At 49.3% G+C, this 115,343-nt stretch carries 81 protein-coding genes, 6 pseudogenes and 1 riboswitch (1 of these 88 only partly in view); of the genes and pseudogenes, 18 read left to right on the plus strand and 69 right to left on the minus strand.

Annotated elements, in window-relative coordinates; all coding sequences use genetic code 11:
* Positions 1 to 106: 106 nt before the first annotated feature.
* The gene (gene trmL / locus M3650_RS05015; RefSeq protein ID WP_019419283.1) at positions 107 to 571 is read right to left on the minus strand and encodes a tRNA (uridine(34)/cytosine(34)/5-carboxymethylaminomethyluridine(34)-2'-O)-methyltransferase TrmL; all 465 of its coding nucleotides are present in this window, start codon (positions 569 to 571) and stop codon (positions 107 to 109) included.
* Positions 572 to 784: 213 nt separating this feature from the next.
* Between trmL and M3650_RS05020 the strand changes: the two genes are divergently transcribed.
* The 4 genes from M3650_RS05020 to M3650_RS05035 all read left to right on the plus strand — a co-directional run bounded on the left by M3650_RS05020 (position 785) and on the right by M3650_RS05035 (position 5,923).
* On the plus strand, positions 785 to 1,243 hold the full coding sequence (locus M3650_RS05020) for a MarR family winged helix-turn-helix transcriptional regulator (protein WP_233699490.1): 459 nt from the start codon (positions 785 to 787) through the stop codon (positions 1,241 to 1,243).
* Positions 1,240 to 4,401, plus strand: a complete 3,162-nt coding sequence (locus M3650_RS05025; protein WP_251572931.1) for an MMPL family transporter — start codon at positions 1,240 to 1,242, stop codon at positions 4,399 to 4,401. The genes M3650_RS05020 and M3650_RS05025 overlap by 4 nt, the downstream gene beginning before the upstream one ends.
* A 319-nt stretch (positions 4,402 to 4,720) precedes the next feature.
* Positions 4,721 to 5,083 carry an HsmA family protein gene (locus tag M3650_RS05030; RefSeq protein ID WP_019419280.1) on the plus strand — a complete coding sequence of 121 codons (363 nt, stop codon included), beginning with the start codon at positions 4,721 to 4,723 and terminating at the stop codon, positions 5,081 to 5,083.
* A gap of 129 nt (positions 5,084 to 5,212) precedes the next feature.
* Positions 5,213 to 5,923 carry a response regulator transcription factor gene (locus M3650_RS05035; RefSeq protein WP_019419279.1) on the plus strand — a complete coding sequence of 237 codons (711 nt, stop codon included), beginning with the start codon at positions 5,213 to 5,215 and terminating at the stop codon, positions 5,921 to 5,923.
* Here M3650_RS05035 and M3650_RS31795 read toward each other — a convergent pair.
* On the minus strand, positions 5,920 to 6,045 hold the full coding sequence (locus M3650_RS31795) for a hypothetical protein (RefSeq protein WP_019419278.1): 126 nt from the start codon (positions 6,043 to 6,045) through the stop codon (positions 5,920 to 5,922). The genes M3650_RS05035 and M3650_RS31795 overlap by 4 nt on opposite strands.
* Positions 6,046 to 6,297: 252 nt before the next feature.
* Here M3650_RS31795 and M3650_RS05040 point away from each other — a divergent pair, with 252 nt between their 5' ends.
* The 4 genes and pseudogenes from M3650_RS05040 to M3650_RS05050 all read left to right on the plus strand — a co-directional run bounded on the left by M3650_RS05040 (position 6,298) and on the right by M3650_RS05050 (position 9,258).
* The gene (locus M3650_RS05040; protein ID WP_251572933.1) at positions 6,298 to 7,560 is read left to right on the plus strand and encodes a lytic polysaccharide monooxygenase; all 1,263 of its coding nucleotides are present in this window, start codon (positions 6,298 to 6,300) and stop codon (positions 7,558 to 7,560) included.
* 105 nt (positions 7,561 to 7,665) lie between these two features.
* Positions 7,666 to 8,361 carry a helix-turn-helix domain-containing protein gene (locus M3650_RS05045; RefSeq protein WP_251572935.1) on the plus strand — a complete coding sequence of 232 codons (696 nt, stop codon included), beginning with the start codon at positions 7,666 to 7,668 and terminating at the stop codon, positions 8,359 to 8,361.
* 209 nt (positions 8,362 to 8,570) lie between these two features.
* Positions 8,571 to 9,059 (plus strand): annotated as a pseudogene (locus M3650_RS32515) (IS3 family transposase); the annotation flags it as partial.
* Positions 9,037 to 9,258 carry an IS3 family transposase gene (locus M3650_RS05050; RefSeq protein WP_251572937.1) on the plus strand — a complete coding sequence of 74 codons (222 nt, stop codon included), beginning with the start codon at positions 9,037 to 9,039 and terminating at the stop codon, positions 9,256 to 9,258. The pseudogene M3650_RS32515 and the gene M3650_RS05050, both read left to right, overlap by 23 nt.
* Before the next feature lie 135 nt (positions 9,259 to 9,393).
* Here M3650_RS05050 and M3650_RS05055 read toward each other — a convergent pair whose 3' ends face one another.
* Positions 9,394 to 10,197: a hypothetical protein gene (locus tag M3650_RS05055; RefSeq protein WP_251572939.1), complete on the minus strand. Its 804-nt coding sequence runs from the start codon at positions 10,195 to 10,197 to the stop codon at positions 9,394 to 9,396.
* A 472-nt stretch (positions 10,198 to 10,669) separates the two neighbouring features.
* Positions 10,670 to 11,764, minus strand: a complete 1,095-nt coding sequence (gene serC, locus M3650_RS05060) for a 3-phosphoserine/phosphohydroxythreonine transaminase (RefSeq protein ID WP_251572941.1) — start codon at positions 11,762 to 11,764, stop codon at positions 10,670 to 10,672.
* A gap of 611 nt (positions 11,765 to 12,375) precedes the next feature.
* On the opposite strand from serC, the gene M3650_RS05065 reads away from it, so the two are divergent.
* On the plus strand, positions 12,376 to 12,864 hold the full coding sequence (locus tag M3650_RS05065; protein WP_251572943.1) for a hypothetical protein: 489 nt from the start codon (positions 12,376 to 12,378) through the stop codon (positions 12,862 to 12,864).
* Between the two features lie 92 nt (positions 12,865 to 12,956).
* On the opposite strand, the gene M3650_RS05070 is transcribed toward M3650_RS05065, so the two are convergent.
* The 3 genes from M3650_RS05070 to M3650_RS05080 are packed head-to-tail and all read right to left on the minus strand — an operon-like array spanning position 12,957 to position 18,506.
* The gene (locus M3650_RS05070; protein ID WP_251572945.1) at positions 12,957 to 14,549 is read right to left on the minus strand and encodes a SagB family peptide dehydrogenase; all 1,593 of its coding nucleotides are present in this window, start codon (positions 14,547 to 14,549) and stop codon (positions 12,957 to 12,959) included.
* Between the two features lie 52 nt (positions 14,550 to 14,601).
* Entirely contained in the window at positions 14,602 to 16,551 is a 1,950-nt protein-coding gene (locus M3650_RS05075; RefSeq protein ID WP_251572947.1) for a TOMM precursor leader peptide-binding protein, read from the minus strand.
* Positions 16,548 to 18,506, minus strand: coding sequence for a putative thiazole-containing bacteriocin maturation protein (locus M3650_RS05080; protein WP_285848318.1), 1,959 nt, complete (start codon positions 18,504 to 18,506; stop codon positions 16,548 to 16,550). Before M3650_RS05080 ends, M3650_RS05075 begins: the two co-directional genes overlap by 4 nt.
* Positions 18,507 to 18,607: 101 nt before the next feature.
* Between M3650_RS05080 and M3650_RS05085 the strand changes: the two genes are divergently transcribed.
* On the plus strand, positions 18,608 to 18,859 hold the full coding sequence (locus M3650_RS05085) for a hypothetical protein (protein ID WP_251572949.1): 252 nt from the start codon (positions 18,608 to 18,610) through the stop codon (positions 18,857 to 18,859).
* A 252-nt stretch (positions 18,860 to 19,111) separates the two neighbouring features.
* On the opposite strand, the pseudogene M3650_RS05090 reads toward M3650_RS05085, so the two are convergent.
* The 4 genes and pseudogenes from M3650_RS05090 to M3650_RS05100 form a co-directional block, all read right to left on the minus strand.
* Positions 19,112 to 19,369 (minus strand): annotated as a pseudogene (locus M3650_RS05090) (group II intron reverse transcriptase/maturase); the annotation flags it as partial.
* A gap of 1,069 nt (positions 19,370 to 20,438) precedes the next feature.
* The gene (locus M3650_RS05095; RefSeq protein WP_251572952.1) at positions 20,439 to 20,693 is read right to left on the minus strand and encodes a transposase family protein; all 255 of its coding nucleotides are present in this window, start codon (positions 20,691 to 20,693) and stop codon (positions 20,439 to 20,441) included.
* Positions 20,681 to 20,974 (minus strand): transposase family protein, encoded by a 294-nt coding sequence (locus tag M3650_RS32520; RefSeq protein ID WP_369011092.1) that lies wholly within the window; start codon positions 20,972 to 20,974, stop codon positions 20,681 to 20,683. Before M3650_RS32520 ends, M3650_RS05095 begins: the two co-directional genes overlap by 13 nt.
* A gap of 83 nt (positions 20,975 to 21,057) precedes the next feature.
* Positions 21,058 to 22,236, minus strand: a complete 1,179-nt coding sequence (locus M3650_RS05100; protein WP_251572954.1) for a hypothetical protein — start codon at positions 22,234 to 22,236, stop codon at positions 21,058 to 21,060.
* Positions 22,237 to 22,523: 287 nt separating this feature from the next.
* On the opposite strand from M3650_RS05100, the gene M3650_RS05105 reads away from it, so the two are divergent.
* Positions 22,524 to 22,862, plus strand: coding sequence for a transposase (locus tag M3650_RS05105; RefSeq protein ID WP_285848319.1), 339 nt, complete (start codon positions 22,524 to 22,526; stop codon positions 22,860 to 22,862).
* A gap of 242 nt (positions 22,863 to 23,104) precedes the next feature.
* Here the strand turns inward: M3650_RS05105 and M3650_RS05110 are convergent, their stop codons facing one another.
* Positions 23,105 to 23,866: a kanamycin nucleotidyltransferase C-terminal domain-containing protein gene (locus tag M3650_RS05110; RefSeq protein ID WP_251572956.1), complete on the minus strand. Its 762-nt coding sequence runs from the start codon at positions 23,864 to 23,866 to the stop codon at positions 23,105 to 23,107.
* A 145-nt stretch (positions 23,867 to 24,011) separates the two neighbouring features.
* Here M3650_RS05110 and M3650_RS33105 point away from each other — a divergent pair.
* A pseudogene (locus M3650_RS33105) lies at positions 24,012 to 24,257 on the plus strand (helix-turn-helix domain-containing protein); the annotation flags it as partial.
* Positions 24,258 to 24,448: 191 nt separating this feature from the next.
* On the opposite strand, the gene M3650_RS05120 reads toward M3650_RS33105, so the two are convergent.
* From M3650_RS05120 to M3650_RS05150, 7 genes are all read right to left on the minus strand, one after another.
* Positions 24,449 to 24,607 carry a hypothetical protein gene (locus tag M3650_RS05120; protein ID WP_233698357.1) on the minus strand — a complete coding sequence of 53 codons (159 nt, stop codon included), beginning with the start codon at positions 24,605 to 24,607 and terminating at the stop codon, positions 24,449 to 24,451.
* A gap of 161 nt (positions 24,608 to 24,768) precedes the next feature.
* A complete protein-coding gene (locus M3650_RS05125) occupies positions 24,769 to 24,954 on the minus strand; it encodes a hypothetical protein (protein WP_233698356.1) in 186 nt (61 codons plus the stop codon).
* 233 nt (positions 24,955 to 25,187) lie between these two features.
* Positions 25,188 to 25,346 carry a hypothetical protein gene (locus M3650_RS05130; protein WP_251572958.1) on the minus strand — a complete coding sequence of 53 codons (159 nt, stop codon included), beginning with the start codon at positions 25,344 to 25,346 and terminating at the stop codon, positions 25,188 to 25,190.
* Between the two features lie 199 nt (positions 25,347 to 25,545).
* Positions 25,546 to 26,331 carry a DUF4367 domain-containing protein gene (locus tag M3650_RS05135; protein ID WP_251572960.1) on the minus strand — a complete coding sequence of 262 codons (786 nt, stop codon included), beginning with the start codon at positions 26,329 to 26,331 and terminating at the stop codon, positions 25,546 to 25,548.
* Positions 26,332 to 26,455: 124 nt separating this feature from the next.
* On the minus strand, positions 26,456 to 27,268 hold the full coding sequence (locus M3650_RS05140; protein WP_251572962.1) for a hypothetical protein: 813 nt from the start codon (positions 27,266 to 27,268) through the stop codon (positions 26,456 to 26,458).
* Between the two features lie 227 nt (positions 27,269 to 27,495).
* Positions 27,496 to 29,376, minus strand: coding sequence for a M56 family metallopeptidase (locus M3650_RS05145; RefSeq protein ID WP_251572964.1), 1,881 nt, complete (start codon positions 29,374 to 29,376; stop codon positions 27,496 to 27,498).
* Positions 29,376 to 29,783: a BlaI/MecI/CopY family transcriptional regulator gene (locus M3650_RS05150; protein ID WP_233698351.1), complete on the minus strand. Its 408-nt coding sequence runs from the start codon at positions 29,781 to 29,783 to the stop codon at positions 29,376 to 29,378. Before M3650_RS05150 ends, M3650_RS05145 begins: the two co-directional genes overlap by 1 nt.
* 788 nt (positions 29,784 to 30,571) lie before the next feature.
* On the opposite strand from M3650_RS05150, the gene M3650_RS05155 reads away from it, so the two are divergent.
* From M3650_RS05155 to M3650_RS31805, 3 genes are all read left to right on the plus strand, one after another.
* Positions 30,572 to 30,817: a helix-turn-helix domain-containing protein gene (locus tag M3650_RS05155; RefSeq protein ID WP_251572966.1), complete on the plus strand. Its 246-nt coding sequence runs from the start codon at positions 30,572 to 30,574 to the stop codon at positions 30,815 to 30,817.
* Between the two features lie 116 nt (positions 30,818 to 30,933).
* On the plus strand, positions 30,934 to 31,422 hold the full coding sequence (locus M3650_RS05160) for a hypothetical protein (protein ID WP_251572968.1): 489 nt from the start codon (positions 30,934 to 30,936) through the stop codon (positions 31,420 to 31,422).
* Between the two features lie 152 nt (positions 31,423 to 31,574).
* Positions 31,575 to 31,703 (plus strand): hypothetical protein, encoded by a 129-nt coding sequence (locus M3650_RS31805; protein ID WP_285848320.1) that lies wholly within the window; start codon positions 31,575 to 31,577, stop codon positions 31,701 to 31,703.
* Between the two features lie 179 nt (positions 31,704 to 31,882).
* On the opposite strand, the gene M3650_RS31810 is transcribed toward M3650_RS31805, so the two are convergent.
* The 40 genes and pseudogenes from M3650_RS31810 to metA form a co-directional block, all read right to left on the minus strand.
* On the minus strand, positions 31,883 to 32,032 hold the full coding sequence (locus M3650_RS31810) for a DUF2268 domain-containing putative Zn-dependent protease (protein WP_311295024.1): 150 nt from the start codon (positions 32,030 to 32,032) through the stop codon (positions 31,883 to 31,885).
* Between the two features lie 127 nt (positions 32,033 to 32,159).
* The gene (locus tag M3650_RS05165; protein WP_251572970.1) at positions 32,160 to 32,372 is read right to left on the minus strand and encodes a hypothetical protein; all 213 of its coding nucleotides are present in this window, start codon (positions 32,370 to 32,372) and stop codon (positions 32,160 to 32,162) included.
* 313 nt (positions 32,373 to 32,685) lie between these two features.
* Positions 32,686 to 32,967: a hypothetical protein gene (locus M3650_RS05170; RefSeq protein ID WP_251572972.1), complete on the minus strand. Its 282-nt coding sequence runs from the start codon at positions 32,965 to 32,967 to the stop codon at positions 32,686 to 32,688.
* A gap of 188 nt (positions 32,968 to 33,155) precedes the next feature.
* Positions 33,156 to 33,683, minus strand: a complete 528-nt coding sequence (locus tag M3650_RS05175; protein ID WP_369011096.1) for a CPBP family glutamic-type intramembrane protease — start codon at positions 33,681 to 33,683, stop codon at positions 33,156 to 33,158.
* 832 nt (positions 33,684 to 34,515) lie between these two features.
* Complete coding sequence (locus tag M3650_RS05180; RefSeq protein ID WP_251572975.1) at positions 34,516 to 34,830, minus strand: hypothetical protein; 315 nt, start codon at positions 34,828 to 34,830, stop codon at positions 34,516 to 34,518.
* Between the two features lie 611 nt (positions 34,831 to 35,441).
* Complete coding sequence (locus tag M3650_RS05185; protein WP_251572977.1) at positions 35,442 to 36,725, minus strand: helix-turn-helix domain-containing protein; 1,284 nt, start codon at positions 36,723 to 36,725, stop codon at positions 35,442 to 35,444.
* A 433-nt stretch (positions 36,726 to 37,158) separates the two neighbouring features.
* A complete protein-coding gene (locus tag M3650_RS05190) occupies positions 37,159 to 41,718 on the minus strand; it encodes a discoidin domain-containing protein (RefSeq protein ID WP_251572979.1) in 4,560 nt (1,519 codons plus the stop codon).
* 237 nt (positions 41,719 to 41,955) lie between these two features.
* On the minus strand, positions 41,956 to 42,651 hold the full coding sequence (locus M3650_RS05195; RefSeq protein ID WP_251572981.1) for a stalk domain-containing protein: 696 nt from the start codon (positions 42,649 to 42,651) through the stop codon (positions 41,956 to 41,958).
* A 59-nt stretch (positions 42,652 to 42,710) separates the two neighbouring features.
* Positions 42,711 to 44,021, minus strand: coding sequence for an alpha/beta hydrolase (locus M3650_RS05200; RefSeq protein ID WP_311295025.1), 1,311 nt, complete (start codon positions 44,019 to 44,021; stop codon positions 42,711 to 42,713).
* 10 nt (positions 44,022 to 44,031) lie between these two features.
* Complete coding sequence (locus M3650_RS05205) at positions 44,032 to 45,384, minus strand: alpha/beta hydrolase (RefSeq protein WP_251572986.1); 1,353 nt, start codon at positions 45,382 to 45,384, stop codon at positions 44,032 to 44,034.
* 25 nt (positions 45,385 to 45,409) lie between these two features.
* The gene (locus tag M3650_RS05210) at positions 45,410 to 46,324 is read right to left on the minus strand and encodes a LacI family DNA-binding transcriptional regulator (RefSeq protein WP_233698344.1); all 915 of its coding nucleotides are present in this window, start codon (positions 46,322 to 46,324) and stop codon (positions 45,410 to 45,412) included.
* An 86-nt stretch (positions 46,325 to 46,410) separates the two neighbouring features.
* On the minus strand, positions 46,411 to 48,147 hold the full coding sequence (locus M3650_RS05215) for an alpha-glycosidase (RefSeq protein WP_251572988.1): 1,737 nt from the start codon (positions 48,145 to 48,147) through the stop codon (positions 46,411 to 46,413).
* 18 nt (positions 48,148 to 48,165) lie between these two features.
* A complete protein-coding gene (locus tag M3650_RS05220) occupies positions 48,166 to 48,999 on the minus strand; it encodes a sugar ABC transporter permease (RefSeq protein WP_251572990.1) in 834 nt (277 codons plus the stop codon).
* The gene (locus tag M3650_RS05225; protein ID WP_251572991.1) at positions 49,000 to 50,316 is read right to left on the minus strand and encodes a sugar ABC transporter permease; all 1,317 of its coding nucleotides are present in this window, start codon (positions 50,314 to 50,316) and stop codon (positions 49,000 to 49,002) included.
* Between the two features lie 102 nt (positions 50,317 to 50,418).
* Positions 50,419 to 51,714 (minus strand): sugar ABC transporter substrate-binding protein, encoded by a 1,296-nt coding sequence (locus M3650_RS05230; protein WP_251572993.1) that lies wholly within the window; start codon positions 51,712 to 51,714, stop codon positions 50,419 to 50,421.
* 196 nt (positions 51,715 to 51,910) lie between these two features.
* Complete coding sequence (gene glnA, locus M3650_RS05235) at positions 51,911 to 53,335, minus strand: type I glutamate--ammonia ligase (protein ID WP_251572995.1); 1,425 nt, start codon at positions 53,333 to 53,335, stop codon at positions 51,911 to 51,913.
* Positions 53,336 to 53,728: 393 nt separating this feature from the next.
* Positions 53,729 to 54,790, minus strand: coding sequence for a 3-deoxy-7-phosphoheptulonate synthase (aroF, locus tag M3650_RS05240; protein WP_251572997.1), 1,062 nt, complete (start codon positions 54,788 to 54,790; stop codon positions 53,729 to 53,731).
* 302 nt (positions 54,791 to 55,092) lie between these two features.
* The gene (locus tag M3650_RS05245; protein ID WP_251573276.1) at positions 55,093 to 55,563 is read right to left on the minus strand and encodes a DUF2062 domain-containing protein; all 471 of its coding nucleotides are present in this window, start codon (positions 55,561 to 55,563) and stop codon (positions 55,093 to 55,095) included.
* A 57-nt stretch (positions 55,564 to 55,620) separates the two neighbouring features.
* The gene (locus M3650_RS05250; RefSeq protein WP_251573278.1) at positions 55,621 to 56,571 is read right to left on the minus strand and encodes a 4-hydroxy-3-methylbut-2-enyl diphosphate reductase; all 951 of its coding nucleotides are present in this window, start codon (positions 56,569 to 56,571) and stop codon (positions 55,621 to 55,623) included.
* Positions 56,572 to 56,615: 44 nt separating this feature from the next.
* Positions 56,616 to 58,094 carry a sensor histidine kinase gene (locus M3650_RS05255; RefSeq protein ID WP_251572999.1) on the minus strand — a complete coding sequence of 493 codons (1,479 nt, stop codon included), beginning with the start codon at positions 58,092 to 58,094 and terminating at the stop codon, positions 56,616 to 56,618.
* A 3-nt stretch (positions 58,095 to 58,097) separates the two neighbouring features.
* A complete protein-coding gene (locus M3650_RS05260) occupies positions 58,098 to 58,784 on the minus strand; it encodes a response regulator transcription factor (protein WP_019421812.1) in 687 nt (228 codons plus the stop codon).
* Positions 58,785 to 58,947: 163 nt separating this feature from the next.
* On the minus strand, positions 58,948 to 60,609 hold the full coding sequence (locus tag M3650_RS05265) for a S1C family serine protease (RefSeq protein WP_251573001.1): 1,662 nt from the start codon (positions 60,607 to 60,609) through the stop codon (positions 58,948 to 58,950).
* 500 nt (positions 60,610 to 61,109) lie between these two features.
* Complete coding sequence (locus M3650_RS05270; protein WP_251573003.1) at positions 61,110 to 61,526, minus strand: YugN family protein; 417 nt, start codon at positions 61,524 to 61,526, stop codon at positions 61,110 to 61,112.
* A 35-nt stretch (positions 61,527 to 61,561) separates the two neighbouring features.
* Complete coding sequence (locus tag M3650_RS05275; protein WP_285848321.1) at positions 61,562 to 62,227, minus strand: response regulator; 666 nt, start codon at positions 62,225 to 62,227, stop codon at positions 61,562 to 61,564.
* A 28-nt stretch (positions 62,228 to 62,255) separates the two neighbouring features.
* A complete protein-coding gene (locus M3650_RS05280; protein WP_251573005.1) occupies positions 62,256 to 63,350 on the minus strand; it encodes a HAMP domain-containing sensor histidine kinase in 1,095 nt (364 codons plus the stop codon).
* Between the two features lie 7 nt (positions 63,351 to 63,357).
* Positions 63,358 to 64,368, minus strand: coding sequence for a cell wall-active antibiotics response protein LiaF (gene liaF / locus M3650_RS05285; protein WP_251573008.1), 1,011 nt, complete (start codon positions 64,366 to 64,368; stop codon positions 63,358 to 63,360).
* Between the two features lie 230 nt (positions 64,369 to 64,598).
* Complete coding sequence (locus tag M3650_RS05290; RefSeq protein ID WP_251573010.1) at positions 64,599 to 64,841, minus strand: hypothetical protein; 243 nt, start codon at positions 64,839 to 64,841, stop codon at positions 64,599 to 64,601.
* A gap of 143 nt (positions 64,842 to 64,984) precedes the next feature.
* Positions 64,985 to 65,863 (minus strand): 3D domain-containing protein, encoded by an 879-nt coding sequence (locus M3650_RS05295; protein ID WP_311295026.1) that lies wholly within the window; start codon positions 65,861 to 65,863, stop codon positions 64,985 to 64,987.
* Between the two features lie 130 nt (positions 65,864 to 65,993).
* Positions 65,994 to 66,593, minus strand: coding sequence for a PadR family transcriptional regulator (locus tag M3650_RS05300; protein WP_233698331.1), 600 nt, complete (start codon positions 66,591 to 66,593; stop codon positions 65,994 to 65,996).
* Between the two features lie 17 nt (positions 66,594 to 66,610).
* A complete protein-coding gene (locus tag M3650_RS05305) occupies positions 66,611 to 68,146 on the minus strand; it encodes an MDR family MFS transporter (protein WP_251573011.1) in 1,536 nt (511 codons plus the stop codon).
* 245 nt (positions 68,147 to 68,391) lie between these two features.
* Positions 68,392 to 68,622, minus strand: a complete 231-nt coding sequence (locus M3650_RS05310; RefSeq protein WP_251573284.1) for an exonuclease domain-containing protein — start codon at positions 68,620 to 68,622, stop codon at positions 68,392 to 68,394.
* A pseudogene (locus tag M3650_RS05315) lies at positions 68,620 to 69,300 on the minus strand (ammonium transporter); the annotation flags it as partial. The pseudogene M3650_RS05315 and the gene M3650_RS05310, both read right to left, overlap by 3 nt.
* Before the next feature lie 543 nt (positions 69,301 to 69,843).
* The gene (locus M3650_RS05320; RefSeq protein ID WP_251573014.1) at positions 69,844 to 72,084 is read right to left on the minus strand and encodes a M1 family metallopeptidase; all 2,241 of its coding nucleotides are present in this window, start codon (positions 72,082 to 72,084) and stop codon (positions 69,844 to 69,846) included.
* Positions 72,085 to 72,400: 316 nt separating this feature from the next.
* Complete coding sequence (thrS, locus tag M3650_RS05325) at positions 72,401 to 74,365, minus strand: threonine--tRNA ligase (protein ID WP_251573016.1); 1,965 nt, start codon at positions 74,363 to 74,365, stop codon at positions 72,401 to 72,403.
* 533 nt (positions 74,366 to 74,898) lie between these two features.
* Positions 74,899 to 75,819, minus strand: a complete 921-nt coding sequence (gene ytxC / locus M3650_RS05330) for a putative sporulation protein YtxC (protein ID WP_019421796.1) — start codon at positions 75,817 to 75,819, stop codon at positions 74,899 to 74,901.
* 308 nt (positions 75,820 to 76,127) lie between these two features.
* Positions 76,128 to 79,238 (minus strand): collagenase, encoded by a 3,111-nt coding sequence (locus M3650_RS05335; protein ID WP_251573019.1) that lies wholly within the window; start codon positions 79,236 to 79,238, stop codon positions 76,128 to 76,130.
* Between the two features lie 705 nt (positions 79,239 to 79,943).
* Positions 79,944 to 81,083, minus strand: a complete 1,140-nt coding sequence (mqnC, locus tag M3650_RS05340) for a cyclic dehypoxanthinyl futalosine synthase (RefSeq protein ID WP_251573021.1) — start codon at positions 81,081 to 81,083, stop codon at positions 79,944 to 79,946.
* Positions 81,084 to 81,358: 275 nt separating this feature from the next.
* The gene (locus M3650_RS05345; protein WP_019421793.1) at positions 81,359 to 82,561 is read right to left on the minus strand and encodes a trans-sulfuration enzyme family protein; all 1,203 of its coding nucleotides are present in this window, start codon (positions 82,559 to 82,561) and stop codon (positions 81,359 to 81,361) included.
* An 8-nt stretch (positions 82,562 to 82,569) separates the two neighbouring features.
* Positions 82,570 to 83,751 carry an aminotransferase class I/II-fold pyridoxal phosphate-dependent enzyme gene (locus tag M3650_RS05350; RefSeq protein WP_251573023.1) on the minus strand — a complete coding sequence of 394 codons (1,182 nt, stop codon included), beginning with the start codon at positions 83,749 to 83,751 and terminating at the stop codon, positions 82,570 to 82,572.
* Complete coding sequence (gene metA / locus M3650_RS05355) at positions 83,751 to 84,692, minus strand: homoserine O-acetyltransferase MetA (protein ID WP_019421791.1); 942 nt, start codon at positions 84,690 to 84,692, stop codon at positions 83,751 to 83,753. The genes M3650_RS05350 and metA overlap by 1 nt, the downstream gene beginning before the upstream one ends.
* Before the next feature lie 147 nt (positions 84,693 to 84,839).
* Positions 84,840 to 84,994, minus strand: a riboswitch (SAM riboswitch).
* A gap of 524 nt (positions 84,995 to 85,518) precedes the next feature.
* On the opposite strand from metA, the gene corA reads away from it, so the two are divergent.
* Complete coding sequence (gene corA / locus M3650_RS05360) at positions 85,519 to 86,454, plus strand: magnesium/cobalt transporter CorA (protein ID WP_233698322.1); 936 nt, start codon at positions 85,519 to 85,521, stop codon at positions 86,452 to 86,454.
* Positions 86,455 to 86,519: 65 nt separating this feature from the next.
* Here the strand turns inward: corA and M3650_RS05365 are convergent, their stop codons facing one another.
* Entirely contained in the window at positions 86,520 to 87,578 is a 1,059-nt protein-coding gene (locus tag M3650_RS05365; RefSeq protein ID WP_251573025.1) for an HRDC domain-containing protein, read from the minus strand.
* A 259-nt stretch (positions 87,579 to 87,837) separates the two neighbouring features.
* Here M3650_RS05365 and M3650_RS05370 point away from each other — a divergent pair, with 259 nt between their 5' ends.
* Positions 87,838 to 88,134, plus strand: a complete 297-nt coding sequence (locus M3650_RS05370) for a DUF3055 domain-containing protein (RefSeq protein ID WP_233698320.1) — start codon at positions 87,838 to 87,840, stop codon at positions 88,132 to 88,134.
* A 150-nt stretch (positions 88,135 to 88,284) separates the two neighbouring features.
* Here the strand turns inward: M3650_RS05370 and M3650_RS05375 are convergent, their stop codons facing one another.
* The gene (locus M3650_RS05375; protein WP_251573027.1) at positions 88,285 to 88,425 is read right to left on the minus strand and encodes a hypothetical protein; all 141 of its coding nucleotides are present in this window, start codon (positions 88,423 to 88,425) and stop codon (positions 88,285 to 88,287) included.
* Between the two features lie 170 nt (positions 88,426 to 88,595).
* On the opposite strand from M3650_RS05375, the gene M3650_RS05380 reads away from it, so the two are divergent.
* On the plus strand, positions 88,596 to 88,748 hold the full coding sequence (locus tag M3650_RS05380; protein ID WP_251573029.1) for a hypothetical protein: 153 nt from the start codon (positions 88,596 to 88,598) through the stop codon (positions 88,746 to 88,748).
* Between the two features lie 155 nt (positions 88,749 to 88,903).
* On the opposite strand, the gene M3650_RS05385 is transcribed toward M3650_RS05380, so the two are convergent.
* From M3650_RS05385 to M3650_RS05420, 8 genes and pseudogenes are all read right to left on the minus strand, one after another.
* Positions 88,904 to 89,809, minus strand: a complete 906-nt coding sequence (locus tag M3650_RS05385; protein ID WP_019421785.1) for a 5'-3' exonuclease — start codon at positions 89,807 to 89,809, stop codon at positions 88,904 to 88,906.
* Positions 89,810 to 89,895: 86 nt separating this feature from the next.
* A pseudogene (locus M3650_RS05390) lies at positions 89,896 to 90,180 on the minus strand (ArsC/Spx/MgsR family protein); the annotation flags it as partial.
* A gap of 15 nt (positions 90,181 to 90,195) precedes the next feature.
* A pseudogene (locus tag M3650_RS05395) lies at positions 90,196 to 90,405 on the minus strand (hypothetical protein); the annotation flags it as partial.
* 167 nt (positions 90,406 to 90,572) lie between these two features.
* On the minus strand, positions 90,573 to 92,096 hold the full coding sequence (locus M3650_RS05400; RefSeq protein ID WP_251573031.1) for a hypothetical protein: 1,524 nt from the start codon (positions 92,094 to 92,096) through the stop codon (positions 90,573 to 90,575).
* Positions 92,096 to 93,511: an ATP-binding cassette domain-containing protein gene (locus M3650_RS05405; RefSeq protein WP_251573033.1), complete on the minus strand. Its 1,416-nt coding sequence runs from the start codon at positions 93,509 to 93,511 to the stop codon at positions 92,096 to 92,098. Before M3650_RS05405 ends, M3650_RS05400 begins: the two co-directional genes overlap by 1 nt.
* 69 nt (positions 93,512 to 93,580) lie before the next feature.
* Complete coding sequence (locus M3650_RS05410) at positions 93,581 to 94,363, minus strand: thioesterase II family protein (protein WP_251573035.1); 783 nt, start codon at positions 94,361 to 94,363, stop codon at positions 93,581 to 93,583.
* A gap of 70 nt (positions 94,364 to 94,433) precedes the next feature.
* Positions 94,434 to 112,463, minus strand: a complete 18,030-nt coding sequence (locus tag M3650_RS05415) for a non-ribosomal peptide synthetase (protein ID WP_251573037.1) — start codon at positions 112,461 to 112,463, stop codon at positions 94,434 to 94,436.
* Positions 112,464 to 115,343, minus strand: the end of a protein-coding gene (locus M3650_RS05420) for a non-ribosomal peptide synthetase (RefSeq protein WP_251573039.1). It continues 9,618 nt past the right edge of the window; only the last 2,880 of its 12,498 coding nucleotides appear in the window; its start codon lies beyond the right edge, outside the window — the gene reads right to left on this strand; the stop codon is at positions 112,464 to 112,466.

Consider the following 115,343-nt stretch of genomic DNA (forward strand, 5'->3'; position numbering starts at 1 on the left):
GCATAGTAAAATAATCCGATAGCTTAGTGCGACCTTCATCGCAGGCCGACGTCCTTCCGCATGGGTTGAAAGATATCGTCATGCGGAAGGACAAGGTCCCGCTGATTTACTGTAGATTAGGATAATTAAGCTGCCGCAGCGCTTCGTATACGATAATCGCCGCCGAATTGGATAGATTGAGCGACCGCACTTTATCCGTCATCGGCATGCGCATGCACGTATCACGGTTCGCCTCGATAATTTCCGGGGGCAGCCCCTTCGTTTCTTTGCCGAACACGAAGAAATCGCCGTCACGGAACTGAAAGTCACTGTACCGTTTGTCTGCCTTCGTCGTGGCATAAAAAAAACGCGCATCCGCGTATTTGTCCTTCAACTCTTGGAACGAATCATGGTAATCGATCGTTACCGCGTACCAATAATCAAGACCGGCCCGTTTCAACGTGGCATCGTCCGTACGGAAGCCGAGCGGCCGGACCAAGTGCAGATGCGTTCCCGTTGCAGCGCACGTACGCGCGATATTTCCCGTGTTGGCTGGAATTTCCGGTTCCACGAGCACAATATGAAGAGCCATCTCCTGTTCACCTCACATTCTTCCTCATTATTATACACCATATGACAATGATCGCGTCTTTTTATCTTTACAGGAAGTCCGCTTTTGATCACGAAGCTTCCCAAGAGGTCAATCAACATCCGTCTGGATCGATTTGACAAAGGAGTTTGGCTCATTTTATGATAGTTCTATCATTGAATAGTTCGATTAGTGAACTATTTGGACAAAGAGGGGATGAGGAGCGTGAACCGGGATCCGAAGTCATTAATCAATCGATACATTAACGCCGAATTTACAGTCATGAAGCATTTGTTTAACGAGATTGGCGAGGCCATTCCAGAGCAATTAACGCCAGAGCAATTTCAAATTCTGTGCGTAATTCACCAACGCGGCAGTTGCACCTCCACCGATCTCGCCGACATTTTCAAGGTCGTGAAGAGCTCCATTACCGCCATCGTCACGCGCCTCGTGGACCGGGGCTTCATCGCGCGCACACGCGACGAAGAGGACCGGCGTCTCGTCGTGCTCTCCTTGACGGAGCTCGGGCGCAGCATCTACGAGCAAGCGGATCAAAAGGTGCAGGATATCGTGGCCTCCTACCTCGTTCATTTTGACGAGACGGAAGTAGAGACGTTCATCGGTACTTACGAGAAGTTGGCTCGCTTGATGTCGGAGGGGAGGTCGCGGGCATGAGAACGATATTAAAGGCAAGATGGGCCGTCATCTCGATCTGGATCGCAGCAGCCATCGTCTTGTTCATCGCAGCCCCTTCCCTAAGCGAGCTCGTCAAAGAAAAAGGCACGATCGCCGTTCCAGACGAATACCCATCAGCTCAGGCGCAGCACATACTCAATGAAGTATCTGCCGCCAACGGCAATGCGCATGAATCGCAGATCGCTCTCGTCTTTCATAATCCGAGTGGACTGACCGATAAGAATACGCAAGAGATTAAGCAAGCGATTCAAGATTTGACTCGTCGTAAAGACACGCTTCATATCGTCTCCATGCTTGATCCGTATGCACAGCCGGAGCTGACAGATAAGCTCATCTCGAAGGACGGCCAGACCGTGCTGACCTCGCTCAACGTCAACACGGAGAAGCTGAACACCGTGGACATTGGCGAGCAGATCTCGAACGAGTTGAAATCGATCTCCGTCGAGCATTACATGACAGGCCGGCACATGATCGACCACGATCAGATCGTCAGCTCGCAGGCAGGGCTGAAGAAGTCAGAAATCATTACCGTCATCTTTATTTTATTGATCTTGTTCGTCGTCTTCCGTTCGTTCGTCGCGGCTTTCATTCCGCTCTTGACGGTCGGGCTAAGCTACATTATCTCGCAGTCGATCGTCGCCTTTTTGGTGGATGGCGTGGATTTTCCGATCTCGACGTTTACGCAAATCTTCATGGTGGCCGTCTTATTCGGAATCGGGACGGACTACTGCATTCTTCTGATTAGCCGGTACAAAGAAGAGCTGGCCCATCACGACGACCCGTGGGACGCGATAGTGACGACCTACCGCACAGCCGGTAAGACCGTCTTGTTCTCGGGTATCGCCGTCCTCGTCGGCTTCTCAGTCATCGGACTGTCACAGTTCATTCTGTACCGCTCCGCTGTCGCCGTCGCCATCGGTATCGCCGTCATGCTGCTCGCGCTCTTAACCGTCGTACCATTCTTCATGGCGGTGCTCGGCAAGAAGCTGTTCTGGCCGGCCAAGAAGTCGATTGAGCATAAAGAAAGCCGCCTCTGGGGTGCGGTCGGTTCATTCTCCGTCCGCCGCCCGCTGGCCGCCTTCCTAATTGTGGCTGCTGTAATCGCTCCTTTCCTGTTTACGTATAGCGGTGATGTCTCGTTCAACAGCCTCGAGGAAATTGGCGATAGCTATGAATCTGTCAAGGCGTATAACATCATCTCGAAGAGCTTCGATCCGGGCGAATCGATGCCTGCCCAAGTCGTCATCCGAAGCGAGAGTCCGTTGAAGGATGCGGAATATATGGGCCTCACCGAGAAGATTAGCCGTGAAATTCTCAAGGTGGATGGCGTGTCCGGCGTACGCAGCTTGAGCCGTCCAGCAGGAGATGACATCGAAAACTTCCATGTTGCCGAACAGGTGAAGACGCTGGAGAGCGGCTTGACCGAGGGCAGCAAAGGGCTGCAGGATATACACAGCGGACTGTCTCAAGCGAGCAGCGAGTTGAGCAAGAACGAGCCCAAGCTGAAGGAAGCGGCTGCCAGCACCGGGCAGTTAAGCGAAGGGACCGCCCAGCTGAAGAGCGGAATTACGCAGTTGGGCAGCGGTCTTGGCCAAATTGAGCAAGGCATCAAGGACGGCTCGCTGGGGGCCGGCCAATTGAAAGCCGGATTGAAGCAGGCGAAGGATAGCGCGCAGCAATTGGAGCAAGCACATAAGCAGCTGCTGGCTACTTACCAGCAGATCGGCGGCGGTCTGGGCGAACTGGAATCCGGACTGGGCCAGATGAAGCAGCAAGTGGGCGGCATCGCGCAAGCGCTGCAGTCATTGAACACCCGCTTCGCCGGCTTGGAAGGCCGTTATCCAGAGCTCCTTCAGGATGAGGATTACTTAGCTGTCCGCAGTACGGTGATAGAGACAGGTCAAGGATCAGGCCAATTATCCGCCGCCCTGGGCGGGGTAGAGACGCAGCTCGCGCAGGTCAACGCCGGAATGAAGCAGGCGAACCAAGGCTACGAGCAAGCCGCAGCCGGCCAATCTGCACTGGCTAACGGTTTCGATGAGTTGATCGCCGGCATCGGCCAACTGGAGACTGGTCTTCAGCAAGCGGCCAACGGTCAAGGCCAGATTATTCGCAAGGTGCCGGCTATCATTAACGGGCTTGACCAACTGCAGCAGGGGCAGAAGCAAATTAGCAGCGGCTTCGCGCAGCTGAACGACCAGATCGGACAGCTTACGGACGGCCTCACGCAGAGCGCTGACGGCTTGTCGCAAATATCCGGCGGCTTGAAATCTGCCAACGATTACTTGAATCAAGTCGGCTCGTCGTCTGACAAGGAGCTGGGCGGCTGGTTCGTACCGGACGAAGTGTTGACGAACGAAGCGTTCCGTCAAGCACTCGACCTGTACCTGTCGGAAGACCGCCGCGTCATGACGCTGGATGTCGTATTCGCCGACAACCCGTACGGCACCCCTGCCATCGATCGGGTCTCTCAGGTGGACACGGCCGTCGAACGGGCCGTCAAGGGCACTGTGCTTCAGCAGGCTGACATTGCCATGGGCGGTGTGTCCAGCACCTTCGCTGACTTGAAGCAGATGTCCGGTGAAGATTACACACGGACGGTCGTCTATATGCTAATCGGCATTCTGCTCATACTCATCATTCTGTTCCGTTCCATTGTCATGCCGCTGTATATCATTGCATCGCTCTTGCTGACGTTCTTCACGTCAATGAGCGTGACGGAGCTAGTATTCGTCGATATACTGGGCTATTCCGGCGTCACTTGGGCGACTCCGTTCTTCGGCTTCGTTATGCTGATGGCGCTCGGGGTCGACTACAGCATCTTCTTGATGGAACGGTTCAACGAGAACAAGCATCTCGACGTGCAGGACGCTATTCTGTTCGCGATGCGGAACATGGGAACGGTCATTATCTCTGCCGTCATCATTCTTGGCGGCACGTTCGCCTCGTTTTACCCGTCAGGCGTGCTGTCGATGATGCAGATCGCTACCGTCGTGCTGTCGGGTCTTCTACTGTACACGTTTCTGCTGCTCCCATTCTTCGTGCCGGTCATGGTCAAAACATTTGGCGCTGCCAACTGGTGGCCGTTCGGCGTAAAGCGTGAAGCAGAGCAGAAAAGAGATAGCTTAAGCGCATAGCTCATATTGGCATAACGCTGTAGACATCATGCCCCGGTATAATGATATTCTAACCAAGCCTGTTGGGAAACGCCCAGCAGGCTCTTTTGTTCAAATATCCGAAAGGCCGCGGTTTCTAGACGCCACATTCCTTTCAATGCTGCGAGCGCCATACACGTCGTTACAAGCTCTATTACTCTCTCACTCTCATGAACCGAAAGCTTGTAATCTTCCATTCATATTCGATTCATAAAACCGATCTATGATTAGACTATAGGGCACACCGTTATGGGATGAACAGATGCCGCTAACCAATTACACAACTGGGAGTGAGACACACATGCTGGCATTGGCAGTCATATTTATTAATTTGGCGCTCGTTTTTTACACAATTGGGGTATGGGGAGAAAAACGTGCGGGCGCTTTGCAACATAAACATCTCTTCTTCTTCCTGCTCGGTCTTGTCTGCGATACAACCGGCACCTCGTTGATGAGCCTTCTCGCTGGGGACGGCGGAAATCCGCTGCATGCGCTAACCGGACTTGCAGCCCTTATTTTGATGCTCGTTCATGCGGTATGGGCCGCTCTTGTCAAATGGAAAGGCAGCGCGGCTTCGCAGCGCCGGTTCCATAAGTTCAGCTTGACCGTATGGGGGCTGTGGCTCGTTCCATACCTTATCGGCGTTGTCATGAGCATGACGTAATTCCACTTTTTTTACATCCAGTTTACGTTTGCTTAATATGGCGCTGACGAAAGCCCTTCATAATAGTGATAGACGGTCGTGAGGACATGACTCCGACACTGAAATCATTGAACTGCGGGAGGGACTGCTATGAAATCAAAAATATTAGTTGTTGATGACGAACCATCCATCTCTACCCTCATTGAATATAATTTGAAATTGGCTGGCTATGATGTGTTATGCGTATACGATGGAGAAGCGGTATTCGACGTGCTGTCAACCTTCCGTCCGGACCTCATCATTCTGGACCGCATGCTGCCGAAGAGCGACGGGCTGGAAGTGTGCCGCAAGCTGCGCGAGCTGAACAACATGGTTCCTATTATTATGCTGACGGCGATGCAGGAAGTAGGCGACAAAATACACGGTCTCGATAATGGAGCCGATGATTATATGACAAAGCCTTTTTCTCCGCAGGAGCTCATTTCCCGAATTCAGGCGGTGATGCGGCGCATTCGTTCCTTGCCGCTCTCCGACGACGGCCGCGTGTTCGAGATCGGCTGCTTGACCGTCATGGCCGATCAACGGGAAGTGGAGCTGAGTGGCCGCAAGGTAGAGCTTACTCCGAAGGAATTCGAGCTGCTCGTCTTCCTCTGCCGGCATCGCGGCAAAGTGCTCAGCCGCCAGCAGCTGCTGCATGGCGTGTGGGATTATCATTTTCTTGGCGATACGCGCATCGTCGATGTTCATATCAGCCACCTGCGCGATAAAATCGAGAAGAACGCGCGCAGCCCTGAATATATTATGACAATCCGCAACGTCGGCTATAAGCTGACGGAGCCGTCCCGGCGCATTCTGGCTTAGTGCCAGCGCGGGATTTCAATTGAATGTCCCTCATTTCCGATATATTCCCCGCCTGTTTCCCCGAGCAGGCGGGGAATTTGTTGTTCATGTACGGCGGATTCCAGCTCCACACCCTCATCCAACGCATTTAGTCACCTCATTTAACGGGATAATACAAATACTGGATATCTAGTTCGTATCGACAAAGGCTTCCCGAATCTTTAGGCTATTTGCCATATTGCCTCTATTTCTTCTGCATCCTTCCTCTCAGCCTAGCACTTGAGATCTATTCAAAAAAATAGGAATATACGTTCATATGAATTGATACTAATAGGATGCTTAAATTTAAGCGCTTATCTTTATAATGATAGAGAATACACAACAAGGAGGCAGAAATGGTGACACAACCACGTATTTGGAATCATCTAATCTCGAGAGTATCTCCCCTGTTTGCAGCTTTTGGGCTCATGACGCTCGGCCTGGCTTGCACGCTGATCTTTGCGGAAAGCGCTTCGGCTCATGGCTACATCGAGTCTCCGGCCAGCCGCGCCGTATTGTGCAAGCAAGGATTAAACAAGGACTGCGGACAGGTGCAATATGAGCCGCAAAGCGTAGAAGGAAAGGGTTCCTTCCCGCAAGGCGGCCCCGCGGATGGCCAAATCGCCGGCGGCGGCGTATTTGCGGAGCTCAATGAACAGACTGTCGATCGCTGGCACAAAGTCGCGCTTCAGGGCGGCAAAAACACGTTCAAGTGGCATTTGACTGCGCCGCACGCGACGGCCAAATGGAACTACTATATCACGAAGAAGGATTGGGACCCGAACAAGCCATTGACCCGCGCCGACCTTGAGCAGGTGCCATTCTGCTCCATCGACGACGGCGGCAAGAGACCGCCGAACAGCGTGACGCATGAATGCAGCGTGCCGACCGATCGCAGCGGGTATCATCTAATTCTCGGCGTCTGGGAAATCGCGGATACCGGCAATGCGTTCTACCAAGTCATCGATGTCAATCTGGTGAACGACGGTACGGGCGAACAAGCCCCTACTGCCCCTGGCAACGTCGCGTCTCCATCCCAAACCCAAACATCGGTCGCAATTAACTGGTCAGCAGCTACAGCACCGAACGGAATCAAAGCATATGAAGTGCACCGCAACGGAGTCTTGATTGGAACCACGACCCAGACTTCTTACGAAGATGCGGGGTTGACGCCGAATACGTCCTATACGTATACGGTTCGCGCCGTGGACAGCGCCGACAACAAGTCGCCGTTCTCCGCGCCGCTTACAGTCAGCACGATAGACGACGGCGATGGCGGCGGTGATGGCGGTGATGGCGGTGACGGCGGTGACGGCGGTGACGGCGGAAATCCGCCGCTTCCGGGCACGTCTGCTTGGGAAGCAAGCAAAGTATATAACCGCGGTGACCGGGTCGAATATAAGGGCTTAGAGTATGAAGCGTTATATTGGACACAGAACAACGAGCCAGATGTGTCGGATGCATGGAAGCTGGTCAGCGACGTCGTCTTGGATTGGAACAAAGACAAAGCCTATACAGGCGGAGACCAGGTCAAGCATAATGGCGCCGTCTATAGTGCGCGTTGGTGGACGCGGGGCGAAGAGCCTGGCCGCGCCGACGTGTGGAAGGCCGCACAATAAGGCAGCAATCGAAAGAGCCCATTCAAGGTGATTGATATGCTCCCATCATAGTAGACAGTAGAAAAAACAAAAACTTCTACTTCTTCGATGATGGGAGTTTTTATGATGTCCAAGAAGAGTCCAATTTCTTTAGAGGTAAAGTTACGTGTCGTGGAACGGTGCCTTCAGAATGAAACAAGCCCAAATTATGAAGCGAAACGGTTGGGAATCGATAAAAGCACGGTTACGGATTGGGTAAGGAAATATAAAGCAGACGGTCGTGAAGGATTAAAGAAATCTAGAGGATGGAAGCCGTACTCCGAAGAGTTAAAATTAGCTGCAATTACGGATGTCCTATCCGGCAATGGTTCCATACGAGAGGCGACAAAGAAGCATCATATTTCGAGCAAAAGTGTTTTGACGAGATGGATTTCCAAGTATACTAATGGGATAGAAATGAAACCTACTCGTAAAGGAAAAGGAAAAGGAAAATCCCAAATGAACAAAGGACGTAAAACCACTTTTGAAGAACGTATTGAAATCGCGCAATATACGATCGCGAATGACTTAGATTATCAGAAAGCCATCGAGATATATGATGTTTCTTATCAACAGGTGTACGCATGGGTTCGTAAATATAAATCTGGCGGTGAGGAAGCCCTCAAGGACCATCGCGGTCGTAATAAGCCTGTGGAAGAGTTAGATGATCATGAACGACTTAAGCTTCGGATTAAAGAACTGGAAGCACGAAATGAGTATTTAGAAATGGAGAACGCCCTCGCAAAAAAGTTGGCAGAGATCAGGCGGCGAAATACACGCTAACCTTAGTTCGACATGCAGACTTATATCAAGCTATTCAAGAACTGAACTTTGAGAAAGGCTATGCTATTACGAAGCTGTGTAAGCTCGCCGGAGTCGCCAGGTCTGCCTATTATAAATGGCTGAGATGGAAACCATCCACCAGAGAACTTGAAATTCTTTCGCTGGCCAAGGAAGTGAAACTTCGCTATGACTAGCGGAAGGGGGTACTTGGCTATCGTCAGATCCGTACACAATTGAATCGAAAACTCAAAAAGAATTACAACAAAAAGCGTTATTATCGAATCATGCGTGCTCTTGGATTGAAGGCTGTGATTCGTAAGAAACGGCCAAACTACGTGAAAGCTTCCGAAATACATGTGGCTGAAAATGTGATGAACCGTGAATTTCAAGCGGATTCTCCTAATTCGAAGTGGTGTACGGACGTCACAGAATTGAAGTACGGGAACGGTCGTAAAGCCTATCTGAGCGCTATTGTTGATGTATACGATAACTCCATAGTTTCTTGGGTGTTAAGCCACTCCAACAATAATAAACTCGTCATGGATACCGTGAAGAAGGCTTACAGGAGGAACCCGGGAGTGACCCCACTTCTCCATAGTGACAGAGGTTTTCAATATACTTCGTATAAATACAATCGACTTCAGATGAAATACGGATTTATTAAAAGTATGTCTCGTGTGGGCCGATGCCCTGGATAACCAACCCATTGAACGATTTTGGGGTACATTTAAGGCAGAAAGCTTTTATCTGACGAAACACGATACCTATGAAGACGTCCTCAAAGACGTAAGAAATTATATTCGTTACTATAACAATTACCGCTATACAGAGCGTTTAAATGACTTGTCTCCTAACGAATATCGAAAACAAGCTGCAGAAAATGAGAGCAGAAAATAAAACCCTCAGCTCTGTTAAATTGAACTGAGGGAACTAACTATTTTTGTTTTTTTACACTGTCTACTTGACAGGGGGCACTTCAATGCTTTGAGTGGGCTCTTTTTTTCTAGTGAATGCAGTTTGATAATTCGTGTTTCACTGGAACGATTCGTATTTCATTATTTTCTTTTCATTTCGCTTGATTCTTCCCGTTGCATAAAGAATTACTACCTGAACAATCGTCATCAGGAAGAATATTTCATTAATAAAAATAGCAACAACAGGACATAACGAAATGATCAATAGCAATATAATATATTTGTTTTGAAGCTTTAATTTATTTGTTATCAACTCTTTTAAAAACCAAAATAATAATAAGGCCCCCAACACAATTGAGAAAGTGCCGCACATATAGTTAAACCTTTCAAACCACGAATCCGAACGCAGCCAATAATAAAGGGAGAAAAATGAAATACATACGACAAATAATAAAAACAAAATTGGTTTTGCTGGCTTTGCTAGCTTCCTCATAAATTTGTCAATTTCATCTGATTTATTTTCTGATTGGCGAGCGGTATTGTTCTGTCTCAATTCTTTTATCTCAAGTTCTATAAAAACAAGCAGCAGCTTTAATCTGTTCTCATCATAATCCTTAAAATAATCAACAATCACGTTCCTTATTTTATCTGAGACAACTGGCGCTGAATTTCCGATCATCTCAAACAGTTTCATTTCACTTTCTTTGGACTTTGTCTTGATAAATAAGGATATTGTGCTTTCCAGTCCGCCATAGATTTGCAACTTCTTATTGATTTCATCTCGCTCTAACTTGTTTTCGGCTTGTATTATATTTTTACTCTCATTATATAGCCATACAAGAGCAGAAATAATAAAGGTTATTATTAAAGAGAACACTGGATTTGCTTTAGTATAGGTATATAATTCATTAATGAGACTCATGGCTCTCCTTACGTCCCTTTATTTCTGTATGTACCTATTAGGATATGCACGGCATTCCTTCCTGCCCTTAGGCACATACACCTACTTCATTATATCAGAGAATACAAAATTTAGGATGTTATATGCACCTCGTTCACTATTTATTTGTTAGTCAAACGGCCTTGTTCGAAGGATGTTCCATTGGAAATGGTACAGTAAAATGTCCGATTTGAGCGGTTGAACGGCATTTGGCTGTATTTTGTCCAGTAGATCCGGCAGTTTTCGGAGATTGGTGCGGAAAGAGTGACAAAACACTGTATGAATTCCAATGTAACCTACTGTTAAGAGGTATGAGCTGCTGTTTCATTGCACAAAATCCAATGCAGGTTGAGACAAAGGGGAAATACTTACCCTTTTATTGAAAAAAATATCTACTAAAATAAAAAATACCCCGCAAGAAAACCTTGCAGGGCACATACCAATTTACCAATCATTATCCGTTCTTCTGTAGGAATTGCTTCATGAACTGGGCCAACGCCTCGCAGCTCGCATACGGTACAGCATTGTAGATGGAAGCGCGCAAGCCTCCGACGCTGCGGTGTCCCTTCAGGCCGACGAAGCCTGCTTCCCCGGCTTCCTTGATGAACGCCTTCTCCAGCTCCTCATCCGCTAGACGGAAGGTGACATTCATGATGGAACGGCTGTCGCGCGCTGCGCAGCCCCGGTAGAAATCCCCGCTGTTATCAATGGTGCCGTACAACAGCTCGGCTTTCGCTTGATTATCCCGCTCGACCTGTTCCAAGCCCCCGCGCTCCTTCAACCATTGCAGCACGAGATTGACCATATATACGGAGAAGGAAGGCGGCGTATTGTATAGTGAATTGTTTTTATGATGGATGCTATAACGAAGCATGGATGGAATCGTCTTAGGGCTGTTCGCAAGCAGTTCTTCCTTCGCGATGACGACTGTGACGCCTGATGGGCCCAGGTTCTTCTGCGCGCCCGCGTAAATCATGCCGAACTTCGACACGTCCACCGGACGGCAGAGGATGTCGCTCGACATATCGGCAATCAGAGGCACGTCCACCGTATCTGGATAAGTCGCGAACTGTGTCCCCTCAATCGTTTCATTGGAGGTGATGTGAACATATGCAGCGTTCTCCGGCGCAACAATCTCCTCCGGTGTCGGCATACGCATGAATCGGTCGGATTCGGTAGAGGCAATTACTTGTGTCTCACCGATAAGCTCCGCTTCCTTCACGGCCTTGCTCGCCCAGCTCCCTGTATTGACGTATGCGCCAACCTTGCCGCCTGCCAGCAAGTTCATCGGCACCATGGCGAACTGCGTACTCGCCCCGCCCTGCAGGAACAACACGTCGTAGCCTTCAGGAATGTGGAGCAATTCCTTCAATAATTGCTTCGCTTCATTGTGAACCTGTTCGTAGACGGCGCCGCGGTGCGACATTTCCATAATGGACATGCCCTCGCCCCGGAAGTCTACGAATTCGGACTGGGCCCGCTCCAATACTTCCAGCGGCAGTGCAGCCGGACCGGCATTAAAGTTGTACGCGCGTTGATGTTGTTCCATCGGTTTCTCCCACCTTCGTATTCTTGTCTATCGAATATTTTATCGATAATCATAGCAGCAATTGGTTCCCGCTTCAAGGAGGTAACGCAAAAAAGCCTGCTCTCCCCTGCATCCCCTGTCGCGTTTCCAATACGGAAATCTCCGTTAGTGCATGCAGAGCAGCATCTAGTAAATACCGAATTTAGACCAAATGCCCCCATTAACCGTGAGCGAGCTGCCAAAATGTTAATTAAAACAATAACAAAGCATTTTTCTTCACTTCCAAAAAAATCGAAAGACACATCTTTTTCAGTTCAAAATAAAATGGCACCTTTGGCAACTAAAGCCGGGACGTCCACTTGAGAACGGAGGCAGCGTTCTCTACCCCCTGGTGCAAGCTAGGAGGCCCAACGATTGGGCAGTCTCGGTGGATGTTGCGCAGACGACGTAACGGCAGTCCGTTTCGTTCCCGGCTTCCCCTCCTCTTGGGGCAGCTGCCCATTTTATAGGGTCAAGTGCCCTTTTCCCAATCTCAGCATATTGTAAATTATGCCAAGCGAAGGCTTCCAAAGCGAGTTGTGCCAGAAGAGGATTCACGATGGAATGCCCCTCAAAAGATTAGGAGGAAAACCATGATACACCATCAACCTTCCGTTCAGAACCCGGCCGGCTTGCAGGGTTCCGATACGTCCGAGCAAGCACGCGAGCAGCAATCGAATAATCAAATTAGTCATCGCGATAACGTGTTTCACGAGTCCCATTCTACCTGGTACCATATTCCTCATCATCATGAACACCATCCCGGGATGTGTCATCCTTGGGGGGGCGAACAGCAAGCCGTAATGGCTCATCCCTGGGAGAACGTGCACTTTCCTGCGATGGTTCAGCCCCTGGAGCATGTGCACCCCGATATGGTTCACCCCTGGGAGCATGCTCACTATCAGTCCATGATCCATCCCTTCATGCACCATCCATGGGATCCGCATATGGTTGACCACCTTCATCCTTATCCGTCTTCAGGGTGGGATTGCTACTCGGTCGATTACCATCATGATTGGTTCCATCCATGGGACCATCCCCACGCGCATGGCCATCATTCGTGGGATAACCATCATTGGTAAGAGAAGTCCAGTCTCCCTTTCTTGAAAGAGCGGGTTTCATCGCTGACGACATGACCGTTCGCGTCAATGTCGTTAGCGATGATTTTTTTATTTTAACGGCTCAAACTGCCCGCCAACCGCAATCGTTGACGATAGGGACCGACCGGTATAAAAATCAGCCCCGTGTCATCCCGGGAAGCCATCCGATAAAGCGCATCGCTGGAATTGGCGTCAAACGCGAGAAGCGGACGCCCCCCCATCCCGAGGGCGGATGCCGCCAGCAATAATCGGTGCACGAGCATCCCGGCTTCCATTTGCTGTATGCGGTATCCCCGCTTGCCGAGCTGCGATTGAAAGAAATTCCTCTTCCCTGCCACATGAAAGCCGAGCGGCACTTGAAACAAATTGATATTGGGAAGCGACATTCCCTCCTGCATCCGTTGCCGGTGATCTCCAAGACAAACCGACTGCAGCGCATGCGCGGCGCCATCGTACCGATAGGCGCCATCCGGAACGTCTTCGACCCCGTAGAAGCAGCCATAAAGGCATACACGGGGTTCCGACCGCTCCTGCTGGCCATCCAGGTCGTTGCGATACGTGAAGGAAGCCGTCGCTTCCCGAAGCAGAGCGGCAAGCTGGGAGAGACCGATCGGCTTCCAGACAAATTCCGTCTCGGGCGAGAACCGTTTGCGGGAAACCGCAGCCAAATCATACGACAAGCGGTCGACAGGCGGCAGAGGCAGTGCGAGCGCTTGATCCGGAATTGCTTGCTCATCCTTCCGGATCTGTCGAAACAATCGCGCCGAATCCAGTCGGGACGCTTCGCTCATCCGGAGCAGCATCGGATAATCTGCGATCCTCCGCGATCTGACATAGTGATCATGCCTTACTGGCGACAACTCCCGGCACAGCTCGGAGGCGGAAAGCGTGTCCTCCTCCTCGTTCCCGCTTTCCCCCCACCGGATCGCAGGTTCCGTCGATAACGGGATTACCGCATACACGCTCTCCTCCCGTTCCGATAGTCCGAGCAGATGATTGACGGCTTGATCGAGAAATTGAAAATGCACGCCAGACGAAAATCCGAATCGTTTCGCGATTTCGAGCAGCTGTCCGATCAACACGCCGGCGTCCAGTCCCTGCAGCCGGTAGGCAAAATTATTGTATTTGTAAAAATTTTTCCAGTAAACCGTAGATACGAACGCGGCTCCGAAGCAACCGTTCGCGTCGCAGCGGTTCCCGAGCGACCTCGCTAAATAATCGTCGTAATTTCCTTCACGCAGCAACGCCAACCGATGATGCGCCGCATCGTAATGGTATACGCCGGCAGGCAATTCGCCAAGCTTCAGATAGAGGTACAGTTCGCTCGGATATAGCCCGCCTCCGGAAGGAACGAAGCGCCGGCACATCTGCAAGACGCCTCCTAATTCTTCCGATGTATCCCGTTCCATGACAGATTGGGTCAATTGCGCAAGCCCGAATACATAGTAGAGGAAATGTCCGATATCGCGAAGGCTAGGCACACCGGTCGTATCTCTGCCTTCGAGCGTTGCCGGCACTTCCCTGGATAGCGGAAACATCGGCAAGCCGCGATAAAGCTTGTAAGGAAGCGGCGCGTCATCCCAATCCGTCTCCCAATCCAAGGGCTTGACCTTATCAGGATCATATTGCAAACGGTGAAGAAAAACATCCAGATTCATCAGACTCATCGCTTTCCTCCTTAGCTTCAACCGCGCCGCCCCATAGCCGTATTTATCGTATTTATGGGAACGGGTGCGGATATGGATTAAGCTGCTCGGGCGACAAGGGCTCCAGCGAATAAGACAGCTCCGCAGGGACCCTGAGCACTCTATCCAGTCCCGTCAAACGGATGAGATGCTGCCCGAACGTCATCGGCAGCATGCCGGGAATGAGCACTTTCACGCAATGCAGTCCGTTGCGACGCGTCTCCGGAGTCGTCTGGTCGACCACGATAACTTCAAGATTCAATTGGCGAAAAACATGCAGCATGGCCTTCAGATCATCGGTCAGATCGGCGTTCCAGCCCCTCGGTTCAAACGCTTCGGCGAACGTTTGCATCGGACGATCGTCATTCAGCAGAAAATCGAGCCGTTCCTCCGCCTGTTTCAACCCGTACAGCATGGAGTGGTCCTCCATCTGAACAACCTGGTACGGATCGAGAAGCATCCGTTCATACTGCTGACGGTTTTCCTCGAATTTCTCGCTGACCGTGAGCAGCATGCCCGCCACCTCGTGGATCGCGCTCTTTGCCGCGCGGATCGGATCTGGATGGGCGCCCGCCGCGCAAATGAGGTTCACGCCCCGCTCTTTCTTGTTTTTCGCGAGCACCCACACGCTCGGTATGCCGTGCTCCATTGTCGATTTATATAAATGCACGTCATAGCCCGCCACGGCCTCCAAACGATCTGTCATCCATCTCAATTCCCGGTCCTGGACCGAACGGTGGTCCAGGCGCGGCAGGGGCAGTCGCGCATACCAGGTCATGAGGAAGGAGTCGCGCTCCACCACTTCCAGCATCCCGTAGAAGATCGCTTCCTCCAGACTGCCGCCCAGCGCGCAGCCATTGGACGTTTCGTAGACGAATCCGTGACCGCAGCCCGAACTGTAATAAGCCAGCAGCTCCGGTACGAGAATCGGACGCTGCTGCAGAAACGAATAGCCCCATACCCAATCGATCGGCCGCTCGGGATCGAATGGCTTGAACGGGAAGTCGGAGCGTTCATACTGTTCCTTCGCATGGACGCCTACGCGGAGAGGATCGAGCGCCTGGTCCTGCACATTGCAGAAACTGTCATGAACGACGGATCGTTTGCCGCGGGGCGACAGACCGCAATAACGCTCCAGTCCCTCCAGGATGGCCGTCATTTCGCTATCCGCATAGGAGTGGGTCCGACCTGCGCAAGCCTCATCTCCGCCAAACAAGGGCAAATTGATGCTCGCATCGGCGAAAGGGGACACAAGGTCAACCATTTTCCCGTTCAGAAAACCGGTCCTGGCATCCAGGTATTCTTTGGCCAAAACATCCTTCAGCTCATCCATCGAACGGCTGCGATACGTTTCGGCGCTGATTTTCAGACTTGGCTGCAGCGCAACGCGGGCCGTCTCCGCATCGTCTTCCGGCAATCGGCCGCAGATCGGACATAGCGGATCGGGCAGGAAGAAGTGCGACGAGCTTTTCATCGTACGCAGATCGATCAAGTACATCCGGCTTTCCGTCTCCGGCTGCCCGCTCTCCAGCATCTTCACGGCTTCTGCCGCAACAAGGCGCGCCACCTGCAATAATCCCGTGCGAGACGCCCAAGCGTCCCGGGCGATTCCCCCATGCGACGCCAGCTTCTGCTGCAGGTCCCACGATTCCCTGCGGTCACTTCCCGCCAGCAGGAGCCGGGTATCCGCGCATTGCGAGCATCCTTGACCCTCCGGACGAACCATCGGACCGACAATCCCCTCTCCGAATGCAACAAAGCCGCGCAGCCAGGGCGTTCCCGACTGTCGGAACCGATCCTCCGCCGCAGGATGAACGGAAGGATCCCAAGCATCGTTCAACACCAGCGCCAAGTCTCCCGTTGCCGCCTCTCCGGATTCCATGCTCTTCTGCCGGACCAGCCGATAGCGGTCATCGGCAGACAATTGCTTAATTACCAAATCCGCGAGCTGTCCTTCCCCGATGACCGTCACGATCGCGCTCAATGCGTCTCCTCCTCTCGCAGCGACACGCCAAACACGCCTGCCAGCTCTTCTTGCATAAACGGTTCTGTCGACAAATCAACGACCGCGATCCGCTTACGGTTCCATTGCAGGATCTGCCGGACGGACTGCAGCATCATGCCGTATTCCGACTCATCGAAGCCGGGGATCGTCAGACTCTGCGGCAAGGCATCTTCCACCTTGACCGAAGAGCGCTCCAGGATTTGGCCTTGGATGTCCGCCGCATCGTTTTGGGTTTTCATCAGCGCCTGTCGGAGCGCTTCTCGCAGCGCCATCGTGCGGTTGACTCCGACTCCGCCGTACCAGTACCCGTTCGTACCGACCCAGACGACCGGGAAACCCGCCGCTTCTTGCCCCAGTCCGATTACCGGGGCGTCCCGCATCGTAGTCAATGCGCGCAAGCAATAGCGGCAAATATCGTCCTCAACCTTGCTTAGCTTGATTCGATAAACGGAGGGCAGGCTGGATTCGGAACGACTTTTCAGCTCCTCGAACAGACATTTCCGCAGTCCGCGGAAGACCGCTTCCGCTACTGTCTCTCCCGCTCCGATCCCTACATATTCATGTGGCTGCGACTCGAGCGGGCTTGCGGAATCCGGCTGCACAGGTCTGGCCGCCTTCAGAACCCCGGCCAGTCGCGACACGTACGACTCGATGCCGGCCAAGCCCGCTTCCTTCCTTGCTTCATGGTGCGTCATTCCCGAACAGACGATCTGCGGCAGCAGCTCGGCGGGGCCTTCCGACAGCGGGTCGACTGCCTGGACGCGACACTGCGAGAGTGGAAGCTGCTTCGAGTCCCCTTCCTCCCAACGGTGAAGAATGCCGGTCTTCGCCGAAGTCAAGCGATTGAAATAGGTGAGGAGACGGTCTGCTTCCTGCCGCTCCGTACGTTGATCGATCGGAAGGTCGAACGGATCCGTAGGCTCGGCCGGATGAAGACCCCTGACCAGCGGATGGGGAAGTAACGAATGCCACTCGCCTTCTAATGTTTCCGGATTCAGCAGAAACAGCTTTCTGTTCAATTCCGAAGCCGTCGTCCCCGTAACGGTCTTAAGCCATTCGAATACGACCACATTCGCGAGCATGGCTTCCGGCGTAGTAGAGACGGCGGTCGGCCGATCCGCATCGCCAAGGGCGGTTCGGTGAATCCTGCGCCATGCGGATTCGAAGCAGACGTCCGAATCCGGGTGCACCAACGGCCCTGCTATGCCCGCCTGTCGCAAGTAGATGGCAGGCAGCAGCAGCTTCTTCGCGTCCCTGCAGGCCGCGTGCAGCGCTCTAAGCTCTCTGGGATCGTCATCCTGAGCTACGTAGAGGACGGAATCCGCCAGCCGCACGACTTCCGGCCAATCGAGGAAGCCGTCATTCGACGGGAAGATCTCCTCGACCTCGATCTCGCTGTCCGATAGACGTGCGGTCGCCGTCAGCTCGGAGATCCGCTGGCGATCCGTGGTCGCCTGGTTCGTGATCAGCATACGAAACCGGGGCAATCCGGATTCCAACAAGGCCGCAACGAGCGAGACAAATATCGGACCGGAACCGACCGCAATCGGATTAGCCTGGCGATAGGTTTGAAAGCGGTGAGCGCCCGAACCGCCCAAGCTGTCCAGAAATTCGATCTGTGCGGCATATTTCCGTTCTACCGCTTCCGGGAGGCCGTGCGGGCGGTCTTGGCTGGTATCCCGGACAAAGCCATTATTGAGCAGTACTTCCGCGATTTCATAAACCCGTACCCTGTACGGTTCCGGCAGCCCGTCCGTCAGATCCGCCATGGAATAATCCCCGCTAAACATGGGCATCAATTTTTCGATCCACCGATCGACCATGTCGCCTTCCATTCGGAACGAACCCGTATTGTTGCGAAAGTAGACGCCTCCATTCGAATCGGGGAGAAAGAACGTATCCCCTTTCACTTTCAGACGCATAGAAGGATTCAAGTTTTTATTCCTCCTTAAGGTTTTGCCGGAGGCAAAACCGCATTGTACGCAGGTCTTCGGTTTTCCCTCATTTTTAAGTTATGTAGAGCATTTTGTCCGTCATGCCTGAAACTAAAAAAGGAACAGCCCCTGCAGGCATCTGCAGGGGCATACCGTTTTGCGAATCGCCAAGCGAGCTTTTCGGTACTCAGCGGCAGCGAGCGCAGCTTCCGCAACGTGCGCAGTTACTGCAGCGGGCGCAATTGAAGCAGTTACTGCAGCGGGCACAGTTGAAGCAGTTGCTGCATGAACAAAACCCGACGCAAAAAAAGCAAATGCCAACACATAAGCGGGAATCCCCCGGACCACTCTGATTTTGCCCCGACGTAGGCGCCATCCCCGTCGAATTGAACTGGCCGACATTCAAGTTTTGCAGATCCTTCTGGAAATTGTTCATTTTTTTATACCCTCCGTATCATTCATTTCACTGTACTGCATGGGACAATCGTTATACGAGAATGTTTAGATCTGGGTCCGACCGGCATGCTGCCCATCCCCCTTCTCGACTAGATATTTTATGAAATTGGATCCGCTAGTGTTCCTATGACATCCGTCTACCAAAAAACGGTTACGGTAGGGATCCCTAATAACCGAACTCCACCATGAGGTTTCGGGATTTCGATCCTTCGGACTGGGCTTGGTTCATGGTTCATGGTTCATAGGTCCCCTCTTCGATCTCTTACCGAATCTAGGGCCAGTTTTGTACGAGGTGTTCACGTAAGTTTTTTTACGAACATGCCATCTACGCCGTGGCTTCCTTTATTCACTTCGACTCGTTTTAATGCCGATAGAAGGTTTTCCCGTGAAAGTAATTCCTGAATCATCCTTCCTACCTCTCCTTGCGTGAATTGTTCCTCTCTTTGTTACGTGGATAAGCTCTGCCCTCTCCAACTATCTGCTCCATTTACTCTCGTACCCCTTTGGCAGTATGGGCTTTGGTTTGTTTGGAAAACTCCTCCAACGTACGCTAGCCTTCTATGAAGTTCGTGTCCCTCACATCGGAGATTTTCCGCCGGCTTCCTTCAGATTTCATCTCGCGATGAACACCCTTGCCTTAAGCTATGGCTACTACTGCCTTTACCACTCGGGACTTCAACCCTTGAGATAGCGCTCATGCTGGGCGCACTAAAAAGAACCAAGCAAAAGGCTTCTGCATGGTTCGAAATTTTCTTATATGCGGCTGGGTTGGAGAACCCGATTGAGAAATTGATTCATCAAAGAGATCAGGATGAGAGGATCGTCCAACATTTTCCCTAATTCCTGAATCCGACCTTATTATAAACACGCATAGCATCATCAGGCTCAGGATCTAGGTGAAGACTCTCCTCTAAGCAAGATGGTAACTTTGTGTCAATAACATTGATATTATTTAATTCCATTTGTTGCATGTAATCAAAAATAACATATAATATATTTAATGGCAATCAATTGAGCGGCAGCGTCAAACTTTACTCTTACTACATTTAAATCAATTAATCCAGAGCATAAACAACTCCATTAGGCTTAAAATCCTTTCTTTTTCATAACATTTAAATAAACTGAAAGGAGATAAAACATGGACGTTGCTGTAGCCCTAGTGACAATCGGTATTATACTTTTCACTTCATTGTTTGTTTTTTTGGTCATTCTTTTAAAAAGGCTGCTTACTAAAAATAAAAAAGTTGAATAAGTATAGATTAAAACAAGGCAAGATCTTTATCTTCCCTTGTTTATTTGTTTAGTTCCAGTACAATGTCATTTTTCCATTATTGTCAACTTGAGTATACATTATCCCATTACTTTCGAAAAAAATAATCCATTGATTATCAAATATTTTCATATGAACTGACGTATTTACCCTAAAATTTTCAGGCTCTTCGCTCTACTGGATGGGTAAAAGCATAGTTGCTAGTTTCATAACCCTTCCGCCATTAAGAGAATTTCAGAACTTGCAATTCGTTTCACCTTAGACAAATCCAGATCGGCCATCGCCTTGTTGACGTAGTGATGAAAAATACGCCACATTCTCGTATCATGCTCTCTGAGCTCGCGGGCTGCTGCATTGACTGGCATCTCAGCCATCAACCACATCGCCCACGCTTCAAATAGCAGTGTGAAATGTGACAACGGTCGAGCCCATTTCACTGGCACTTGAGTTACTTGGTACATGATTGGCATTTCACTCGTGGCAATCTGGCATGCATGTAGGTTTTCCAATTCCAGAAGTCCAGGTGACGCCATTGCTTCTTTTCGGTATCATATGCCTTGGAAGCATTTCCGCACAAGGGACATGCGAATGTAGTTCCTCGCTCGAAGTCAATGTGCAGATGCCAAGCTTGAGCGTAGTCATCAAATTCAATATGTGTGAGTTTCCAAGGGTCTTCTAACTGCAAAGCTATGTTGAACATATTCATGATCAGTTGGTCATTACTACTTATCGAACTCCACATCAGTTATCATCCCGCCCTATTAATTGTCTTAATGAGCAGTATCGACAACATTTCTATTAAGCTGATAGTGTTGCGTGAGCTCCTCAAGGCTGCAATATTTTAAAGTCATACAAGTTAACCGAATTATTCCCTAATTTTTTTTTCAGGTCAGGAAGGATAATCGTGCTTTCGACAGTACCCTGGAGGTTATATTTTTCAATGTGATGTGAAGACGTTTTGTCATTATAGCGGAAGAAATACAAGTAGTCCTTATGGAAGTAGACCATTTCATCTTGAAGGCGGGATTGACGTGTGTACTCGTTGAGATGGAACTTTTTCATCAGCTTCTTTGTAGTTAAGTTGAAGGCATATACGTCGCCATACCCATCAACAAAGTAAACTTGTCCATCTTTTACATAAATGCTTTCTTTGTTGAAGAAATAATAATGCGAATTACTACGGTCGTATTGTACCAAGGGGTGTTTTTTTAAAGGGGTTTTATTGTCCTTGTCGATTTGTATCAGATTTAATTCGACTTTAGCTCCAACTAAGTCTGCATATATACCCACCATGTCATTGCTATATGGTATCAGCTTAGTAAACATAAATCTTCCATCCGTCTTCACTTGTTCAAGAAATGTCTTTGTCATAATCAACTTATCGTTCTCTAAGGACAGCTTATGAAAACTTTTTTTGTTACCATCTTCAGTTTCAGACGAAATGAAATAAATGCTGCTGCCGTCATCTCCCGATACTTCAATATATTCATTAATATCTTTACAGTAGTTATTCGTTTGGTCACCCCATCTTATTTTGGAAATGTAATGCTTCCTATCACTGCTAAAACTTTGGTTATAAATAGAATAAAACGTATTCAGATTATTCAATTGTCCAGAAGATTGTCCATAACCAGCGTAAACCTTACAATCTTCTTCAAATGATGTTGACTTAATCAAGTCGCTATCTTGTTTTATGGAAAGAAGCTCATTTTTCTGATTAAGGAGTAGTGCCCCCTTATAAGGAATGATCGAGTTTAACTCCAATCCCCGCTTCTTTATTGTCATATGCTTCCCTTGTTGATCGATGAGGAACAAGTAACTTAATCCATCGCCTATTTTTTCATTTGGAAGATCGGTGGAATAATAAATAGCAGCTACCGGTTCAATCTTAGAATTTGTTTCATCAGTCTTGGAACTGCTGCACCCTGCAATAATAAGAACCAAAGTGACAAATAATAAGCATGCTCTACTAATTAAGGGTTTATTATCATTAAGTAGATTCATTTAATATCTCCCATTACAAAAGTATAGAGATTAACCTCTTGATCTTCTGATATCTATTAATCATTTGGATTACTGGGCAATACACTCAATGCTTTCCTTAAGTTCCATGAGTTTTTTTAGTTACGCCTTTTTAAGCTTTGAATCCCGAATGTCCCTTAGGTACACACCGAACCCGCCGTCTTTATCGATATCGATACTAGCTTTTTCCTTGAAGGCACACCATACTAGTTGAGAGCAGTTGAAAGAACTTCCATCACATGAACGATTATTAAAGAAATTATTCCGATTTGATTCAGGTAACAGCCGAACCAATTGCGCAGATGTATAAAGCTTGTTGGCAGGTGGAGGTCTTTTTTCGATGGATCAAGCAACATTTGAACGTGCCGACTCTATTGGGTACGTCAGAAAATGCCGTCTATGGTCAATTGTACACGGCCCTCATGGTGTATGTATTGTTAAAATCGCTGTATGATGCAACAAGTTCAATCCTTTCACGACATGTGGCACTGTCATTCGCACGTTTTACACGTTTGCTTGATCTTGGGCAACTGCCAGTCGAATGGCGGTTAAGTCTTTTTCACATTCTTCAAACGGATGGCCAGAACAAGCTCTTTTTCATTACATAATTTGGTTAATCGCCAGGCGTGGTTTAATTGATAACACATCTCAATTACGAAGAGCCGTATATGTTCTTGTCATTTCCGGCTAACGATACAAGTTCTTGTCTTTCGTTATGGACAAGAACTTATATCGTTAAAATATATAAGCCGCAATTTACGCGGCACCAATGCGATATATAGGAGAAAGTCGGTTATGTTTTGAAGGAATTCACCCGTCGTGACTAGGTCGCCATTGCAACAAAAGCAGCTTAAAAAGGAAATTCCTTCACCTTATAATCAATCCCCATCTTCTCATACCATTCATTCAATCCAGTCCACAGACATTCACACCGCTTATAAACCACCTCTGTATCATGTAGCTGGCCGCGCATCATCAATTCTACGAGCTCATCGTATCCAGACGGTCTGGACGGCATCCGCAGGGATTCTTCATATGTTTGGGCTCTCGTGTTGTAGAAGGTTCGGTTGGCAAGTCCAATCAGCTTGGCGGTCTGCCAAGCCAGGTCTTTTGCTCCAAGAGGCAGGTAGCTGTCATTTCCCGCAATTTTATTGTTGCGTATTTTGCCCATGGTTTCGTAAGGCTCCCAAATCATGAACTCTCTCATAGTTTCCCGGATCGCCTCTTTGGAAATCTGTTTTGACAAAGCACGGATCTGGTCCAGCAATCCGGTCGGGTCATAAATCGCTTCCAAATGAGTATATACTCCGGCTTTAATGGCCCAGGAATCGTCTACGGTAGTGGCGCATTGCCAAACTTCTTGCTTTTGGTTCATACTGATTTCAATTTTGAATGGGAGATATATAAATTCATAATCAGGTAGGGATATCCCATCCTTCGTGACCACGAGAAGTTCGATATCGGAATACGGACCGTCAATCCCCTGAGCAATCGAGCCGTACAGTCCGATCGCCAGAATGGTTTCGCCATGCTGTTGAAGGAGCCGATCTTTAATTTGGCCGATGATATGTATTTTTTCTTCTCTAGTTGTGGCAGCCGGGTAAGTTAACATAAACAAATACTCTCCTTTAAGACTTTCAATAATTTTAGTATGACGGATTGTCAAGCCAAGTGCGACACCTAGAAAAAAGAAAACCCATGTTGGTTTCGTGTAAAATGGAAGTTACCACACCACCATAGATACAGGAGAACCCAGCATGAGCTATTCCCATCTTAGCATAATTGATCGTGGACAACTAGAGATATTAAATAGACTAGGTTGGTCTGCAAGAGCCATTGCTCGCCATTTAGGCCGTCACCATTCCACCATCGCTCGTGAGATCAAGCGTGGGTTCGTGAATCAGACTTACAAAGCGAAGTCCTCCCATCAAGCTAGTCAGGATCGTAGAAGAGAGAGCAAGCCCAGAGGGAAGTTCTCTTCGCAACTGGCGGAAGAACTGCAGACAGACAACTCATTCAGTCTGGGGCTAGTTAATTTTCCGCGGTTGCCGTTTCTATCGCCGGATTGCTTGCTGCTGCCCTTGCGGCAGCATTCATGGAGCCTAACAAGACGACGACGCTTAGAAAAGTAATCGTACTTTCACCCATGTATTCATATGTTCTTCTCTTCTCATCTGTCTGCTCTTTACTAATACTAGCCAGGATAAGGACCATAATACAAACCAACAGGCGCATAGCCTTGTGCCTTCGCCACTTCATCTCCAAACCTGTAGCCGCTCATATCTGCGAACCCCTTCTTTTGCAGCGCAGTCTCCATTACTTTGATCGAATAGGCAAGATCATCTTCATCCAAAGAAGTTACCCACAGTCCTAGGCTGTGGACAGTAGAATAACGATGCCCGATACGACTGGAATAGAATCTATTTTTTGACTGCCGTTTGCGCCAGCTTGATCAGATCTTCCTTCGTCAATGGATTGCCCGGATTGGTTGAAATCGCAAATTCCTTGCCCTGTTCAATCCAACTTAGCGAGTTTTTTTATCACTGCATCTCTGAGATTGGGATGGAGATTCGGATTTTTCTTTTCCGCCTCCTGAGCAGTTTTACAGACATATCCTTTTGGTTTCTTCTTTTTCTCATCAAGAGAATAACTTGCGATTGTGATATAGTCTTTTCCGTTTTTGTAAGTCAACGTAATCAAGTTCGTATCTCTTCCACTCAAGCTTCTTTGAATGGATCTTTTTGCCCAGCTTTTTGGCCTCGGCTTTCATTGCCGCTGCATATTCATTGAGGTACGGCCCCATAATAAAAGCCTCTTCAAAAGTATAGCCTTCCGGCAGGTCAGCAGGCCGCTGCGCTGCTATATACGAGGTACATATCTTGCGGATTTTTTTCTAGCCGTTTGTCGAGTCTAGCGAACTCTTCTTTTTCTAGTTATTCCCCTTCACTTTCAGCCTTTGGTTTAGCGGCCGCCGTCTTCAAGGCGTTGTCGCTTACAGCATGAGCTGGCGCCGCCCCCGCCGCGAGGTTCATGGAACCGAGCAATAGAATGCTGCTTAGTATCGCAATTGCTAATTTCGTTGTCGTTTTCATTTCAAATCGCTCCTTTTTGTTCCATTATGTAATATGCCCCATTTATACAACAATTTCCACCATTCGATTTGTAACATGACTTTCAATCTTTTAAAAAAACACAAAACAACCCTCAGGTTTGACATTCTGTCCTGCGTCTTCCCTGAGGGTTTCGTCGATATCGAATCAGCTTCGGTTCGCCACTATGAAATAGTGCTTCCTATCTTTTTACTGCCGTTTTCGCTAGCTTGATCAGCTCTTCCTTCGTCAACGGATTGCCCGGATTGGTTACAATTTGAAAAGACTTACCATTTTCAAACCAACTAAGATAATTTCTTCCTTCGTGCTTCGGATCTTCCTTTTCCTTGTCTTTAGCGGATGTATAGGTGTATTCCTTTTCTTTCCTCTTCTTATCTTTTAAATCTTCCTCGTCAAAATGAAAACTCTGAAATGAGATAAAGTCTTCTCCTTTCGTGTACGTTAACCCGATGTGGTGGCTTTTTGTTACGTTCATCTTCTTGGAATATATTTGTTTGCCTAGCTTTTTAGCCTCGGCTTTCACTGCTGCAAAATCCTTAGGAGTGAACACGAAATAAATATTCGCTTTGCTTAAGGTATAGCCCTCCGGCAAGTCAGTTGGCTGCTGCAGAACCGCCTCTTTCAAGGTCGATGCTCTTTTGAGGTAAGCCTCATATGTATCGAAGCTTGGAGGTGAGCCTCCCATGAGAAAAACTTCCCTGCCGCCTTTTTCTTTCTTTAATTCATTGCTGACATATAACATGTACGTATCATCCGGATTTTCTTTCATCAACTTGATTATTTTATCCTTCTCTTCTTTTTCTAACCTTTCCCCTTCACTTATCGCCTTAGGTTTAGCGGCTGCCGTCTTCAAGGCGATGTCGCTTGAAGCATGGGATGGGGCGGCTTTTACCGTTAGGTTCACCGAAGAACCCAACAATAAAATACTACTCAGTGCTGTGATTGCTACTTTTGATGCTGCTTTCATGTTATAGCGCTCCTCTCATTTTGAGTTTACCCTCATAAACTACAAATGTAGTTTATGAGGGTAAACTTGGCTCATGTATTCTATTTAAGCTGCATAGGCTTGTACAATAATTCCGTCTACAAATCTATTTTTTTACTGCCGTTTTCGCCAGCTTGATCAGGTCTTCTTCCGTCAACGGATTACCCTTATTGGTTACGATTTGAAAAGCTTTTTCACCTTCTTCCCAGCTAAGATAATTTCTTCCTTCGTGCTTCGGATCTTCCTTTTCCCTGTCTTTAGCGGATATATAGTTGTATTCCTTTTCTTTCCTCTTCTTATCTTTTAAATCTTCCTCGTCAAAATGAAAACTCTGAATTGAGATAAAGTCTTCTCCTTTCGTGTACGTTAACCCGATGTGGTGGCTTTTTGTTACGTTCATCTTCTTGGAATATATTTGTTTGCCTAGCTTTTTAGCCTCGGCTTTTATTGCTGCTAAATCCTTGGGAGTAAACACAGAATAAATATCCGCTTTACTTAAGCTATAACCCTCCGGCAAATCAGCCGGTTGCTGCGGCACCGCCTCTTTCAAGGCCGATGCTCTTTTGATGTAAGCCTCATAGGTATCAAAGCTTTGAGATCGGGGGCTTCCCATAAAAGAAACTTCTGAAAAAGAAATCCACCCTTCCGGAATACTGCTTTCTTCCTTCTTTAATTCATTGCTGACATATAAAATGTACGAATCATTCGGATTTTCTTCCAGCAATTTGTTAATCTTATCCTTCTCTGCTTCTACTAACTTTTCACCTTCACTTGACGCCTCCTGTTTAGCAGCTGTCGTCTTCAAGATGATGTCGCTTGAAGCACGGGATGGGGCCGCCTCTGCCGTTAGGTTCATCGAAGAACCCAGTAATAAAATACTGCTTAATGCTGTGATTGCTACTTTTGATGCTGCTTTCATTTTGTAGTACTCCTCTCATTTTTGATTTCAACCAATAAACTACAACTGTAGTTTACTAATATACTACATCTGTAGTTTATAAATGTCAACATCATTGATGTAAAAATTTTTTCACAAAAAGATAGCCCATGCATTCTATTTCAGACTGCATGGGCTTGTACGCAAGAACTAAGACGAATCCATATAATATTCTCATCATTTCTACAACAAACATTCCGTTTACAAAGCTATTTTTTTACTCCCGTTTTCGCTAGCTTGATCAGGTCTTCTTCCGTCAACGGATTACCCTTATTGGTTACGATTTGGAAAACTTTTTCACCTCTTTCCCAGCTAAGATAGTTTCTTCCTTCGTGCTTCGGATCTTCCTTTTCCCTGTCTTTAGCGGATATATAGTTGTATTCCTTTTCTTTCCTCTTCTTATCTTTTAAATCTTCCTCGTCAAAATGAAAACTCTGAATTGAGATAAAGTCTTCTCCTTTCGTGTACGTTAACCCGATGTGGTGGCTTTTTGTCACGTTAATTTTCTTGGAATATATCAGTTTGTCCAATTTTTTAGCCTCGGCTTTCACTGGTGCAAAATCCTTAGAAGTGAACACGAAATAAATATTTGCTTTGCTTAAGGTATAGCCCTCCGGCAAGTCGGCTGGTTGCTGCGGCACCGCCTCTTTCAAGGTCGATGCTCTTTTGAGGTAACCCTCATAGGTATCGAAGCCTGGAGGCGAGCCTCCCATGAGAGAAACTTCTCGACCTCCTTTTCCTTCCTTTAATTCATTACTGACATATACGATATACGTATCATCCGGATTTTTTTCAAGCAATTTGGCGATTCTCTCTTTCTCCGCTTTCTCCAGCTTCTCCCCTTCACCTTCAGCTTTTGGTTTAGTTGCCGCCGTTTTCAAGGCAATCTCGTTGACAGCAGGGGATGGGGCGGCATCAACATCGTTTCCCTTCGCATTTACCAGCGTCACGCTGCCAAGTGCAATAATAATCGCCATCCCCAACATGGACAAATGATAGGATTTTTTATGAAATCGCTTGATCATTAACAATCTTTTTTTCATTTGTTTATGTGTCGCGGACAATCCGGCAAGCCCTGGCTGATGTTGTTTGCCTGACAAATGAAAATGCTCTAGCACATGGATGATGGTCTGCCCGTATGTATGGTTATGCTGTAGAGGTGGCTGTAAACTCAACCGATCCAGCACGCATGCATCGCAGGCCATCTCCTGATCCTGCCTTGCTTTATGTACGGCAAGCCACAACAATGGATTAAACCAATGGAGAATGAGCAGAATGTGCATCGTCCAATTCACCGCCACATCCCGTCGCTGTATGTGCCCAAATTCGTGCGCCAAAATACACCGAAGCTGATCCTCTCGCAGCGTGACGAGCAGACTCGGCGAAATAACGATCGCAGGCTTGCGAAAACCGACTACAGCAGGTCCGGGGATGCGCTCGCTGGCTATGAACCGCACTTCACCCTTCACGCCCATTAGCAGCTTCGTCTCATGAAACACTTCCGATAAAAAAGGCGTTTCAATACATCGACCTGCACGGAGAGCTTGTTTCAATCGTAGCTGGTCGTATACCGTCTTCGCCGCAAAAAGCAGGACACCCAATAGCCAAACCGACATCAGCATATTGGTGAAGCCCATTTGCTTGAACCCACTCCACCAGAAGCGTATGTCCCATACAGTACCAGATTCATGAGACGAATCCGATACTTCTGTACTCCCTCTTAAAAGGTTGCTTTCCTCCAAATCAGTAGAATTCTCTGCTTGAGCTGCCGCTTCGCTCTTTTCCCCTGACCCTTTCCACAAGTTGTGCCAAGCTGATGGAAGTTGAGCTTGTGATTGTGGTTGACTAACGGGGACTATGGCCTCCAATGAAAAAACATTGTATAGGCTAAGTGAAGATTCCGGCGCCCAAGGTAGCAACAGACGAATCGCTACAGGTACCCAAAGCAGATACTTCCACCTGACTTCAAGCTTGTTTTTCAATAACAATTGCAGGATAAGAACCAGTAAGATCAGGATACTGGCCATAAAGGACCCGCGGAGCACCCAGCCGAAAAACGATAATAAACATTCATGCAGTGTTGGACTCATTAGCTATCTCTCTTTTCCGGTTCGTCACCGCGGTTATCATCAAATAAAGCCTTGAGATCCTCGATTTCCTGCGCATTCAGCTTTTTATCCTGTAAAAAGTTGGCCAACATTGGCTTCAATGCTCCGCCATACAGTTTTTTCATAAAGGATTTGGTTTCGGACCGCAGGTACTCCTGCTCGCTGATGATCGGATAAAATAATTGGGTGCGCTTCGAACCCTTTTCCAGCTTCGCACCCGCCGCTTCCTTCTGCACCAGACGACTAAGGAGCGTCCGAGTCGTATTCGGACTCCACCCCATTCGATCCATCATTTTTTTTACGACCTCACTCGAAGGGCAATTCGGATTTGTCCACAAGACGCGCATAATTTCCAGCTCTGCATCCGTAATGGGCGGTATTTGATTCATGCATGAAACCTCCAAAATTAATTTAACAAAACTACGTATGTAGTTATAAATCATGCTACAACTGTAGTTTGGTAAAGTCAACATGTTCGGTAGAGAAAAATTTTCTCGTTTTTGTTACATGCAAAAATGATTCGCCCCGCCTGCGGGAATGATGATCTACAAAAGAACCCATACAATCCTGTTTCTAGATCTGTACGAGTCTGTCCGCAAGACCTATAGCTGGATCAAAATGTTATTTTTTTCACCGCATCTTTCAGAATTTCGATCTTCTGTTCCCTGGTCATATCCGATGAGGTTGAAATACTGTATTCCAATTTGTCGCCATCATGCCAAAAAACGTATTTTGGAAAGATATGCGCCGTTAGGTCATCGTCAAAGAAACCTTTCTTCTTACTTCCCTCTGGAAAATCGCGAGAAAGAAATATGATTACAAGTCAAAAAGTATAGATAATTTAGGTTTACAATCCTACATGTTAACTACATAAAACAACTTGGAAAAATATTAGATAGTCACAATATAATTGACTTATAACCAAAACTAGTTGCATTCCCTTTTTTTGAACCTAAACTAATTGCATAATCCTATCAAAACGAATAATCGATTTTTTATGCAACTACTTTTGGTTCAATAATAATTCAGTTCAGACAATTGAACAAAAAGTAATTTCATAAATTATTTTGCAAGACTTCTGTATGTTATAACGGTAATTCTCCGATCCTGATGCCTACTTGCGGACTCTTTAGAGCTATTAAATTTAGTGATGAATTTATAAGGAGGATACAAGAATATGATGTATGACTATAATGTAGCTCAGACGATGCTTCGTCAGGAGTTACAAGAGGAACTTAGCAAGAGGGGGTGGAAACAAAAAGACCTAGCGGAAGCAACAGACATCGAGAACTCATCGATTAGCAACATATTCAATGCTAAACAGTCTATTATGCTGCCACAACTTCATGCAATTAATCAAGCTTTTGGACTACTAACCACTCTTTCTATAAAGATTTTTTCGGGGAATGCTGCAACGAATTAGGGCGTTTGAAGCCTGACAAGACGAGTGACTTCATTCTTAATTGTATTGCTATCGAGCAGTACGATATAGTTAAGAAGATCGTTCAGATATTAAATGAAGAGACCAGCCGTGCAAAGATGATTGAAATTACGTTCAAGATAGCCGAGCACATTTTCCAATCAAGTACACGCAACTACTCACTTCCCTTCTATGACATCGTTATTCGCAACGGATATAACAGAAGTGAAAAGCTGGCCGTCTCCTTTTTTAGAAGATTTTTAATTCTACGCGACTTAGACCCCACCGGAGCTGGGTATGAAGCTTTGCATCAGCTTGTGGAATATCTGCCATTGTTACCTGATGATTTAAGGTATGATGCATATTACAGAATTTTGACCTTCTATTGTGTGCTTGAGAATTGGCCTAAATTGCTCGCTTATGCTAACGAATTGAAGGAAATGGCCATCGCTGAAGGGCAAAATGAGTATGTGGCTGAAGGATGGTTGTATCAGTCATCCGCTTATATAGGTATGAAAAACTTTGAAGACGCTTTAATAGCTACAAGGCAGTATGCTGTATATGGAGACCATTACGCTACGTTGTCTAAGTATAATGAGCTCTTTTGAATATAATGCAATATCTCTAGAATTAGCACTCACTCTAAAAAACATGCAACGTGCAGGAAAAGCAGTATCTACATTTCATGATTATGGACTCTTTGCATCGGTAGAGCAAAAAAGTCAATTCATGAATATCCTTTCGAAAGAGGTGAAGTCGGATGAAGAAAGCATTGATTGCTATGTTAATGACTCTTTCCTTATTTGGTTCTATAGGAATGTCTTCGGAAATGGAATTAAGTGACATTGGAACTGGATGGTCAACAAGTGTCATAGGAGAAGCATGGTAATCTATGTTGAGTATCTACGTAGTGATAATCTAATTACTTTTGTAATGGAGTACAGGGTGGACAGTGAAAAAGAGCATCAAGTGTTTATCCTGCTAAAGGATGGCCCCTGAATTCATCAGGGGTCATCTTATTTGTGTAATTTCGGTACCCTGATCATATATTCTCCCAACGTCACATCGCTATGACCTCCAATCAAAGTACGAGAAGCGCAAGTTATGATGAAATTCGTGAGCAACCAAAGCAGGAAGTCGCTTGAGGTTATACTCATTCGGATACAAATATAGGAATATAACCAGGAATGCCGCCAAAGCCGGAATAACCATAATCATGCTTTAATTTTTCTGGAAATCCGGAGTTGCATCACTTCTGCATAGTGAAGGCAATCCTGCAACGATCTCTTCACCGTATCTTGCAACTTGGCTTGCTCTTAACTTGTCCAATGCCGTTAACCTCATTCTACGCTAGAAGGCCAAGCATCTCGCAGGCCATGATAACATCATATCCGCCCTCAACCGCTGGCTTTATCGGCACTTGGATCGTACTCCACATCGCCTCAAATGGCCCCATCATCTCATAGCGGAAGTAATTGCTACGCTTCTCCACAGGAAGCTGATAAAGCTGCTCATATTTCCTTATCGTGTCTGTCCATTGAATATCATCTGCTACCACCTCATCCTAATGCATCTTAGATAATTCTCTTGATCAAGTACACTTTAAGGTATCATGTAACGTGAGTGTCACATAATTTTTCTATACTCCAACACCTTAATACCGGATAATGATTGTCGGACTACATCTATACAACCAGGAATGTAGATGCTTCAACGTACCTACACGACCTATAACAAGCAGACCCCTGGCACGCAAAAAAGACCGCCGGAAAAATAATCCTTAGCGGTCTGACGATTCAACATTTATTCGTATCTTTCGTTACGGCGGCTTTCACAAATCCGATTGTCTTTTGCTCATTTTCATTTATCGTTCAGGTTATGATGTTACATACAAACACAAGCACGATGACGACCAATCCAAAAGAGATAGTACCTGCAACCTTAGCAGGGTGAGTTAGTTTGTAGCTGTTAAACGGAGTTATTCGATTTACAATGAACCCAAACAAAAAGGTACCTAATAATAGGATAAGACCACTTAAAATTTTATTATCCATTGAATTAGCAAAACCCCAGACATGATCAACAAAAAGAACCCATAGATAACCTAAAAAGGCATGTATAAAGATTGAAAGCGCCCATTCTTTATTTTTCATAAACATCCCGTGCCCCTCGGCTTCCTCATAGTAAGTTCCGTCCTGACATTCCCAATCGCCAGGCGTCACTGTATCTCAAATATAAACAAAACAGGCACACAGAAATAACAATTGGTACCAGCCAATACTTTCTCTCGGAATAAGATTGATATTGCTCGTTGGAGTGGTGACGCACCCGCTCAATCTTATCAATCTTCCGCAGCAGGAACCAGCAAATATACAGCGCGGGGATGGACGCTGCTCCTAGTAGACCACAGCTCCACCAGCCGATATGGATTGTTGTAAAAGAGGGCGAACCATTTCCCCTTTTGTTCGTATCCAGTCAATAGCACCCCTCTGAACAACAGTTCCTCACATATCGGCGGAATTACACCAATCGCTACGATGAGCAAAGCTAGGGACATGATGTCAGTTGCTATCGGATAAATCGATACCTGATACGTTCTCCCAAGAGCTGCTGATACGATTTCGGTCGCTTGATGAATAAACAACATGAAAATCTGACTGAGCGCATATATCAGTATACTTAGCAGCATCGTTCGCCAAGTCACCTTACGGAACTTGAATACGGACACCCACGAAAGCTTTTTGTTGCTCGTTAATACAACAGAAGGAATCACATTCAATCCGATTTGTGCGAACGCTACATAGAGTAGAAAAAAACCTAAGGTAGCGTATAGCTGCTGTTTATCTGGAAATATAAAGGTAGACAGCACAGGAATCAAGCAACAGCCAGCCCGCATGTATTGCATTCATTCCTTTAGTCATTCTTCTCTCCCTCAACTCGTCACGAAACCCCAAGTTCTTTGTCTATCCGCTGTATCGCACGCTTGGACTTGAGCAAGGCTGTGGACAGTAGAATAACGATGCCCGATGCGATAGGAGTCCAAGTCCAACTAACTAGCCGGTATTCAATTAACGTTCGTGTTTATTCGAAATTTTTTAGATATCCAGTTCTTGGTCTAACAACTTCGTCGGCAGTGAGACCTTTATCAACCGCAGTTCTCAAAAGTTGCTATCTTAATCCGCGAATTTTGACAACAGTGCATCTAGTGACGCGTCATAGTTGGATACAATAGAACTCACCTCCGCATAACAACTTAACTTATAGCGGCAGGTCTACTACCAGTTGCAATAAGTATATAATTCGTTTCGGTGAATACAAAAATTAGGTTTTAAAGAAACAAAATGTAAAAAGAACACCCGAAGGCGTTCTTTTTATGGATTTGATCTTAATGCTGTATTATTTTTGCATCTTTTTTCTGTAAATCCATTGTTGTCGAGAAAGACCAATAAATATGATTGTAAAGAGTACAGATTGAATCCAATTATCGCTATTCTTGAAAATAGTGTTGTAATACGATGTCAGAACACCTAATGCCACAAGCCCCAAGAAAACATAATTCCTTACCAAAATGTTCTTTCTAAAGATGAAGTGAATTCCTAGAACGACGATTAATGTGTACAGAGTAAGAAAAGAAATGGTGATTAATAACGCTTCGATTTGACTGAGTTCCATAACTCTCCTCCTCTACGTTTGAATTGCGCTTACGAGTTTGTTGTAACCTCATAGTAAATGACTGGCAACCAATGAATGTTAAGCGTTATGCCATTCCCGCGGTTCTTGTAATCAAAATCATTAGCGATTGAGTTTCCTGCCCGCCCCCAAAAAGCGCCTGTTACGGATGCAAGCCATCCTCCCGGAATAAATGCAGTAATAGCGGCAAGTAAAGCTGCTGTATTACCTGATTGTCTCATTGCATGAGCATGTACCTTTGTTTCGGAATCACTGAAGGTAATAGCAACTCCCCACCAATATGCATTGCTTGAAAGGTTAGTTTGGAATCCACTTTGCTCTGGCACTCTGACTTGCCCATTCTCTACAATAATATAACCTTGGCTAACTGCGTCATTGAGGTTGTTGATCCCTTTTTCGTAGTGAGCATATATGTCAGCCCCAATACATTTTTAGCATTAGAATCAATGCTAAATTTGTCTTTACCAACTGCAATATAGTTGTTCATAATTGGAACTGCATTAATGACTCGTTTTGAAAAATCGTCTTTATTGGCGAAGATTACTCTTGTACATGAGTCGGACTTTGCATCACGATTACTATATGTGCAACATTGATGTAATGATACATCATCTATTTCTAAGGTGATTTAAAAGAGTACCCTTACATTTTGAATACAACCATTTTTCATTATATATGTAAAAATATATTTCATCGTGTCAAAATCATGTGAATCTAAAAGTAACATAACAAATATGATATGTTTCATATATTCTAGAAAATAGTTAAAAAAAGAAACGGTGAAATAAAAAAGAAGCACCTTTAAGGTGCTACTACTACTGTTACTACCAAGGGTGAATACTCCCAGAGTCACCAGAGAAAGACGCCGCCGTTGTTACAAATATAACTGCGTAAAGAAGGGATTTAAAATATAGTTTTTTGATTAAGTTCTTCATGCTTAACCCTCCATTTCTTTAGCGCTTTTAATGTAGTAAGTGCTTAACTTTTCAAATGTAGGCTGCGGGGAGACATTATGCTCTAAGTGGATACGCATAACCGTGCTAAGGCAATCTTTTTCTTTGAATGTATCGTTGACTTTGGAGTAGTATGAAGCCCCATCCACCATATGAGCTATGCATTTTTCATAGTCCTCTAATGCTAAATAGCATTCCCCTTTAACTTGGAGGTAGTCGGCATATCTAGAACAAATTAGAGGGTTGCTCTTGTCTAGTACGGATGGGTTTATTTTGCTAGTTTCTAGTTGATCTTTCGCGCTTTTAAGATCGTTTTGCTTTAAGTACAATTGAAGGAGCTGTCTGGTTGCAGGTATGGAGGAAACTTCACTACAAGTCTCAAGGAATGTTAAGAGCTGTTCAATGGCTTGCTCGACATTACCCTTCTTGGCATTCAATAGTGCGTCCATTAGAACACTATTCTCTCTGGTATGTGGGTGATTGAATTGCTTGTACTGTGTAGAATACAATTCAGCCTCTTTGTATTCCCCAGTACTAAAATGCGCATCTCTGAGGACTCCTATCGCATTTACTTTGTAGGGGCTTTCGCCGTTGTCTTCCATAATTACTCTCGTGCAGTGGTCAATGCTTTCACTATATAACCTCAAATTGTAAGCATGAATCCCTAATTTGTAGTGTAACTCAATCTGTTCATTTTGTGGCAAGAAATCGACGTAATGAAGAACATACTTTCCGCTGTAGTAGGTTTCTTTCAATTTACTAAAATCATTACGTTCAACAAGGTATCGTTGGTACATACCTTTTGCAATGAATGGCATGATTCCATGCGCACGCGCGTAGTCAATGATGAGGTTAAACAAAGATAATTGAATGGAGGTGTCCTCGATGGAGTCAATCGTTCGATAAAGCTTTTCTGTTAAATCTAAGCTGTCTTCATTCGATGATTCAAGGTACTTGGTTGCAACCTTTCGAATTAACTCGACATCACTGCATTGACGGATTGTTGCCTGATAGATGCGCATTAAATGTTCTGATCTTTTTTCGACTTCAACGTAATAATCGATCAGTGTTTCAAAGGATATCTTCAACGCCGTTGCCAGTGGATGTACGGTCTGAAATTCTGGTCGTTTGACATCACCATTCTCAATTCTTGATATCGTCCCTTTAGGAATGCCTGACAACTCAGATAACTGTGTTAGTGTTATATCTAGTGAGCGTCTTGTATCACGTATGAGTTCCCCGATTGTTTTAACGACTGCTACTTCCAATATCAGCCCTCCTTATCTTTATTGACCACCTATATTTTACCACCACTTTCACGAAGAGTAAACATTTCTTAACTCATTATCCATTTTGTGAAAATGTCAACATCAAAAAAAGACGAACACTCAAAAAGTGTTTCGTCCTTTCTGCAACTTATTCATGGTTTGTCTATACTTACGTTTCGCTATAACAGTCACTATAACAACATTACCATTATCTTTACCATTTAACATTATAGCTTGGTAGCATACTCGATACGAAAAACCATACCGTTCAGGACTTCCTCAGCGATCAGAGAAAGATCGAACTTTGAATGTCTCTCTCCATCCGGCAGGGAACAACCTGTGGCGCCAGATGTTTCCAGTGGAAGAGACCTAGCGACAGCAAGCCCGCATCCATGAGGACACGGGCTTTGCAATTGCTATCAATGCAATGGTCTCACCGTTCCGCCGCTTTTATCATGACCGCAGCCGATTCCGCCCGGGTTGCCGTCTCATGCGGCGCGAACTTGCCGCTGCCCCGGCCGCCAACAATTCCCACTTTGACCGCCGCAGCGACAGCGCCTCGTGCCCACTCCGGAATATCCCGGTCATCTGCAAAAGCTGTGGCCGCCTCATTCTCCGCGCTCAGCTTCAGCGCCCGCGCGATGATGACCGTCATCTCCTGACGCTTGATAGACGCATTAGGACGGAACGTGCCATCCGCGAAGCCGTTCACGATGCCCGCCTCGACCGCTTGGGCAATCGCCTTGCTCGACCATGCTCCAATGCTCGCTGCATCCTTATACTTCAGCTCCACGCCATCGTTCTGCCAATGCATCGCCCTGGCCAGCATGACGATGAATTCCGCTCTCGTGACCGCAACATCGGGCTGGAAGGATCCGTCCGGGTAACCGCCGACGATCCCCTTCCGCGCCGCAGCGCGTATGCCCTGTTCCGCCCAATGACCGCTTATGTCCGTATAGGCCGCCACGTCATCCGCATCATCCGTATCATCCGCCACGGCAAATACGGCAAATATCCCGAGCTTCTTAACCTCAGCGGTAATGAAATGTCCGCTTACGCTGCCTCCTGCCTCGCTCCACGCTTTGTTCGCTTCATCATATTGGAACAACGACGCCTTGTGAGCCGGTCCGAGCTTGCCGGCATCGAATGCCATCGTAACCGCCACCGGCTTAGCGAAGGCGCGTCCGTCATACAGCGCCTCGTACACTTCACTGGCGAGCATCGCCTTGTCACTGACAACAGAGGACGGATTGGACACTTGCCGCAACGTCAGCCGCAGTTCTTCGTCCGTGGCGCCGGCAGGAATGGATATGCTGAATTGATTGCCTATTCCGAATGTCCCGGACTGCCCCGCTTTCAGCGTCAGCTGCCCTTCTTTCTCCACAGCCGGGGCCGTCGAAGTCACACCGCCGCCGCTGCTGCCTCCTGTGCTTCCACTGCCTCCATGGCCCCCGCCGCCGTTGTTGCCCGGAACGACCGAGTCCTTCCATTGTTGAATCAGATCCTTGATTGGTTGAACCGGACGGGTCGCGTCATTCGGATAACGATTCAGAACCTGCAGCAACAGCGCTCTTAATCGGCTGCTTCCGTTATATTTCAGCAGAGCTTCTTCCATTTCCTTAATTGCTTGCTGGTACTCCTTCACCTCATCCGGCTGATACACTTCGAACTCGAAGAAGGAGTAACCAAAGACAGTCGCCCGCTTCACACCTTGGAATTTGACATATCGCGCAACCTTCGGATCGAATGTAATGATGTCCAAGTTGCCTTTGGAAGTGATGACTCCGCCATCACCGGACACATTCGTCCAGTTCTGCTTGTCATCAGACACGAGCAGCTGATATTTCTCTGCACCTGCTTGCCACTTGATAATGACTTTGTTGATTTCTTTCGACTCACCCAAGTCAACCATAAACCACGCATCGTCCACATAAGCGCTGGACCATCTGGAGCTTATGGATACAACTCCATCTACCGCCATGTCAGATGAATAATATGGGAACTCAGTCGCGGAAGACTCCGTCGCTTTATGAAGCGCCACATTATCACTGCTAAGCAGCTCAATCGGTTTATTGTATATCATGACATTATCCAGAACACCCTTGAATGCGTTCGTATCGCTGCCGATCTTGAGCGTTGGCAGCACCAGCGTCTGCAGATGAGGATAAGTGTTCTCAAGCCGCTCCACGTACTCATCCACATTGACGAACAGCGTAACGCCTTTACTGTCACCCCGCAGGAAGATATGCGTCCACTTGTCTTCCGGAACGACGTAATTGAATGTGCTGTCATAGTGTTCCTTCGTAAATCCAAGCTTGCCCGTCTTGCCCTGCTTGAGCTTCAACTTTCCTGCAGGAGACTCCATTAGCACAGCGTCATCCGGATTGTTCTTGTCCGGCTTCACCCACATCGAGAGGGTCCAGCCGAATCCGAGCGCCACGATCGGTGTCTCAATGTAGCTCTTCCCTCCGTTCAAGCGAACACCCTTGTCGTATTTCCCTTCTGTCATTTCAACGTTGACGCCCTCACCGTCAAATCCGTTGCCTGATTGATCCTTGAATTGATCTTCGAACAAATATTGAATGACACGATTCTCTTCATTATCTACGACGATCTTATGCGATAAATTCGCATTCGGCGCATCGCCAATGGCCTCCGCCCGCTTCACATACCGCTCGAAAGACTTGTCGTCTCTCGTGCCGGTCCACATCTTCTCCGACACGACTTGGATCCCAGGCAGCAACCGCTCATGCGAGTCGTCCATCGATAAGCCATTGGCATCAGACACATCGTTCCATAAGGCGAACATGCCTCCTTTCACGCGCGGGTGGCCGAATGGCAGCGTCGCAGTCTCCCATTTGATCGGCTCCCATTCATTGTACAGGAACTGGGAATTCAAGTACTCCCCATACAATGTAGGTACGATATACAGGAATACATTCTGAACGTTAAGAACGTCGAAGCCGAGATCTACCGCCTGCTGCGGCGCGCCATAAGGCTCATACCAGATGTCCATCGTAGCTTCATTACTTACCGGTGCCGATCCGTTGTATTCCGTCAATCCGCCCCATAAATGCGGGTGCTTGCCTTTGCCGTTAATATGCTTCACGAGTGTATCCATGTACCGCCGGAAAATTTCAACATCCGGTCCCCAATATTCATCCGTACCAATGTGCACTTCAGGCCCGACGAAGGTCGGATCACTTCCATCCAAGTATTCATCGAACAATTTCTTCACAAAAGCAACGGTTTCCGGTTTGGAAATGTCTAAGGAGCGTTCGTTCCCAAGTGCAGGATCATAGGAGGTAAATGCGCGGGAATGCCCTGGCGTATCAATTTCCGGAATGACGTTGACACCATAATCCATGCCTAGAAGCTGAAGGTCTTTGAATTCCTGCTTCGTATAATAACCGTTCGGGCTGGCCAGTCCCGGATATGTGGTGCTCTCCAGCCGGTAAGCTGCCGTCGTTCCATCTGCAAACGGCGTGCCGACATCATCGTTCAAATGAATTTGGAACATGTTCATTTTGTACCAAGACATCAGCTTTACGTAGCTTCTAAGGAAATTTATCGTATAGAACTTGCGAGCGACATCGATCATCAGTCCGCGCTTCTCGTACTTCGGATAGTCTCTCGCTTCCCCCTGAGGGATGGTTCGATCCTTGTTCTGCTTGATGATCTGAAGCGCTGTTCTCGTACCGAAGAAAGCCCCCTTCGCTGACACCGAGGTAATCGACACATACTCGCCTGCCTCAAACACATTGCCTTCCTCACCAAGCCACGTTAGTGACGGGTCTATCAACAAGTACAGATCTCCACGCTGCGGTTGCCCATAGACAATCTCAAGCTCGTATCCCGTAAGATCCAACAGATCCTCGCGTGTCAATTCGGCTGCCTTGCGCAGCGCTGACTCGTCCTGCGGGTTCACGACAATGCGCGAAGATTCGGTCAGTGTATAATTGCCGGAGCCCCCATACCATTCTCTCAAGGATGGAATGACGTCCGGCTCTGCATTTCGTTCTGAGGTCTGCTTGTACTGCCCTGGAACCGTCACGGCGATATTTCCCGACAGGAGCTTCCGATTCGAATCGTTTACATCCTCTACCTGAACGAGAAGATTCACCTTGGCATCCACCAACGGCGTGCGAATGTTGCCCTCTCGATCAATGACAGGCAATCGGTCACTGCCGTACACGCCCACGCGGTACCCCTTCGGCACTTCAGCCGCAGACCAATCCAGCTTCGTCTGACCGGCATGCACCGTCAATGTTGCTGCTATTTTGTCTACGATGGATTGCAAGTCATTCAATTGATACACCTCAAATTCATAAAAGGAGTAGCCATACAGTATGCCATCGACAGGTGCCCGCTTCACGCCCTGGAATTTCACATATCTGGCTTGACGCGGAGTGAAATCAATGATCTCGATCCCTCCATTGCATTGGATCATGCCATCATTGTCCTTCACATTCGACCACTGCACCCCGTCATCAGATACGAGTATCTTGTATGTATCGGCCCGTGTCTGCCATCGAATGACGACGCGATCAACAGCCTTCCGCTCTCCAAGGTCAACATAGAACCATTGATCATCTTGCTTCGCAGAAGACCATCTCGTATTGGGCTTTCCATCTACGGCTAATTCAGGATTAAGATAATCCACTTCATTGCCAGAAGCAAAGACCGGCTTGTTCAAGGCTAGATTCGTCCCGCTGAACGCAGCGGATGCATCATCTGGAGAGTCGCTCGGGAGCATATTGCCATCTTTGTCATAGACGGCATCCGTGACGCTTGGCGGCGGCCCATCCTGAACATCTGGGACTGCTACTGCAGGAGGCGTGTCCTCCTGCCTTGATGCGGCATCTTCCGCTGCATCTTGCACACTGGAATTCGCCAGCGCTGTCATCGGCTGGGCAAAGGTCAAGGTCGTCGTCATTGCAACCATTAGACTGAGCAGCAACGAAATCGCTTTCAATTGTATCGTCTTCTTCATAGTCCCTCCATATCATCTTGTTATCGGTTTGGTTGAGTACAAGTTTTTGGTCCTTCACCCCCTTTTTTTAATCCTATAATTTCCAGAACACTGCTGCAACACAAAAGAGGCATGAGCAAAAAGTTTACACTTTTCACTCATGCCCCGCTCGGGTAACACGTAAAAGGTAGATATCCCATCTTATTCAGGGTGATGCTCAATTATGAAAGAGAAGCCGAAAAAACGCAGTTCCTTTTTTTAGAGAGTGCGGAATTTCAGATCTTTGCAGTCAATGTAAAACTTAAAGGTTCTCTTTTCCTTTTTTCCATTTACGGAAAGACTCAACGTCAAGTTTTTAACATCACGGTCCTCCAAGCCTTGATTGCTTACCCAGCCATGTTTTTCCTTCTTGGGCTTGATGGACCCGTCTTCAAAGTCGGGATTTGCCGGAGAAATCCCCACCGTTTCATACGATTTACCCTCGATGCTATAGTTTGCTCCTACCTCGGTATTGCCTAATACAGGTGTAATATTTTCATCAGCCGTGTTGTTTTTGATTGTAATTTCGAAGTCCGTTTTCCCCTCTGTGAGCCTTACCGAATGAACCGTAACCTCTACATCCTTTACGGTTTGTGTAATAGGCAATTTTCGGAAGTCAAACTTCGTATCGGTACTGCCGGAAGAGGTACTTTCTTTCTGCTCATCCTTCTTTTTAGAAGTCAGCTTGATGTCGCCATTTTCAAAGGCAACGCGATATCCAATCGCATCGGCCAGTTCCCGAACCGGAAGATAGAGGTTTCCCTCGATGGACACGGGCTTGTCGCTCAGCGCTTTCTCTTGTCCGTTAATGTAAATTTTATGTTCTTCGACTTTGGCCGTAAAGTTCGATGCAGCGAATGCAATTCCTGAGAAAAAGATCGCGCCGCATATGAATCCAGTAACTAGTTTCTTCATTGTTATCTTTCCTTCCAATATACAAAATCTTTGGGGTTACGTTAACCCGATGCTATCATCTAAGACCAACGCTCTACGCAAATTTCGAGTTTTGAGTCAACTAACGCTTTATATCGGCGCTCCACCGTGTTCCCCGCTGCATCGACCTCGACGATTCCATCCTCGCGGCTGACCTGGAATACCCATTCCGTATGCAGCGGGATTTGCAGCCGATTGGAATACGTGTGGTTGCTCGGGTTGTAGTTCAAAGGAAACCACGCATACAGCTTGATATCTTCAGGCGTATTCGGCGGGACATGAACGACGATATCGAGCGTTATATGTGCTTTGATTTCCGAGATGACACGAATCGTTATCGCAGCTTCCAAGCCGTCGTATTGAACCGTTACCTTGGTTTCCCCCTCTTGTAAGGGGATAATAGTTCCATCGTCCCGAACTTCTGCGATGCGCTCGTCCTCTACTTGATAAGCCGTTCTTAATAGAGACAGCTTGAACCCCGTATCGAACTCCACAATTGGATTCAATCGGCATGGAGGACCCACGATTCCAACCTCTTCACTGCCGTGCAGAGTCATTGAACAGGCCTTGCCCTTATTTCCAAAAAAGTGGATGAGCGGCGCAGCCACTCTTGCCGCCCAGTCTTTTTCCACATGAGCAGCTTCAGGTTCATAGAGATAGACAAGCTCGTCGTCTGCTTCATAACCTAAGTTCAGAAGCTTCTCGGCCACTTCCCGCACATGCTTTTCCATCACCAACAGTCCTTCACTGCTGCCCAGATCCATCCATATTTTAGCGATAGGCTGTTTTGCAGCGAAAGAGTGGTACATTGGCACTTCTTCCTGAGTCGTTGGGTCCACGCAATAAAAATACGGGGAAACGATGCCAAGCATGCTGAACACGTCGGGACGGCGCAATCCAATATGGTACGTGACTTGTCCCCCTCGTGAGGAACCCATTAAAGCGGTATGCTCCGGCTCTGTTTTCGTACGAAACACAGCATCGATATAAGGCTTCACTTCATCGATGATAAATTGCTCATACCGCTCCCCTCGCGGCCGAATCGGAACTTTATCGGCTTGATGGAGAATGCCCTCCATGTCATGGGTGAATTCATCGGCCCGCTCCTGCCCCATATTGGGAATGCCGACTACAATGATTTCTTCGATGATCTGATCGGCAATCAGCTGATCGACGGCGACATGCACATTCCATGAATAACCGTTGAAGGCTGGATGAAAAATATTTTGCCCATCATGCATGTACAATACCGGATACCGCTTGCTCTTGTCATGATGATATCCGGGAGGAAGATATACGAATAGTTCCCGCTTGTTATCCAGATAGCCGGAGTGAAAATTTTCAATTCTCAATATGCTTGACCTATGCTTCATATTCATCACCTTTACTCACCATGAAATCCACCCAATTCTCGACTTCGTAATGCAAGACCAATCCATCCGCGACCGTAAATTTGCGATAAGGCACTTCCTGGCCATGACGATCGGTTTCATGCTTGCCTAAGCCTCGGGAAATTCGAAATTCAAAGGACATATCCCGCGGCACCTCAAACGTTCCCCCATAAAGCCCTTCATCAATCATCGGCAATTCGATACCGGCATAGAGCCTATCTGTTCGAGGCGTAAATTCCGGGACCTTAACGAAGACCTTCACTGTGGCCGTATCGGAAATATACGGAACTACGGTGACGTCCACACGAGCTGTTACATGATGATTGTCATAGGATACAGTTGTCTTCCCTGCTTCCTTCGGAATTAGTGTTCCGTCTGCTGTTACCGCTAAAACATCGGAATCGGCCACTTTATACGTTGCGTTTATATCCGTCATGACGAAGCCGCTATCAAAATGAACAACCGGGTTCAACGTCCGCTTGGGCCCCTGTATACCTATTGTCTCAGGCCCACGCAGTTCTACATGAACAGGCTTGCCGATATCTCCGAAAAAGTAAAGAAGAGGCGCGTGTACCCTGGCCGCCCAATCTTTCTGCGAATGACCGGAGCCGACTGCATAGTAGTACATCAAATCATTCCCCGGCTCATAGCCGATTTTGATGAGCACATCCACCACTTGCCGCACATGCTTTTCCATGACCGTAAAGCCTTCGGAATCTCCTACATCCATCCAAATTTTGAGATCCTTCTTCTCCGTATAGACGTTGCTTAACCATCTATCTTCCATCGTGTCCGGGTTCACACTTACAAAGAAAGGACATAGCGCTCCTATCATGCCAAATGTATCGGATTGACGGAAACCGATATTATAAGATACTAATCCGCCAGCAGATGATCCCATCAAGGCCGTATGTTCTTTGCCCGTTAAGGTCCGGTATTCCCGATCGATAAAGGGCTTGACTTCATGAACGAGAAATTGTTCATACAGTTCGCCTTGATTGGCCGTATGGAACACATTGTGTCCATCTGGATTCGCATGCATATATTCCGCAATCCTCGCATCTTCCACATGGGAAATCGCGACAACAATAATCTCTTTCATCTTTCCTTCAGACACCAATTGGTCTACCGCTTTATGAACGTCCCAGGATTCTCCCTTATGATCCGCACAGAAAACATGCTGACCATCATGCATATAGAGGACAGGATAACGCTGCTGTTCATTCATTTCATAGCTAGGGGGCAAGTAAATAAACATATCTCTCGTATTATCAAGGATGCTTGAATAAAACTGGTTGATTTCGATTAACCGTGCTGAACCCACTAGACATTCTCCTCATACCAAATAATTACGAGGAGACCGACAATAATATAAACTTCTCCTCGTTTGCGTATTCCACATCATGAATGTAACTGTCCATCAAATGTACAATTGCCGTGTAATCACTCATATCGAATGACACCTTCGCCATATCTTCACTCAGAATTTCCGGACAATGGCACGTACACCATGCAATGATATTCTGATTGGTTTTGGCTGCCTCATTGGCGACAAATTCGTTCATAACGATACCGGGGCGCCCGTCAAATTGTGCTGAAAAAGCGCGCATGCCGCTTAGACTCTCATAAACATAAATCCGCTCCTCGGACAAACCCGATGCCTGCTTGATTGCATCCATCCATTTTTCATTGTTGTATGAATCCATAATAAGAAATTGCGGATCCTCACCGAGCAATGTGTGAGAGAATTGAAAGCTTGCTTCAATGTTTGGCATAATCTTGTGAAAGAGCGAATCTTCGATATAACTGTCTATGACAAATACGGGAATGCCGAACCCGAAATAAGGAGTAATCGTTGAGAATCGCGCTTGGTCCACATTAATTAAAAACACGCCATCCAAATTTCTCTCCATAATGACCTTATAAGATGGAGCCGTGCTGTCGATCTGCATCAAGATGACATGGTAGCCTAGCGCGCTGCATAGCTGCTCAATTCTGTATATCGTTTTGGCATATTTCAAATCAGACCAAGGACTTGGCTTGTTGTCTTTAAATAATAAAATGCCGATTAATCCGGTCTTTTTGATTTTTAAAGATTGAGCCGTCCGATTGGTTACATACTTAAGCTGCTGTGCCACTTTAAGAACTTTCACACGTGTTTCATCGGAAATGGATTGCGTCTTCACATCGTTTAAAATATAGGATACCGTGGCTATGGATACACCAGCTTCTTTGGCGATATCTTTAATCGTCGTTTTTTTCATATTTATCCGACCTCACTTAAACTTAAACGTTTAAGTCAATTAAAGCATACCGCCTTTTCCGTGTCAATTTAGCTGCTCTATCGGTCTCAATTCCTTACAATCATCCAGCCGAATGCAGGCAAACTTACCGTAATCTCGTCCTTCTCTATCGTATAGGTTCCGTTGCCCAGCATCGTTATAGGTGCAGTATCCTGTTGCATCCATTCGAAGGAGAATGTCTCCTCCTGCTCGCTATTATTAAAGCAAATGTACAGTTGCTCGCTTGCATGCTTTCTTTGTACAACAAGCTGTCGATGGTTCGCATATATAATTTGAAAGGAACCTTCTTGCAGTGCGCGATGGTTGGTGCGGAATGAAATCAGCTCTTGATAAAAATCAAGAAGTTCCCGGTTTTGTTTCTTTTCTTCCCACACCATCGGTTTCCTGCAATCCGGATCTGGCCCGCCCGTCATCCCCACTTCGTCTCCATAATATATACATGGAGCGCCGAGGAAGATAAACTGAAATAATACAGCTAGCATTGCTTTTTTGTCATTCTGCGCAACGGTGAGCAATCTAGGTGTATCGTGGCTTCCAAGAACCGTGAAGGTTGCTTCGTTGACCTGCTGCGGATAGTTGGCCAAGAGCTTATTCACTTGAAAGGAGAACTGTTCCGCATCAATCGTACCCTTCGCAAAAAAATCAATGATGGCCTCGGTGGCCGGATAATTCATCACCGCGTCAAACTGATCGCCTTGCAGCCATGGCATCGCATCATGCCAAATCTCACCCAAAATATAAAAGTCTGGCTTTACACCCTTGCATGCTTTGCGGAACTCTCGCCAGAACTCGTGGTCGATCTCGTTCGCAACGTCCAATCTCCATCCGTCAATATCGCATTCTCTAATCCAATATTGTGCAACGTCCAGCAAATATGCTCTGACTTCCGGATGTACCGTATTCAGCTTCGGCATATGGGATTCGAACGCAAAGCAGTGGTAAGAAGGTCTAGGCGTACGCGCAAGCGGGAACTGCTTAATATGGAACCAATCCCGGAAGCGCGATGCTTCTCCCTGCTTGAGCACATCCTGGAACGGAGCGAACCAGTAGCCGCAATGATTGAATACCGCATCCAGAATGACGCGAATACCGCGGTCATGACACGCTTTCACCAGCTTTTTCAGCAATTCGGTATCGCCGAACTGCGGGTCCACCTTTAAATAATCGGTCGTATCGTATTTATGATTGGTCTTCGCTTCAAATAAAGGTGTGAAATAAATGGCGTTGACGCCAAGCGAGCTAATGTAATCGAGATGGTCCAATACGCCTTGCAGGTCGCCGCCATAAAAATCTTGCGGACCTGGATTGGAATCTTCCCACGGACGAACCTGATCAGGGTCATTCGTCTGATCCCCATTAGCGAACCGATCGGGAAAAATCTGATAAAAAATTGCATCCTTCACCCATGAAGGAGGTTGCAGCACCTCATTCGACCACAGAAATGGATAGTCGAAAAATTGGAGCGGATCCGTCGGTTTTTCCTTGAAAAACCCCTTCTCCGTGTACCAAACCGTCTGCTCGCCCGCAACCAATTCGAACGCGTATCTGAGCCGCAGGTGCGGAGGATCGACTTCCGTCTGCCAATAATCGAACAGCTCATCGCTAGCCAGCTTATGAAGCTCGGCTTCGCGAACGGTATTGTCCCAATCATACTTATCGCCATAGAGAGCTTTGACAACTTGGAGGTCGTCTTTTTTGGTCCGCAGCCGAATATGAATCGTGTGGCCGTCATAGGGATAGCAATATGAATTGCCGGGTCTGTGATAGATAGCTTCTAATTGCATGACATATTTTCTCCTTTTTTAGCCTTTGTCCGCACCCGCCGTGATTCCGTGGATGAGATATTTTTGGAAGTACATATATAGGAACGTAATCGGCAGCGCCACGAGGACAGCACCGGCAGCAAACGTCGTAAAGCTTGAATTCGTCTCATTGGCCACCATATTATACAAGCCTTGCGCCAACGTCATTTTTTCAGATGATCTCAGCACAATTTGCGGTAATATAAAATCCATAAACGGCGTAATAAAGCTATTCAATGCGACAAAGGTAATCGCCGGTAATGATAATGGCAAAATAATTTTAAATAACGTCTCCGTATGACTTGCCCCATCGATATAAGCCGCTTCTTCCAGACTTTTCGGGATTGTATCGAAATGGCCTTTCATCACCCATGTCCCCATCGAGATGGACCCGCCGGCATAAATGAGGATGAGACCCAAATGCGTATCCAGCAGCTTCGTCTGCAGCAACAGCACAAAAATCGCCATGATCGATAAGAAGCCCGGAAACATTTGCAATATTAACAACGTCATCAATCCTTGCTGTCTCCCTTTGAAGCGAAACCGGGAGAAGGCATATGCCGTCGCCGCCACAAGCGCCGTCGACAACACCGCATTTGCAATGGCGATCGTTATCGTGTTGGTGAACCAAAGCACAAAATCGGTGTTTCTTATTAGATCAACATAATGCGCGATCGTGGGCTTGTCAGGAAACATCGTGCTAACCATAAGGGTATTTCCCGGATTAAGCGAAGTTCCGACAACCCAAATCAACGGATATGTCGTCGTAATCAGCAGCACTGCAAACACCATGTAAATGCCTATTACGACCAAGTTGTTTAGTAATTTAGACATTTAGACCATATCCTCTTCTTGAGTTATCTTCATCCGTCTATAATTCCACAAGGAAAATACCGTAATAAAGACGAACATAATAATCGACACGGCAGAAGCCATATTAAATTGGCTTTGATTCAATGTCATCTTAAAAATCCACGAGATCAAAATATCTGTGCTGCCTGCGTAATAGAAATCAGGATGATTCGGGCTGCCATCCGTAAGCATGTAAATCAAATTAAAGTTATTGAAGTTAAAAGCAAATTGCATAATCAATATTGGTGCCGTTGCCGCTAGCACAAGCGGAAGGGTGAGCTTGAAAAACTTCTGCGATCCGGTGGCGCCATCCACAGAGGCCGCTTCGTACAGATCACGCGGCATTGTCGTTAACACGCCTGACATCAACGCCATGAGGAACGGAGTCGAGAACCATAAGTTCACGATAATAATCGTGACTTTCGCCATCGTCGGATCGGAAAGCCAAGGCACCGGTGATAATCCGAGCTTTATGATTATATCGTTCACAGGGCCAAACGAGCCGTTCAACAGCACTCTGAACACCAAAATCGATATAAACTGCGGGACTGCCCACGGCAAAATAAAGATGGTCCGCCAAAATTTTTTGAATTTAATTTTAGGGTGATTCACCATCAGCGCCAACAAGAGACCGCTAAAAAAGACAGACAGCGTAGAAGCTACAGCCCAGATTACATTCCAGACGGAAATCCCAAAAAAGGTCGTGCGCCATGACTCTTGTGCAAATAAATCATAAAACGTTCTAAACCCTACCCAATCCACTAATGAGCGGTCAGGAATATGGTTCGGCGCCGAATAGTTCGTAAATGCTATCAACACATTAAAAACTAATGGCATCACCGTAACGAAAAGCACGAAGCAAGTGGCGGGCAGCAGCAATAGGTAAGGAAAATTGCGTAATTTTGCGCGCCTTACGGATTCGATAAACCCCGGGACAGGCCTTCCTTCGTCCCTCAGCTCACCGTTTTTCTTGGCATCGTAAATATTCATAGCATAGAAGCCTGCAAACAAAAGAATAAGCACCAAGGTGATGAGACCATGTATCAGCATAAAAATGGAATGGTCTCCTTTAATAACATTACCGGCTACGATTTTGGTAGGCACATCGCCTAACGTGACTAACCCTTTAATCCCTTGATAAGCAATAGGATAGTAGTTCCAGAAGAACAATTGGGCCATAATCATATACAGCAGGCCCTTCGTATATTGCTTGTTGTAAAGTTGACCCAAACCTATAAATACCGCGGAAAAAATAGCGGCTTTTGTCCGATGCCGACGCGCACCTGTTGTTACATCCATACGGAAGACCGCCTTAATCGAATTTTTGAGTACCTATTAGACTGCCTATTAGAGGTTGTTCAATAAGTCCCTTTTTGAACACGCACTATTTAGTTGCCTCTATTATTTTTTGGTCTGCATTGCTGTTTTAATTTGCTCTACGGCTTTATTCAAGACAACGCTTGGTTCTTGATTGTCATTCCACATCGCAGCCAAGGCAGCCCCTGCGGGCACCCATACATTTCCCATTTCAGGTATGGACGGCATTGGGGTAGAATACTTCGCTTGTTCCATGAACGCCAGCGCATTCGCATCTTCCGCAATGATCGGTTCATCCATAATGTCTTTTCTTGGAGGCAGCTGAGTTGTCATTTCAAACCGCTTGGTCCCATTCTTCTTCGTTGTTGCATAACTCGCAAACAGCTTCGCTGCAGCAGGATATTCAGTGTACGAGTTTACATACAGAGCTCTAATGCCTGACATGCTGTTTGGATGTTCTCCATTAGGCAATAGAGGCAATGGAACTACCCCGTAATCCATATTCGCATTAGTCAAATCCGTCATTAACCATGGTCCATTGATTACAGCGGCTGTTTTCCCTTCCACGAAAAAACCGGTGATAATATTATCATTGATATCGTTAATGTTGATGGGCAGTATTTTTTTTAGCGATTGCAAATATTTCGCTCCTGCAACGGACTTTTCGCTATTGAGGCCAATATCGTTGGCATCCGCCCCCCCATTCCCAAATACATATCCACCGTAACCGGCCAGGAAAGAATAAGATTGATACAGCTGGCCTACATTCCACATGAAGGCGTATTTTTTATTTTTCGGATCGTTATACGTTTCGGCAAATTGAATCAGTTCATCATAGGTTGCGGGAGCCTTCTTCAACAATTTTTTATTGTAATACAGCGCATACGTGTCAATTGCGGTTGGAAAGCCATAGAGCACACCTTCATAACTGACTCCTTCAATCGCCGAGGACATAAATTCATTTTTCGCATGTTCGTCAAAAACATCATTTTGCAGTACAAGCCCTGCCATCACGGCATTGCCTAAATGATCATGCGGTGCTGAAAAGACATCGGCCCCAATCCCAGCAGGCCCATCTGTTGTCAGCTTCGTAACGGAGTCTATGGATGGAACCGCCTCTACCTTTACTTTTACTCCATACTCTTGTTCAAAATTGGCTGCGACCGCTTTCAGAAAATCCAATTCTGGGCCTTTGGATTCCCACACAAGCAATTCAGCCCCTTGCTCTGGCTGTAATCCCCCTTGTGTTGCGCTATGCTGTTCTTCGTTCCCTTGCTCTTGCGTGGCAGGCAGATTCATATCCTGTGACCCACAAGCCGTGAGCAGGAACATACTGAAAAGAGCTGCCATCAATGTGGAAATCAAAAATCGTTTTGACATGCCTTTCCCCTCCAGTCAACTTAAACGTTTAAGTGATTTCACTAATATGATAACTTCTCTTTGTGCAACGAGTCAACAAAAATTAAACAATTGGCTTCATAAAGCCAAAAATCCAGCGTTGCAGCGCCACATACACCCGCTTGTCAAAAACACCCCGCATCCAAGCCGGACGCGGGGTGTTCCATCTACAATTAGATTAGCAGTCGAAATAAAGGCTGTATTCTTGAGGATGGATGCGAATGGCGACGGATTTCGCTTCCGCACGCTTTACTTGCAAGTAATTATCGATGAACTCCTTCGTGAACACGCCGCCCTCCACGAGGAATTCGCAGTCGGCTTCCAGAGCGTCAAGCGAATCTTCCAGCGTAGCTGGCACGCTGCGAATTTCCCGCTTCTCCGCATCGGACAGCTCATAAATATTGCGGTCATACGGACCATAGCCCAGTGCGGTCGGATCCAGCCTGCGCTTAATTCCGTCCAAGCCCGCCATCAGCATCGCGGCAAACGCCAAGTATGGGTTCGCCGTGGAGTCCGGCGTACGGAACTCGACGCGGCAGCCTTTCGGCGTTACAGCAGCAACCGGGATACGCACCGCTGCCGAGCGGTTGCCTTTCGAGAAGACGAGATTGACCGGAGCTTCATAGCCAGGCACCAGACGCTTGAATGAGTTCGTGCTCGGATTCGTGAGCGCGATCAAGGCCGGAGCATGGTGCAGAATACCTCCGATATAGTGCAGCGCCATCTCGCTCATGTTCGCGTAGCCGCCTTGTTCATAGAACAGCGGAGTATCGCCGTTGAAGATCGATTGGTGCACATGCATCCCGCTTCCGTTATCCCCGAACAGCGGCTTCGGCATGAAGGTCGCGACCTTGCCGAATTGGCGTGCTGTGTTGTGCACGATATATTTGTATTTCATCAGATTGTCGGCCGTGCGCGTTAACGAATCGAAGCGGAAGTTAATTTCGCCTTGGCCTGCCGTCGCCACCTCATGGTGATGACGTTCGATGCGCAGACCCGCCTCTTGAAGCAAGCGGCACATTTCACTGCGCAGATCCTGCTGAGAATCTACAGGGGCCACGGGAACATAGCCGCCTTTCGTGTGTACCTTGAAGCCGAGGTTCCCGCCCTCTTCCTTCCGATTCGTATTCCAGGATGCCTCCTCCGAATCGACATAGAAGGAAGAGCTGTTCATCGTGCTTTCATAGCGCACATCGTCAAAGATGAAAAATTCGGATTCAGGAGCAAAGTAAGCATCCGTGCCTACACCAGACGTCTGCAAATACTCTTCCGCCTTCTGTGCGATGCTGCGCGGATCCCGGTCATATCGAACGCCATCGGGCGTGTAAATATTGCACATAACAATCAGCGTCGGATGCGCGGTAAACGGGTCGACATACACGCTGTCGGCATCCGGCATCATCACCATGTCGGACTCTTCAATGCCGCGGAAGCCGGCAATGGATGAACCGTCAAACGCAACGCCGTTCTCGAACGTCCCCTCATCCACCTCTGTTGCAGGCAAGCTGATATGATGTGCGCGGCCCATTAAATCAACAAAACGGAAATCCACATATTGTATATGCTTCTCTTGAATCAACTCCAACACTGCGTTCACCGACATGATAATTCCTCCTGTTTCCGAACATTAAACGTTACTAACGTATCAATTGTTCACTTTGTAGTTTTTGGTTGATGTAATTATAATTTGCAGCAGGAGGTTTCGTCAATAGTCATGTCAGGTATTTTTTATTTTAATGTCAGGTAACCTTACATATAACCGTTTTTTCCATTGTTTTCATGTAAAAAACCAGCTTTTATCCTATCATTTAAAGAAGTAAAGAGCTTATTTTGTACATTCCCTATTGAGAACAACAATTGCGCTACCCATTTTTAATTTGCACTTTTCTACATATTTATTGTGTTAAAATTCATCACAACGACAAAAAACCGGTTCATCCTAAAAGGATAAGAACCGGTTTTTGCTCTATGTTTATGCTAAAAAAGGACGATGCCGCTATTTCACCCATGTTGCGAAATGAGCCGGCTCCTGCTTCTCCGTATGGAACGTCTTGCCGCACAGCGGCGCGAGTTGTTCCAATTCACGCAGCAAGTTCGCGAATTGATCAGGGAATAGCGATTGCACCCCGTCGCCTGTCATGGAGTGATCCGGATCGGTGTGCATCTCGATGATAAGTCCGTCCGCACCTGCGGCGACCGACGCCTTCGACATCGTCTCCACCAGCTCGCGGCGGCCTGTCCCATGGCTCGGATCCGAGATGACCGGCAGATGGCTCAATTGCTTCATGACCGGAATTGCGGTCAGATCCAACGTATTGCGCGTATACGTTTCAAACGTGCGGATGCCCCGTTCGCACAGCATGACGTTCGGATTGCCTCCCGCTAAAATATATTCCGCCGCATTTAACCACTCATCATAGGTTGCGCTGAAGCCGCGCTTAAGCAATACCGGCTTGCCGCATTCCCCTAGCTTGCGCAGCAAATCAAAGTTCTGCATGTTACGCGTGCCCACCTGCAAAATATCCGCATATTCCGCACAAATATCTACATAATCCGGCGTCATGACCTCCGTAATCGTGAGCAGGTCATGCTTGCGTCCCGCTTCTGCCATCATGACAAGCCCTTCTACGCCGACGCCTTGGAAGCTGTAAGGACCGGTACGCGGCTTGAATGCGCCCCCACGCAATATTTGCCCGCCAGCAGCCTTCACGAGGCGTGCGATTTCATCGATTTGAGCTGGAGATTCTACGGCACACGGACCGCCCATTACGGCCAGATTGCCTCCGCCGATTTTAACGCCGCGAATGTCAATGACGGTATCCTCCGGATGGAAGTCGCGGCTTGCCAATTTATATGATTTCGTTATTTTCATCACGTTCTCTACGCCTTTCATCTGTCTAAGTTGTTCTGCTAATTTTGGTTCCGCTTGCCCTACGATACCGATGACGGTACGTTCCGTACCTCGGGATATGTGAGCCTGATTGCCGGCGTTCTCGATTACGCGGACCAGCTCCGCGATTCGTTCTTCCGGCGTATGATTGGATACAATTACGATCATGACAAATTCATCCTTCCATATATCGTTTCGATAATGCTATCCGCGCAAGCAGTATTCATGTACATTATTAGCAGTGCCGAACGAAGTATCCTCGCACTTCTTTCACGCTACAACGCTTATACGCTTTTAAGCTTTTAATCATTAAAGTAACTATATCGAAACGAAAGGAAATCGTCAACCCTCTATCTAAGCCAATTTCATACCATGTGAAAAAGATAACATCCCGCCATAAAAAAAAGCCCTCTTCGATTCTCGATTCCCCCTGTGCGAGGTGAGCTGAGATGGAAGAGAGCTCTTCTTAACTATTGGCTTTCCGCGCGACGCCAACGGCGCTTCTGCCTGCGGCGTTCCTGCATGAACCGAAGGCCTTGCTTTACCGGAAAATATAGCATAATGCCGAGAATGGCGCCGTCAATGATGCCGCCGACAATTAAATACATATTGATCGTGAGCACATGGTTCAGCCACTCCGGCAACATGGAGAAGTGCACGGTCCAATGCGAAGGCAACAGCCAATGCCCTACCCTTTCATTCAAGACAGCGACGGGAATGTAGATTACCTTTCCCAACACGAAGCCAATGAAAGCAGCCGCCACCCGGCCCCGCATCATGTATACCAACGGGAAGAGAAGCAAGAACGCCAAGCCGGCTGTAGGCAGCGTGAACATTTCTATGAACAGTCCGATGCAGAATCCTTTGGCCACCTGAGCAGCCCCACCGTGTGTTCTGAGGAGCTTCAACGCCTGATACTTAAACCATCTCTTCACGGCCATCTCCACGTTCCCTCTCCCGGCAGCGATTTCCTATTAATGTAGATACCAGATAAAAAATTACTTTGTAGACTTCGTTCTCACGGTCGGCAGAAGCTTGCGCATGTTGACGGTGCGCTTCTTCTCCCATGTGTCCGGATTGTTCTCGTCGTACTGCTCTAAGTAATTGACAACTTCCCTCGTAATTGGCGTCGGCGTGGAAGCACCGGATGTGATCCCGACGACCCGCACGCCGTCCAACCATTCTCGCTCCAGCTCCGATAAGTCTGCAATCCGGTACGCACGCACACCGGCAATCTCCTCGGACACTTGCGCAAGACGGTTGGAGTTGTTGCTTCTCGGATCTCCGACGACGATAAGAAGGTCGCAGCCCTTAGCCTGATCGGCTACGGCATGCTGCCGTTCCTGCGTTGCCATGCATATTTCATTATGAATCTCAGCCTTGGGATACTTAGCGATCAAACGGTTCATGATGTGCTTGATATCCCATTGGCTCATCGTCGTCTGATTCGTAATGATAATGCGCTCCGCCGTCAAGGACAGCGATTCGATCTCTTCTTCCTTCTCAATCAGATGCACCTTGTCCGGTGCAACACCGATTGCCCCCTCCGGCTCCGGATGACCCTTCTTGCCGATATAAATAATTTCATAGCCTTCGGCAGTCTTCTCCCGAATCAAATCGTGCGTTCGGGTTACATCGGGACAAGTGGCGTCAACAGTCGTCAGCCCTTTCTCCCGCGCCTTGCGCCGGACTTCCGGCGACACGCCGTGCGCCGTGAAGATGATCGTCCCAGACTCCACTTGATCGAGGATGTCCAAGCGGTTGTTTCCGTCCAGCGTAATGATGCCCTCTTCATTGAACGCATCTGTCACATGGCTGTTATGAACAATCATGCCTAATATATAAATCGGACGAGGCAGATCCAGATTGCGTGCCGTCTGTTGGGCCAGCACCATCGCATCGACAACGCCGTAGCAATAGCCTCGCGGTGTTATTTTCACGACTTCCATCGGTACACCTGCTTTCTTAGATTTCACTTCAGCTTTCCTTTCTATTATACCGGAAGTGAAGGTTCCTCGTCGACCGATGCTAACGGCAGCCATACAATGAATGTCGTTCCTTTCCCAGGCTTCGTGACCACTTCAACCGAGCCGTGATGCTCATCGATAATCCATTTCGCAATCGACAAGCCTAGACCGGTTCCCGAGGTGACTCCACGGGATACGTCTGCACGGTAGAAGCGCTCGAATATATGCGGAACCTCCTGCTCGTTCATGCCCATGCCGGTATCTTTCACTTTCAACCCGATCTGTTCATCCTGGCGAATCGCATCCAGGCGCACGCATCCTTCATCTGTATATTTGAATGCATTTTCGATGAAAATGAACAGCATTTGCTGCAAATAATCTTTATTTCCATAGACGACCGTATCGTCCAATGCAGAAATATCACCGAGCTCCCACCCTGCTTTGCGCGGCAAAAACTGAGCTCTGCGCACGACTTCCTCCACTAAAGGCTTCAGTTCGGTGAGCGATTTGTCCATATTGTAACCCGCATCCGCACGGGCGAGCGATAGCATATCATTGATCAACCGGCTCATGCGGCGCGATTCATCCGCAATATCGCGCAGAGCTTCCAAAGACATCTGCTCCCGTTCCCGCTCACTCAATGGGAGCGTCTCTGGAGAAGCGGCCTCATTAATCCACATTTTCTCCAGCAAATCGACGTTCCCGCGAATAGTCGTCAGCGGTGTCCGCAGTTCATGAGAAGCGTCAGACACAAAGCGTCGCTGCGCCAGATACGCATCATCCAGCTCGTTATAGAACGTCTCCATGCGGCCGAGCATGCTGTTGATCGTGTCCGTCAACTGACCGATCTCATCCTCTGGCGGTCCTTCGCGCGGAATGCGGACGCTCAAGTCCGCACCCTTCTGAATACGGTTCGTTGCCCGAATGATATTCCCGATCGGCCTGAGCGACTTCTGCGCCAGGAACAGCCCTAGCGAAAAGGCAAGCACAAGGGTGACCATTGATGCAGTAACGAGAATACTGCGCAGCTCATTGGTGAATCTGGCTTCATGCCCGGTAAAGGCGGCAACCTGCAGCGCGCCAATCGTCGATCCGTTCCTTAATACAATCGCATTTTCATATACTAGAAATTCAAGCCCTTGAACTTCAACTTTCCGGTATCCTTGCCGAATTTGGTTTGGCTTCAAAGGCAAAGGCAACTTCAAGCCGAGGCGGTCCAATTTAGTCGATTTGATCGTCTTCTGATTGCGAAAATTAATCGTTTGGATGTACAAATCTTGATTCATCAACCGGGCCACATCGGATTCATTCACGTCAAAATCGATTCCGTTAAACCAATCAAGCGTCGGTTCGAGCGACATACGGTCGAACTCACTTTTTACCCGCTTCTTAATATCATCATACAAATTATAATCGACGAACGTATAAATCGAGATTCCGAACAAAAAGAGCGTAAACGCCAGCAGAACGGAATACCATACGGTCAGGCGAAGACGAATCGACATGCTCTAGTTGTCCCCTCTCAACACATAACCCGTTCCCCGGATCGTCTGTATGATGCGTTTTCCCCCATGCTCCTCCGTCTTCTGCCGCAGCATCGCAATGTATACCTCAAGCACGTTCGATTCGCCGCTGTAATCGTAGCCCCATATTTTCTCCATAATCATGTCGCGCGGCAGCACCCGCTTCGGGTTCTGCATGAATAGATGCAGCAGCTCGAATTCCTTCGCCGTCAGCTCGACCGACTTGCCGTCCCGCTGCACTTCCCTTGTATGCAGATCGAGCACGATATCTTCGAAGGTCAGGCGATGGGAGCTCCCTTCACTATCCGAACGGCGGCGCAAAAGCGCGCGCACGCGGGCGAGCAGTTCCTCCAGAGCGAACGGCTTGACCAAATAATCATCGGCCCCATTGTCCAATCCGCGTACCCGATCCTGCACCTCATCCTTCGCCGTCAGCATGAGCACCGGCACGGCGCTGCCCGCTTCACGTATGCGGCGGCACACTTCCCATCCGTCAACCTCTGGCATCATGACGTCAAGAATGACCAATTCTGGCTCCTGCATCATAATCTCCCGCAATCCTTCCGTGCCGTTCGATGCTGTGCGCACTTCATAGCCTTCGAATACGAGCCCCCGGCGAAGCATTGATGTGATCTTCTCGTCATCATCCACAACCAATATGTTAGAACGCATCGTGTAAGTCCTCTCTTTTTATAGTCTAGGGCTGCAGAGGTTCATTCACCCTGTTTCCATACGAAAAGGAAGCCAAGAACTGCATATCGCAGTTCTGTGCTTCCTATGTTGTCACGCATAAGCGGGAAAATCAACCCTTACCGCTGCTGCCGCAAGTGCACACTTAAGGCTGCTGCTGTTGCAATTGGTTCTCAAATTTATTACGGTCACCAATCTTAACCTGCACATCTGCCTTTTTGCCATTGCGGATGATCTGCAGCGTTACGGTATCGCCAACCTTCTTTTTCCCTATTTCTTCGATCAAATCCTCTTTGGCCGCGAACTTCTTGCCGTCCATGCCTGTAATGATGTCATAAGCACGCAGGTCTGCCTCATAAGCAGGCGAACCGAACAGGACGTTCCTGACGAGCGAGCCATCTATATTAGAAATGCCCATTTGCTTGGCAAAATCCTCTGTCATGGTTTGCAGTGTAGCTCCGATGAACGGAACCGGCTCCTTCGCAATTTCCTTGTTCGCCTTCAAGTCATCCACAACTTTGTTCATAATATTTGACGGAATCGCAAAGCCGATCCCTTGCGCCTGCTTGCTGACGGCCACATTCATGCCGATGACTTCGCCCTTCATGTTCAGGAGCGGACCGCCGGAGTTCCCTGGGTTAATGGAAGCGTCCGTCTGCAGCAGATGCTCGTACTTCCGTGCGCTGCCGTTATCGTTAACGTCGATGGAACGCTCGCGCGCGCTAAGCACACCAACCGTCACCGAATGGTCGAAGCCGGAAGGGTTCCCGATAGCTACCATCCAGTCGCCGACTTGCGTCGAATCGGAATTGCCGAGCGGAACGATCGGGAAGTCGCCTTCGCCCGTAATTTTCAACACGGCCAAGTCCAAATCCTTGCTGTGACCAAGCAGTTCCGCCTTGAGCGGCTTCTTATAGCCTTCGACCGTCACCTGAATCATTTCCCCGCCTTCAACGACGTGTTGATTCGTTAAAATATATCCGGATTTATCGAAGATAAAGCCAGTACCGACACCGAGCGGCTGCAGCTGCTGCTGCGCATCTTGTCTGGAGTTGCCGTTGCTGCCGTAAGAATCCCCGAAAAACTGACGGAAGAACGGATCGTCCATCCACGGGTTGCTGCCTTGGCTGCCTCCACCGCTTCTCGCATACGTTTCAATCTTAACGACAGCCGGACTTGCCTGCTTGACAACTTCGGCTACGCTGCTCGCTCCATCAGGGAACGGCGTGCCTGGACCGTTCGTAACGACGGCGTTCGGCGCCTCGCTTGCTGCGCTTCCATTCCCTGCGAGCGCTTGGTCGCCTGTAAACAGGTTTGTTTTATCTGCTGCGAACATGAGTGAACCAACGACAAGCACGCCTGCCATGAAAGAAGCGAAAATCGTCAAGAATGATGTTCCGCGCTTGCGCTTCGATTCATTGAACTGCCAATTGCCTTGAGCCCCCTGAGGAGGCATACCGCCAGCACCGCCGGCTCCCCCGCCTGCATAGCCGCCTAGGCTTGCTTCGTGTTGCGTTACGCTAGAGAAAGGCATCGGCTTGACTGGATTCGGCGGGGTAACTTGCACGTCGCTCATCCGCCCCTTAGGATCCACGGATGTCGTCGACGCCGAGTCCGTATTTTTCACCGATTGGTAAGGGCCATATGCGTAATAATAAGGGCTGCCTTCTTGCGATTTGCGTTCTGTCTCATCCTCACGGCCGTGGTCCTCATAAGCTGCAGTCTGTCTGTTCATAGACTCTGTAGAAGATGATGTATTAGAATCCTTATCGGATGTTGAAAAAAACTTGCGTCGTTGTTCATCCATAGTGCTTACCTCCTAGAGTTAACTCGTATCAAAGTATCGTGTTGATATATTAATATAATGGATGATGAACCTTAAACTTAGCTTAAAATCATTATAAAACACGATAAAAGATAAAGAGCCGTTCCCTAAGGACTGTTTAACACAAGATGTCACGCTTTTCTTGATGAGAATAATAAGGCACTGACTCTTCATAATTAACGAAATGTTCCGTTCGTGCAGTAGTGCGTTCAGACTGATGGTGATTCGCTTCATCAGCCTCTTTGCTTCATTCTCCCCATCCTTCAGGAGGCGGGATTTCCTATCTGAATGATGGGGAGAGTGAGACAAGAGATAGGAACAGGCATATCTTCTTCGGGAAGAGCAGCATGACAACTCTAAGGTGATAGACATCTTCCATCCCATTTTTATAAAAAAAACAGGCCCCCAGACCTGTTTTAACCGATTGGTGCCCTATTCCCTGTTGTATATATCAATAAAAATTATGCTGTCACTTCCGTACGCTACTTGTTCGTGTCCAGCTTAGCCTCGGCTTCGTCAAGCTTTGCTCGGGCAAGATTCAACTCCTCTTCCTGCAGGGAAGCATCCTTATCTGTCGGCGATTGAAACTGGTTAACGAGACTGCCGAACAGCTGCGCATCCGCCGATGGATCATTTCCAGTCTGATATTGATGCTTCAACACATACGGCCGCTCTAATTGGATAAGGACCGTTTCAGCGGAGTCAGCATCGAAAGTGCCATTCACCGCACGAAAAGGCAGCCTGAGCCACACCGTTTGCTCGTCGTTCAACGCGCAGTCGAAGCTGCCGCCTGCATAATCCCAATTGCCGCCGATGCTGAAGCCAAGCGGTCCCAGTGCCCGCACCAGTTCATTTGTGTCATATTTTCGTCCTGTCATCTTCCCCTGTAACAGCTGCATGGCATTACCCCCTCTGTTACATAGGATGGACGAAGTCATCCACTTTTAACCCATCCGTTGCGGTGGGCGAAGACAGCAAGCTGAGTGCGATCCTGCAGCTCGCATTTCATTAATAGATTGGATACGTGCGTCTTTACCGTCTTAATGCTAATATGAAGCTCCTCGGAAATATCTTTGTTCGTCTTTCCGTCTGCGATAAGAAGCAGCACTTCCTTCTCCCGTTCGGTCAAGCCCTCATCGTCCGGCTGTGCAGCGCGTTTACGTAATCCGCGGGTCAGCGCTTGTGACACTTCTCCGCTCATCACAGGCATTCCCTTCAAAGCCCCGCGAAGCGCGTAAACGAGCTCCTCAGCAGATACCGTCTTCAACACATAGCTGACGGCACCGGCTTGAATCGCTTCGACGACCTGCTCATCTTCCATAAAGCTCGTCAGCATGACAATCTTCAATTCCGGAAATGAAGCAATTAACTCCCGCGTCGCTTCTACTCCGTTCATATCCGGCATCATTAAGTCCATCAAGACCAAATCAGGCACCGGCTCCTTGCGGGCAGCCATCGCTTGTATAGCTTGAATCGCTTCGACGCCTCCACTGGCCTCACCCAATACGTTAATACTCGGATCCAGCATTAAATACGTTCTAAGCCCCAGTCTTACCATCTCATGATCGTCCACGAGAAATACCGTCATTCGGTCTCCCATCCGACCGTCCCCCTGTCTCTTCTACCATCTATGCATGGTCCGCTGCTGAGGAAGAATCCTTGGATTGCTCCTGCGCTTCCTCGTTCTCCTCATGTTCGAATATCGGAATATGCACACGAATCGTCGTTCCCGCACCAGGCCGGCTTATCAAATCCATATGGCCGCCCAGCTTGTCGACCCGTTCACGCATTGTCGTCAATCCATAGCTCCCGGCTTTAAAAGATGCGCTCTTCTGATCGAAGCCCTTGCCATCATCTCCGACCGATAGAATCACTTGATTCGGCGTCTCCTGCAGCGTCAGCGTAACTTGCTTCGCCTGCGCGTGCTTCACGACATTCGCCATCGCTTCCTGGATCATAAGGAAGCACTGATGCTCCTTCGCTTCAGATAATTCATAATTCAGTTCAATATCAATCTTGCCTTGCAGCCCATTCTGCCGGCAATAATCAGGGAACCAACGCTCAAGCGCCTCCTGCAGTGTGCGGCCATCCAACTCAAGCGGGCGCAGCTGAGCGATTAAGCCGCGCATTTGCCTTTGAGCCGTATGCGACATCTGAATCAGATGTTCCACCACTTGACGCGCCCGGTCCATGTCCATTTCCATCACTTTGGGCAATGAAGAGGAGGCCATATGCAGCGCGAAGAGCTGCTGGCTGACTGTATCATGCAAATCCCTCGCCAGCCGGCGACGCTCCTCCAATACGACCGCTTCGCATTCCCGCTCCCGATCCATCACTTGCTGCTCGGACAGCTTTTGCAAAATGCGAAGCTTCTGCTCCATGGCCCCCACCATCGTATTAAAATCCTCATACAGACGATCGAATGACGCATCGTCCCCAAGCGGAATCCGTTCAGACCAGTTCCCTTTCATTACCTGCATCATGCTGATGTGAAGCACATCCAAGCGCCGCTGCAGCCGCACTCCTGCCACATACCCCATAATGATTGACACGATAATGACAGTCGAAATTCCGAACAGCCACCAGTTCATGCCTTGATACCACGTGCCGCCGTATACGAGTCCAATCCAGAAAACGCTCATAATGATGCAGCCCGAGATGACAAAGGTAAGGAGCAGCTCCCATTTTACACTTTTTGAACTTCGGAACCACCGTGACAGCATGATTGCGTTACCCCACTCTCATCACCTTCACATCGCCGATGAACGTGCTGACGACGATACGGACTTTTTTTCCAGCTTCATAGAAGTACGGCGTCTCCACCTGCAAATTGTTAATAAAGCCATCCTTCTCGCGGCCAAATACTTTCACATCACCCAAGAAAGAGCTCGATGTGACGACGACACCCAAATCCATATCATTGGGCACATACACTTTAACGTCGCCGATGAAAGAGGAGACAGTCACCTTCGTTTCTCCGTACGGCACCTGCGCCTTCGTCAGATCAAGCACAGTGTCGCCAATAAAGTGGGAAATGTTCATCGGTTCCAGTTCCCAATAGTCGCTGCCCAGATGAATATCTCCGATAAATCCGGATTTATTCACCGTTCGCCGTTTGCCTCTAGATGAGCCCATAGGCGGTGGAGGAATTGACCCCGAGTACGAGGGTTCTCCCTTCATAGACGGATCATAGTCCATATTCTTATCATAGTCTTTGTTAAAGTCTTTGTTAAAGCCTTTGTTGAAATCATTGTTGTTAAAATCCTTGTCAAAGTCCTTATTGAACTCTTTGTTGAACTTCTTGTCGAAATCATCATCCAACGGCTGCGGTTCACTGTAATGCGGGTCATAACCCCCACCCCAGTTGCCGTCGTTCCAGTCGCCCTTCTTCTTCTTGTTCTTCCATTTATCCACATGTTTTCTCGGCTTGAAGAGCATGCTTACTCCGACGAGAACAATAATAAGCGGGAACAGCAGCTTGAAAAATTCACCGGGTGACATGTACAAGTAACCCAAGTTGGTCAGTTGGAAATAGCCGCCGATACCTAGCAAAATCAGCCCCCAGAATCCGCCATGGAGCAATGCGTTCAGCCCCGTAACAATTAAGATAAGCGGCCAGTAGGTACGAAAAAGCTCTCCGATATTCATATCGATGAAACCTAGCTGATTCAGCATGAAAAAGACACCGATGGCAATGAGAACAAGCCCTCCTATCCACCGTCCGCGATGTTGATCACCCATAGTTACCCCTCGTTTCCGTTATACTTCAACCTTGTAACTTCAGTGTACGCGAAGTCTCGTCCTTGCGCTAGCGGCGGGGGGTGGAAGTTGATCTCGGTCTCGAGGCGGAGGCGCTGGAATTGTCTGACTGCTCACACATCGAACTATACCAGCAACCAATAGAAAATGGCCGCCTTGAGCAAGGCAGCCATTGTTGAGTCCTTTATAGATAACATCCATGCGAATGGTACCTATTTTTTCGTTTTTTTCACAATATTTTTCATTGCATCATTATTGTTGATTGCTCCAGCATTTCCTACTGAGTCAGCGCCAAATTCAGTATCTGCGGTTACAGATTCTGCTCCGAACTCAGTATCTGCGGTTACAGATTCTGCTCCGAACTCAGTATCTGACGTTACAGATTCTGCTCCGAATTCCGAATTGTATTTCGCATTAGCAGGATTCATGCGGTTTGCTTTGTTGTTTTTTACCATCGATATTCACCTCCTGAAGTTTCCGCTGGATTCACGGGACATGTCAAGGAAACCATCGTTTCCCCAAGAAGTATTATGCGATGACAGCCTCCCCTTTATTCGGCGGGGCGGCACATGCAACTTGTCAGGTTCTTCTGCAACAGCTACAGCATTGATTTTGGTATGTTTCCGTTCTTAAATACCGCTTCATTTAATTCGTTTAACGTTTTCTCCGATATTTTACCGCTTCCTTGCTTGATCAACTGCACTTCCACTTCTTTTTTGCCCCACTGACTGTATACTTGCTTCGTGGTGTCGAAGTACAGATCGATTTTCTTCCCTTTTATTTTGGAACCGATATCCGATACGATGCCGTATCCGTATCCGGGAATATACAATATGCTTCCTAAAGGGAAGACCGATAAATCGGCCGCAATGGTCGAGACGTAATCTCTGCGCACCTTCACTCCCGAATACGTAATGCCGTACTCTGGATGTCCCGGTTTTTTTCCAGTCGACTCTACACCAGCCGTATACCCTGTCGCAACAACCTTCAGGCTCTTGATCACTTGCTGCTGCTGCGGAGCCAGATTCGAATCCGTAAACGACATTTGCGCCGAAGAGACCGGCACCGCTGATTGCGGCTGCTTTGCCGATGGCTTTTTCAATGGCGGTTCGACGAACACAAGTGCAAGTGGTGATGCAATCTGATTGGTTGGTCGCAGGTAATTACTCCACTGGTTGTTCCTATTTTGATTATTGATGGCCTGTTCAGTCAATGTTTGCATCGGCTGCAAACGTTCATCGGACCATGGAAACGATGGGGTTCTGTATTTTTCTGTAAGCGCCTTATTCCACTGATATGTCTGGGATGCAGACAGATGTGCCATTGCCGTATGCCACGGCACTAATGCTGCAACCGTCATGAGCAATGCAGTTAAACAAACCAACCTAGACAACCTTGCCAACACGTATGTCTGACGGTCTCTTCTCGATGCCATTCGTCCCTTCCGTTCCGAGCGTGTGATATACATTGTAAACATATGGTTACCCCTCCCTTAGTGGGAAGGATGTCCACCGCTTTTTCCTTTTATTCATATTCATCAAAAAAAGAACATTCCCGACAGGCTGGAATGTTCTTTCGACAATATTTATGGAGCAAAGCACAGGAGCTCAAGATTTGTGCAGCGGAAGCACGGGGAGCGGCTCACCGACATCACTTAATCGATCGGCTGCAGCGTCTTTATACAGATCCTTCAACCAATTCAGTTCTGTAACCGTGTATCGGTATCCTCCATACAACATGTGCAGCACGGCACGCGATGCGTGAGGGACATGCTCTTCATATAGAGCCCACATCCGCTCCGCTTCCTTCTCGAACAATTCAATGCGCGATTGGATAATCGCTTTAATTTCTTCCTGATCGCCATATCTGACAAAGGACAAGGCCGCAAAGAAGGGATGCTGCAAATGCGGGGGCAGCTTCATCTCCTTAAGCAGCAACCGTTCAAACTCTGACTTCCCCTGCTCCGTAATCCGGTAAATCGTCTTGTCAGGACGCGATCCTCCGCTAATTACTTCTACCGCTTCAATCAATCCGTTCTTTTTCAATTTTTCGATCGCATAATAAAGAGAGCCGTATTGAAGCTTCATATAGTTGTGCATTTCGCGTTCTTTCATTTCCTGGCTCATTTCATAAGGATGATAGTCTTTGTCCATGAGCAATCCAAGAATAGCCAGTTGCATCGACATCGGTTCCACCTCTTTATCCATGAGACAACAACCTTGCTTTACCTTTCGACGGATGATCGGTTCACCTGAACGGCAGCAGTTGTCGAATGTCCATGAGGTTTTGTTGTCACCATTTTAACACGACCCATCATCAAAATGAACATAACCGCCAACAGACAAATCAGAATAGACCATTGGAACACGTACGCGATCGAATCGGACAATACTTCAAGCAGCTGCTTCAGCAAGGAGCCCGGCATCGATTGTCTTACTTCGTCTTGAAGCAGAACCTGAGGATTGCCGAACATTTCCGCCAGCTTCGGATCCGATAGCACCGCGCTGTATTTTTCTTGTAAGTAGGAAGTTTGAATGCTGCCGAAAATATCGATGCCGAGTGTATTTCCAAGTGTCTGAAAAAAACGGACCAGCGAGCTGACCGTTCCCCGTTGCTGATAGTCGATATTATGCTGAGCAGCCAAGGAAGTTACGGGATAAGATGCCCCTATGCCAAGCCCCATTAATACCATATAAAGCGTCATCTGCAGTCGCGTCGTATCCGGTGTCATTCCTGCCAGACAGACGATCGACAACAACAGGAACAAGATCGCGGTTATCATAATATTGCGGAATGGCATTTTCCTCATCAGCATGCCGCCAGCCATGCTGCTTACAACAAGAGCAAGCATCATGGGCGTGAGCACCGTACTTGCATTTGTGGCGCTCCCACCGGCAACGCCCTGCACGAACAACGGAATGAAGGTAGTTCCTGCCATCAGAACCATGCCGAATAACATCCCGGCAGCCATACTGGAGGTGAAGAGCCGATTTTTGAACAGCTTCAATGGAATGATTGGTTCCGCCACCCTCGATTCGATCCACAGAAACGAAATGACCAGCACAATCGCTCCGGCGAACAAACCAAGTATGAGCGGAGACGTCCACGCGTAATCTTTGCCGCCCATTTCAATGGCGAACATGAAGCACAGAATCGAGGTGACCAACGTAAATGTGCCGAACCAATCAAGCTTCTGACTCAGGAAGAATAAAGATTCGCGATAGCAGAAGATAACAATCAGCAGCGCAATAATCCCAATGGGCAAATTAATGAAGAATATCCAGCGCCAATGCAAATGATCCGTGAAGAATGCGCCCGCTATCGGTCCAAGCACACTGGACAGCCCGAAGACAGCGCCGAACAGTCCGGTCATTTTCGCCCGCTTCTCGGCCGGGAAAATATCGAACAAGATCGTGAACACAACCGGCATCAGCGCCCCTCCGCCAATCCCCTGAACGACACGGTACATAATAAGCTCGCTCATGGTCGATGCTGTGCCACATAGTATCGAACCGACCATAAACACGATGATTCCGAACACAAAAAATCGTTTTCTCCCGTACATATCGGAAAGCTTCCCGAACAGCGGCATGCCAGCCACGCTCGCAATTAAATAAGCAGAGAACACCCAAGTGAACTCATTCATGCCGCCCAGCTTCGCCACAATCGTAGGCAAGGCGGTGACCAATATAGTTTGGTCTAGCGAGACGATAAGCAACGCCATTAACAATCCAAGTACAGTCATATGAACACGAGACAATGCAATCCCTCTCCTTTTATATATTCTAATTTTAATACACTTATTATTATATTCAAATTAGAATATAGTGCAACTAATTTTTGGAACCGAAGCAAAGAAAGGCCTAAAGGACAGCCAAAAATCTCCAATGACGGTTGGCGTCTTTAGACCTCATATTGGTTTATTCCTGCCCGAGAAAGGCATATAGCTCCCCAACCGTCCGCACCTCTCGCTGCCGTTCTGTCGCGCAACAGCGCGAACCACAGTCAGGCGGTCAATAAAGCATCGTTCAATGCGTGATGGCGGCCCGTGTTGTCCAAGCCGTAGAACGAAAGCCAATCGTCCAGCGTGTAAGCCATAGATCGAGGATACAGCTTCGCAGCTACGTGCATCGTATCCAAAATGCGGTGCTGCGACACCACACGAGACGTCTTCCACAGAGCCGCGTTAATAAATCGCTTGTCGTGTCCGCTTCCGTGGGCAATGAGAATGAGCACGCGCAGACCTGTCAACCCCTTGATGACGAACAGGAGGATATAGGAGACGAAGAAAGCAAAGGCGCCCGCCGCCACAATGCCATACACTTGAACCCACAACTGCTCGAGGCTGCCGGTATCGATTAATCCGCCCCTGCCGACACCGACCTTCTCTGCCAGTTCCGTCGTAGCGAAGATGCCGTTCGAGAGCGTTCCTCATATGCCTGCCATGCCGTGAACAGACAAGGCATAGATCGGGTCGTCGATGCGCAGCTTCTCGAACAGCTTCGCGCTGTAGAAGACGAGCATGCCGGCGGCAGCTTGCGGATTGAAGAAGAAGTCGCCCCAGCCGACGAAAGCATTGCCCTCGCTGCCAAAGATGAGGCCGTAACCGGCCGCCCAGTATACGAGCGAGCACAAACCGACGGTGAAGACGGTTTTCCCAGCGACATGTCCCGCATTTTTCATCCGCGTAGATCCAGATTCAAGCAAAATAAAGCCCGCTTGCATGAACAGCACGAGGATGGCGGACAGCATTACCCACAAGGCGTTAAGTCCCGTCTCCAGCGTCTGGACAGACGCTTCTCCTGCGGCCAGGGCAAAGCTTGGAACAAGCCCGAACAATCCGCAACCTAGGAGAGCGGCCACTGCCCACCTGCCCCCATCTCGCATTGCGCGCTTCACATTGTTACTTCTCATTTTCTCCACGCTCCCCATTATGTTAGATAATATAACAATATTATATTGATTTATGGAGATCATAGACGTGGAATGAGCTCTATTCAATGGGTTATTGAAAACAATCCATACAATTGTTCAATGTATGTAAATAAACCTAACACAAAAGTTGCTAACCTATAGCTTGCTCCATTACCGTGCGGATCCGCTTTCGAATTCGCCAAATCGTTCTTTTGCCCACTATCCCAATTATTCAGAAATAATTGGACATAAGCTCAAATTGCGATTGGTACTGTTCTTCGCTTACTCACTATGTACTTTGTCAACGCTCGCCTTCCTTTAAGAGCAAGGGTCATTTTCCCCATCGTCCTCGCGAGACGTTTATGTACCCCCAAGCCATTCATTACGCAATCTGAACATTGGGGAGAGTGGACAAAAAGGCAGATCGAAACAGAGACAAGTGAACACAAGAAGTAGCTTCGAGATGTGAAAATGAAAAAACCGCAGGTGTCACCCCTGCGGCTTTAGCGTATAGTATATTGGCTACATTATTTAAATTCTAATTTATTCCTCCGTCTGGAAAAGCTTCGAGATCGGGTTGTCCACAAATTTTTCTTTATAGATAGAACCGTCTGCCTTTTGGACAAAGTACTGATAAAAATTGTTCGTTACCATCAATGTTTTCATTCCAACTAAAGGCAAAAAGCCAGCTGCCGCTTTCTCGTTGACATGATCGTCCGTCCAGAAGTAGTGCACGACCATACGGTCTTTGTTATACGGATGCGTGACGCCATATGCACCGTGAAGTCCAGGCTTGTTCATCACTTCTTTCCACGGGAAGCCCGCTTGCTCGGCCTTTGCCACAATAGCCGGCTTCAACGCTTGAATGAACGTATTATGCTTCGGATTGCCAATGACGATGACGTTGCTTTTGGCCAGCGTCGTCTCCATGTTTTTCTTAATCGCTTGCCGCTCGGACATGATGTCGGCTTTCATACCGGTCATGCTAAGCATATTTTGAATGCCGCTGAACAGCATTTCCTGCTGTTCCTTGGCCGCTTTGCTGACCGGATTGCTGTAAACGATGGTCAGCGGTTCGCCGTGCAGCGCTTTGGACATTATTTTAAACATTGTTTCTTTCGACAGATCAGGGTAACCTTGCTCGACCCCATCATACATCTCTACCATGCCTAAGCGCATAAATTCCGCTTGTTCCGCCTCTGTCATGCCGTATTCCGGCTTGAGCTCGAAGTTAGGCTTATTCAGATTGTCATCCATTCGATCGCGGACCGCCTTGCCGAACTGGTCCTCGATTGTCTGCAGCAGGCCAGTAACGGTCGCGTTGCGGTATGCGTAACGGTTGAAGTACTCCTTCATGAACGCGTCGAACTTCTCTTGCCCGACCGTGCGGTACAGCTCGTAAATAGCGAGTCGGCCTCTCTTATAGAACAAAGCATCCGGCGATTCCCCGGCGTTGTCGTTCGTGGAGTTGATCGCTATGTCCAGCGGATATATATCGCTCCGAACATTATCGAAGCCGCTCAGCTTGCTGCCTTGCTCATTAAAGAAATAGCTCATGGCGAAATCCGCAAAGCCTTCATCCAAAAACGATTCCGTCTCGGAGTCATTGCCGATAATGGAGTGGAACCATTGGTGCGCGATTTCATGGACAAATGCGGTTTTTTTCTCTGGTGCGGCATTAGCGTCAACAAGGCCCATCTGAATAACACGCGAGAACTCCACGGCTACGCCTTCCACGTGGGACTCCACGATGCGGAACTCGGGATATTCATATTTGCCGAATTTGTCGCTGAAAAATTCGATGGCTTTGAACGCTTGATCAATATATTTATTGATTACGGCCGTCTTAGCCGGATCGTTGTTGTCATTGTAGTACACATACTCTACTGTCAAACCGTTCTTTGTCTTGCTGGCTTTATGGAATTTTTCACTAGAGAAAAACACAAGCTCGCGGGTCTTGTCCGACTTCGTCGATACGACCTTGCGGCCGGCTTCAGCTGGCTGTTCCGACATTTGTCCCGGCATCACCACTTGGATCTTCTCTGGCACGTTCATGTTTATATTGTAGTCAGCCACTTCGTAATAATCGGTCTCGAATTTCGTGCTATAAGGCGTCTTGTTCCAAGTATGCGTCTTCTCGTCATAGACGGACATGACCGGGAACCAATGAGCGCCGTTAATGATATCTTTTTGATAAGACAGTCGCTGCGAACCAAACGGAATTTTTGTCTTGTATTCCAACTCCAAAGCAACTTCCTCGTCTTGGTTAAGCGCCTTCTCAAGCTGAACCGTCAACGCTTGCTTTTCGTTTTTCGTGGCAAGCGTGCGCCCTGTAGCCGCATCCTTTACGCTAATAATATCGATGCCGCCCAGAAAATCCTCCGGTTTTTTATCTGGATTTTCTTGTGCAATTTCTTCGTTGCTGCGGGCAAACATCGATGGCTGCGTTTCTTTCGAGCGGTGCGCATCGGCGAACAAGCGGAACACGACATCGTTAAGCTTATCGGAGGACGTGTTGCGGTACTTCACCGTTTGCTTCCCGGATATCGTCATGTCATCCGTGTTCAGATTGGCTTGAATATCATATTGAATGTTGGTTTTTACATCTTGCTTCGTTTGCGCTGTCAATGCGGAAGCAGCCTGTGTCTGGCTTCCTTTGGAATCTGCTTGCGCGTAAGCCGTGTTTGTAGAGGTAAATGGAGCTGCAAGCATCGTAAATGCCATGGCGGCCGCTATCGTTGTCTGCAGCAGTTGGCGTCCTGTACGTTTCGTTTTCGTTGTCATAATGCACTTCCTTCATTTGAGAATCACCTCATGATGTTACATTCATTATAGTTCAGACACGTTCACGCAGCGTGTGATTTACCTTATGACATCCTTACATTTTTGTCAGGTATGGCTGCCGCTATCTGGCATTCCAGCGCTCGGCAGGCTATTGCGCCGACTTGATAGCCTCCAGCCCGCCGCGTATGGCGAAGCCTGCCTCTATCGAAGGCTTGTCGCGCCCTCGTAGCGGCAGCCGAACGAGAGGATAAACAAAGACGCCCGTCAGCGACAGGCGTCTTCCTTCATTTTCATTTCATTTTGTTACAGCAGCATATTATTGTTCTTTCGGCGCTGCTTCCGCCACATGACGGGTGCGGATTTCCTCTTGCAGCATCGCGATCACTTCCGCGAGCGGCTTCATGCCGAGGTCGCCCTCTCCCCGTTTGCGGACAGATGCGGCGCCGTCATTCTTCTCGTTCTCACCCACAACGAGCATGTATGGCATTTTCTCAAGCTGCGCTTCGCGAATTTTGTAGCCGAGCTTCTCGTTGCGCAGGTCCGCTTCCGCGCGGATGCCTGCATCGAGCAGCGTTTCCGTAACTTCCTTCGCATACGCTTCATAAGTCGGCGATACCGGAATTACCTTCGCATGTACCGGAGACAGCCAGAGCGGCAGCGCGCCGGCAAAGTTCTCAAGCAAGAACGCAGTCATACGCTCCATCGTGCTAATAATACCACGGTGAATAACGACCGGACGGTGCTTCTGCCCGTCTTCGCCTACATACTCCAGCTCGAAGCGCTCAGGAAGCAGGAAGTCAAGCTGCGCTGTCGACAACGTCTCTTCCTTGCCGAGCGCGGTCTTGATTTGCACATCCACCTTAGGGCCGTAGAACGCCGCTTCTCCCTCTTCTTCGAAGAACGGCAAGCCAAGCTCTTCCACGACTTCACGCAGCATGCGCTGCGACATTTCCCACATCGCATCATCCGGAAAATATTTCTCAGTATCTTGCGGATCGCGATAAGACAAACGGAACCGGTATTCCTTAATGCCGAAGTCCTCATATACGCGGCGAATCAAGTTAATAACGCGGGCGAACTCTTCTTTGATCTGATCGGGACGACAGAAGATGTGCGCGTCGTTCAGCGTCATAGCCCGAACGCGGTGCAAGCCTGTCAGCGCCCCTGACATTTCGTAGCGATGCATGGTGCCCAGCTCTGCGATACGAATCGGCAGTTCGCGATAGCTGCGCATATCGCTCTTATACACCATCATGTGGTGCGGACAGTTCATCGGACGGAGCACGAGCTCTTCATTGTCGAGTGCCATTACAGGGAACATGTCCTCTTGGTAATGATCCCAGTGCCCCGACGTCTTATACAGATCGACATTTGCCAATACTGGCGTGTAGACGTGGCTGTAGCCGAGGCGTTCTTCCAGATCCACGATATAACGTTCCATTGTCCGGCGCAGCGTTGCGCCGTTAGGCAGCCAGAGCGGCAAGCCTTGTCCGACTTCACGGGAGAACGTAAAGATTTTCAATTCCTTCCCAAGCTTACGGTGGTCGCGCTTCTTGGCTTCTTCCAGATAATGCAGGTATTCATCAAGCTGCGCCTTCTTCACGAAAGCCGTACCGTAAATGCGCTGCAGCATCTTGTTGTCGGAGTTGCCGCGCCAGTATGCGCCCGCCAAGCTCAGCAGCTTGAACACTTTAATCTTGCCAGTGGAAGGCAAGTGCGGCCCACGGCATAGATCGAAAAATTCGCCTTGATCATAAATCGTAATGACCGAATCTTCCGGCAAGTCAGAAATAAGGTCCACTTTCAATTCATCGCCGATCTCATTGTAGATGCGGAGCGCTTCTTCACGTGATACGACACGACGGCGAATCGGCAAATTTTCCGATACGATCCGTTCCATTTCTTTTTCAATCTTAGGCAAATCCTCAGGTGTAAGCGATATATCCATATCGATGTCGTAATAGAAGCCATCCTCGATGACCGGACCAATTCCGAGCTTGACGTTCGCATCTTTATATAAACGCTTGATCGCTTGCGCCATCAAGTGAGCCGTACTATGACGCATCACTTCCAGACCGTCGGCAGAATCTGCCGTCACGATTTCGACCTTTGCATCCTGTTCAATCGGCGTATATAAATCGACCACTTTCCCATCGATTTTCCCAGCCAATGCATTTTTCTTCAGGCCGCTGCTGATTGAGCCGGCCACATCTTCAATTGTGCTCCCCTGCTCATACTCGCGTACGGCGCCATCCGGCAATGTTACGTTAACCATAGACATGTGCTGTTCCTCCTTGTTTGTCGATAGAAGTGTGTGTTCAACCTCTATAAAAATAAAAAAACACCCATCCCTATAAAAGGGACGAGCGTTCATAATCATAGCAACTCGTGGTTCCACCCTCATTCGACTGCCTTGCTGCTGCCGCACACGATTCAACATCTGCATGTCGACAGGGCTAGAGCAATCCTTGAGCATTCGGTAACGGGAATGACACGTCGAATGATACTATCTCTGGTCTCCGTACAGCAAGGTACAGAACGGCCAAGGAGTTCCCATTCAATGCTCCAAAGGGGTAAATGTACGGCGTACTCCGAAGAGACTTGCAGCCTCGGTCTCTCTCTCTGCGCGGTTCCTTCCGTCATTCATATCTTCGTCATCGCATGACGTTATGCAACTGTTATTTCAATATGGCATATTATATGCGATCTTTCACTGGTGGTCAAGAGTCAATGTAGTCAAATAAAAAAGGCGGTTACCGCTGCTTCGGACATTTGTCCGAACCAGACGGAAATCACCTTCTGCATGAGACGGATTCAAGTGTAGCTGTCCTGCGTTTGCAACGGTTCGCTTGCAAGCGGTTGGCAAGAACTGCAGTAAATGCATACCTGCACACGTGACTCAAAGATCTGCTGAATGGTCTTAATTACTTGGGAATCCGGTTCTTGCGTATGAATAATAATATTTTGCGGAGACACGTTAATGAGTGTGCTTACGATCATATCTTCCATTTCCATATCGTAATCCAACATTTCTACAATCATGCCGTCAACAACGTGGTTTGGCTCCAGCGGCTGCATCTGCTCATTGAGAAGCGTAAACTCATGTCCACCCTTATGCATCAAATGAGCAAGCGGTATTTTCGTCTCTTGAATGAACACGAAATATTTCAACAATCCGATAAACTCTTGATACTGGCGTTCAAGCACATATTCGTCAATCGCGTAATCAACGACTTCGCGCAATTCGTTCATATACTTCACTAAGCGGAACCGGATAAACCCCTCCAGGTTCAATTCCGTATGCTCCTCTAAATAACGGCGCAGTACGCGCATCACTTTGCCTTTGCGGCGGCGGCGCGCCTCCGTAGCCCCGATTTCGTCCACCCCATTAAGCAACTGCAGGCAATATTCCTCTATTTTGCTTTGTTCGCCCTCGTCATAGTGAGATTCTTTTGTAATAAAGGAACGAATGAGCGATTTTTCCTTCATGGACAAAATATATTCGGCAAGTGCCCGTGCGGCTTTATTCCACACGTCTTGTCCTTGTCTGGCAAGCTGAAATCCGGGCATGAGACCGCGGCAAGTAATCAAAGCCATCTGTTCGGTGATCGATTGATCGAACTCCACGCCATTCGGCTGTTTATGTAAATCGCTCAGCTCTTGCTGCAGTAAGCCCGTCAAAGCTGCCATGTCGTCCTGCGATGCATGTGGTAACGATATCGTGAACAGTTCCATGAACTCACTCCTTTCTGTTCCTTATTCAGTATATGGGGGCACAGAAACAGATATACGAAGAGGGTTCTGGAAATACAGGGATGAATATTTCAGACAATCATGTTAGAGCCCTTTGCATCAATCCCCCTTCGAGTCAGGTCAGAAGCGCGTCATTTATTCATTAAGGCCGTTCGACATTCGTCAGGCCGTTCTTGCTTAATTGTCTTTTGATTAGTGAACTTTTTCACTAAGTGATAGACACGCCTCTCTCCCAATCATAAAAAACCTCCCGCCCACGGTTGGACCGCGGTACGGGAGGCTGACTCTTGTTAACGGATTTGCAAAGTGTAATGAACATCCTCATCGGCATACTTGTACACAAGCACATAGTATCGGCCCGGTTCCGCTTCATAACCGGCGCTCATCCGCTTGTCATCCAATTCGATCGGATATGAGACCGGATGGTCTGTATCGCCTTCCCGGAACAGCATCCAGTTGACGCTTTCGCCAAGCCGCTTCTCCAGCTCAATGCGAAGCGCCGACGGCTTATCCACGTCCACCACAAACATATCCTTATCGTCATCCCCTTCAAGGGCTCCGATGACCGTCCGGCCCGTTGGAATTGGCCCGTTAGCCGTATCAGGCGAATCGTTCGGCTCTGACTCTTCGAACAGAGGATTCTCCGGTTCCGGTTGCTGCTCAGGCAGCGTTCCCGGCTGGACGAGCATGCGGTATGGCTGCTCTCCCAGCGCCGTTGCATATACATACACGTAATAGGTGCCCGGCAGGGCCGCAACAGAACCGGCCACACTCGCGTCGGCCACGCGGCTCGGGTAAGCGGCATAGTTGGTCAAGTCAGACTCGTGGTAGAGCACCCAAGCCGCCCCTTGCGCCTGTGCGGTCTCCAACTCTAACATCCAATCTCCCGCCTTCTCGACATCAAAGCGGAAGATATCGACCCGATCCGTGTCTTCAAGCTTGCCGGATACGGATTGGCCCGCAATCAAGCGGATGGCCTGTTCCCAGGTATCGTTCGGCTCCCGTTCTACGTTCGGTTGTCCATTACCGTCATGGCCGCCGTTCGGGTCCCCCCCGTCGCCGCCGTTACCGTCTCCATCCGGGTTCTCTACGCTATCCCTGTCGGCAGGCAGCTTGCCGTGGAACACGAGATCGTAGACGAATCGCCCTTCCCCGTCCATACGGTAATTCGTAAAATAAGCAGTCACAGTCTTATACCCGTCCCACGAACGAGCCGTTAGTTCTTTCAGGAATTCGTCGGCAAGACCGTTCATCGTCTGCCAATCCTGCGTTTCCCCTGCCGCAGCCCCGCCGATGTACGTGCCGCGAAGCTCGAACGTCTGGAAGAAACGGGACTCCCGTTCCTGCGTGCTCACGTTGCTCAATCCCGCCATGGACGCAATCTCTCCGTAAATGTCACGCATCGGCTTAGGCTCAGGTGTCCGCATATAATCGTCGGATACGAGCGGCACCGTCAACCTGTCATACTGGGCAACCTGCTCCTCGATGGAGCGCTGGTACAATTGATTCAATCCCGCATCGCCGCTCATTGCCGCAAGATGCCCTTCATAGGACCCCGCATCATTGAACTGGATGGCATCGTGAATCCGGTCAAGCGCCGCAAAGTTGTGCCGGTACAGATGGTCGTACAAGGCAAACGAATAATCGTAAAACTTCCACGTGCCGTACTGCGCATTCACCGTATCCGACACGGAGAAACGCTGCTCCGGTCCGTCGTGCCTCAGATTGCCCACGACCGACTTGCGGGGCTGAATCCCTTCCGTCCGCGTAGCGCCGGCGAAGAATTCGGCTCCGCCTTCGTCGAACCACTGCATGCGCCCCCCGTCATAGAGTGGTCCCCGGCCCCACATGCCCGGCACCACGTACCGCCCCTGCAGGTAATGGGTAAATTCGTGCCGGAACAGTTCCTCCAGACTGTAAATGCTCTGCTCGATCGTCCGGTCATATGTGAAGAACGTCCCGTCGCCTTCGATGTAGATGCCGCCATTTTCAGTCTCGTATCCGTATAAATAGCGGTTCATCCGGTACTCATCCGGATTGTTGTAAATGACAACTGTCAGCACGTCGTCCGCATTGCCCGGCTCCAGCGCCTTATCGCTGCCGATGACGCGGTGGAATTGGGCTTGAACTTCTTTCGCGGCCCAATACAAACGCTGAATCTGCTCCTCGCTCAACTTGTTGCCCGTCTGGAATATGAATCGGCCATCATCGAACTCGGTCCGCTGCGGGAGATAGCGCTCTTTCCCCTGCTGCTTCAACGCGGTCATATCTACCAGGCTTCCGTTGGCATCCATCCCTGCGTAGCGTTGCGCAATTTGGTCGGCCGCCACGAAATATACCTCGCTAAGCGCCGGCTCCGTCTGCATAATCTCCGTCAGCACCCGGTTCGCCTGCAGCGGATCGCTGTAAAAATGCCCGAGCGAACCCGTATAGTATATCGCGTTGTTCATCAGCCACAGCTTGTCCGCCGATCTCGGCCCCTCCTTCACCATCCGGAACAACTGCTCCAGATAAGCGTCGATGCCCCCTTTGAACGCAGCTTCCTGGACAGGGTCGTCCATACGCCACATGAGCACATAGCCGACTCCTTGAATGAGGCTGTAGAATGCCTCTCCCACCGAAGGATCGCCGTCGTACGCATCCGTCTGGTCGACGAACGTTGCCAGGACGCCCGCCAAGCGGTTAACGATATCCCGTTCGACCGTAGTGTTGGATATCAGCTTGCCCGTCGCTCCGATGACCTCGTTCTGCACCGGCGTTCCCCAAGCAAAAGCCGGATTTTCCGTAATTGCCTTTACAGCGGGCAGTACTTTTTCCCGGTACGCTGCCTCATTGATATGTCCGAGTTTCTCGTTATAATACCCCAAATAGTAACCGGAACGGAGCACCTCCACCAACGTAGGAATGCCTTGATCGTCCTCCGCCGTGAACCGTCTGCCACTCTCCTCCAATCGGTCCACGATGGCCTGAAAGCGGTCCTCGTCCGCATAAAACCGGCGGGTATCCTCGTTATATTTGAACAGCTCGGGAATCGTCCGCCATTCGATGCCCGCGAGCAGATCCGTAAGTTCTTCATTCGACAACGAGCTCAAATGCGCCATGCTGTACGTCGACTGGACATCCTGCCTCGCTTCGCTCTTAAGCGCCTGAGCCTGCTTCGGTTCCTCCATTCCAGCCTCTGCCGAATCTGCGGAAGGCAACTCCCCTACGGCTCCTAGCGGCGAGCCTAACCGCTCGTCTTCCGTCATTGACCATAGGCTGCCGCTCCCCGATTGGATAAATCCGTGCGGCTCTTCCGCCGTACCGACAGGCTTGGCCGCGGCGAAGCCTGCTGGGCTTCCCGCAGCTACGGTTACCGCCAGCAAAGCGGCGGCCAGTCTCGTCCATACTTTCTGTTTCATGTGTACAACAACCCCCTTGTGTCTGTTCATTCACGTTTTCTATTTGTGAACGACAAACCTAAATATCGGAGGAAATCGGGAGTTTGGACATAAAACTAAATTCCTGTTTTTCTCAGCAGATAGGACTTTCGTTGCGACAAAACGTTCCTGTAACCGGGACGTGAAAAGGCAAAAAGGCAGCTGACTCCCCGTCGACCGCCTTGATGCATGTTTTCACCTTTCGGGTAATAACACTATTATTTACGCTTCGAATATGGGACTTGGAGTTCCATCCGGTAAGAACTTCCGATGTTGTCGAATTTTGCGAGCTAAACCAAACGAATCTAATCGATTGAACTTAGTCTATTTTCGGATCTCTACCTTTTACAAGTCAAAGTCGGCGCACTTCCATTGGAAAATGTACAGTCATTTCGTCCATTTCAACCGCGATTCGTCCATTCCATTGGAAAACATCCAGTCAAATCAGGGTATTTTCTTGCCTTTAAGCCATTTGGATAGGACTCTATTGGAGTATTTCCAATGACACCCCACACTTGAGCTCCTAATTATCGTAACCATTGGACAAAATACAATGGATCACAATGGAAACCTCTCATCGTCCAACAAAAAAAGGCGCTGCCCTCCTCCCTTTCAAAGCAAGAGGCTCGGGCAACGCCAGCATGATGATGATGGCCCACTATGTGTTATGAGTTCTTCTGCACTACACTAATTCTGCATTATAAAATCACGCTCTACGCGCATATTTTCATCATCAAACACTTGTAGGATGTTGTACTTCGTATCCCGCTGCGCCGGAACCTTGCCGGCCTCGCGAATGAGACGAAGCGTGCTCTCGATGTTCACTTTGTGCGTCGCTCCAGCGGCGGAGACGACGTTCTCCTCGATCATCGTGCTGCCGAAATCGTTGCAGCCGTAGCTTAACGTCAACTTCCCGATTTCCGGCCCCATCGTTACCCAAGAGGCTTGGAAATTCGGAATGTTGTCCAAGAAAATTCGGCTGATAGCCAATGTCTTCAAATATTCCTCCGGACTGACGCGCTCCGCCTTCATGTTCGTATTGTCTGGCTGGAATGTCCATGGAATGAAGGCAAGGAACCCTTTAGAAGAATATCCATGCGCCAGGCATTCATCCTGTGCTGTGCGAACACGCTCCATATGAAGCGCACGCTCTTCCAGCAGCTCGCCGAAGCCGATGACCATCGTCGCCGTCGTGTTCATGCCGACCTTATGCGCAGTTTGCATAACGTCCATCCAATCCCGCCATGAGCCTTTAAGCCGGCTTATTTTACGGCGCGTGCGATCATCCAATATTTCCGCACCGCCGCCAGGCAAGGAGTCCAGACCTGCTTCATGAATTTCACGTACGACTTGCTCCAACGACAATCCGTCAGATACTTCCTGCATTTTCAAGATCTCAGCTGGCGAAAAAGAGTGCATCGTAATGCTTGGGAAACGTTCTTTAATCGCGCGCAGCAAATCTGTATAATAGCTGAAGGGCAGCTCGGGATTCGTTCCACCCTGCATCAATATTTCCGTACCACCAACGTCGATCGTTTCCTGAATCTTCTGAAAAATGACTTCATCCGGAAGGACATAGCCTTCCTTCGATCCGGGTGCGCGGTAGAACGCGCAGAACCGACAATACGTATCGCAAATGTTCGTGTAGTTGACATTTCGACCAATCACGAAGGTGGAAATGGGCTCGGGATGCCACTTCTGCATCTTCTGATTGGCGACGGCTCCAAGCTTTTCTATCTGGTCGGTTTCGAACAAAGTAACGCATTCGTCCGTGTCAATTCGTTCGCCGCGCAGCGCTTTGTCCAGTATGCGGTCAATCGGTGACATCGTACAGTCACTTCCTCTCAAAAATAAGTTGCATAAGTTGCATGCTCATGCGAAAAACGTATCTAGGCGCAGCCACAGCCACAAATGATATATGAACGTGCGCGATATGGCTCATCCGTACGTGACATGATATTTCCTAGTTCATGTCAACAACTGCAATAATGGTAACATAGTTTGCCCGTAAAAAACAGCACCTCCCGGTACAGGCTGAACCGATGATTTGTCCGGTACGATACCTGTAACGAGAGGAATAAAGCAACTTCACTACTTCTATTTTATGACAAAGATAATGCTTGATCCAAGTCCTCCAGCAAATCATCAATGTGCTCCAGACCTACGGAGAAACGGAGCAATCCATCCGTAATGCCTCGTTCCATCCGCACTTCCTTCGGCATGGCCGCATGAGACATCATCGCCGGATAGGATAGAATGCTCTCGACAGCCCCCAGGCTGACGGCGACCAGCGGCAGCTTCACTTGGTTCAGCACCTGCTTCGCACGTTCGCCGGAACCGACATCGAAGGATACGACTGCACCATAGCCTTGCGATTGCTTCTCATGCACCTCGCGGCCTGGATGATTCAGCAGCCCGGGATAGTAGACGCGGGCAATATCCGTTCTCTCGTGAAGCCACTCGGCAAGACGCCGCGCGCTCTGCTCGCTCTGCTTCATGCGCGCTTCCAGCGTCTTCATCCCGCGCATCAACAGCCAACTGTCCTGAACGCCCAATACGGTGCCGAGACCGTTCTGCATCTGCTTGACGCGGTGTCCAAGGCTCTCGTCCGCCGTTACCGTCAGCCCGGCCAGCACGTCGCTATGACCGCCGAGGAACTTCGTCGCGCTATGCAGTACAATGTCAACGCCAAGCTCGATGGGCCGTTGATGGTAAGGCGTCATAAACGTATTATCGAGCAATGTGATGAGACCGTGTTCCTTCGCCCATGCCGCCACCTCAGCAATGTCCGTAATTTTGAGCGTCGGGTTGGACGGTGTTTCCATGTATACGGCCTTCGTGTTCGGGCGAAGGGCTGCTTTCACCTGTTCGATATCCGTCATATCGACGAAGGTCGATTCAATGTGCAAGCGGGTCAGGATAGACGTCAACAAACGGTACGTTCCCCCATAGACATCCTCTGTTACAATGACGTGATCGCCCGCCGACAGGAGCAGGAATGCAGACGAAATTGCAGCCATGCCGGATGCGAATGCGTATCCGTTGCTTCCGCCTTCCAACAAAGCGATATAATTCTCCAGCGCCTGTCGCGTCGGATTGCCGGAACGGGAATAGTCATATTCAGGCGGCTCGTAAATATCGTGATGATGGAACGTTGTCGCCTGGTATATCGGAACGCTGGACGCCCCCGTATTACTGTCGATCTCACCGCCAAAGTGGATAAGCTTCGTCGCAAAGCGGCGCTCGCCTTTTTGGGGATGGTTGCTTCCCAGTTCGTCATCGTGTCCCTTATGTTGCTCGCTCATTTTTTTCGTCACCCCTCTATTTCGGCTTTTGCCGCAGCAATCGCTTGGTCCAAATCCGCAATGAGGTCTTCCGTATGCTCGATACCGACCGAGAAGCGTAACAGACGGTCGTCAACGCCGATCCGCTCCCGAATTTCCTGCGGAATGTCTGCATGCGTCTGTATGGCCGGATATGTCATCAGCGATTCGACACCACCCAAGCTTTCCGCAAATGCAATCAGCTTCAGATGTCTCAGAATCGGCTCAACATACCGCGCATCCTTCAAGCGGAACGAGAAGATGCCCGTGTTGCCCGCCGACTGCCGCTTCTGAATATCATGGCCTGGATGATGCGGAAGCGCCGGATAGTACACTGCTTCAATGGCCGGATGCTCCAGCAGCCAGTTCGCAATGATCGTCGCGTTAGTCTGATGCCGCTCCATTCGGAGGGCGAGTGTCTTCATGCCGCGCATCAGTTGGTACGAATCCGACGGACTGAGTACGGCGCCGATTGAATTATGCAGAAATCCGATTTCGTCGGACAATTCCTTGCCCTTTGTCACGATAAGGCCAGCCAGCACATCGTTATGTCCACCCAAATACTTCGTCGCACTGTGGACGACGATATCCGCTCCAAGCTCAATTGGGCGCTGGAAGAACGGCGTAAGGAGCGTATTGTCGACGATAGTCAACATGCCGTGTGCCTTAGCCCAAGCCGCAACCCGTTCGATGTCCGTTATCATCATGAGTGGATTGGTCGGCGTCTCGATGATGACCGCCTTCGTCTCCGGCTTGCGCGCCGACTCGAGCGCATCCATATCGTTCGTATCAACATAGGCCGCCGACACGCCGAAGCGGGACATGATCTGTTCAAGCAAGCGGTATGTCCCGCCGTACAAGTCCAACGACACGATCAGATGATCCCCTTGACTGAACAGCGCGAATACGGTCTGCAATGCTGCCATCCCCGAGCTGCACGCGAAGCCTGCATCTCCGCCTTCCAAGACGGCCGCCGCGTCTTCCAGCACTTGCCGGGTCGGGTTCTTCGTACGTATATAATCAAATCCGGTGCTCTGCCCGAGCCGTGGATGGCGATACGCGGTTGCTTGAAAGATTGGATACGTTACGGCGCCTGTCTTCGGCTCATGCACCGACCCGATCTGTGCGAGCCGGCTTTCGATGCGGTAATTGTCTGAGTTCTGTGCAGCCATTATAATTGCGCCCCTTCCTTATGCGATACGGCTCTGCCTAATTCATACGGCGTCTCTTGATATACATAGTAGTTCAGCCAGTTGGAAAAGAGCAGATTGGCATGCGCACGCCAAGTCGAGTACGGCTTTTTGGACGGATCGTTATTTGGAAAATAATTAGCGGGGATGTCCATATCCATCCCTTTCGCGATATCCCGATCATATTCCCATTTCAATGTACAGGGATCGTATTCAGAGTGCCCGGTCACGAAGATTTGCTTGCCATCCTCAGTCGCAACCAGATAGACTCCCGCTTCTTCTGATTCCGCTAATATATTCAAGGCGGCAACTTGCTCGATATCCTCGCGTCTCACTTCCGTATGGCGGGATTGTGGAACAAGGAACATTTCGTCGAAGCCGCGTGTCAGACTTACATTTTCCTTCGTTAACGTATGGGGAAATACCCCAAATATTTTGTTGTCTAGTGAATATTTACGAATGCCGTAATGATAATACAGACCTGCCTGGGACGCCCAACATATATGAAAGGTCGAGGTCACATTTTCCTTGGACCATTTCATGATGAGGCACAGCTCCTGCCAATAGTTCACGTCCTCGAAATCCATCTGCTCCACGGGAGCCCCTGTAATAATCATGCCGTCAAACTGCTGATTCTCAATTTCTTCAAACGTTTTATAAAAGGACGACAAATGTTCCGCCGAAGTATTTTTCGAGGTATGGCTCGCTGGATGGAGCAATGTCACATCTACCTGAAGCGGCGTATTGCCAACTAAGCGAAGCAGTTGGGTTTCCGTCGTCTCTTTCGTCGGCATCAAGTTCAGAATTACAATTCGAAGCGGACGAATATCTTGGTGATACGCACGTGTTTCGTCCATAACGAATATGTTCTCCTGAGACAGTATTTCTTTGGCCGGCAAGTGATCCGGAATTTTAATCGGCATGACGCTCTCCTCCTTCATATTGGTTCCATACATGCAGCACTGGCAAACGTATGTAGCAAGTGGATACGGCGCTCCTGTCCTTTTTCATATACAAAAAAGACCTTTCCCGGCAATTCGAGAAAGGTCATGCATTACGTTCTCATGCCTCTCTCATCTGTCAGCAACGATTGGATCGCTGCTGCAAGAATTAGCACCGTACGTACATAACTGCAAGATTCTTGGAACAAGAATCTGCCATGTCATGGCTAACGCCGGTTGCCGGGTTTCATCGGGCTTGTCCCTCCACCTGCTCTTGATAAGATTGCTATCGTTCGTTATTCATTTGTTTGCCATTTGCCAAATAGGACTTGGTAATAACTTATAGCAAAGACCAGCCTCTCGTCAAGAGGCAATTCACCATCTCTTATGAAATGCATATGTTAAATCAATGACAAACTTCATACTTTCACACATTTTCTCGGTTTCAACTAAATTCTGTAATTCATTTTTTCTTGAAAGGTGAAAGTACGAGCGTTATACTTAACAAGTGCGTGACCGCACTACCTGATTTATAACGAATAAGTTGAGGTGAATTTCGGATGGATGGCGACCCGAGGCCGTGCCACGGTACGAACGGACAACCGAATATGACGATTCGACAGGAACCGATGTCGCCCAAGACCGTTGCTGTCTGTTGTTCGTGCCCATAAGTTGAACAGCATTCAACTGCCTTGACGTATGTCTATGCACCGAATGACGGACGAAGTCATGAGCATCTCCCTGCTTGAATCGTCAATAATAGACGACGCAGCCCGCCAACAGTTGGCGGTGCGAAGGAGTGAGTGCAATGAAAATCCGTCTTGTAAACGATGGGGTATTTACACCTGTGGAAGACATCAATGTCGCATTGACGACGCCTGAACAAGGCTTTTACTGGATCGATGCCGATATTGATGATTTGCTCGTGCTCCAGCCTCTATTCTCCATGCATGATCTGGCCGTAGAGGACTGTATGAGCGAAGAAGAGCAACGCCCGAAGATTGAAATCTATGAAGGCCATTACTTTATCGTGTTTAACAGCATCCGATTTGATGATGAGGAAATATTTTTACGTTCGCTGAACATATTTCTAGGCAAGCACTTTATAATTACAGTAACCAATCAGAAAATAAATGAGCTGCGCATGGTAAAGCCGGTCCTGTGGGAACAGGAAGTCAGTGCGGCAGACCGCATGTTATATCACTTAATTGACATGGTCGTTGACAACTATTTCACGGTAGCCGATCGAATTGAAGCGAAGATCGACAATCTGGAAGAAGAGCTCATTGTCAGCGCCAAGAAGACCCATCTAAATGAAATCATTAGCTTGCGAAGCGAAATACTCTGGCTCAAAAAAGGATTGGCTCCGCAAAAAGAAGTGCTGCTCGTCCTTTACCGTAAAGAACTGCGGCTAATCGACGATGATTTACAAAAATACTTCCGTGACATCTATGAGAATGCTGTCAAGGTGTCCGAAACGTTTGAAACGTTCCGCGATCTGATGGGAAACTTGCGAGAGTCCTACCAGCTCAGCATTGCGAATCGCGCGAACGACATTATGAGAGTGTTCACCGCCATCACGACCATATTCATGCCGCTTACTTTGATTACAGGCATCTATGGAATGAACTTCGACTATATCCCGTTCATGGATTGGGATTTTGGTTCTTTCTATACGATGGGCTTCATGTTCATACTCGGCGCATTCATGTTCTATTTATTTCGGAAAAAAGATTGGATCTGACAAAAGCGACCATACGATTGCCCGTGTTCCTGACTCGATCAAGGACACGGGCATTATATTTTTTCTTAGCTCACCTGCCGATCGGCAGGGGCATGCTTCTGACGGCGATGCAGAAGACGCAGAAGACGAATCCGCTCATAGTTAGCCTGCACCGATGCGGTGGCTTGCTCTAAGGCCGCTTCACCGAACGCTTTTATATAAACCGGCTTTAAGTATTCGTCCCCCAGCTCCACAAAAGCCATATCAATCGCCTGCCTTTCTTCCCTTGGCATTGAAGCTAACTCGGCCTCCACAAGCGTCTCTACTTGGTATCCTTCCCGTTCCAGCGTTTCAATTCGCATAATGAGCTCACGCCGATCAATGCGAAGAAGTTCCATCAGTTGCAACAGGGTCTGCCCTTGCTGTATCCCCTCCAAAAGCTTTCTGCGCTCGGTCAGCTTCGTTAATTCATCCCTTTGCTTTGCTTCCCATTCCGAATAGATCCACTGTGCGAATTGCTGCTCGGTGATAGCCGCTTGCACCCACTCTAATGGGAAGGTCGTGCTCCGTTCATGCTGCTTCGTTATTTCGACGATATCGTCCCCGAACGATTGTATTTTGATTTCACCAAATCCCGGAAGCTGCTTCAATTCCTCCAGTGTATGCGGCAAAAATGCGCTTACGAGTCGAAGCATACGGTTCGTCGCCACCCAATACGGGGCACGCTTCAAGCGGCTTGCCAGCTCTCGTCGCCACTTGGTCAACTGCTCGTACACTTCCTCCTTCGCGTATAATTGGGCATAGCAATTCACCCATTCCTGCCGCTCCTTCATCCGGCGTTCATGAATGTCGGTGTCCGGGACAAATCCCAGCACCATACGGTAGCCCGAGCTGAGCAGCTGAGCCAAGCCCCCGCGCAGCGCAGCACGCATCTCGGCCCAGATGGATCCTTCGAACCACACCTCAGATGCTCCGCCGTCCACTTCCCACAACACGATCCATTCTCCTTCCTCTTCTCCAACCGTGACGAGACCTTGCTGAGATCTGATCGCATCAGCCTCTTTTTTAGCCTTGCTCTTCGCCTTTCGTCCGTCTGTGCTTGTGCCCTCCTGACAATCGAACCTTGCCGTCCAGACTACTTGCATGTGTGTCGATCCCTCCTTTATTGTAAAGTGCATTATATCCATTCATAATGTGGAACATAAAAAAAGAAAGCACCCCTTCAAAATGCGGCTATACGCATTTCAAAGAGGTGCTTCCCCGTCCTAGTTATGAATTTACCTAAATTATACCACATAGACATGCGAGGTTGCAATTCTTACTTTTAGTGCAGTTCAGCTCTTTTAGAAGTTGCCGCTGTTGCGTTATAATGGGAATGTTACCCACACAAGGAGGTTCGTCAAGATGAGTATGAACGACATAGACTTTTTATCAGACGGTACGGAGGAGACATCCACGCGCTTCGTTACGTTTATCGGTCCGAGCATGCATCGCTTCGATCTGGCTGTTACGACGACGAACCGCTTTTATGGCAAAAAGCTGGTGACTGATTTGCAGAGCGGTCTAACCGCCATTATGGGACAAGACGATTTAGAAGAAGAAGGTTATTTGGAATCGTTCTATCGCTTGGGCAATGAAGAAGCGGAAGACTTACGCCATTTTCTGTCCATGGTCATTGGCGCTGTTCACTTTACGGACTAAGGACCAAGACCAGATTGATGAAGCCTCAATCAGGCTTTTTACACCCGTTAATGGGAATGAACGCTGCCTCGGCAGGATGCGGATGGAGAACGATACAACCACGATATCTGTTCTCCTGCTTGCTCCCATATATCACATTGTGCAGTTATTTCACTTCAACAACGCTCCCTTCTTGTGGATAATACCACGGAGAAGCACGATGAGCGCTTTTTCGAGCCGGTAGGTTATTCCGTTCGGGCAGTGGCGAGCTCTGACTGGCGGTGATTCGCTGCATCCGCCTCTTTGCTCCATTCTCCCCTTCCATCAGAAGGCGACACGTCCAATGGCGACTCTGGTTTACTTCCATCATTATCGGCCCCTTCATGCCATGGATCCGAACGGCATATGCTAACCTCGACATTATCTCTCCTGACGGTATGGGAGAATGGATCTAAGGACCATTGTACGGGAGGCCCGACAACATGGTTTCGCTCAAAGGGAAGGAAGCTGCCATTCTGAATGAAGGGGAGAGTGAGGCAATGGATGCCGAACAGGCATACCTTTTTCGGAAAAGGGAACTGACGAATCCAAGGATCTTCTATCGAGGCCTTTCGAAGACGAGCGAGTACGTTTAGAGGTAGGCTTTATCCCCATAAGGTATGTCTGGTTTCTCTTGAAAAAAAACGGCGATGCAGGCTGGTCCGTGTCACATCATGACAGAACAAGCAAGCTTCACCGTTTTGTTGCCGCTGATATGCGACACTTATGGTTGTGCTATTATTCGAATGAATCAAATTCCGACTAATTTCGCTATGCTGGACATTTCGAGCCGCTCGAATACGGCATGCACCGCATTCCGTTCCGGCGCGAACAGACAGCGTTCGGTATCGCACACGACCGGAGCATCACACTCAATCCGCGCCAATTGGCGCGATAAATGAAGCATGTCCATATCCGCCTCAATCTTCGTGCGCACGCCTTTGGCTAGCGCCGGCAGATTGTCGAGGATTCCCTCGATGGAAGCATACTCCTGGATGAGCTTGTGCGCGGTCTTCTCGCCGATGCCACGGACACCTGGATAATTGTCGGATGTGTCCCCCATAAGACCCTTCAAATCAATAATTTGCTCTGGCGTCAGCTGCTTCTCTTCCATTAGAGTGATCGGACTGTATACCGCATAGTTACCGTGCCCTTTTTTCATTATAATAACCGTTGTGCGTTCATGGACAAGCTGGAGCATGTCATGATCGCCTGTTAGAATATTGACTTCCATCTCTTTTCGGTAGAGACGTGCTAGCGTTCCGATGCAATCATCCGCTTCATATCCTTCCGCCGAAATGTTCGGAATGCCGAAGCTATCCATCACATCGCGAATGAGCTGGAATTGCGGAATCAGATCCTCCGGACACTCCGCACGATTCGCTTTGTACTGGTCATATTGCTCAGCTCGGAACGTCTTGCTGCTCAAATCCCAACAGCAAGCGATATGGGTCGGTTCGAAGGTCTGCACCGCATCCCAAAAATAGCGCATAAATCCGTATACCGCATTGGTCGGAGTCCCGTCCTTCATCCGGCGAATGGAGCCGCCATATGCCGTCGCATAATATGCGCGGAATAGCAATGCCATCCCGTCGACTAACAGAATACGCGGCAGTTGAGATGTCTCTATATGTTCTTCCAGTTGTTCTTCCAGCATGAGTGTTAACTCCTTTCGCAATACAATGCCTACCAGTATACCATATATTGCGGTTCATCGCGGTTAGCTGATTCTACCATACCTGCTCAATGCTTGGAGGCAATAGTCCACGTATTCTCGAACATCTCTTCACGAAAGCCTACTGTCGCCCGCTTGCCGTCGGTCACGATCGGACGCTTAATTAATTTTCCGTTCGAAGACAGCAACTCCAACTGCTCGTCTTCGCTCATTTGCGGCAATTTATCTTTCAATTGCATCGATTTATATACTTCACCGGACGTATTGAACCACTTCTTCAATTCCAGTCCGCTCATTTCTACAAGCTTCTTGTGCCCGGCTGCGGTTGGCGTTTGTTCGATCAGCGGAATTAGTTATCTTGAATGTGATGGGATGATCGGCAGGTCATAGAAGTTCCAACGTTTATATTTGGCATCGTACACTTGCGGCTCAGCTAGTCAGAGAAGATGTCCGATCGCTCACGTGATAATATACTGCTCCCCTTCAACATGGGTTTGATGCTTCCGTCCCTTCGGTTCAATGACAGAAGCAATGTTGCGGCCCATATCTGGTTTCTCTGCCACGACAAGCGTCTTCATCCTTTCATCTCTTTCTTTGCACAACAGAAGAAGCCGCGCATTCGACATCGAGCGCAGCTTCTTGCAAAATGACCTATTCCTTACTATTATCTACAACGTCCATTAAGGCAATAGAGGTTGACTAATATGGATATTATTTGACATATTGTGAACAGCCTATCTCACCATCATTTGCCCCGTAGCAGCAATTTCCATAAACGAGCACTGCCCAGAACATAAGTGAAGGCCATCATCATAATAAGTACGGCAACGAGCAGAAGCGTAGCCCATATCGGAAGGTCTGCTCCACCAGTAACCGAGCCGATGAGCCAGTAGAGCAGCGCCGTACCGATGCCTGCCCATGAACCCACACCGCTTGGCAGTTGCTCACTGATTTCAGAGGAAGTCTCCTTCTCGTCTCTCTTATCGAATTCTCCCGGATTAACGCCTACTGCGGCTACTCCAATCAAGATAACTATCATGCCGATTCCAAGCAGTCCACCGATCAGGGCCGCACTAAGCTGTTGCCCTAATGACAATCCACTAAATAAGGCAAACACCCAAGTACTAAGCAAGCTGATGAGACCTAGCGGTATAGCCGACAGCATCTTGCCAATTAGCAAATGCCTTGGGTGTGTCCCAGAAATAATATAAAAAGCGATATTGCGCCCTTCCCCGACAAACATCGCAGCAAGAACCTCACCGTAGCTTAACAGAGCAACCAGCAAGCCTGCCGCCAGAACCATCATCATACGCAAGGATTCATCTTGTGCAGCGATCATCGGTCCAACGAAGAATGCGGCGACCAAGCCTGCAACAAGAAACAACAAGCGCACATACGTAATGCGATTGCGTCTTAGCTGTAGCCATTCCTTCGCTTGAATAGCACCAATTGGACCGGACATCAACGCAGGCCATCTGGATTGGGAAGACGCCTTCCTTCCGGTATCGAATCGCTTGGCCGCTTCTCTCCAGCCGTCCCGATACAATCGGCCAACTCGCAGCGGGGCAAGCCATAGACTGAGTGCCATCCCAACGCCTGGAAGCATCAGTATGCCCGCAATCAAGTAGATCCAAGCGAGATTTTCTTGCAACAACAGACCAATAATTTCAAAGGGAATTCCACTCATCAAAATGTACGCCACATAAATAATTAACGCTATGAATATTCCTGGTACTATAATGCGGGTTGCCCCTAAAATCCCAGGAGCCACTCGAACTAAGATAATCAGCAGCAGCAAACCTGACAGGTCGCCAATCAATCCAGCTAATATACTGATTAGAAACATTAGCGGCGCTGCCCAAATGACAATATCATTCGGCAATAGATTACTTAATACGATTGATGTTAACAGAGATGTAAATACCTTAGGGGGAAGCTCTGCAATTACGGAAGCAAGCATCATGTGTGCGGGAGGACATGCTGATATATGTACGAACTGTAAGAATCGGTCTGAATATAACTGACCTTCCTGCTTACCGAATACTTCAAGAATACTAACTAACACGGACAATAATAAAATGAAAGACACCACGAGACTGAAGCTGTATTGGGGTGCATCACGAAACAAAATAACGATCCATGTGACGACTCCTAGCTGAGCTAGTTTTAACCAGAGACCGGCCTTCCATTTATTGAACCTCCAGGATTGGTTCCATTTTTCCTGCAAGATGGCCCGGACTAGCGCACGTGTTGTATACAAACTCAGCATTACGTCACCTCCACACTCGGCACATTACCAGTTAAGTGAAGGAAGAGCTGTTCCAGATTCGCCCCCGGCATCCCCAGCTGCGCACGAAGCTCATCTATCGTACCTAATGCTTGCAACTGACCACGCTCAATGATAGCAACCTGATCAGCCAACTCCTCTGCCAACGCAAGAATATGTGTCGTAATGAATACGGCTGTTCCCTGATTCGCTGCAGCTACGATTAGGTCCTTGACTTCACGGGCTGCACGAGGGTCGAGACCATTCGTTACTTCGTCAAGCAGTAATACTTTAGGACGATGAATCAGCCCGGCTGCTATCGCCATCTTACGCTTCATCCCGAGGGAGAAGCCGCGAATCAGATGGTCGCCCCACTGCTCCAGCTTGAGCGCCTGTAACAGCTCTTCCGTACGTTCCCTAGTTTCCTGCTCCGGAATATGATATAGACCAGCAACAAGCCACAGGAATTCACGTGCTGTCAGCCCCTCCCGCAGCAGCGGGTTGTCAGGTACATAACCAATCAGCTTTCGCGCGGATAAGCCCTCTTGGAACAGATCCTTGCCGCATATCGTAATCTCACCTGCCGTTGGATCAAGCAAGCCTATCAACATCTTAATTGTAGTGGTCTTGCCAGCTCCGTTGCTGCCGAGAAATGCTAGAATTTCACCTGGCTCAACGGTCAAATCAATCCCTTTTACCGCTTCAAAATTCCCGTATGATTTGCGCAAGCCCGTAATCTTGATCGCCTTGCCCTCTCTTGTTCCGGCAAAGCTCACCCGTTTAGGAAGAATTGCTTCTACAGGAGCTGCTGAATCAGGTGTTGGATTATTCAAAATCTCACTGGCGGCTGCAATATCCGAGAAGGACTGTTTCACATCGTCACTGGCTTCGTCACTGAAGTATTCAGATAACTTATCAAGATACATCGCGGGTTCATCTACGCTGAATATGAGCTGAGTGAAGTTAATTACTTCTTTGCTCGGCCATGACAGAGGGGTTTCCTTCGTTTGTTTCATCGTTATTACGATCATTTCCATGGTATCTGCTACAAGGTAGAGGGTCTGATTGGCAAGCGAATACTTCTGATCATATTGGGGCAACGACAGATCTTGTGGCAAAGGCCCTGTGTAACGCTCCACATGGGCAATCTCGTTGTAAGGAATATGCAGGTGGAAACCAAAATACTTGAAATCAAGCCCCTCCGCGCTGATGGAGTGAGCTTCCTTCATCACGACCAGCAAGCTGCGAGTGCCACCGAACAGCATAGGTATACCGATGACGAGGACAATCCAATTCCACGGCGATGCCAAGAAGATAGCCGCGACAATGACCGCAACAAGTCCCAGCAGCATGCCAACAGATAAGCCAATCAAATTGTACATCAGTGTAATGGACTTTTTTCGGAATGTAAAGTTCACCTATCAAACCTCCAACGCCAATCTGTTAAATACAGGAACTATTATAGCACAATTTTAGTAAATTGTATCTTACTGTAATCTACCCCAAATTGATAATTGAGTAAGCAATTCCAATTCCTTTTTTACTCTTGCAAGCAGTTCTTCTTGATGGCTTTGCAAGAAAAAATGTCCTCCAGACAGCATTTCGCATGTAAAACGAAAGTCCGTAAATCGCTTCCATTCACGCAAATTGTCCTCAGGCACCATATGATCATCATGTCCACCCCAGGCAACTATCGGACAAGTCACTTTTCCACCTTTGTAGGTATATGTTTCGGACAATTGAAAATCTGCACGCAATATCGGTGAAAACAAATCCATCAGTTCATCATTCGCCAGCACTTCATCTGGCGTTCCGCCATATGTTCTCAGTCCAGCGCGAAATTCTGCCTCAGGCAGATGGTAAATCGGCTCCAGCTCTCGATCCGCATCAGGAGCATTGCGTCCTCCTACCATCAGCAGAATCGGGCGTCGCCCGAATTGCTCCGCACAATATAGCGCAAGCTCAAAGGCGATAATAGCCCCCATACTGTGGCCATAGAAGAGAAAAGGCTTGTCCAGATGAGGACGAATCGCCTGTGCTGCCGCTTCAACCATCGCCCCTATATCTGTATATGCAGCCTCCCCTATCCAAGTTCCTCGGCCAGGATATTGAATCAAGCATACTTCAAGATGATCGGGCAGTTCCTTGTGCCATGTGCGGAACACCGATGCAGAGCCTCCCGCATAAGGGAAGCAGAACAAACGGAAGGTGGCATTAGGATTAGGTTTCGGACAAACGATCCACCGATTGTTCACTGTAACTGTACTCATGTCAACCACTCCTTCTTTGTAGTAGTCAGCATAGAGGGGGAGAACATCGTATTCTGCCCCCTCTGCTGAATTAGCGGATAAACGAATGAAGCATATGTTGCGCTACGACCTCCACGTGCGGCGAATCCATCATCGTATGATGCTCGCCAGATACGTAGTAGACGTCTACGCCACCCTTAGCCAACTCGCTCCAGCCCATCGTTTCCTCTTGATACACTGCACTGTCGTCGTTCACGCGAATCAGCGTTAGTCTGCCGCTGTACATCCCAGGATTGTAAGCATTGGTCACTGCCGAGTTATCTCGGTATACTTGCACCAATGATCTGACATGTTCCACCGTCATGTCCTCGGCTGCAATTCCACGCTTCTTCGCCTCAGCCAACAGTTCGTCTAATTGCCGATCTGGTTCCACCTGCTTCAGTTCGTCTAACGGAAGGTCGATGAGCTTGGACCAGAGTTCGGCATCGCTTAGTGCCATGTCCTCATCCTCTACGACATATTCAGCTGGAGTGTCCAGCACAACGAGATTAGCCACCTCTTCTCCTTGCTGCACAAGCTGTCGGGCCATCTCGAAGGCTATTGTTCCGCCAATCGACCAGCCGCCAAGCCGATATGGGCCATGCGGATGAGCAGAACGAAGCTCAGTGATGTAATCTGCCGCCATCTCTTCAATGAATCCTGTCTTCTCCCCGTTCAGCGCCCGGGACTGGAAGGCATAGAATGGCTGATCGCTTCCCAGATGCTTGGACAGCGTCGTATAGCTGAGCACGAGGCCGCCTGCCGGATGGACGTAGAAGAGTGGCGCCTGCGTACCGTTCGGCTGCAGCGTGACCAGCGGCGAGAATGGCGCTTGCGTACCGCTGTACAGAATTGCCTTGGCCAATTCGGCGATTGTCCCCTTTTCAAGAACAATGCTAATCGGAAGCTCGCAGCTAAATACTTGTCTGATCCGCGCAATCATTCGTATCGCGAGCAAGGAATGTCCTCCCAGATTGAAGAAGTTATCGTGGATTCCTACGTCACTTACTTGCAGCATGTCCTCGAATATCTGCTTCAATTGGAATTCTGTCAAGTTGCGCGGTGCATCTGGAACGGCGTTCCCCTGATTGAGATCCCCTGCAGGCACCGGCAGCGCTTTGCGGTCCACCTTGCCGTTCGCCGTGAGCGGCAATTGATCCAGCAGAACGATCACTGACGGGATCATGTAGGCCGGCAATCGATCTCTCAGCGCTTGTTGCAGATTTGCGGCGCTGACTTCAGCTTCTTCTTCAAACACAACATAAGCGATGAGTCGCTGCTCGCCCGCTTCATCTTCCCTGGCTAGTACAAGCGCGTGTCTCACCCCATCTTGCCGGACAAGCGCCGATTCCACCTCTTCCAGCTCAATGCGGAAGCCGCGAATTTTGACCTGATAATCGGTGCGGCCCAAGTATTCAATCTCCCCGTTTGCCAAGTACCTCGCCCGATCTCCCGTCCGATACAGCCGTTCACCCGCTGCAAACGGGTTCGGGATGAAGACGGCTTCGCTTAGTTCCGGCTTGTTCAAATAACCGCGTGCCAGCCCTCTGCCTCCAATGTACAGCTCCCCAGGTATGCCTGTCGGAACTGGCTGCAGATGCGCGTCCAAAATATACACTTGCGTATTGGCAATCGGCCACCCGATCGGCACTTCTCTGTACGTCGGTCCCCCGCTCCCGTCCGGTCTCGGCGCGCGGAATGCCGTGCTGATGACTGTCGTTTCCGTCGGACCGTACGTGTTGTACCACGCGATGCGCTCGCCCGCAAGCTGCTGCCATTCAGCGAACCGCTCCGGTGACGGTCTCTCTCCACCGATGATGACCGCGCGAATGCTGTTCGGCAGCGATACGCGATCATTTGCCAGATCGGTTGCCAGTTCGCTTACCCACTCATGCCAGTACGCTGTCGGCAGATTGAGCACGCTAAGCTGCTCTCGTTCGATAAGCTCCGTGAAGCCGGATATGCTCAGCAAGCGCTCCTCCGGCATTACCAAGGCGGCGCCGCACAGCCACGTCGGGAACAACTCTTCAATCGCAGCGTCGAAGCTGATCGTCGCGAATTGGAGCACACGGTCTGCCTCCGTCAGCTCGTACAATGCTACCGCACTGCTGTTGTGATTCAGCATGGCAGCGTGCGTAACTACGACACCTTTCGGCTGTCCGGTCGAACCTGAAGTATAAATGACATACGCCGCATTCTTTTCGCTTACGCCGCTCATCACCGTGTCCGCCGATTGTTCCGCAATCGCATTCCAATCGGTATCCAGCAACACAATGGTCGCCTCATGTACCGGCAAGCGCGGGATTAAGCGCTCTTGCGTTAACAGCAGCGGCATGCGGGCATCTTCGAGCATATACGCAATCCGGTCTGCCGGATATGCGGCATCAATAGGGACGTAGGCGGCGCCTGACTTCAATATGCCCAAGATGCCTACGGCCAGCTCTACGGAACGCTCCGCGCATATACCGACCAATACTTCCGGACCTGCGCCCAGCTTCCGCAAATAATGAGCCAACCGGTTGGCGCGTTCGTTCAGCTCCCGGTAGGTGAGCGCGTCCGCTCCGACAACTAGCGCCGTTCGGTCCGGCGTGGACAACGCCTGCGCTTCGATGAGCTGATGCACGCAGCCTGGCGGATACTCTACCGCCGTCTCATTCCAGTCCACCAACAGCTGCGCCGTTTCAGCGTCTCCAAGCATCGGTATGTGTACGGTCATCCTGGTTGGATCAGCTACCATGCCTTGCAGCAAATTACGCAGATGCTCCAGCATACGACGAACATCGGCAGCACTGAATCTGGTTGTATCGTAACCAATGTGCAACCCTAACGTTCCACCAGGCAGAACGGACAACGTAATTGGATAGTTCGTCCGTTCGAAGGAATGCACCCCAAGCAGTTCTACTCCTTCGGAAGCAGTGACTTCGTCTACTGCTGCGGCCGCCTCTGGCACCGTGACCTGAATTGGGTAATTCTCATACACGATAATGCTATCGAACAGCGGCGTTCCGTGCGGTACTTCGCTCCATGATTGGATCTGCGTTAAGGCTGCATATTCATATTGCTGTTTCTCCGCTTGCTGCTGTTGCAATTGGGATAACCATTTCACTACATCCATATCTGTCCGAACTTGAACGCGAACCGGCAACGTATTGATGAACAGTCCCACGATAGATTCCACGCCTGCCAAGTCTGCAGGTCTGCCAGCGACGGTTGCCCCGAACAGCACATCGGACTCTCCGCTGTAGCGGCTGAGCAGCAAACTCCATGCTGCCTGAACCATCGTGCTAAGCGTAAGCTGATGACTTCGCGCGAATGATTGTAATTGACTTGTCAGCTCTGTCCCAACCTCCAACTCCAGTTCGGCATAGTCCGAGGCAGATGCTATCACAGGACGTTGCAAGCGCATCTCGGTCGGTGCTTCAATACCTGCCAGATACCCGCGCCAGAACGATTCTGCCGCCTGCTGGTCTTGCTTATGCAGCCATGCGATATATTCACGGTAGAATCTCGTCGGCTCAAGCTGAATTGCGGTTCCCGTTGTAAAAGCGTAATAGAGAGCGAAATATTCCTGAATGACAATCGGGTTGCTCCACCCATCCAGCAGCATATGATGGAATGTCCATATAAACTGAACCTTATCATTCGCAAGCTGTATGAGCGTAAAGCGCATAATAGGCGCTTCGTGGAACTGGAAGCCTCGGTGACGATCCTCTTTCAGGAAGCTCTCCAGCATTCGCTCTTGTTGCTCTGCTGAGAGTGAACGCCAGTCTAACTGATCGATAGGCAGCGGCACTTCATCAAGAACTGCTTGAATCGGCTGTTCGAACCCATCCAGACATACGCGAGTTCGCAGAATTGAATGACGTTCCAGCAAACGTCGCCACGCTTGCTCAAATGCCTCCAGACTGAACTTGCCCGCAAGCGTAAAGCCCGTCTGCTCACAGTACATTCCTGAATGCGGCTCGGCGAGTGAATGGAATAACATCCCCTCCTGCATCGGACTAAGCGGATACAGATCGCGAATGCGCCGCTCTGAAGCATATAGACGATCCAGCTGAGCTTGGTTCGCAGGAACGAGCGGGAAGTCTGACGCCGTCCAGCCTCCGGCTTCCGGCTGCCTGCAATGTACAATCACTTCCCGCAGCGCATCCATGTAAGAAGCCGCAAGCCGTTCGATAGTAGCAGTCCGATGCAGTTCGCTGCTGTAAGTCCAATTCATCACCAATTGCTTGCCGCTAATGATTCCGTTGATTTCGATCAGATGGTCGCGCGGAGCTTCGGGACTGACTGGCATGCCGTAAGATTCCGGTGCAGTGCCGATTGTTGCGCCTGTTTCCTCTGTCGCTTGATCCATCTGGCCCATATAGTTGAACAAAATGCCCGGAGCAGTTGCATGCCGCATCATGTCAGACACTTCTTTGTCGGTGGATAAATAACGCAGCAGTCCGTACCTGATGCCCTTTTGCGGGATGCTGCGAAGCTGTTCCTTGATCGCCTTGATATCTTCTTGAACAGTTCCGCTTACACTAAGCTCTAGCAGCAGCGGATGAACGGCAGTGAACCAGCCTACAGTACGTGACAGATCGACGTCTTCGAACAAGTCCTCCCGTCCATGCTCCTCAACATCCACCACAATCGTTCTGCTGTCTGTCCACGGTGCTATCGTCCGAGCCAGTGCTGTCAGCAAAATATCATTAATTCGGGTGCGATACACAGGCGGCACTTCTTGCAGCAAGGCGCGCGTCATTTCCGCATCCAGCACGGTCGTTATCGTATCTGACGATGCATACGTATTGACTAAGGCATAATCTTCTTCTAAAACAACGATATCCGTTGGCAGGGGCTTAGCATACAATCGTTCAGCCTTCAGCCAATATGCTCGTTCATTTCTCACTTGGTGAGAATCGGCATAGATGTGCAGCCGTTCTGACCACGCTTTGAACGATGTCGTCTTCGGCGGAAGCTGAACCGGCAAGCTCTGACCAAGCTGTTCATAAGCAAGCTGCAAGTCTTCGAGAATAATTCGCCACGATACTCCGTCCACGGCCAGATGATGAATCACGATCAGCAGTCTTGCCGGACGCTCTGTCCCTAAATCGAACAGTGCCGTGCGAATGATAGGACCTTCTGTCAAGTTTAACGATTGCTGCAAACGCTCCGATTCCGCTTCGATCTGCTCAACTTGCTCCTGCTCCGACAGTTTAGCCAAATTGATCACTAGAACAGGTGCTGCTGATTCCCCTTCGACATCTGCCACCCCCTGCTCCCATCCTGCTTCGGTCTGCATGAAGCGCAGCCGCAATACATCATGATGGCGGATGAGATGCGCCATAGCCTGCTGCAGCGCTTCGGGATGAACGGGCTGCTTGATGGTCAGCAGCATCGCTTGGTTCCAGTGATGACGATTGGTCATCGGCTGTTCGAAGAACCAATGCTGAATCGGCGTCAGCGGTACAGGCCCGGTCACCGGCCCTTCGTCCACCAGCATGGGAACAGCTTGCTTGGCTACCGCTGCCAGTTCCGCAATGGTCTGATTCTCGAACAGCTGCTTCGGTGTCAGCTTCAACCCTGCTTGTCCGGTACGAGACACGATCTGTATGCTAAGAATGGAGTCCCCGCCTAGTTCGAAGAAATTATCGTGAACACCAACTCGCTCGATTCCAAGTACTTGCGCCCACACTTGGCTCAGAATCAGCTCAGTGTCATTGCGCGGCGCAGTATATTCTCGACTCTTCTGCCAAACGTTCAGATCAGGCGCAGGCAGCGCTCTGCGATCCAGCTTGCCATTCGCCGTGAGCGGCAATTGATCCAGCAGCACGATCGCTGATGGGATCATATAACCTGGAAGTTGTTCCTTCAACGCTTGCTGCAATTCTACCGCGGACACTGCCACTCCTTCTTCAACAACTGCATAAGCAACAAGCCGCTTATCCCCTTGTTGATCTTCCCGGGCGAGTGCAAGCGCGTGTCTCACCCCGTCTAGCCGGACAAGCGCCGATTCCACCTCTTCCAGTTCAATGCGGAAACCGCGAATTTTGACCTGATAATCGGTGCGACCCAAGTATTCAATCTCCCCGTGTGCCAAGTACCTCGCCCGATCTCCCGTCCGATACAGCCGTTCACTCGCTGCAAACGGGTTCGGGATGAAGACGGCTTCGCTTAGTTCCGGCTTGTTCAAATAACCGCGTGCCAGCCCTCTGCCTCCAATGTACAGCTCCCCAGGTATACCTGTCGGAACTGGCTGCAGATGCGAGTCCAAAATATACACTTGCGTATTGGCAATCGGCCGCCCGATCGGCACTTCGCTGTACGTCGGTCCCCCGTTCCCGTCCGGTCTCGGCGCGCGGAATGCCGTGCTGATGACTGTCGTTTCCGTCGGACCGTACGTGTTGTACCATGCGGTGCGCTCGCCTGCAAGCCGCTGCCATTCAGCGAACCGCTCCGGTGACGGTCTCTCTCCACCGATGATGACCGCGCGAATGCTGTTCGGCAGCGATACGCGATCGTTTGCCAGTTCGCTTACCCACTCATGCCAGTACGCTGTCGGCAGATTGAGCACGCTAAGCTGCTCCCGTTCGATAAGCTCCGTGAAGCCGGATATGCTCAGCAAGCGCTCCTCCGGCATTACCAAGGCGGCGCCGCACAGCCACGTCGGGAACAACTCTTCAATCGCAGCGTCGAAGCTGATCGTCGCGAATTGGAGCACACGGTCTGCCTCCGTCAGCTCGTACAATGCTACCGCACTGCTGTTGTGATTCAGCATGGCAGCGTGCGTAACTACGACGCCTTTCGGCTGTCCGGTCGAACCTGAAGTGTAAATGACATATGACGCATTCTCTTCGCTTACGCCGCTCATCACCGTGTCCGCCGACTGTTCCGCAATCGCACTCCAATCGGCATCCAGCAGCACAATGGTCGCCTCATGCGCCGGCAAGCGCTGGATTAAGCGCTCTTGCGTTAACAGCAGCAGCATGCGGGCATCTTCGACCATATACGCAATCCGGTCTGCCGGATATGCGGCATCAATAGGGACGTAGGCGGCGCCTGACTTCAATATGCCCAAGATGCCTACGGCCAGCTCTACGGAACGCTCCGCGCATATACCGACCAATACTTCCGGACCTGCGCCCAGCTTCCGCAAATAATGAGCCAATCGGTTGGCGCGTTCGTTCAGCTCCCGGTAGGTGAGCGAGTCCGCTCCGACAACAAGCGCCGTTCGGTCCGGTGCAGACAACGCCTGCGCTTCGATGAGCTGGTGCACGCAGCCTGACGGATATTCTACCGCCGTTTCATTCCAGTCCACCAACAACTGCGCCGTGTCGGCTTCTCCAAGCATCGGCACTTCTACCACTAGCCCATTTGGATCAGCCACTATGCCCTGCAGCAAGTTGCGCAAGTGCCCCAGCATTCGCGCTATGTCAGCAGATGTAAATCGTGCGGTGTCATAGCCGATTTGCAGTTCCATCACATCGCCAGGCAGAACTGACAATGTAATCGGATAGTTGGTCCGCTCGAACGACTGCACGCCAAGCAGTTCCACGCCTCCGGTAGCGTTAGTTCCGTTAGCCTCCTGTTTACCTTTTACATCACCTGAACCATTACCTGCTTCGTTGCCTACTTCATTGACAGCTTCACCAGCAGCCTTTTCCACAACTTCTCCCGGCTCCGATACCGTAACTTGAATTGGATAATTCTCGTATACGATAATGCTGTCGAATAGAGGCATTCCTTGCGGCACATCACTCCACGACTGAATCTGACTTAACGCCGCATATTCGTATTGCTGCTTATCCGTTTGCCCAGATTGAAGTTCTTGCAGCCAGGAGATGACATCGACATTGGCCGGTATCGTTGTTCTTACAGGCAGCGTATTGATGAACAAGCCAACGATCGTCTCAACGCCTTCCAGATCAGCAGGCCTCCCCGCGACGGTAGCTCCGAACAGTACATCGGACTCTCCGCTATAGCGGCCAAGCAGCAGTCCCCATGCCCCCTGCACAATCGTACTGAGCGTCAACTGATGCGTGCGTGCCAAGCTGTTCAACGATGCTGTCAATACTTCGTCCACATGCAGTGCAACCTCGGCGAAGCCGGACGGCTCAGCCGCCGCAGGCCGCGTCAATGGCAGCGGTGTAGGCGCCTCAATACCAGCCAAGTAGGTTTTCCAGAACGATTCCGCGCTAGCTTGATCCTGTTCATTCAACCAATACATATAATCCCTGTAGGAGCGAACCGGCTCCAATTGAATGTCGGCACCCGTCAAGATTGACTCATATAAGGCAAAGCATTCCTGAATCACGATCGGGTTGCTCCATCCGTCGAGCAACAAATGATGGAACGTCCAGACAAATTTGACCGTATTCGCATCATAGTGAATGATTGTAAATCTCATAATTGGCGCTTGCGTAAAATCAAAGCCGATTTGGCGGTCTTCCTCTAAAAAGAGCTGCAGCTTACACTCCTGCTCATTGGCAGACAGCATGGTCCAATCCAGTTCATGGAACGGAACAGACAACACCTCATCGACCAATACCTGTACCGGATGATCCAGCCCCTCCCACTCAATGCGAGTCCGAAGCACGGCATGCCGTTCCATCACCTGATGCCACGCCCGCGTGAACGCTTGAGCATCGAATGTTCCTTGCAGCGTAAAGGCGCTCTGCTCACAGTACATGCCCGAATGCGGTTCAGCGAGCGAATGGAATAACATGCCCGCTTGCATCGGGGTGAGCGGATACAGATCGCGAATGTTCCGATCCTTCACATACAATTGATCAAGCTGTACTTGTGGCAACTTCGCCAGTGGGAAGTCAGACGGCGTAATTCCGCCTGCTTCAGGTTGACGGCAATGCGAGATAATGGCGCGCAGGGCTGACAGGAACAGCTCCGACAATTGTGCAATCGCTTCGGCGCGGAATAGATGCTCACTGTACATGAAGCCCAGATGGAATTCGCCATTCGTAATCATCCCGGCGATATCAAGCAGATAGCGACGAAGCCCATTAGGACTGCTGTCAAGCGCCGTATCTTCATGCGCACTCGCTAGCACCGTATCCGCGACAGCTCCTTGATCGACCTGTCCCAAATAGTTGAACATGATGAGTGACTTCGGCAGCGAGCTCATCAGCCTATGAATCTCATCATCTTCGCATACATAACGCAACAGACCGTACCCAATCCCCCGCTGCGGTATATTCCGCACAAGTTCCTTGACGCGCTTGAGCGTAGACTCCACGCTCTCAGGCGACGCTTCAAGACGAACCGGGAAAATAGAAGTGAACCAGCCTACTGTCCGCGACAAGTCGAACTCTTCGAAGATATCTTCCCGTCCATGGCCTTCCATATCCACTTGCAGCGTTCGATGACCTGCCCACTGGTGGAAAGCGATGAGTAACGCTGTCAACAGTACATCATTAATCTGTGTGCGATAGGCAAGCGGTACCTCTTGCAGCAGTGCTGTCGTGTCCTCCGCTGAGAGGGATACGCTCACTGTACGAGTAGAAGCAACCGTATTGAGCTTGAGCGCATCTTCAACCGTACTGAACTGCTCCAAGAACGGCATGTATAACTCGGTACTGTCAACATGACTCGTCCAATAATGGTGCTCGCTCTTGACCGCTTCGGATTGCGCATACTCTGCCAAGCGGGCAGCGAATTGACGATATGACGTCGTTTTGAGCTGAAGCTGAACTGGCACATTGTGGAGCAGCTGCACATAAGCCGTCTCCAGATCTTCCATCACAATGCGCCATGAGACTGCATCCACTGCCAGATGGTGAATGACGATAAAAAGTCTGGCTGCATCACTCTCCCCGTAATCGAACAGTGCAGCCCGCATAAGCGGACCGTGTGCCAAGTCAAGACTGCATTGCAGCCGCGCGGTCTCCTCTTGGATTGCAGCCCGTCTACTCTCTTCCGAGCAATTCGACAGATCGATCCACGCTAACGGCATGTCAGAGCCGACAGGAGCAGACACTTGCTGCCATCCGTCATCCTCCGGTATGAAGCGCAGCCGCAGCGCATCATGCTGCTTCAGCAGATAAGCTATCGCCTGCTCCAACGCCTGACGATTCACCGGCGGACGAACGGACAACAACATCGATTGATTCCAGTGATGCCTATCGACCATATCTTTGTCGAAAAACCAGCGCTGAATCGGCGTCAGTATAACTTCTCCCGCCACCTCACCTTGCTCTGCCACCACTACTTTTTCCTTGGCCACTGCCGCCAATTGTGCAATCGTCGGGTTTTCGAATACGAGCTTAGGTGTAAGATGTACCCCTGCTAGACGCGCACGCGATACAATTTGCATGCTGAGAATGGAATCCCCGCCCAATTCGAAGTAGTTATCGTGAATGCTTACTTGCTTCACGCTCAGTACATCTGCCCACACATGGGCCAGCGTTCTCTCCACCGCGTTGCGTGGCGGAGCATACGGCTTGTCCGATGCGAGGCGCGCATCCTGCGGAGCAGGCAGAGCTTTGCGATCCAGCTTGCCGTTAGGCGACAGCGGCATGGCCTTCAAGAACGTATACGATGCCGGAACCATGTACTCAGGCAATATTTTTATCAAATAGCTGCTCAGTTGCGCAGCTTGCATCGGTTCCGATTCATCGGCTACCACATAGGAGACCAGTCGTTTATGTCCTGGAGTGTCCTCCCTCGTAACAACGGCTGCCTCCTTAATGTGCGGATGTGAGGCAAGCACACTTTCAATTTCCCCAAGTTCGATACGGAACCCGCGAATTTTCACTTGGTGGTCGATACGTCCCATATATTCGATGACGCCGTCCGGCATATAACGTGCAAGATCCCCTGTCTTATACAGGCGGGATTGCATCGAAGGGTCGAACGGATTGCGGATAAATCTCTCTTTCGTCAGCTCCCCACGATTCCAATAGTCGCGGGCAAGCCCAACACCACCGATATGCAGTTCCCCTGGTACCCCGATCGGCACCGGACGAAGCTCCTGATCCAGCAAATAAATGTGAATGTTCGAAATCGGCACACCGATTGGAACGGTTCGCAATGCCGTATCCCGGCGGCATGTCCAGTGCGTAACATCAATTGCGGCTTCCGTCGGACCGTACAAATTGTGCAGCTGTGCATCCAGCTTGGCAAAGAAACGCTCCTGATAATCATATGACAGCGCTTCCCCGCTGCACATGACTTGGCGAATAGTAGAGCAGTGTTCGATCCCTTCTTCTTCCAAGAAGGCTTGCAGCATCGAAGGGACGAAGTGCAGCGTCGTAATTCGTTCCTTACGTATGATGTCACGTAGATAAGCAGGATCACGGTGTCCGCCTGGAGCAGCGACAACAAGCGTTGCTCCCGTCATAATCGGCCAGAAAAATTCCCATACCGATACATCGAAGCTGAACGGCGTTTTTTGCAGCACGCGATCCGCTGAAGTAAGCTGATACGCTGCTTGCATCCAGATGAGACGGTTGACTACAGCCCGGTGTATATTGACGACACCTTTAGGCCTTCCGGTTGAACCTGACGTATATATGATGTAACACATGCTGTCAGGGGATATTTCGATATCAAGCTGCGCATCACTTTCAGATGCGATATCTTGTCGCTGCTCATCGAGACATACGGCCTGCCCCGAATACTCAGGAATTCGCTCGATCAAGTGACGCTGCGTGAGCAGCAGCGGCGCGTTGGTATCTTCGAACATGAATGTAAGACGATCGTGCGGATAATCCGGGTCCATCGGCACGTATGCGCCGCCTGCCTTCAATATCGCAAGAAGACCCACGACCATATCGATCGAACGCTCCATGCATACAGCCACAGGCACTTCCGGCCCAACTCCTCGCTGCTGTAAATAACGGGCCAATCGGTTGGCTTCGGCATTTAACTCCGCATAAGTCAATACCCGATCTTCAAAAATGAGTGCAGGCAATTCAGGCGTACGCTCAACCTGCTGTTCAAACAGATGATGAATACATTGCTCTAGCGGGTAATTAATATCTGTACGGTTCCATTTGGTTAACAGAAGCTGACGTTCCTCTTCGGTCAACATCGTCAGCGATCGGACGGTCTGTTCTGGATAGCTGCATATGCCTTCCAGCAATACAACGAGATGATTCAACATTCTTGTAATCGCGCCAGCTTCGAACCGCTGCTGGTCATAAGTAATGACTAAGTCGAATCCGTTGTCAGGAACGGCAAGCAAGGTCAGCGGATAATTGGTCTGCTCGAACAGGTACATCGAACTGACGGTCAACCCGCCCGTATCACCGTCTTCGTTGCTCCCGGCACTGACCGGATAATTTTCGAAGACGAACAAGCTGTCGAACAGCGGCGTGCCTTGAGAGAGCTCGCTGCAGCTCTGAATCATCGAGAGCGGACTATACTCGTACTCTCGCTGCTCCACCTGCTTCGCCTGCACGTCCTGTACCCATGTCAGAATCGTCTCATCGTCTGGAACACGAATACGGACAGGCAGCGTGTTAATGAATATACCCATCATCGACTCTACTCCGACCAGATCAGCAGGACGTCCCGAGACGGTGGCCCCGAACACGACATCTTCCTCGCCGCTGTATCTTCTCAGCAAGAGCGCCCATGCACTCTGCACCAATGTATTAGACGTTACTTGGTGCTGCCGGGTGAAGGCCCGTATCTTCTCATTCAATGAAACAGGCAAGGTGATCTTGGTACTGCTGTACTCTCCTTGCGCCTCGGAACCGGCCGGAAGCAAGCGATCTACGGTCAGCGGTGTTGGTGCATGGAAGCCGCGCAATGCATCACGCCAATACTGCTTCGCCCGCTCCATATCTTGCTGCTGCAGCCAGCCAATATAGTCTCGGTACGGACGAATCGGTTCGAATGGGATGTCTACGGGCTTGTCTTGCGAGCGGACAACCGTCTCATACACTTGCAGCACTTCTGCAATCAATGCATTCATGCTCCATCCGTCTAACAGCAGATGGTGGTAGCTCCATAAGAACAGATGACTCTCTTCGGTCAGCCGAATCATTGTGATTCGCATTAACGGCGCCTCCGACAGCTCGAATCCTCTTACTCGGTCTTCACGTAAGAATGCTTCTGTCATCGTCTCGCGCTCCGACTCTGTATATGCACGCCAATCCAGATAGGCTACGGGTACCGTTACATGGCGATACACGACTTGATGAGATTCATTGAGCTCTTCCCAGTAGAAAGCTGTGCGCAAAATGGAGTGTCGTTCAACAACCTGATTCCATGCCCGCTCCATTGCTGCTGGATGGAAATCCCCTTGCAGCGTCCAGCTCATTTGCTCAAAATACGCGTGTGAGTCCGGTGAATATGCCGCATGGAACAGCATGCCTTGCTGCATTGGTGACAACGTGTATATATCCTCTACACCATGCCCCGTACCTGCCAGCCGATCGAGCTGCTCTTGCGTTATGCGTGCGAGCGGGAAGTCAGACGGCGTAACCCCGCGTGCTTCCGGCAATCGGCAGTGTGCGATAATAGCGCGAAGCTGCTCCATGTAAAGCGAGGCAAGCCGTTCCACGCGCTCCCGCATGTAGAGGTTCTTGCTATATGTCCACGTCAGCCGCAGCGAACCGCCTGCAACCAGTCCCGTAATATCAATCAGATGCGCCCGCTTCTCTTGAAGACTCTGCTCAGGTCCGGCACGTTCAGGAGCTTGTCCGAACAGCCCCTCTTCCCCGCTGTTCAGCACCTGATCGAACTGTCCTAAGTAGTTGAAGCTGACTTGCGGCTTAGGCAGCGCTTCGAGCATTTGTGCGTGCTCATTGCTGCTCATATACCGAAGCAAGCCGTAGCCGATCCCATTGTTGGGAACTTGACGCAACTGCTCCTTCACCGATTTCAGTTCGGCACCGAAGTTAATTTCGTTGCCGCTTCGCTCCAGAAGCACAGGATACATGGAAGTAAACCAGCCTACCGTCCGTGACAAGTCCACCTCGTCAAACAAATCTTCACGTCCATGCCCTTCCATGTGAAGCAGCAGCTTGTCATGCCCTGACCATGCAGACATCGCCAGCAGCAGCGCCGTAAGCAGGACATCGTTAATGTGAGTCCGGTACGCATGCGGAACGTCCTGCAGGAGCATATGTGTCTCGTCAGGCGCAAGCTCTACCAGTACGTCCTGTGTCGAAGCATTGGTGTTCTCACCTTGCACGAAATCCGCAGGCAGTGCCGGAACGTACTTGCGCTTCTCGTCCAACCAGTAGTCAATCTCATTCAGCATCTTGCCTGTGGATGCATATTCAGCGAGCTTCTTCGCCCAATTACGGAATGCAGTCGTCTTCTCTGGAAGCGTGATAGGTTCACCTTCCGCCAGACTTTTGCCAATGCGATATAAATCCTCCATCAAAATCCGCCAGGAGACACCGTCCACACCTAGATGATGGATGACGATTAGCAAGCGCCCTGCCTGATCTGCACCTAGCTCGAAGTACACCGCCTGCAGCAGTACACCTGCATTCAGACTCAGACCTTGCTGCGCTTGCGCTGCGGTACGCTCAATCGTTGCTACCTGCTCTTCTGCACTCAATCCACTTACATCTATACAGGTAAATGGTACTTCTTCGGCTATATCCGCATTATATTGCTCCCAACCTGTATCTCCTGCCGTAAATTGCAGGCGCAAACCATCATGGTGGGCAATCAGATGCCGAACGGCTTCGCGCAGCATCTGTGCATCAACAGACGGATGAACGGTAAACATCATGGACTGATTGAAGTGATGCGGCGATTGCATCGGTTGGGCAAAAAACCAGCGCTGAATCGGCGTAAGCGGTACATCTCCAGTTACGATGCCCTGGTCTGCCTCCACGAGTGCTCCCTCACGAATTTCTGGAGCCAGATCGGCAATCGTTTGGTGCTGGAAGAGCAGCTTAGGTGTTAGCTGCAATCCACTCTGCCGCGCGCGGCTCACAATCTGGATGCTCAAGATCGAGTCTCCGCCCAATTCGAAGAAATTGTCGTGAATGCCGACCCGCTCGACGCCAAGCACTTCCGCCCAGACTGCGGAAAGCAGCGTCTCTTTGGCTGTTCGCGGTGCCACATATGCTTGCGTCTCGGTTGCGAACTCTGCCTCAGGAAGTGCCTTGCGATCCACTTTGCCATTCGGGGTAACCGGCAATTGATCCAACATGACGAAGGCAGCCGGGACCATATACTCGGGCAATTTCGCGCGCAAGTAGGCACGCAGTTCTGCTGTAAATGAGCTGCTTGCATCACGTTCATCCGGTACCACATAGGCAACCAGTCTTCGATCGCCTCGACGCACCTCTTTGACCAGCGCGACCGCCTCTTTAACCGCGGGATGATCCGCAATCGCCTTTTCTACTTCGCCCAGCTCAATTCGATAGCCGCGAACTTTCACCTGATCATCTGCACGCCCTATAAATTCGATAAAGCCATCCGCGACATAACGCGCTAAGTCGCCCGTCCGGTAGAGCAAGCGTCCGGACGGGAACGGACTTGGCACGAACTTGTCGGTGGTTAGCTCCGGCTGGTGCAAATATCCGCGAGCCAATCCGCTTCCCCCGACGTATATTTCACCCGCCACGCCGTCAGGAACAAGCTGCATATGCTCATCTAACAAATAAACTTCTGTATTGGCGATAGGACGGCCAATAGCTGGAAGATGAAGCTGTCCCCCGTTCGCAGAGACGGTCGGAACGTGACCTGCAATGGCAACAACTGTTGCCTCCGTAGGCCCATAATGGTTCACAAGATGGAATGGCAGGTTGTCCGCCGGGAAAAAGCGCAGCCGGTCTCCGCCAGTCAGCAAATACCGCAGTGAGCACGACAAAGACCAATCTAACGAAATAATAGCTTCGGCCATCGGCGTCGGCAGAAAGCTCAACGTAATTCCGCTCTGCACGATCCATTCGCGCAGCCGAACAGGATCTGTCCGCAGCTCTTCATGCGGAATGTAAATGGAGGCGCCAGCAGCTAATGTTGGCCACAACTCCCATACGGAAGCATCGAACGCAGGCCCCGCGAACAACGTAGTCCGATCGGCTGCAGTCATCGCATACTCGGTTATATGCCATTGCACCAAATTCAACAGACCAAAATGTTCAATCTGAACGCCTTTCGGTTTCCCGGTCGAACCAGACGTATAAATGACATAGGCCAGTTGATCAGGAGAGGTCGGTGAAGCAGGCGGAACTTGCCCTTCCTCTTGGGCGTACGCGGCTGTATCTTCGATCCACACTACAGTAGCATCCGATTGCGGAAGATGAGCCTGCAACGTTCTCTCTGTCAACAATACCGGAATTCGGGCGTCTTCCAGCATGAAGGCAATCCGCTCCCGAGGATAGTTCGGGTCAATAGGCAAATAAGCGCCGCCCGCTTTCATAATGGCTACTAATGTGGTTATCTGCGCTGCCGACCGATGCGCCAGCACGCCAACAATTGTCTCCGGTCCTACTCCAAGCTTGCGCAAGTAATGGGCGAGCCGGTTCGCACGCGTATTCAGTTCACGGTATGTTAAGATAATCTGCCCATCTACGATGGCGATCGTATCCGGTGTCTGCTCAGCATGAACGGCTATTCGTTCGTGAAGGCACGTCAGGCTTGCGTCGCTCGCCACGGTAGTCTGATTGCGCGCAACGAGCAGCTCGTATACTTCCGCTTCATCCAGCATCGGCAGCGTCCCGATCGGACTGTCCGGATTGGCGGCAATACCTGCGAGCAGATTGTTCAAATGACGCAGCATGCGCTCAACGGTACTCGCATGGAACAGATCGGTATTGTACTCCATCTGAGCCACTACACCGCTGGACCCTGTATCAAAAATCATCAGCGTAATGTCAAACTTGGCACTCCGGCTCTCAAATGTATAAGGCTCGACGCGCAGCCCGTCAGTCTCTGTGCCTGAACGGTCTGTGACCTGCGCTTCATCCATCGTGAACATGACTTGGAACAGCGGTGCATGACTGACAGAACGCTCCGGCTGCAGAGCATCAACCAATCGTTCAAAAGACAAATCCTGATTTGAGTATGCCTCCAAAGCTGTCTTTCTCACCTGCTTGAGCAGTTGGCGGTACGTCAGATTTCCAGATAGATCGCTGCGCATGACGAGCGTATTGACAAAGAATCCTATCAGTCCTTCAACTTCCGACATTCCCCGATTGGCAATCGGTGTGCCGACAGACAGATCATGCTTGCCCGTATGTCGATAGAGGAAGGTCTGGAACGCTGCCAGCATCGCCATGAACAGCGAAGCTCCTTCCTTGCGGCTCAATTCCCGCAGCGTCCTGACGACATCCTCACCAATATGAAGCGAACGAATGTCACCGTGGAACATCTGGACCGCTGGACGCGGACGGTCGGTTGGCAGCTCCAATACATGATCGGCATCCCCCAGCTTATCTGTCCAATAATCCAGTTGGTGCTGCAGTTCGGTCTCCGTCAACCATTTGCGCTGCCAAATCGCATAATCGACATATTGAATCGGCAGGTCAGGCAGCGGAGAGGATTGACCTGCGGCGTAAACTTCATACAATAGCAGCAATTCCTGCTGGAACACCGTTAGTGACCAGCCATCGAACACAATATGATGGAAGGTGACAAGCAGAATATGATCGTCCTCACCAACTGTGACAAGCAATCCGCGCAGCAGCGGCCCTGTTGCCAGATTGAACGGCCTTGCCGCCTCTTCGTTGACGAGGCGCAGTGCATCTGCTTCCTTGTCCAAGCCGACTGCCGATACTGAAGACAGATCGGTCTGCACGAGCGGAAATTGCCAGTTCGGTTCGATCGGATCGACAAGTTGTACAGCACCTGACGCCCGCTCTTCGAATCGTGTTCGCAGTGCTTGATGCCTGCGCACGATCTCCGTTAAGCTGTGCTGCAAAGCGGATATGTGAAGCTTGCTTCTAAAGCGAAGCGAAAACGGAATATTATAATGGCTCGTACCCGACTCAAGCTGATCCAGCAGCCAGAGCCGCTGTTGTGCGAAAGAGAGCACGGAACCTCCAGGATCAATCGGTTGCGGAGTGGGAGACGGCCTCGAGGCCGTCTTCCTTTCCGTTAATTTTTTGACAAGCAATTGACGTTGTTCGGGAGTTAATGAAGCCAAACGTGTGTTAATATCGCTCATCTAATCATTCTCCTTGTCCGCCGCTTGCTCTGCTAACATTTGAAGCAACTCATCCTCGGAAATACCTTCCAAGTCCTCGAGAAGCTCGTCTAGCATAGCAGTGCCGGCTTGATCTTCCTGTGCTTGCTGAATAGCCGAAGCAAGTGCCGCTACAGTAGGGGATTCGAACAATGCTGCCAGTGGGACCTCGACCTGAAATTCATCGCGTATGCGTGAAATCAAGCGGGTGGCAAGCAAGGAATGACCGCCCAATTCAAAGAAATTGTCTTCAATTCCAACCTGCTCAATTCCCATCACTTCGGCCCAGATTGCCGCCACCTTCTCCTCCGTCGGATTGCGCGGAGCAATATAACTGCGCTCCAGTTCAGGACGAGACACATCAGGTGACGGGAGTGCTTTGCGGTCCACTTTGCCGTTGCTGGTGAGCGGGAACGTATCCATGAATACGAATGCCGACGGAATCATATACTCGGGCAGCACACTGGCGAGATGGCCTCTAAGTCCAGCTACCGTGATGTCCGCATTGTCTGTGGACAGATAAGCAACCAATCTCTTGTCTTCCTCCCCATCTTGACGCGCCATCACCGTTACTTCGCGCACGGACGGATATTGAGCCAACATGGCCTCAATCTCACCCAATTCAATGCGGAAGCCGCGAATTTTCACTTGTTCATCGGCACGCCCTACATATTCAAGCTCCCGATTCGCCCTCCAGCAAGCCAAGTCTCCGCTCTTGTACATACGTGCTTCTGGATCTTGACTGAACGGATTCGGTATGAACCTCTCAGCCGTTAATTCGGCCCGATTCAAATACCCACGCGTAACCCCGGCACCCGCAATATGCATTTCGCCTGGTACGCCGATAGGGACGGGCTGCAGCGCGGAATCGAGCACATACATTTGTAAGTCGGGAATGGGCTTGCCTATCAGGCTGCCGCTTGCTTCCTGCACATCCTGCATCGTGATCGGGCGATAGGTGACATGTACCGTCGTCTCAGTAATGCCATACATGTTAACTAAGGCCGGGCTTTCGTCTCCGTGCCGCTCGAACCAAGGTCCGAGTGCAGGCAGATCCAATGCCTCCCCGCCGAATATGACATAACGAAGCGCAAGGTTCGCAGCACCTATTCGCTCCTCTGCGCGAATCAACTGGCGGAACGCGGACGGCGTCTGGTTCAGCACCGTTACCTGTTCCTCTACAAGCAGTCGATAAAAATCTTCGCTCGAACGGCTCGTGTAGTATGGAACAACAACCAATCGTCCGCCATACAACAACGCTCCCCACATTTCCCAGACTGAGAAATCGAAAGCATACGAATGGAATAACGTCCATACATCCTGTTCATGGAAGCCGTACCAAGCCTCTGTTGAAGTGAACAAGCGCACGACATGCTGGTGGCAGACGGTGACCCCTTTCGGCTTGCCGGTTGACCCGGACGTATAAATGACATAAGCAAGATTGTCCGGAGCAGCCGTTCTGCCCAAGTTGTCTCCGCCCTCCAGCGCAAGCTCATCCTGAATGGCATCCAGACAGATGATGCTCACTCCGTCTGTCGGCAATGTATCTTGATACTGCGCGTGCGTCAGCAGGAGCGGCGTCTCAGAATCTTCGAGCATGAAGCTGAGACGTTCTGTCGGGTATACCGGATCAAGCGGCACGTAAGCGGCTCCCGCCTTGAGAATGCCGAGAATGGAAACCACGAGGTCCAGCGAACGCTCCATACACAAACCCACCATCGTTTCGGGGCCTGCTCCACGCTTCCGCAGATAATGAGCCAGACGGTTCGCTTGCTCATTAAGTCCAACGTAAGTCAGTGCATGTTCCCCATAGACAACGGCAATCTTGTCAGGTCTTAATGCAGCTTGCTGCTCGAACCATTCATGAATGCAGCGCTCGTCCGTAGGTGGAGTCCAGACAGGTTCCGCTGGGAGCAATGTGCTGCGTTCTGCTTCAGTCAGCATCGGCAGACGAACCGCAGCAAGACTCCAGTCCTCCGCCAATCCGGTTAACAGTGTTGTGAGGTGACCCATCATGCGAATGATCGTATCGTCCTCATAACGAGCGGTATCATATGCAATTCGCAAGGAGAACTGATCGCCCGGAGCAGCCACCACCATCAATGGGTAGTTCGTCTGGTCGATCGTCTCGGATGACGTAATGACTACGCCTTCTCCTGCTTGCTCAGCAGGCGGCTCGACCGGATAATTTTCGAACACAACAATCGACTCGAATAAACTCATCCCGCGAGGCACTTCACTCCAGCCTTGAATTTTCACTAACGGACTGTATTCATATTCGCGCTGCTCGACCAACTGCTCTTGCAATCTTCTCAGCCAGTCTCCAACCGATCCTTCTGGATCAACTTGCACGCGTACAGGCAGCGTGTTGATGAACAATCCCACCATATGTTCTGCGCCTTGAAGGTCTGCTGGTCTGCCTGCGACAGTTGAACCGAACACAACATTCGTTTCGCCTGAATAACGGTACAGAAGGATGGCCCATGCGCCTTGAACGACTGTACTTAAAGTAACGTTATGCTGCCGCGCCAACTGCTGCAGGCGACAAGTCACTTCCTGAGGTAGCAGATGCTCAACATCTTTGTTGCCGTGCGCCTCCGCGATCTGGGAGCGCTCTACAGACAACTGTGTCGGCGCGGTGAATCCTCTGAGCTTGTCCATCCAGAACTTCTCCGCTTCATGTGCATCTTGCTTGTGGAGCCAGGCGATATAGTCGCGATATGGTCTTCCAGCAGTCAACTCGATCGGTTGCTTGCTGCAGCGCGCATGATAGATAGTTGCCAACTCGCCGAGTATGATCGGAATGCTCCATCCGTCAAGCAGAAGATGATGGAACGTCCAGATGAATTGGCAGCAATCGTC

Origin of the sequence: Paenibacillus sp. MER TA 81-3 (assembly GCF_023713585.1) — a bacterium.
Taxonomy (GTDB): Bacteria; Bacillota; Bacilli; order Paenibacillales; family Paenibacillaceae; genus Paenibacillus_B; species Paenibacillus_B profundus.

Coding starts and splice junctions, on each gene's coding strand:
- M3650_RS05290 (WP_251573010.1), bottom strand. CDS start 64,841: ATGGTAAAAAACAACAAAGCAAACCGCATGAATCCTGCTAATGCGAAA.
- M3650_RS05280 (WP_251573005.1), bottom strand. CDS start 63,350: ATGCTGTCACGGTGGTTCCGAAGTTCAAAAAGTGTAAAATGGGAGCTG.
- M3650_RS05410 (WP_251573035.1), bottom strand. CDS start 94,363: ATGAGTACAGTTACAGTGAACAATCGGTGGATCGTTTGTCCGAAACCT.
- M3650_RS05345 (WP_019421793.1), bottom strand. CDS start 82,561: ATGAGCGAGCAACATAAGGGACACGATGACGAACTGGGAAGCAACCAT.
- M3650_RS05040 (WP_251572933.1), top strand. CDS start 6,298: ATGGTGACACAACCACGTATTTGGAATCATCTAATCTCGAGAGTATCT.
- M3650_RS05215 (WP_251572988.1), bottom strand. CDS start 48,147: ATGCAATTAGAAGCTATCTATCACAGACCCGGCAATTCATATTGCTAT.
- M3650_RS05100 (WP_251572954.1), bottom strand. CDS start 22,236: ATGAATCTACTTAATGATAATAAACCCTTAATTAGTAGAGCATGCTTA.
- M3650_RS05020 (WP_233699490.1), top strand. CDS start 785: ATGAGGAGCGTGAACCGGGATCCGAAGTCATTAATCAATCGATACATT.
- M3650_RS05045 (WP_251572935.1), top strand. CDS start 7,666: ATGTCCAAGAAGAGTCCAATTTCTTTAGAGGTAAAGTTACGTGTCGTG.
- M3650_RS05025 (WP_251572931.1), top strand. CDS start 1,240: ATGAGAACGATATTAAAGGCAAGATGGGCCGTCATCTCGATCTGGATC.
- M3650_RS05030 (WP_019419280.1), top strand. CDS start 4,721: ATGCTGGCATTGGCAGTCATATTTATTAATTTGGCGCTCGTTTTTTAC.
- M3650_RS05230 (WP_251572993.1), bottom strand. CDS start 51,714: ATGTCAAAACGATTTTTGATTTCCACATTGATGGCAGCTCTTTTCAGT.
- liaF (WP_251573008.1), bottom strand. CDS start 64,368: ATGGGTGATCAACATCGCGGACGGTGGATAGGAGGGCTTGTTCTCATT.
- M3650_RS05245 (WP_251573276.1), bottom strand. CDS start 55,563: ATGGCCGTGAAGAGATGGTTTAAGTATCAGGCGTTGAAGCTCCTCAGA.
- M3650_RS05190 (WP_251572979.1), bottom strand. CDS start 41,718: ATGAAGAAGACGATACAATTGAAAGCGATTTCGTTGCTGCTCAGTCTA.
- M3650_RS05035 (WP_019419279.1), top strand. CDS start 5,213: ATGAAATCAAAAATATTAGTTGTTGATGACGAACCATCCATCTCTACC.
- M3650_RS05415 (WP_251573037.1), bottom strand. CDS start 112,463: ATGAGCGATATTAACACACGTTTGGCTTCATTAACTCCCGAACAACGT.
- M3650_RS05135 (WP_251572960.1), bottom strand. CDS start 26,331: ATGAAAGCAGCATCAAAAGTAGCAATCACAGCACTGAGTAGTATTTTA.
- M3650_RS05400 (WP_251573031.1), bottom strand. CDS start 92,096: ATGCTGAGTTTGTATACAACACGTGCGCTAGTCCGGGCCATCTTGCAG.
- M3650_RS05095 (WP_251572952.1), bottom strand. CDS start 20,693: ATGTACCAAGTAACTCAAGTGCCAGTGAAATGGGCTCGACCGTTGTCA.
- M3650_RS05265 (WP_251573001.1), bottom strand. CDS start 60,609: ATGGATGAACAACGACGCAAGTTTTTTTCAACATCCGATAAGGATTCT.
- M3650_RS05130 (WP_251572958.1), bottom strand. CDS start 25,346: ATGAAAACGACAACGAAATTAGCAATTGCGATACTAAGCAGCATTCTA.
- M3650_RS05385 (WP_019421785.1), bottom strand. CDS start 89,809: ATGCTGGAAGAACAACTGGAAGAACATATAGAGACATCTCAACTGCCG.
- M3650_RS05210 (WP_233698344.1), bottom strand. CDS start 46,324: ATGAAAAAAACGACGATTAAAGATATCGCCAAAGAAGCTGGTGTATCC.
- M3650_RS05380 (WP_251573029.1), top strand. CDS start 88,596: ATGGTTTCGCTCAAAGGGAAGGAAGCTGCCATTCTGAATGAAGGGGAG.
- serC (WP_251572941.1), bottom strand. CDS start 11,764: ATGGAACAACATCAACGCGCGTACAACTTTAATGCCGGTCCGGCTGCA.
- M3650_RS05065 (WP_251572943.1), top strand. CDS start 12,376: ATGATACACCATCAACCTTCCGTTCAGAACCCGGCCGGCTTGCAGGGT.
- M3650_RS05145 (WP_251572964.1), bottom strand. CDS start 29,376: ATGAGTCCAACACTGCATGAATGTTTATTATCGTTTTTCGGCTGGGTG.
- metA (WP_019421791.1), bottom strand. CDS start 84,692: ATGCCGATTAAAATTCCGGATCACTTGCCGGCCAAAGAAATACTGTCT.
- M3650_RS05140 (WP_251572962.1), bottom strand. CDS start 27,268: ATGAAAGCAGCATCAAAAGTAGCAATCACAGCATTAAGCAGTATTTTA.
- M3650_RS31805 (WP_285848320.1), top strand. CDS start 31,575: ATGAAGAAAGCATTGATTGCTATGTTAATGACTCTTTCCTTATTTGGT.
- M3650_RS05270 (WP_251573003.1), bottom strand. CDS start 61,526: ATGCAGCTGTTACAGGGGAAGATGACAGGACGAAAATATGACACAAAT.
- mqnC (WP_251573021.1), bottom strand. CDS start 81,083: ATGTCACCGATTGACCGCATACTGGACAAAGCGCTGCGCGGCGAACGA.
- M3650_RS05195 (WP_251572981.1), bottom strand. CDS start 42,651: ATGAAGAAACTAGTTACTGGATTCATATGCGGCGCGATCTTTTTCTCA.
- M3650_RS05085 (WP_251572949.1), top strand. CDS start 18,608: ATGCCTGAAACTAAAAAAGGAACAGCCCCTGCAGGCATCTGCAGGGGC.
- M3650_RS05070 (WP_251572945.1), bottom strand. CDS start 14,549: ATGAGTCTGATGAATCTGGATGTTTTTCTTCACCGTTTGCAATATGAT.
- M3650_RS31810 (WP_311295024.1), bottom strand. CDS start 32,032: ATGATTATGGTTATTCCGGCTTTGGCGGCATTCCTGGTTATATTCCTA.
- M3650_RS05295 (WP_311295026.1), bottom strand. CDS start 65,863: ATGTTTACAATGTATATCACACGCTCGGAACGGAAGGGACGAATGGCA.
- thrS (WP_251573016.1), bottom strand. CDS start 74,365: ATGTCTATGGTTAACGTAACATTGCCGGATGGCGCCGTACGCGAGTAT.
- M3650_RS05300 (WP_233698331.1), bottom strand. CDS start 66,593: ATGGATAAAGAGGTGGAACCGATGTCGATGCAACTGGCTATTCTTGGA.
- M3650_RS05275 (WP_285848321.1), bottom strand. CDS start 62,227: ATGGGAGACCGAATGACGGTATTTCTCGTGGACGATCATGAGATGGTA.
- M3650_RS05160 (WP_251572968.1), top strand. CDS start 30,934: ATGATTGAAATTACGTTCAAGATAGCCGAGCACATTTTCCAATCAAGT.
- M3650_RS05370 (WP_233698320.1), top strand. CDS start 87,838: ATGAGTATGAACGACATAGACTTTTTATCAGACGGTACGGAGGAGACA.
- ytxC (WP_019421796.1), bottom strand. CDS start 75,819: ATGGAACTGTTCACGATATCGTTACCACATGCATCGCAGGACGACATG.
- M3650_RS05055 (WP_251572939.1), bottom strand. CDS start 10,197: ATGAGTCTCATTAATGAATTATATACCTATACTAAAGCAAATCCAGTG.
- M3650_RS05320 (WP_251573014.1), bottom strand. CDS start 72,084: ATGACAACGAAAACGAAACGTACAGGACGCCAACTGCTGCAGACAACG.
- M3650_RS05260 (WP_019421812.1), bottom strand. CDS start 58,784: ATGCGTTCTAACATATTGGTTGTGGATGATGACGAGAAGATCACATCA.
- trmL (WP_019419283.1), bottom strand. CDS start 571: ATGGCTCTTCATATTGTGCTCGTGGAACCGGAAATTCCAGCCAACACG.
- M3650_RS05350 (WP_251573023.1), bottom strand. CDS start 83,751: ATGGCTGCACAGAACTCAGACAATTACCGCATCGAAAGCCGGCTCGCA.
- M3650_RS05225 (WP_251572991.1), bottom strand. CDS start 50,316: ATGGATGTAACAACAGGTGCGCGTCGGCATCGGACAAAAGCCGCTATT.
- aroF (WP_251572997.1), bottom strand. CDS start 54,790: ATGATCGTAATTGTATCCAATCATACGCCGGAAGAACGAATCGCGGAG.
- M3650_RS05365 (WP_251573025.1), bottom strand. CDS start 87,578: ATGCAAGTAGTCTGGACGGCAAGGTTCGATTGTCAGGAGGGCACAAGC.
- corA (WP_233698322.1), top strand. CDS start 85,519: ATGAAAATCCGTCTTGTAAACGATGGGGTATTTACACCTGTGGAAGAC.
- M3650_RS05110 (WP_251572956.1), bottom strand. CDS start 23,866: ATGTTAACTTACCCGGCTGCCACAACTAGAGAAGAAAAAATACATATC.
- glnA (WP_251572995.1), bottom strand. CDS start 53,335: ATGTCGGTGAACGCAGTGTTGGAGTTGATTCAAGAGAAGCATATACAA.
- M3650_RS05335 (WP_251573019.1), bottom strand. CDS start 79,238: ATGAAACAGAAAGTATGGACGAGACTGGCCGCCGCTTTGCTGGCGGTA.
- M3650_RS05155 (WP_251572966.1), top strand. CDS start 30,572: ATGATGTATGACTATAATGTAGCTCAGACGATGCTTCGTCAGGAGTTA.
- M3650_RS05150 (WP_233698351.1), bottom strand. CDS start 29,783: ATGAATCAAATACCGCCCATTACGGATGCAGAGCTGGAAATTATGCGC.
- M3650_RS05170 (WP_251572972.1), bottom strand. CDS start 32,967: ATGAAAAATAAAGAATGGGCGCTTTCAATCTTTATACATGCCTTTTTA.
- M3650_RS05220 (WP_251572990.1), bottom strand. CDS start 48,999: ATGTCTAAATTACTAAACAACTTGGTCGTAATAGGCATTTACATGGTG.
- M3650_RS05375 (WP_251573027.1), bottom strand. CDS start 88,425: ATGGAGCAAAGAGGCGGATGCAGCGAATCACCGCCAGTCAGAGCTCGC.
- M3650_RS05250 (WP_251573278.1), bottom strand. CDS start 56,571: ATGGAAGTCGTGAAAATAACACCGCGAGGCTATTGCTACGGCGTTGTC.
- M3650_RS05255 (WP_251572999.1), bottom strand. CDS start 58,094: ATGTCGATTCGTCTTCGCCTGACCGTATGGTATTCCGTTCTGCTGGCG.
- M3650_RS32520 (WP_369011092.1), bottom strand. CDS start 20,974: ATGTGGAGTTCGATAAGTAGTAATGACCAACTGATCATGAATATGTTC.